102 protein-coding genes and 12 pseudogenes (2 of these 114 running past the window's edge) are annotated in these 114766 nt (G+C 57.0%); 57 read left to right on the forward strand and 57 right to left on the reverse strand.

Translation table 11 applies throughout. From position 1 onward, the window contains the following. The 14 genes and pseudogenes from AC07UI_RS05890 to AC07UI_RS05955 all read left to right on the forward strand — a co-directional run. Positions 1-294, forward strand: the 3' end of a protein-coding gene (locus AC07UI_RS05890; RefSeq protein ID WP_494991597.1) for a class II aldolase/adducin family protein. Its footprint begins 411 nt before the window's first position; 294 of the gene's 705 nt are visible here — the last part of the coding sequence; the start codon falls outside the window, past its left edge; it ends in the stop codon at positions 292-294. 17 nt (positions 295-311) lie between these two features. After that, the gene (locus AC07UI_RS05895) at positions 312-1772 is read left to right on the forward strand and encodes a 2-hydroxymuconic semialdehyde dehydrogenase (protein ID WP_494991598.1); all 1461 of its coding nucleotides are present in this window, start codon (positions 312-314) and stop codon (positions 1770-1772) included. Positions 1773-1782: 10 nt separating this feature from the next. Beyond that, positions 1783-2565, forward strand: a complete 783-nt coding sequence (gene dmpE, locus AC07UI_RS05900) for a 2-oxopent-4-enoate hydratase (RefSeq protein ID WP_494991599.1) — start codon at positions 1783-1785, stop codon at positions 2563-2565. A gap of 11 nt (positions 2566-2576) precedes the next feature. Continuing rightward, positions 2577-3380 (forward strand): 2-oxo-3-hexenedioate decarboxylase, encoded by an 804-nt coding sequence (dmpH, locus tag AC07UI_RS05905; RefSeq protein WP_007987885.1) that lies wholly within the window; start codon positions 2577-2579, stop codon positions 3378-3380. 16 nt (positions 3381-3396) lie between these two features. Then, positions 3397-3597: a 2-hydroxymuconate tautomerase family protein gene (locus tag AC07UI_RS05910; RefSeq protein WP_008055305.1), complete on the forward strand. Its 201-nt coding sequence runs from the start codon at positions 3397-3399 to the stop codon at positions 3595-3597. Positions 3598-3632: 35 nt separating this feature from the next. Next, positions 3633-4571, forward strand: coding sequence for an acetaldehyde dehydrogenase (acetylating) (locus tag AC07UI_RS05915; RefSeq protein ID WP_494991600.1), 939 nt, complete (start codon positions 3633-3635; stop codon positions 4569-4571). 10 nt (positions 4572-4581) lie between these two features. Beyond that, the gene (gene dmpG, locus AC07UI_RS05920) at positions 4582-5601 is read left to right on the forward strand and encodes a 4-hydroxy-2-oxovalerate aldolase (RefSeq protein WP_008018097.1); all 1020 of its coding nucleotides are present in this window, start codon (positions 4582-4584) and stop codon (positions 5599-5601) included. 173 nt (positions 5602-5774) lie between these two features. After that, positions 5775-7418: an acetolactate synthase large subunit gene (locus AC07UI_RS05925; RefSeq protein WP_007938271.1), complete on the forward strand. Its 1644-nt coding sequence runs from the start codon at positions 5775-5777 to the stop codon at positions 7416-7418. 40 nt (positions 7419-7458) lie between these two features. After that, the gene (gabD, locus tag AC07UI_RS05930) at positions 7459-8901 is read left to right on the forward strand and encodes an NADP-dependent succinate-semialdehyde dehydrogenase (protein WP_494991601.1); all 1443 of its coding nucleotides are present in this window, start codon (positions 7459-7461) and stop codon (positions 8899-8901) included. Between the two features lie 159 nt (positions 8902-9060). Next, positions 9061-9502 (forward strand): annotated as a pseudogene (locus AC07UI_RS05935) (hydroxymethylglutaryl-CoA lyase-like TIM-barrel protein); the annotation flags it as partial. 98 nt (positions 9503-9600) lie between these two features. Next, on the forward strand, positions 9601-10365 hold the full coding sequence (locus tag AC07UI_RS05940; protein ID WP_216743076.1) for an SDR family NAD(P)-dependent oxidoreductase: 765 nt from the start codon (positions 9601-9603) through the stop codon (positions 10363-10365). 74 nt (positions 10366-10439) lie between these two features. Next, complete coding sequence (locus tag AC07UI_RS05945; RefSeq protein WP_310058270.1) at positions 10440-10904, forward strand: SRPBCC family protein; 465 nt, start codon at positions 10440-10442, stop codon at positions 10902-10904. Positions 10905-10958: 54 nt separating this feature from the next. Beyond that, positions 10959-11351, forward strand: coding sequence for a nuclear transport factor 2 family protein (locus AC07UI_RS05950; protein ID WP_494991732.1), 393 nt, complete (start codon positions 10959-10961; stop codon positions 11349-11351). Positions 11352-11454: 103 nt separating this feature from the next. After that, on the forward strand, positions 11455-12363 hold the full coding sequence (locus AC07UI_RS05955; RefSeq protein ID WP_494991733.1) for a LysR family transcriptional regulator: 909 nt from the start codon (positions 11455-11457) through the stop codon (positions 12361-12363). Between the two features lie 31 nt (positions 12364-12394). Here AC07UI_RS05955 and AC07UI_RS05960 read toward each other — a convergent pair whose 3' ends face one another. Continuing rightward, entirely contained in the window at positions 12395-13303 is a 909-nt protein-coding gene (locus AC07UI_RS05960) for a LysR family transcriptional regulator (RefSeq protein WP_494991602.1), read from the reverse strand. 142 nt (positions 13304-13445) lie between these two features. Here AC07UI_RS05960 and AC07UI_RS05965 point away from each other — a divergent pair, with 142 nt between their 5' ends. From AC07UI_RS05965 to AC07UI_RS05975, 3 genes are read left to right on the forward strand one after another with little or no spacing between them, the layout of a single operon-like run. Further along, positions 13446-14210 carry an SDR family oxidoreductase gene (locus AC07UI_RS05965; RefSeq protein ID WP_494991603.1) on the forward strand — a complete coding sequence of 255 codons (765 nt, stop codon included), beginning with the start codon at positions 13446-13448 and terminating at the stop codon, positions 14208-14210. A 20-nt stretch (positions 14211-14230) separates the two neighbouring features. Further along, on the forward strand, positions 14231-15046 hold the full coding sequence (aroE, locus tag AC07UI_RS05970) for a shikimate dehydrogenase (RefSeq protein WP_494991604.1): 816 nt from the start codon (positions 14231-14233) through the stop codon (positions 15044-15046). A 56-nt stretch (positions 15047-15102) separates the two neighbouring features. Continuing rightward, on the forward strand, positions 15103-16545 hold the full coding sequence (locus tag AC07UI_RS05975; RefSeq protein WP_494991605.1) for an MFS transporter: 1443 nt from the start codon (positions 15103-15105) through the stop codon (positions 16543-16545). A gap of 12 nt (positions 16546-16557) precedes the next feature. Here AC07UI_RS05975 and AC07UI_RS05980 read toward each other — a convergent pair whose 3' ends face one another. Beyond that, on the reverse strand, positions 16558-17496 hold the full coding sequence (locus AC07UI_RS05980; protein ID WP_494991606.1) for a LysR family transcriptional regulator: 939 nt from the start codon (positions 17494-17496) through the stop codon (positions 16558-16560). 182 nt (positions 17497-17678) lie between these two features. Between AC07UI_RS05980 and AC07UI_RS05985 the strand changes: the two genes are divergently transcribed. Further along, the gene (locus tag AC07UI_RS05985; RefSeq protein ID WP_494991607.1) at positions 17679-18554 is read left to right on the forward strand and encodes a LysR family transcriptional regulator; all 876 of its coding nucleotides are present in this window, start codon (positions 17679-17681) and stop codon (positions 18552-18554) included. Here AC07UI_RS05985 and AC07UI_RS05990 read toward each other — a convergent pair. Beyond that, positions 18517-19878, reverse strand: coding sequence for an MFS transporter (locus AC07UI_RS05990; protein WP_494991608.1), 1362 nt, complete (start codon positions 19876-19878; stop codon positions 18517-18519). The two genes, AC07UI_RS05985 and AC07UI_RS05990, sit on opposite strands and share 38 nt — an antisense overlap. Before the next feature lie 103 nt (positions 19879-19981). Here AC07UI_RS05990 and AC07UI_RS05995 point away from each other — a divergent pair, with 103 nt between their 5' ends. From AC07UI_RS05995 to AC07UI_RS06020, 6 genes are all read left to right on the forward strand, one after another. After that, on the forward strand, positions 19982-20878 hold the full coding sequence (locus tag AC07UI_RS05995; RefSeq protein ID WP_494991609.1) for a LysR family transcriptional regulator: 897 nt from the start codon (positions 19982-19984) through the stop codon (positions 20876-20878). Positions 20879-21122: 244 nt separating this feature from the next. Further along, positions 21123-21893 (forward strand): SDR family NAD(P)-dependent oxidoreductase, encoded by a 771-nt coding sequence (locus AC07UI_RS06000; protein WP_008018079.1) that lies wholly within the window; start codon positions 21123-21125, stop codon positions 21891-21893. 186 nt (positions 21894-22079) lie between these two features. Next, positions 22080-23027: a SphA family protein gene (locus tag AC07UI_RS06005; RefSeq protein WP_494991734.1), complete on the forward strand. Its 948-nt coding sequence runs from the start codon at positions 22080-22082 to the stop codon at positions 23025-23027. Positions 23028-23195: 168 nt separating this feature from the next. Continuing rightward, entirely contained in the window at positions 23196-24140 is a 945-nt protein-coding gene (locus AC07UI_RS06010; protein WP_007985640.1) for an alpha/beta fold hydrolase, read from the forward strand. A gap of 81 nt (positions 24141-24221) precedes the next feature. Continuing rightward, the gene (locus AC07UI_RS06015; protein ID WP_007985638.1) at positions 24222-24956 is read left to right on the forward strand and encodes a pirin family protein; all 735 of its coding nucleotides are present in this window, start codon (positions 24222-24224) and stop codon (positions 24954-24956) included. A 25-nt stretch (positions 24957-24981) separates the two neighbouring features. Beyond that, positions 24982-25587: an isochorismatase family protein gene (locus AC07UI_RS06020; RefSeq protein WP_007985637.1), complete on the forward strand. Its 606-nt coding sequence runs from the start codon at positions 24982-24984 to the stop codon at positions 25585-25587. A gap of 62 nt (positions 25588-25649) precedes the next feature. Here the strand turns inward: AC07UI_RS06020 and AC07UI_RS06025 are convergent, their stop codons facing one another. The 7 genes from AC07UI_RS06025 to AC07UI_RS06055 all read right to left on the reverse strand — a co-directional run bounded on the left by AC07UI_RS06025 (position 25650) and on the right by AC07UI_RS06055 (position 33771). Continuing rightward, complete coding sequence (locus tag AC07UI_RS06025; protein ID WP_494991610.1) at positions 25650-26768, reverse strand: FAD-dependent monooxygenase; 1119 nt, start codon at positions 26766-26768, stop codon at positions 25650-25652. 37 nt (positions 26769-26805) lie between these two features. Beyond that, positions 26806-28326, reverse strand: a complete 1521-nt coding sequence (locus tag AC07UI_RS06030; RefSeq protein ID WP_494991611.1) for an MFS transporter — start codon at positions 28324-28326, stop codon at positions 26806-26808. Between the two features lie 11 nt (positions 28327-28337). Next, entirely contained in the window at positions 28338-29525 is a 1188-nt protein-coding gene (locus AC07UI_RS06035; protein WP_494991612.1) for an HlyD family secretion protein, read from the reverse strand. 4 nt (positions 29526-29529) lie between these two features. Further along, positions 29530-31035 (reverse strand): efflux transporter outer membrane subunit, encoded by a 1506-nt coding sequence (locus tag AC07UI_RS06040; RefSeq protein WP_494991613.1) that lies wholly within the window; start codon positions 31033-31035, stop codon positions 29530-29532. 169 nt (positions 31036-31204) lie between these two features. After that, positions 31205-31789 (reverse strand): isochorismatase family protein, encoded by a 585-nt coding sequence (locus AC07UI_RS06045; protein ID WP_494991614.1) that lies wholly within the window; start codon positions 31787-31789, stop codon positions 31205-31207. Positions 31790-31852: 63 nt separating this feature from the next. Continuing rightward, complete coding sequence (locus tag AC07UI_RS06050; RefSeq protein ID WP_494991615.1) at positions 31853-32689, reverse strand: pirin family protein; 837 nt, start codon at positions 32687-32689, stop codon at positions 31853-31855. Between the two features lie 11 nt (positions 32690-32700). Next, complete coding sequence (locus AC07UI_RS06055; protein ID WP_007996112.1) at positions 32701-33771, reverse strand: alkene reductase; 1071 nt, start codon at positions 33769-33771, stop codon at positions 32701-32703. A 486-nt stretch (positions 33772-34257) separates the two neighbouring features. Between AC07UI_RS06055 and AC07UI_RS06060 the strand changes: the two genes are divergently transcribed. Genes AC07UI_RS06060 through AC07UI_RS06075 form a run of 4 tightly spaced genes read left to right on the forward strand, consistent with a single transcriptional unit; the run spans position 34258 to position 38642 of the window. Further along, positions 34258-35271: a nucleotidyltransferase domain-containing protein gene (locus tag AC07UI_RS06060; protein WP_007996113.1), complete on the forward strand. Its 1014-nt coding sequence runs from the start codon at positions 34258-34260 to the stop codon at positions 35269-35271. Next, the gene (locus AC07UI_RS06065) at positions 35271-36989 is read left to right on the forward strand and encodes a ThiF family adenylyltransferase (RefSeq protein WP_007996115.1); all 1719 of its coding nucleotides are present in this window, start codon (positions 35271-35273) and stop codon (positions 36987-36989) included. The genes AC07UI_RS06060 and AC07UI_RS06065 overlap by 1 nt, the downstream gene beginning before the upstream one ends. Continuing rightward, positions 36986-37492, forward strand: a complete 507-nt coding sequence (locus tag AC07UI_RS06070; RefSeq protein WP_494991616.1) for a Mov34/MPN/PAD-1 family protein — start codon at positions 36986-36988, stop codon at positions 37490-37492. The genes AC07UI_RS06065 and AC07UI_RS06070 overlap by 4 nt, the downstream gene beginning before the upstream one ends. Further along, on the forward strand, positions 37461-38642 hold the full coding sequence (locus tag AC07UI_RS06075; RefSeq protein ID WP_157221356.1) for an SAVED domain-containing protein: 1182 nt from the start codon (positions 37461-37463) through the stop codon (positions 38640-38642). The genes AC07UI_RS06070 and AC07UI_RS06075 overlap by 32 nt, the downstream gene beginning before the upstream one ends. Positions 38643-39512: 870 nt before the next feature. Here the strand turns inward: AC07UI_RS06075 and AC07UI_RS06080 are convergent. Continuing rightward, positions 39513-40340 carry an RNA-directed DNA polymerase gene (locus tag AC07UI_RS06080; RefSeq protein WP_494991617.1) on the reverse strand — a complete coding sequence of 276 codons (828 nt, stop codon included), beginning with the start codon at positions 40338-40340 and terminating at the stop codon, positions 39513-39515. A gap of 435 nt (positions 40341-40775) precedes the next feature. On the opposite strand from AC07UI_RS06080, the gene AC07UI_RS06085 reads away from it, so the two are divergent. Next, positions 40776-41990: a sugar MFS transporter gene (locus AC07UI_RS06085; protein WP_494991618.1), complete on the forward strand. Its 1215-nt coding sequence runs from the start codon at positions 40776-40778 to the stop codon at positions 41988-41990. A 13-nt stretch (positions 41991-42003) separates the two neighbouring features. On the opposite strand, the pseudogene AC07UI_RS06090 reads toward AC07UI_RS06085, so the two are convergent. Both AC07UI_RS06090 and AC07UI_RS06095 read right to left on the reverse strand, forming a co-directional pair. Further along, a pseudogene (locus AC07UI_RS06090) lies at positions 42004-42255 on the reverse strand (site-specific integrase); the annotation flags it as partial. A gap of 485 nt (positions 42256-42740) precedes the next feature. Further along, a complete protein-coding gene (locus AC07UI_RS06095) occupies positions 42741-43688 on the reverse strand; it encodes an AraC family transcriptional regulator (protein WP_494991619.1) in 948 nt (315 codons plus the stop codon). 112 nt (positions 43689-43800) lie between these two features. On the opposite strand from AC07UI_RS06095, the gene AC07UI_RS06100 reads away from it, so the two are divergent. Beyond that, a complete protein-coding gene (locus AC07UI_RS06100) occupies positions 43801-44166 on the forward strand; it encodes a nuclear transport factor 2 family protein (RefSeq protein ID WP_494991620.1) in 366 nt (121 codons plus the stop codon). Positions 44167-44574: 408 nt separating this feature from the next. Here AC07UI_RS06100 and AC07UI_RS06105 read toward each other — a convergent pair whose 3' ends face one another. Both AC07UI_RS06105 and AC07UI_RS06110 read right to left on the reverse strand, forming a co-directional pair. Then, a complete protein-coding gene (locus AC07UI_RS06105; RefSeq protein ID WP_494991621.1) occupies positions 44575-48321 on the reverse strand; it encodes a response regulator in 3747 nt (1248 codons plus the stop codon). A 163-nt stretch (positions 48322-48484) separates the two neighbouring features. After that, positions 48485-49417 (reverse strand): GGDEF domain-containing response regulator, encoded by a 933-nt coding sequence (locus tag AC07UI_RS06110; protein ID WP_494991622.1) that lies wholly within the window; start codon positions 49415-49417, stop codon positions 48485-48487. Positions 49418-49864: 447 nt separating this feature from the next. On the opposite strand from AC07UI_RS06110, the gene AC07UI_RS06115 reads away from it, so the two are divergent. Continuing rightward, entirely contained in the window at positions 49865-50473 is a 609-nt protein-coding gene (locus AC07UI_RS06115) for a trimeric intracellular cation channel family protein (protein WP_494991623.1), read from the forward strand. Positions 50474-51077: 604 nt separating this feature from the next. Beyond that, positions 51078-51944, forward strand: a complete 867-nt coding sequence (locus tag AC07UI_RS06120; RefSeq protein ID WP_494991624.1) for a patatin-like phospholipase family protein — start codon at positions 51078-51080, stop codon at positions 51942-51944. Between the two features lie 468 nt (positions 51945-52412). Here AC07UI_RS06120 and metC read toward each other — a convergent pair whose 3' ends face one another. From metC to AC07UI_RS06160, 8 genes are all read right to left on the reverse strand, one after another. After that, positions 52413-55160, reverse strand: a complete 2748-nt coding sequence (metC, locus tag AC07UI_RS06125) for a cystathionine beta-lyase (protein ID WP_494991625.1) — start codon at positions 55158-55160, stop codon at positions 52413-52415. Positions 55161-55182: 22 nt separating this feature from the next. Next, on the reverse strand, positions 55183-55536 hold the full coding sequence (locus tag AC07UI_RS06130) for a glutathione binding-like protein (protein WP_494991626.1): 354 nt from the start codon (positions 55534-55536) through the stop codon (positions 55183-55185). Then, positions 55533-56129 carry a cysteine dioxygenase family protein gene (locus AC07UI_RS06135; RefSeq protein ID WP_494991627.1) on the reverse strand — a complete coding sequence of 199 codons (597 nt, stop codon included), beginning with the start codon at positions 56127-56129 and terminating at the stop codon, positions 55533-55535. Before AC07UI_RS06135 ends, AC07UI_RS06130 begins: the two co-directional genes overlap by 4 nt. A gap of 17 nt (positions 56130-56146) precedes the next feature. Beyond that, positions 56147-56983 carry an amino acid ABC transporter ATP-binding protein gene (locus tag AC07UI_RS06140; RefSeq protein ID WP_494991628.1) on the reverse strand — a complete coding sequence of 279 codons (837 nt, stop codon included), beginning with the start codon at positions 56981-56983 and terminating at the stop codon, positions 56147-56149. Continuing rightward, positions 56970-57758 carry an amino acid ABC transporter permease gene (locus tag AC07UI_RS06145; RefSeq protein WP_494991629.1) on the reverse strand — a complete coding sequence of 263 codons (789 nt, stop codon included), beginning with the start codon at positions 57756-57758 and terminating at the stop codon, positions 56970-56972. The genes AC07UI_RS06140 and AC07UI_RS06145 overlap by 14 nt, the downstream gene beginning before the upstream one ends. Next, positions 57748-58482: an amino acid ABC transporter permease gene (locus AC07UI_RS06150; protein WP_494991630.1), complete on the reverse strand. Its 735-nt coding sequence runs from the start codon at positions 58480-58482 to the stop codon at positions 57748-57750. The genes AC07UI_RS06145 and AC07UI_RS06150 overlap by 11 nt, the downstream gene beginning before the upstream one ends. Beyond that, positions 58479-58637 carry a hypothetical protein gene (locus AC07UI_RS06155; protein WP_494991739.1) on the reverse strand — a complete coding sequence of 53 codons (159 nt, stop codon included), beginning with the start codon at positions 58635-58637 and terminating at the stop codon, positions 58479-58481. Before AC07UI_RS06155 ends, AC07UI_RS06150 begins: the two co-directional genes overlap by 4 nt. Positions 58638-58698: 61 nt before the next feature. Next, positions 58699-59541 (reverse strand): transporter substrate-binding domain-containing protein, encoded by an 843-nt coding sequence (locus AC07UI_RS06160; RefSeq protein ID WP_494991631.1) that lies wholly within the window; start codon positions 59539-59541, stop codon positions 58699-58701. A gap of 245 nt (positions 59542-59786) precedes the next feature. Here AC07UI_RS06160 and AC07UI_RS06165 point away from each other — a divergent pair, with 245 nt between their 5' ends. Continuing rightward, entirely contained in the window at positions 59787-60638 is an 852-nt protein-coding gene (locus tag AC07UI_RS06165) for a LysR substrate-binding domain-containing protein (RefSeq protein WP_008001698.1), read from the forward strand. A gap of 79 nt (positions 60639-60717) precedes the next feature. Here the strand turns inward: AC07UI_RS06165 and AC07UI_RS06170 are convergent. Both AC07UI_RS06170 and AC07UI_RS06175 read right to left on the reverse strand, forming a co-directional pair. Then, positions 60718-60863, reverse strand: a pseudogene (locus AC07UI_RS06170) (metallophosphoesterase family protein); the annotation flags it as partial. A 32-nt stretch (positions 60864-60895) separates the two neighbouring features. Continuing rightward, entirely contained in the window at positions 60896-61111 is a 216-nt protein-coding gene (locus tag AC07UI_RS06175) for a hypothetical protein (protein WP_494991632.1), read from the reverse strand. 489 nt (positions 61112-61600) lie between these two features. Here AC07UI_RS06175 and AC07UI_RS06180 point away from each other — a divergent pair, with 489 nt between their 5' ends. From AC07UI_RS06180 to AC07UI_RS06205, 6 genes and pseudogenes are all read left to right on the forward strand, one after another. Continuing rightward, positions 61601-62140 (forward strand): kinase inhibitor, encoded by a 540-nt coding sequence (locus tag AC07UI_RS06180; protein ID WP_494991633.1) that lies wholly within the window; start codon positions 61601-61603, stop codon positions 62138-62140. 5 nt (positions 62141-62145) lie between these two features. Further along, a complete protein-coding gene (locus AC07UI_RS06185; protein WP_494991634.1) occupies positions 62146-62967 on the forward strand; it encodes a helix-turn-helix transcriptional regulator in 822 nt (273 codons plus the stop codon). A gap of 8 nt (positions 62968-62975) precedes the next feature. Next, entirely contained in the window at positions 62976-63185 is a 210-nt protein-coding gene (locus AC07UI_RS06190; protein ID WP_494991635.1) for an SDR family NAD(P)-dependent oxidoreductase, read from the forward strand. A gap of 254 nt (positions 63186-63439) precedes the next feature. Further along, on the forward strand, positions 63440-63742 hold the full coding sequence (locus AC07UI_RS06195) for a MerR family transcriptional regulator (RefSeq protein ID WP_494991735.1): 303 nt from the start codon (positions 63440-63442) through the stop codon (positions 63740-63742). 106 nt (positions 63743-63848) lie between these two features. Beyond that, positions 63849-64139 (forward strand): transposase, encoded by a 291-nt coding sequence (locus AC07UI_RS06200; RefSeq protein WP_494991636.1) that lies wholly within the window; start codon positions 63849-63851, stop codon positions 64137-64139. Beyond that, positions 64115-64219, forward strand: a pseudogene (locus AC07UI_RS06205) (transposase domain-containing protein); the annotation flags it as partial. The gene AC07UI_RS06200 and the pseudogene AC07UI_RS06205, both read left to right, overlap by 25 nt. A 180-nt stretch (positions 64220-64399) precedes the next feature. On the opposite strand, the gene AC07UI_RS06210 reads toward AC07UI_RS06205, so the two are convergent. From AC07UI_RS06210 to AC07UI_RS06230, 5 genes are all read right to left on the reverse strand, one after another. Next, the gene (locus tag AC07UI_RS06210; RefSeq protein WP_494991637.1) at positions 64400-64708 is read right to left on the reverse strand and encodes a hypothetical protein; all 309 of its coding nucleotides are present in this window, start codon (positions 64706-64708) and stop codon (positions 64400-64402) included. A gap of 44 nt (positions 64709-64752) precedes the next feature. Then, a complete protein-coding gene (locus AC07UI_RS06215; RefSeq protein WP_494991638.1) occupies positions 64753-65466 on the reverse strand; it encodes a helix-turn-helix transcriptional regulator in 714 nt (237 codons plus the stop codon). After that, the gene (locus tag AC07UI_RS06220; protein ID WP_494991639.1) at positions 65459-65713 is read right to left on the reverse strand and encodes a helix-hairpin-helix domain-containing protein; all 255 of its coding nucleotides are present in this window, start codon (positions 65711-65713) and stop codon (positions 65459-65461) included. Before AC07UI_RS06220 ends, AC07UI_RS06215 begins: the two co-directional genes overlap by 8 nt. A gap of 245 nt (positions 65714-65958) precedes the next feature. Continuing rightward, on the reverse strand, positions 65959-66558 hold the full coding sequence (locus AC07UI_RS06225; RefSeq protein WP_494991640.1) for a hypothetical protein: 600 nt from the start codon (positions 66556-66558) through the stop codon (positions 65959-65961). A 480-nt stretch (positions 66559-67038) separates the two neighbouring features. Then, positions 67039-67668 carry a LysE family translocator gene (locus AC07UI_RS06230; RefSeq protein ID WP_494991641.1) on the reverse strand — a complete coding sequence of 210 codons (630 nt, stop codon included), beginning with the start codon at positions 67666-67668 and terminating at the stop codon, positions 67039-67041. Positions 67669-67803: 135 nt separating this feature from the next. Here AC07UI_RS06230 and AC07UI_RS06235 point away from each other — a divergent pair. Beyond that, a pseudogene (locus AC07UI_RS06235) lies at positions 67804-68013 on the forward strand (transposase domain-containing protein); the annotation flags it as partial. A 16-nt stretch (positions 68014-68029) separates the two neighbouring features. On the opposite strand, the pseudogene AC07UI_RS06240 reads toward AC07UI_RS06235, so the two are convergent. Then, a pseudogene (locus tag AC07UI_RS06240) lies at positions 68030-68293 on the reverse strand (oxidoreductase); the annotation flags it as partial. Positions 68294-68659: 366 nt separating this feature from the next. On the opposite strand from AC07UI_RS06240, the gene AC07UI_RS06245 reads away from it, so the two are divergent. From AC07UI_RS06245 to AC07UI_RS06260, 4 genes are all read left to right on the forward strand, one after another. Next, positions 68660-69280: a TetR/AcrR family transcriptional regulator gene (locus AC07UI_RS06245; RefSeq protein ID WP_494991642.1), complete on the forward strand. Its 621-nt coding sequence runs from the start codon at positions 68660-68662 to the stop codon at positions 69278-69280. 126 nt (positions 69281-69406) lie between these two features. Then, a complete protein-coding gene (locus AC07UI_RS06250) occupies positions 69407-70915 on the forward strand; it encodes an efflux transporter outer membrane subunit (RefSeq protein WP_494991643.1) in 1509 nt (502 codons plus the stop codon). Next, positions 70912-72102: an HlyD family secretion protein gene (locus tag AC07UI_RS06255; RefSeq protein WP_494991644.1), complete on the forward strand. Its 1191-nt coding sequence runs from the start codon at positions 70912-70914 to the stop codon at positions 72100-72102. The genes AC07UI_RS06250 and AC07UI_RS06255 overlap by 4 nt, the downstream gene beginning before the upstream one ends. 11 nt (positions 72103-72113) lie before the next feature. Then, the gene (locus tag AC07UI_RS06260) at positions 72114-73634 is read left to right on the forward strand and encodes an MFS transporter (protein ID WP_494991645.1); all 1521 of its coding nucleotides are present in this window, start codon (positions 72114-72116) and stop codon (positions 73632-73634) included. Positions 73635-73652: 18 nt separating this feature from the next. Here AC07UI_RS06260 and AC07UI_RS06265 read toward each other — a convergent pair. From AC07UI_RS06265 to AC07UI_RS06280, 4 genes and pseudogenes are all read right to left on the reverse strand, one after another. After that, positions 73653-73829: pseudogene (locus tag AC07UI_RS06265) on the reverse strand (PaaX family transcriptional regulator C-terminal domain-containing protein); the annotation flags it as partial. Between the two features lie 233 nt (positions 73830-74062). Next, on the reverse strand, positions 74063-74665 hold the full coding sequence (wrbA, locus tag AC07UI_RS06270; RefSeq protein ID WP_123359376.1) for an NAD(P)H:quinone oxidoreductase: 603 nt from the start codon (positions 74663-74665) through the stop codon (positions 74063-74065). 615 nt (positions 74666-75280) lie between these two features. Next, entirely contained in the window at positions 75281-76564 is a 1284-nt protein-coding gene (salA, locus tag AC07UI_RS06275) for a salicylate 1-monooxygenase (protein WP_494991646.1), read from the reverse strand. A gap of 244 nt (positions 76565-76808) precedes the next feature. Further along, entirely contained in the window at positions 76809-78149 is a 1341-nt protein-coding gene (locus AC07UI_RS06280) for an MFS transporter (RefSeq protein WP_494991647.1), read from the reverse strand. 364 nt (positions 78150-78513) lie between these two features. Between AC07UI_RS06280 and AC07UI_RS06285 the strand changes: the two genes are divergently transcribed. From AC07UI_RS06285 to AC07UI_RS06300, 4 genes are all read left to right on the forward strand, one after another. Then, the gene (locus AC07UI_RS06285) at positions 78514-79416 is read left to right on the forward strand and encodes a LysR family transcriptional regulator (RefSeq protein ID WP_494991736.1); all 903 of its coding nucleotides are present in this window, start codon (positions 78514-78516) and stop codon (positions 79414-79416) included. A 571-nt stretch (positions 79417-79987) separates the two neighbouring features. Further along, positions 79988-81679, forward strand: a complete 1692-nt coding sequence (locus AC07UI_RS06290) for an NAD-dependent malic enzyme (protein ID WP_494991648.1) — start codon at positions 79988-79990, stop codon at positions 81677-81679. A 326-nt stretch (positions 81680-82005) separates the two neighbouring features. Next, positions 82006-82491, forward strand: a complete 486-nt coding sequence (locus AC07UI_RS06295) for an acyl-CoA thioesterase (protein WP_494991649.1) — start codon at positions 82006-82008, stop codon at positions 82489-82491. Positions 82492-82553: 62 nt separating this feature from the next. Continuing rightward, positions 82554-84224 (forward strand): FMN-binding glutamate synthase family protein, encoded by a 1671-nt coding sequence (locus AC07UI_RS06300; protein WP_494991650.1) that lies wholly within the window; start codon positions 82554-82556, stop codon positions 84222-84224. 437 nt (positions 84225-84661) lie between these two features. On the opposite strand, the gene AC07UI_RS06305 is transcribed toward AC07UI_RS06300, so the two are convergent. Genes AC07UI_RS06305 through AC07UI_RS06315 form a run of 3 tightly spaced genes read right to left on the reverse strand, consistent with a single transcriptional unit; the run spans position 84662 to position 88057 of the window. Beyond that, positions 84662-85933 carry a c-type cytochrome gene (locus tag AC07UI_RS06305; protein ID WP_494991651.1) on the reverse strand — a complete coding sequence of 424 codons (1272 nt, stop codon included), beginning with the start codon at positions 85931-85933 and terminating at the stop codon, positions 84662-84664. Between the two features lies 1 nt (position 85934). Then, the gene (locus AC07UI_RS06310; RefSeq protein WP_494991652.1) at positions 85935-87545 is read right to left on the reverse strand and encodes a GMC family oxidoreductase; all 1611 of its coding nucleotides are present in this window, start codon (positions 87543-87545) and stop codon (positions 85935-85937) included. A gap of 2 nt (positions 87546-87547) precedes the next feature. After that, positions 87548-88057: a sugar dehydrogenase complex small subunit gene (locus tag AC07UI_RS06315; RefSeq protein WP_494991653.1), complete on the reverse strand. Its 510-nt coding sequence runs from the start codon at positions 88055-88057 to the stop codon at positions 87548-87550. Positions 88058-88222: 165 nt separating this feature from the next. Between AC07UI_RS06315 and AC07UI_RS06320 the strand changes: the two genes are divergently transcribed. Then, positions 88223-88384 (forward strand): hypothetical protein, encoded by a 162-nt coding sequence (locus AC07UI_RS06320; protein WP_494991654.1) that lies wholly within the window; start codon positions 88223-88225, stop codon positions 88382-88384. A 40-nt stretch (positions 88385-88424) separates the two neighbouring features. Here the strand turns inward: AC07UI_RS06320 and AC07UI_RS06325 are convergent. The 3 genes and pseudogenes from AC07UI_RS06325 to AC07UI_RS06335 all read right to left on the reverse strand — a co-directional run. Further along, positions 88425-88664 (reverse strand): annotated as a pseudogene (locus AC07UI_RS06325) (ABC transporter permease subunit); the annotation flags it as partial. 55 nt (positions 88665-88719) lie between these two features. Next, positions 88720-89007, reverse strand: a pseudogene (locus AC07UI_RS06330) (hypothetical protein); the annotation flags it as partial. Next, on the reverse strand, positions 88910-89698 hold the full coding sequence (locus tag AC07UI_RS06335; protein WP_494991655.1) for a fibronectin type III-like domain-contianing protein: 789 nt from the start codon (positions 89696-89698) through the stop codon (positions 88910-88912). The gene AC07UI_RS06335 and the pseudogene AC07UI_RS06330, both read right to left, overlap by 98 nt. 409 nt (positions 89699-90107) lie before the next feature. Between AC07UI_RS06335 and AC07UI_RS06340 the strand changes: the two are divergent. The 3 genes and pseudogenes from AC07UI_RS06340 to AC07UI_RS06350 all read left to right on the forward strand — a co-directional run. After that, positions 90108-90304, forward strand: a pseudogene (locus AC07UI_RS06340) (group II intron reverse transcriptase/maturase); the annotation flags it as partial. Between the two features lie 123 nt (positions 90305-90427). After that, positions 90428-91249 carry a PAS domain-containing protein gene (locus tag AC07UI_RS06345; protein WP_494991656.1) on the forward strand — a complete coding sequence of 274 codons (822 nt, stop codon included), beginning with the start codon at positions 90428-90430 and terminating at the stop codon, positions 91247-91249. After that, positions 91224-92120 carry a sigma 54-interacting transcriptional regulator gene (locus AC07UI_RS06350; protein ID WP_494991657.1) on the forward strand — a complete coding sequence of 299 codons (897 nt, stop codon included), beginning with the start codon at positions 91224-91226 and terminating at the stop codon, positions 92118-92120. Before AC07UI_RS06345 ends, AC07UI_RS06350 begins: the two co-directional genes overlap by 26 nt. Before the next feature lie 18 nt (positions 92121-92138). Here the strand turns inward: AC07UI_RS06350 and AC07UI_RS06355 are convergent, their stop codons facing one another. The 11 genes from AC07UI_RS06355 to AC07UI_RS06405 form a co-directional block, all read right to left on the reverse strand. Continuing rightward, positions 92139-93338 carry an amino acid aminotransferase gene (locus tag AC07UI_RS06355; protein WP_494991658.1) on the reverse strand — a complete coding sequence of 400 codons (1200 nt, stop codon included), beginning with the start codon at positions 93336-93338 and terminating at the stop codon, positions 92139-92141. A gap of 297 nt (positions 93339-93635) precedes the next feature. After that, complete coding sequence (locus tag AC07UI_RS06360; RefSeq protein ID WP_494991659.1) at positions 93636-94373, reverse strand: alpha/beta fold hydrolase; 738 nt, start codon at positions 94371-94373, stop codon at positions 93636-93638. A gap of 98 nt (positions 94374-94471) precedes the next feature. Beyond that, a complete protein-coding gene (gene cydB, locus AC07UI_RS06365; RefSeq protein ID WP_494991660.1) occupies positions 94472-95479 on the reverse strand; it encodes a cytochrome d ubiquinol oxidase subunit II in 1008 nt (335 codons plus the stop codon). A gap of 3 nt (positions 95480-95482) precedes the next feature. Then, positions 95483-96883: a cytochrome ubiquinol oxidase subunit I gene (locus AC07UI_RS06370; RefSeq protein WP_494991661.1), complete on the reverse strand. Its 1401-nt coding sequence runs from the start codon at positions 96881-96883 to the stop codon at positions 95483-95485. A 444-nt stretch (positions 96884-97327) separates the two neighbouring features. After that, positions 97328-98629 carry an MSMEG_0569 family flavin-dependent oxidoreductase gene (locus AC07UI_RS06375; RefSeq protein WP_494991662.1) on the reverse strand — a complete coding sequence of 434 codons (1302 nt, stop codon included), beginning with the start codon at positions 98627-98629 and terminating at the stop codon, positions 97328-97330. A 56-nt stretch (positions 98630-98685) separates the two neighbouring features. After that, on the reverse strand, positions 98686-99021 hold the full coding sequence (locus tag AC07UI_RS06380; RefSeq protein ID WP_494991663.1) for an MSMEG_0570 family nitrogen starvation response protein: 336 nt from the start codon (positions 99019-99021) through the stop codon (positions 98686-98688). Position 99022: 1 nt separating this feature from the next. Continuing rightward, positions 99023-100054, reverse strand: a complete 1032-nt coding sequence (locus AC07UI_RS06385; protein WP_494991664.1) for a sll0787 family AIR synthase-like protein — start codon at positions 100052-100054, stop codon at positions 99023-99025. Then, a complete protein-coding gene (locus AC07UI_RS06390; RefSeq protein ID WP_494991665.1) occupies positions 100047-100607 on the reverse strand; it encodes an MSMEG_0567/Sll0786 family nitrogen starvation N-acetyltransferase in 561 nt (186 codons plus the stop codon). Before AC07UI_RS06390 ends, AC07UI_RS06385 begins: the two co-directional genes overlap by 8 nt. Positions 100608-100635: 28 nt before the next feature. Then, on the reverse strand, positions 100636-101718 hold the full coding sequence (locus AC07UI_RS06395; protein WP_494991666.1) for an MSMEG_0568 family radical SAM protein: 1083 nt from the start codon (positions 101716-101718) through the stop codon (positions 100636-100638). Then, a complete protein-coding gene (locus AC07UI_RS06400; RefSeq protein ID WP_494991667.1) occupies positions 101705-102682 on the reverse strand; it encodes a Nit6803 family nitrilase in 978 nt (325 codons plus the stop codon). Before AC07UI_RS06400 ends, AC07UI_RS06395 begins: the two co-directional genes overlap by 14 nt. A 60-nt stretch (positions 102683-102742) precedes the next feature. Continuing rightward, positions 102743-103225, reverse strand: a complete 483-nt coding sequence (locus AC07UI_RS06405; protein ID WP_397452632.1) for an MSMEG_0572/Sll0783 family nitrogen starvation response protein — start codon at positions 103223-103225, stop codon at positions 102743-102745. A 242-nt stretch (positions 103226-103467) separates the two neighbouring features. On the opposite strand from AC07UI_RS06405, the gene AC07UI_RS06410 reads away from it, so the two are divergent. The 4 genes from AC07UI_RS06410 to AC07UI_RS06425 all read left to right on the forward strand — a co-directional run bounded on the left by AC07UI_RS06410 (position 103468) and on the right by AC07UI_RS06425 (position 109045). Further along, positions 103468-105375, forward strand: coding sequence for a sigma 54-interacting transcriptional regulator (locus tag AC07UI_RS06410; RefSeq protein ID WP_494991668.1), 1908 nt, complete (start codon positions 103468-103470; stop codon positions 105373-105375). Positions 105376-105642: 267 nt separating this feature from the next. After that, entirely contained in the window at positions 105643-106506 is an 864-nt protein-coding gene (locus tag AC07UI_RS06415; RefSeq protein WP_494991669.1) for a Pnap_2097 family protein, read from the forward strand. Further along, positions 106503-108611, forward strand: coding sequence for a methylmalonyl-CoA mutase (scpA, locus tag AC07UI_RS06420; protein WP_494991670.1), 2109 nt, complete (start codon positions 106503-106505; stop codon positions 108609-108611). Before AC07UI_RS06415 ends, scpA begins: the two co-directional genes overlap by 4 nt. A gap of 41 nt (positions 108612-108652) precedes the next feature. Next, positions 108653-109045, forward strand: coding sequence for a methyl-accepting chemotaxis protein (locus tag AC07UI_RS06425; protein WP_494991671.1), 393 nt, complete (start codon positions 108653-108655; stop codon positions 109043-109045). Between the two features lie 118 nt (positions 109046-109163). On the opposite strand, the gene AC07UI_RS06430 is transcribed toward AC07UI_RS06425, so the two are convergent. Beyond that, on the reverse strand, positions 109164-109397 hold the full coding sequence (locus tag AC07UI_RS06430; protein ID WP_494991672.1) for a DUF2790 domain-containing protein: 234 nt from the start codon (positions 109395-109397) through the stop codon (positions 109164-109166). Between the two features lie 241 nt (positions 109398-109638). Between AC07UI_RS06430 and AC07UI_RS06435 the strand changes: the two are divergent. Continuing rightward, positions 109639-109799 (forward strand): annotated as a pseudogene (locus AC07UI_RS06435) (helix-turn-helix domain-containing protein); the annotation flags it as partial. A 52-nt stretch (positions 109800-109851) separates the two neighbouring features. Here the strand turns inward: AC07UI_RS06435 and AC07UI_RS06440 are convergent. The 4 genes and pseudogenes from AC07UI_RS06440 to AC07UI_RS06455 all read right to left on the reverse strand — a co-directional run. Continuing rightward, positions 109852-110481: pseudogene (locus AC07UI_RS06440) on the reverse strand (M20/M25/M40 family metallo-hydrolase); the annotation flags it as partial. Between the two features lie 232 nt (positions 110482-110713). Continuing rightward, the gene (locus AC07UI_RS06445; protein ID WP_494991673.1) at positions 110714-111961 is read right to left on the reverse strand and encodes an OprD family porin; all 1248 of its coding nucleotides are present in this window, start codon (positions 111959-111961) and stop codon (positions 110714-110716) included. A gap of 174 nt (positions 111962-112135) precedes the next feature. Next, positions 112136-113632 carry a benzaldehyde dehydrogenase gene (locus AC07UI_RS06450; protein WP_494991674.1) on the reverse strand — a complete coding sequence of 499 codons (1497 nt, stop codon included), beginning with the start codon at positions 113630-113632 and terminating at the stop codon, positions 112136-112138. Position 113633: 1 nt separating this feature from the next. After that, a protein-coding gene (locus AC07UI_RS06455) for an MFS transporter (protein ID WP_494991675.1) crosses the window boundary here: on the reverse strand, positions 113634-114766 show its 3' portion. The gene runs 214 nt beyond the window's last position; only the last 1133 of its 1347 coding nucleotides appear in the window; its start codon lies beyond the right edge, outside the window; it ends in the stop codon at positions 113634-113636.

Consider the following 114766-nt stretch of genomic DNA (forward strand, 5'->3'; position numbering starts at 1 on the left):
GAGCAAGCCAGCGCCTTGGCCAATCAATTAGGGCAGGGGAATGCGCTGGTCATGCGTGGCAACGGCGCCATCGTCGTTGGCGCGTCACTGATCGAAGCGTTGACGCTGACCTGGTATCTGGAAGACGCCGCGCGGATTGAGTTGCAACTGCACAGCGCAGGTCTTGCCACCCAAGGGCCGGTACTCGACCCACAGGCCTGCGCGCGACGGGCTGTCACCAGCGGCCGAATTTACGAACGTATGTGGGAATACCTGACGGCGGGTGATCCCGAAGCCAGCGCTCCAGCCAACTAGAAAAGAAGGAACACCTTATGCCTGCTAAAGAATTCCGCCATTTCATCAATGGTGAATGGGTGAGTAGCACCCGTACCTTCGAAAACCGCAACCCGGCCGATAACAGCCTGATCGGCTTGGTGCACGAGGCCGGCAAAGCTGAGGTAGACGCCGCCGTGCGAGCTGCGCAAGCTGCATTGAAAGGCCCTTGGGGCAGCATGACTGTCGCCCAGCGAACGGCCCTGTTGCACAAAGTGGCGGAGGGCATCGAACGTCGCCATGAAGAGTTTGTGGCTGCGGAAGTGGCCGACACCGGAAAACCCCGCGCACTCGCCGGGCACTTGGACATTCCCCGTGGCGCGGCCAACTTCAAGGTGTTCGCCGACCTGATCAAGAATGTGCCGACTGAAAGCTTCGTGATGGACACCCCTGACGGTGGCAAGGCGGTGAACTACAGCGTGCGAGCACCACGTGGCGTCATCGCTGTTGTTTGTCCCTGGAATCTGCCGCTGTTGCTGATGACCTGGAAGGTTGGGCCGGCCCTGGCCTGTGGCAATACTGTGGTGGTCAAACCTTCGGAAGAGACCCCAGCCACGGCCACGCTGCTCGCCGAAGTCATGAATGAAGCAGGCGTGCCACCGGGTGTGTACAACGTGGTACATGGTTTTGGCGGTGACTCGGCCGGTGCCTTCCTCACCGCTCACCCAGAGGTCAATGGTGTCACCTTCACCGGTGAAACCGGCACGGGCGAGATCATCATGAAGGCCGCAGCCAAGGGTATCCGCCCGGTATCGCTGGAACTGGGCGGTAAGAACGCCGGCATCGTTTTCGCCGATGCGGACCTGGAAAAAGCCGTCAAAGGATTGGGACGCGCCGTGTTCGAGAACAGTGGTCAGGTTTGCCTGGGGACCGAGCGCATCTACGTGCAACGTCCGCTGTTCGAGCGTTTTGTCGCAGCGTTCAAGGCCCACGCCGAAGGCATCAAAGTTGGTGACCCGAACCAACACGACAGCACCATGGGACCGGTGATCTCACTCGGTCACCGCGAAAAAATTCTCTCTTATTGCCGTCAGGCAGTCGCCGACGGTGCCACGGTGGTCCACGGCGGTGGCATCGCCCAGGTACCGGAGCACTTGGCCGAAGGGGCTTGGTTCGAGCCGACGATCTGGACCGACCTCTCGGAAACTTCGGCCGTGGTGCGCGAGGAAATTTTCGGTCCGGTTTGCCACATCGCCCCCTTTGATACCGAAGAAGAAGTCGTCCGCCTGGCTAACGACACACCCTATGGCCTGGCTGCCAGTGTGTGGACTAGCAACCTGCAGGTCGCCCATCGTCTGGGCAGTGCACTGGACGTGGGTGTTTGCTGGATTAACTCGTGGTTTCTGCGCGACCTGCGTACCGCTTTCGGCGGTGCCAAGCAGTCGGGTATCGGCCGTGAGGGGGGCGTGCATTCGCTTGAATTCTACACCGAACTGCGCAACGTCTGCGTGCGGCTGTAAGGAGCCATTCATGAATAAACAAGAGATCCACGTACTCGGCCAGCAACTACACCAGGCCCTCAGCAACGGCCAGGCTTTGGCGCCGCTGACCGACACCTACCCGGACATGACCCTGGAGCAGGCCTATGAGGTACAGCTGGCGATGGTCCAGCGACGCCTTGATGACGGCCAGCGGGTCATCGGAAAAAAGATCGGCGTCACGAGCAAAGTAGTGATGGACATGCTCGGCGTCGATCAGCCGGACTTCGGTCATCTGCTCTCGGACATGCTCTATGCCGACGGCGCCGCCATCGCCATCGACGGTTTGATCGCACCCAAGGCCGAAGGCGAAATCGCGTTCGTGCTCAAGGAAGACCTGCATGGCCCCGGTATCACCGTGGCTGATGTTTTACGGGCCACTGACTATGTGATGCCGTGCTTCGAGATCGTCGATTCGCGCATCCGTGACTGGAAGATCCGCATCCAGGACACCGTCGCCGACAACGCCTCCGCCGGGGCTTTCGTCCTGGGCGGGCAGGGCGTGTCCCCGCGTGACGTTGACCTGGCCTGTGTCGGCATGACCCTGGAAAAGAACGGTGAAGTGGTTGCCACCGGCGCCGGTGCTGCGGCCCTCGGCCATCCGGCGAATGCCGTGGCCTGGCTGGCTAACAAGCTCGGTGAACTTGGCATTGGCCTGAATAAGGGCGAAGTCATTCTCTCTGGTTCACTGGCAGCCATGGTACTGGTCAAGGCCGGTGATCAATTGCGCATCAGCCTGGGCGGCATCGGCTCGGCTTCTGTTCGTTTCGTTTGAAGGAAACCTTTATGAATCTCTCTGCAAGCACTATCGCCCAACTGGCCGAACACCTGGAAAACGCCGAGCTCAACCGTGAGGCGGTGGCCAAGATTACCGACGCCCACCCGGACATGGACTGGGAAGACGCCTACGCCATTCAGGACACCATTCGCCAACGCAAAGAGTCACGCGGTGTACGTATCGCCGGCCTGAAAATGGGCCTGACGTCTTTCGCAAAAATGAAGCAAATGGGGGTCACTGACCCGATCCACGGCTTCCTTACGGACTACGGCTCTTGCCTGGACGGCGCGGCTATCGATGTTGACGGGTTGATCCATCCCAAGGTCGAAGCAGAAATCGCCTTTGTCCTCAAGCATCCGCTCAAGGGACCGGGCGTGCATGTTGGCGATGTATTGGCGGCCACCGATTTTATTTTGCCGGCAGTCGAAGTGATCGACTCGCGCTACGAGAACTTCCGCTTCGATCTCAAGAGCGTCATTGCCGACAACACGTCTTCGGCACGTTTTGTCACCGGCGGACAAATGAGCGGCGTGCAGGGCATTGACCTTAAATGCCTGGGTGTGGTGCTGGAGAAGAACGGCGAAGTAGTCGCCACCGGTGCCGGCGCCGCGGTGCTCGGGCACCCGGCGCAGAGCGTCGCCATGCTGGCCAACATGCTCGGTGCCAAGGGGCGTGAACTACCGGCGGGCTGCTTCATCATGACCGGCGGCATCACCGAGGCCATTGCCGTTGCTGCCGGGGACAACATCACCGTCCGCTACCAGCATTTGGGCAGCGTCTCCATGCGCTTCACTTCGTCCAGCCAGCGTTGATCCGGAGCTATCGACCATGCCTATCGCAATGATCCACCTCGCCGAAGGACGCAGTGAAGAGAAGAAGCATGCGCTGTTGGTCAATGTCACCCAGGCCATCGCGCAAAGCCTCGATGTGCCCGTAGATAGCGTCCGTGTGCTGCTTCAAGAGATTCCCGAAACCCAGTGGGCTGCGGGTGGCAAGACCCTTGCCGAACGCCGGCGTGGTAACGCCTGATCCCAGGCTGTGTGCAACGACAGGACACAATAACAATGAGCAATCCAATAAGCGTCGCCATCATCGGCTCGGGCAACATCGGCACTGACCTGATGATCAAGATTTTGCGTCACGGCAAGCACCTGAAAATGGCCGCCATGGTCGGCATCGACCCGACCTCTGATGGTTTGGCCCGCGCTCAACGCATGGGTGTGGCGGTGACCCATGAAGGGGTTGAAGGCCTGACCCGCATGGACGTATTCAAGGACATCGATTTCGTCTTCGATGCCACCTCGGCCGGCGCCCACGTGAAAAACGATGCCTTCCTGCGCTCGATCAAACCCGGCATCCGTCTGATCGACCTGACACCTGCAGCCATCGGCCCGTATTGCGTGCCGGTGGTCAATCTGGAACAGAATCTCGGCCAACTCAACGTCAACATGGTTACCTGCGGTGGCCAGGCGACCATCCCCATGGTCGCAGCGGTATCACGTGTGGCCAAGGTGCACTATGCCGAAATTGTCGCCTCGATCGCCAGCAAGTCCGCGGGTCCTGGCACTCGTGCCAACATCGACGAATTCACCGAAACCACCTCCAAGGCTATCGAAGCGATCGGCGGCGCATCCAAGGGCAAGGCGATCATCGTGATGAACCCGGCCGAACCGCCGCTGATGATGCGTGACACGGTGTTTGTGCTGTCCGAAGCCGCTGATCAGACACTGGTCGAGGCCTCCATCGAAGAGATGGCGGCCGCCGTACAGGCCTATGTGCCGGGCTATCGCCTCAAGCAAAAAGTCCAGTTCGACGTCATCCCTGAAGACGCACCACTGAACATACCGGGTCTTGGTAAGTTCTCCGGCCTCAAGACCTCAGTGTTCCTTGAAGTCGAAGGCGCCGCCCACTACCTGCCAGCCTATGCCGGCAACCTCGACATCATGACTTCCGCTGCCTTGGCCACCGCCGAGCGCATGGCGCAGTCGATGCTCAACGCCTGAGGAGACCGTCATGACTTTCAATCCCGGCAAAAAAATTTATATCTCCGACGTAACCCTGCGCGACGGCAGCCACGCGATTCGTCACCAGTATTCGCTGCAAAACGTGCAGGACATTGCCCGCGCCTTGGACAAAGCCAAGGTCGATTCGATCGAAGTGGCGCATGGTGATGGCCTGCAAGGGTCGAGCTTCAACTACGGCTTCGCGGCGCACACCGACCTAGAATGGATCGAAGCCGCCGCCGATGTGATCAGCCACGCCAAGATCACTACCTTGTTGTTGCCTGGCATCGGCACCGTGCATGACTTGAAAGCAGCCTACAACGCCGGTGCCCGGGTGGTGCGCATCGCCACTCATTGCACCGAGGCCGATGTGTCGAAACAGCACATCGAATATGCCCGCGAGCTGGGCATGGACACCGTCGGTTTCCTGATGATGAGCCACATGATTCCGGCCGAGCAGTTGGCTGCCCAAGCCAAGTTGATGGAGAGCTACGGCGCGACCTGCGTGTACATGGCCGACTCCGGTGGGGCGATGAACATGCAGGACATCCGCGAGCGTTTCCGTGCGTTCAAGGCGGTGCTCAAGCCGGAAACCGAAACCGGCATGCACGCCCACCACAACTTAAGCCTGGGCGTGGCCAACTCCATCGTCGCGGTGGAAGAGGGCTGTGACCGCATTGACGCCAGCCTGGCTGGCATGGGGGCGGGGGCGGGCAACGCGCCATTGGAGGTGTTCATCGCTGCCGCCGAGCGACTGGGCTGGAATCATGGCACCGACCTCTACACCTTGATGGATGCCGCCGATGACATCATCCGTCCGCTGCAGGACCGTCCGGTGCGGGTAGATCGCGAGACGCTGGCGCTGGGTTATGCAGGCGTTTACTCCAGCTTCCTGCGTCATGCCGAAGCGGCGGCCCAGCGCTACGGGTTGCGTACCGTCGACATCCTGGTCGAATTGGGACGGCGAAAAATGGTCGGTGGGCAAGAGGACATGATCGTCGATGTGGCACTGGACCTGACAAGACGTTGAGTTATCCACGCGTCCGCATAACACTAAAGAATTCCAGTTTTACTGCACCTGCCGGTCGAAGCCCACGTCGCTTTGCTGGCAAGTGCAGTGTTTTGGTTTCTGAATATCCATCGTAAGCGAATTGTCCAAGGTTGCATCTCAAGCGCGGATACATGATTTTAGAGGAGAGTGAAATGCTCAAGGCTTCAGACGTCGTAGTGCAGTGCCTCGAGAATGAGGGCGTAGAGTTCGTGTTCGGGATTCCTGGTGAAGAGAACCTGGATTTACTTGAATCACTCAGGCGCTCCAACATCCGGCTCGTTCTCACTCGACATGAGCAATCGGCTGGTTTCATGGCGGCAACCTATGGCCGGTTAACCGGCAAAACGGGAGTCAGCTTATCGACCCTTGGCCCTGGCGCTACGAACCTGGTCACTGCTGGCGCCTATGCCTACTTGGGTGGAATGCCAATGCTCATGATTACCGGGCAGAAGCCAATCAAAAAGTCCAAGCAGGGCCGTTTCCAGATTCTTGATGTTGTTGGGATGATGCAACCGCTGACCAAGTACACCCACCAGTTGGCGTCCGCTGACAACATTCCCTCGCGTGTGCGTGAAGCCTTTCGCCTTGCTGAGGAAGAAAAGCCCGGAGCGGTTCATCTTGAACTTCCCGAGGACATCGCCGCGGAGCAGACCGAAAGCCGGCCAATTCCTCCGAGCCTGCATCGTCGCCCACTGGCCGAACACAAGGCCATCGAGGCCGCAGTCGAGAAATTGCAGACAGCCCGTAGCCCGATCCTGGTGATTGGTGCCGGCGCCAATCGCAAGATGACTGCCAAGGTACTCAAGCAACTGATCGACAAGACCGGCATCCCTTTTGTCACCACTCAGATGGGCAAAGGCGTGGTAGATGAGCGTCATCCACGCTTCCTTGGCAATGCCGCACTGTCTTCCGGCGACTTCGTGCACCGTGCCGTCGAGGCGGCTGATCTGATCGTAAACATTGGCCACGACGTGATTGAGAAACCGCCATTTTTCATGGTCCGTGGCGGCACCGAAGTCATCCACATCAACTTCCGCTCCGCCGAGGTCGATCCGGTGTACTTCCCACAGGTCGAAGTGATCGGCGATATCGCCAATGCTGTTTGGCAGATCGGCGAGTCCTTGAATGACACTTCACACTGGGACTTCACCCGCCTTATGACGATCCGTGAATCCAACGAGGCCCAAGTGATCGAAGGCGCGGACGACAACCGTTTCCCGATCTACCCGCAGCGCTTTGTCGCCGACGTGCGTCGTGCCATGCCCTCCGAAGGCATCGTGGCTCTGGATAACGGCATCTACAAAATCTGGTTCGCGCGCAACTACAAGGCACATAAACCCAACACCGTACTGTTAGACAATGCCTTGGCAACGATGGGTGCGGGCCTGCCTTCGGCGATGGCTTCACATTTGGTCTATCCGGATCGTCCTGTGGTAGCTGTGTGCGGTGACGGCGGCTTCATGATGAACAGCCAGGAGCTGGAAACCGCCGTACGTTTGAAGATGAACCTGACGGTCATTATCCTACGCGATGATGGCTACGGCATGATCCGTTGGAAGCAGTCCAACATGGGGTTCACTGATTTTGGGCTGGACTACGGCAACCCGGATTTCGTCATGTATGCGCGAAGCTATGGTGCCAAGGGCCACCGGGTAGAAAGCGCCGAAGGCTTTTTGCCGCTACTGCAGCGCTGCATCAGTGAGCCAGGTGTGCACGTTATCGATTGCCCGGTGGATTACTCCGAGAACGATTTCATTCTGAACCATGAGCTGAAAAGACGTAGCGCTTTGGTTTAAGCCAACGCTCGCCAACCCCTCATTCAGAAAAGGAAACGTCATGCAGCTTAAAGACACTCAGTTGTTCCGCCAGCAAGCCTTCATCGATGGCGCTTGGGTCGATGCGGACAATGGTCAGACGATCAAGGTCAACAACCCGGCAACGGGCGAAATTCTGGGCACCGTGCCGAAAATGGGCGCTGCCGAAACCCGCCGAGCCATCGAAGCCGCTGACAAAGCGCTGCCGGCCTGGCGTGCACTGACCGCCAAAGAACGTGCGACCAAACTGCGTCGCTGGTTCGAACTGATAATCGAGAACCAGGATGACCTGGCTCGTCTGATGACCCTGGAACAAGGCAAGCCATTGGCCGAAGCCAAGGGCGAAATCGTTTACGCCGCTTCCTTCATCGAATGGTTCGCCGAAGAAGCCAAGCGCATCTACGGTGACGTGATTCCGGGCCACCAGCCAGACAAGCGCCTGATCGTGATCAAGCAGCCAATCGGCGTGACCGCTGCCATCACCCCGTGGAACTTCCCGGCTGCAATGATCACCCGTAAAGCCGGCCCGGCTCTGGCTGCCGGTTGCACCATGGTGCTCAAGCCTGCTTCGCAAACTCCGTTCTCCGCTTTCGCCCTGGCTGAACTGGCCCAGCGTGCCGGTATCCCGGCTGGCGTGTTCAGCGTTGTATCCGGCAGCGCCGGCGACATCGGCAGCGAACTGACCAGCAACCCGATCGTACGCAAGCTGTCCTTCACCGGTTCGACCGAAATCGGTCGTCAACTGATGGCCGAATGCGCCAAGGACATCAAGAAAGTTTCCCTGGAACTGGGCGGCAACGCGCCGTTCATCGTGTTCGACGACGCAGACCTGGATAAGGCCGTCGAAGGCGCGATCATTTCCAAGTACCGCAACAACGGCCAGACTTGCGTCTGCGCCAACCGTCTGTACATTCAGGACGGCGTCTACGACGCATTCGCCGAGAAGCTGAAAGTGGCTGTGGCCAAACTGAAGATCGGCAACGGTCTGGAAGCCGGTACCACCACTGGTCCGCTGATCGACGAAAAAGCCGTGGCCAAGGTCAAAGAACACATCGCCGACGCCTTGAGCAAAGGCGCCCAGGTACTGGCCGGTGGCAACACCATCGAAGGCAACTTCTTCGAGCCGACCATTCTGACCAACGTGCCGAATAACGCGGCCGTGGCCAAGGAAGAAACCTTCGGTCCATTGGCGCCACTGTTCCGCTTCAAAGATGAAGCCGACGTGATCGCGATGTCCAACGACACCGAGTTCGGTCTGGCCTCGTACTTCTACGCTCGTGACCTGGGCCGTGTGTTCCGTGTAGCTGAAGCCCTGGAATACGGCATGGTCGGCGTCAACACCGGGTTGATCTCCAACGAGGTCGCGCCGTTCGGTGGCATCAAGGCCTCGGGTCTGGGCCGTGAAGGCTCCAAGTACGGCATCGAAGATTATTTGGAAATCAAATACCTCTGCCTGGGCATCTAAGCTCGGTAAAGGCATTGCTTCAAGCGCAAAGGGCACGAGAGCGCTGTCCCTTTGCGCCGCTTCAAACGGACCTATCCTTTGTGGCCGGGAACGCTGTAGCAGTCGATCATCGCATGCTGCCGCAGTTGCTTCCGCGCCGCTTAATCCTTGAACCACGCCCCCCATGCGAAGACGGGTATCCATGCCCACCACAACCTGAGCTTGGCCGTTGCCAACTCCATCGTCGCGGTGGTCAGGGTTGTGATCGCGTTGACGCCAGTCTGGCTGGAATGGGGGCCGGTGCAGGCAACACACCATTGGAGGTGTTCATCGCCGCAGCCGAGCGCCTGGGCTGGAACCATAGCACCGGTCTGTACACCCTGATGGATGCCGCCGATGACATCATCCGTCCCTGCAGGACCGTCCAGTGCGCGTTGATCGCGAAACGCTGGCAATGGGTTGTGCCGGCGTTTACTCAAGCTTCCTTCGCCATGCCGAAGCGGCTGCCCAGCGCTACGGGTTGCGTACCGTCGACATCCTGGTCGAATTGAGTCGGCGAAAAATGGTCTGTGGGCAAGAGGACATGATCGTCGATGTGGCGCTGGATTTGACCCGCCGCTGATTGGTGCAACAGCGCAACAGTCTTTGGTGGTTTTACGGGATTCTCGATCGTTGCCCCGGTAAATACAGTAAGTGGCATTACAAAACGAGAGTGTGGATATGAGCAACCTTGACGACCGGAACATCATTATCACTGGCGCCTCGGGCGGAATTGGCCGTGCTTCGGCACTGGCTTTTGCCAAAGCGGGCGCGAGGGTTGTGCTGCTTGATCGCGATACCGCAGGCATCGAAGAAACCGCCAGTGCTGTCACGGCTGCCGGCGGCAAGGTTTATTCAATCCCCTGCGACGTTACCGACGAAGATGCTGTGGCCGCAGCAGTCGATGATGTCGTCACTCGATTTGGCCGTCTGCATGGCGCGTTCAACAATGCAGGGGTCGAGCAAAGCAATTTGCCTCTGCATGAAATCTCGTCTGCGGCGTGGGATCGCATTATCCGCATCGACCTGACCGGTGTTTTCTACTGCATGAAGCACCAGATCCGCGCCATGTTGAACAGTGGCGGTGGCGCCATCGTGAATACCGCTTCGTCTCTGGGCTCGGTAGCGATTGCCGCTGCGTCGGACTATATCGCTGCCAAGCATGGGGTGGTCGGTTTGACCAAGGCCGCCGCCGTCGACTACGGCACCCTCAATATCCGGGTCAACGCAATCATGCCAGGCATCATCGAAACGCCGATGATCGTGCGTGCGAGTGAAGAGCCGAATTTTGCCAAACAGTTCGCTGCATTGCGCGAACGACACCCTATCGGTCGTTTCGGAAAACCGGAAGAAATCGCCAAGGCTGCGCTATGGCTGCTGTCCGATGACGCCAGTTTTGTGACCGGAACGGCAATGGCCGTAGACGGTGGTTATCTCACCGTTTGAGACCCCCTGACAGACTGTCCCTGACACTCGACAGGGAGTCGGTCACTTTTGAACCTGAAACCCCGGAGTACCCCATGATCAATGTAAGTCGTCGCTTGAAAGTTAATGCCCCTGAGGAGTCGGACGGTGTGAACCTGAACCGCAGCCAGGTATGGGAAGGGTTGGTGAGCAAGGCTCGCAATGCGGTGCCGTTCGTTGATGCCATTACCGAATGTAATGTCGTTGAGGACCAGGGCAATACCTTTATCCGCGAAGTGGTGCTTTACGGTGAGCGCCTTCAGGAAATGGTCCTTCTTACTGAAGAGCAGCAAGTCGAGTTCGTGCGCCTCTCCGGTAATGCCCGTGGTGTGATCAAGAACGTCATCGAGGAAGAGGATGGCGAACTGTACCTGCGCTTCTCCTTCGATTTCTCCCTGCCGGGCGTATCGGCAGGCAGCGAGAAAGAAGTCGAGTTCTCAACCGGTATGCAGACGTCCTACCTGAGCGCCGTGCGATCCACCCTGCAAGCCATCCGTAACAAGGTCAGCAAAGCGGCATAAGATTCACCGCAGCGACCAGAAATGAAAAAACAAAAACAAGAAATGAGGCGTGCAATGAACCATGAATTGACAGGTATGTTTGAAAGTGTCGATCGGATGTCGGTCGAAGGCTTTTTGAGTTATCTGACCGATGACGTCGTGTTTCGGTTTGGCAATTCCCCGGAAGTAGTGGGGAAAGAGGGTGTCAGGGCGGCGATTGAGTCATTTTTTACCCAAATAGCCTCGCTGGAACACATTCTTCAAGGCGTGTGGAGCGAAGCCAACACGACAATCATGCGTTTTGATACCTATTACACCCAGCATGACGGCACGATTATCAATGTTCCTTGTTGTGTCGTTGTTCACTTCAATGCTTCCCGATTGATCAATGATTATCGAATACACATTGATATTTCGCCCCTGTACAGCGGCGCATCTGCGGGTAATGTTATCCAAGCTTCTGCATAACCACTTATGAGTGCCAGTTGAGCTGCACTTGCCAGTCGAAGCCCACGCCGCTTTGCTGGCGAGTGCAGTGTTTTGGTTTGCGAATTTCAGTCAAGGCATTTCGATGAAGGATTTGAATCTGCTCTATACCTTTGAGGCATTGTGGCGAGACCACTCAGCTTCCATTGCGGCGCAGAATCTGGGGGTTACGCAGGCAGCCGTCAGCGGTTCGCTAAAACGGTTGCGAAACGACTATGGAGACAGGTTGTTTACGCTGGTCGGTCGCCGAATGGAGCCCACACCGTTTTGTGTCCATATCGCGCCGCGACTGTTGGCATCCCTTGCGATGGTCAGGGAGGCTGGATGCCAAATGCCGGTGTTTGATCCGAAAGTTTGTGAAAAATCATTCATTTTTAGAATGCGCGACATTGGCGAGGTCGTTTGTTTGCCACCCATCTTGAGCGAATTGTCCAGGGTTGCACCTAAAGCGCGGATACACACCGTTGTGGGTGGGATGGATGAGACGCTTAATGGCCTGTCCACTGGCAGGATAGACCTGGCGCTCGGCTTTATGCCGACCCTTCAGACTGACATTCACCGAACCCCGGTTATTTCTCAGCATTACGTCTGTGCCATGCGCAAAGACCACCCCTTGGCCCATCGCGGTTTGAGCCTTGAAGCGTTTGTCACCAGTGAGCATTTGTTGGTGGAATCCGGGGGTAGCGGCCACCAGGCACTGGAGCGTGCCTTGATCGATGCGGGCGGCAGAGACTGCATTAAAATGCGCACCCCTCAGTTCTTGTCTGGTCCGCACTTGCTGCTCGATACCGACATGATATGGACGCTGCCTATTGCCTTGGGTAAAACCCTGGCGCGCTTTTATCCTCTAGTCATACACCCTCTGCCACTGCAAATACCCTCGTTCGAGATTGATCTGTATTGGCATGACCGATTTCACCGAGACCCTCAGAACAAGTGGTTGAGGGAAATGGTCGGCCAGGTCCTGCGCAGTCAACAATCAGCCTGGCGATAGTCGCTTTCAGAGGAAACCTCGGCCATCTTCCCTACAACCCCTGAGTAAGTTCAGGGCTCGGCGCGGGATAGAGTTCGTCGAGCACCTGCATCAGCGCGCGCTTGCGTGGATTTTCCAGGCCGGTCCAGGCCACGCCGATGCCCGCACCGCTCATAGCCAGTGTCAGTGGCCGGGTCACGACGCCGATTGGTAGTGCCGATGCGGCACCGCTTGGCAGGATGCCGACGCCCAAGCCGGCGGCCACCAAGGCCAACTGGGTGGTGAACTCGCCCATCTCCCGGGCAATCGTTAGGGTGATCTTGCGTCGGTGGAAACCCGTCAGCATCTGGTCATACAAACCGGGAGCGAACTTGCGCGCCAGCACCAGCGTCGGACATCCGACCAGATCCTGAGGCTTGATACGACGTAGGGTGCACAGCGGATGATCTTGCGGCAGCGCCACCACCAGCGATTCCTCGAAAAGCAGGCGCGTGTGCACACCAGGCAGACTCAAGGGCAGGCGTACCAAGCCAAAATCCAGGGCATTGTCCAGCAAGGCCCGGGCCTGCGGCAGTGAAGGCATGTCCTTGAGGTCCAGTTCGATACGCGGGTAGCGCTCCTCCAATGTACGCACGAGCACCGGCAACAAGTGCGATAACGTTGAAGACACAAATGCCAGACGCAACACCCCGACTTCTCCGGCCGCGGCCTGCTGCAACACCTCACGCGCGCGTCCGACCTGGCGTAGGGTCGCCAGGGCCTCGGGCAGAAACAGCGCCCCCTCTTCGGTCAATTCGACCCGGTGCCGGTCACGCTCGAACAACTGCGCCCCGACATCTTCTTCCAGAGCACGTATTTGCGCACTCAAGGCCGGCTGGACAATATGCAGGCGCGCCGCCGCGCGGCCAAAGTGCAGCTCTTCGGCCAAGACCGCAAAAGCGCGCAGATGTTTGAGTTCCACTTGACGCTCCCGATTCGCTACAGCCTGTTTGGTGATCACATACCGTGATCACGGCATCACCATAAACGATTGGCATGCCGCAGCGGTAGCGGTTGAAAGTGGCGTTATGGCCCATTCGTAAATCCAGGACAGGGAGACACACATGATCGATAACTTTCGCCTGAACCGGCGTCGGGCGCTGATCACCGGCTCAGTGCGCGGCATCGGCTTGGCCTTGGCCCGTGGACTGGCACAGGCGGGCGCTCAGGTGGTGCTCAATGGCCGCGATGCCGAACGCGCGCAAAGCGCCTGCGCGCTGTTACGCGATGAAGGCCTGGACGCCCAATACTCGGTGTTCGACGTGACCGACCACCAGGCCGTCGCAACCGCCATCGATGTGCTGGAAAACCGCCTGGGTCCGATAGACATTCTGATCAACAACGCCGGGTTGCAGCATCGCCAGGCACTTGAAGATGTCAGTGCGAAAGACTGGCATCGACTGATGAGCACCAACCTCGATGGCGTATTTAATGTGTCCAAGGCGGTGGCTCGCCACATGATCGCTCGCCGGCGCGGCAAGATTATCAATATCGGCTCGGTGCAAAGCGAACTGGCCCGCCGCTCCATCGCCCCCTATGCCGCCAGCAAGGGCGCCGTGCGCATGCTAACCCGTGGCATGTGTGCCGACTGGGCCGGTCATGGCCTGCATATCAACGCCCTGGCCCCCGGATATTTTCGGACTGAGCTTAACCAGGCGCTGGTCGACGACCCGGCTTTCTCCGACTGGCTGGTGCAGCGTACTCCCGCCGGGCGCTGGGGCAGGGCAGAGGAGCTGTGCGGCGCGGCAGTTTTCCTCGCGTCGTCAGCCTCCGACTTCGTTAATGGCCAGACACTTTTCGTCGATGGTGGCTTGACCAGCGTCGTCTAACTCTCGTGAAGGACACCCACATGCCTCAATCCCTGCCCATCCTCTGCGGCTCAATCATGGGTTCGCCTTTTTCACTCTCGGCAAAGATCCATAACGCCGCCTACGCGGCCCTGGGCCTGGACTACACCTTTGTCTGTTTTGGCGTCGAAGATCCGGTTGCCGCCGTGGCGGCGATTCGCGCGCTCGGCGTGCGCGGCATGAACGTTTCCATGCCTTACAAAACTGTAGTGATGCCTCATCTGGACAGGATCGACGAATCGGCCCATGTGATTGGCGCGGTCAACACCATCAACAACGTCGACGGTGTACTGACCGGCTACAACACCGACTACCTAGGCGCTGTCCGCGCCCTGCAGGAAGTCACCGAGCTGAGCGACAAGCGTATCGCCGTGATCGGTGCTGGCGGTGCTGCTCGTGCGGTTGTCTACGGTTGCCTGCAAGAGGCGGCCGAGGTCACGGTGTTCAACCGCAGTCTCGAGCGCGGTGCCGCCCTGGCGGAGGATCTGGGTGCCCGGTGGGGCGGCAGCGTCGAGACGTTCACGGCCAAGACCTTCGATATCGTCATCAACGCTACCTCGGTGGGCTTCAAACAGCCGGACAGCAACCCATTGGACGGCCGCCTGTCCAGCCACCTGATTGTCATGGATGTGGCGTTCATGCCGGTGCAGACCGCTCTGCTGCTGCAAGCCAAAGCGCTGGGTTGCAGCACCGTGGCCGGCACCCGCATGTTGGTGCACCAGGCTTGTCGGCAAATCGAGTTGTACACCGGGAAAGATGCGCCTATTGACATCATGGAGCAGGCCATGCTCCAGGAAATACAGCGGTTGAAATTGTAAGCATCCCAACTACCTGTCAATAACAAGATGCCATAAAGGCACCTGGAGGCACGACGATGACTCACGATCATTCTCCATCCGACATCGCTTTGATCCCCGACGCGTGCGAGCGCAAGAAAGACTTGCACCGTGCAGCCTGGTCCTGCTCTCTGGGCAGTGCCCTGGAATACTACGACTTCGCGCTTTACACCTTGGCCTCGGCGCTGATCTTCGGACCGCTGTTCTTTCCGGAACAGACCCGCGCCATGAGCCTGATCGCCAGTTTCGGCACCTACTTCCTGGGCTTTGCGATACGGCCGTTGGGCGGGGTACTGTTCGGCATGGTCGGTGACCGTGTAGGACGTAAGTTCGTGCTGGCGTCGACGGTGTTACTGATGGGCATTTCCAGCACCTTGATTGGTGCACTGCCCACCTTCCATCAGGTCGGCTATCTGGCACCGGTACTGCTGGTGATCCTGCGTCTTTTGCAGGGACTGGGCGCTGGTGCAGAGCAGGCTGGAGCTGCAGTGATGATGACCGAGTACGCCCCTGAGGGGCGGCGCGGCTTCTATGCCGCCTTGCCGTTCCTCGGCATCCAATTGGGCACCATCCTCGCGGCGCTGGTGTATTTCCTGGTGGTCAGCGGCAATGACAACGTTATCGACAGCGGGCTGTGGCGTATGCCGTTTTTCAGCAGCGTGGTGATCGTTGCACTGGGCTTGTACATGCGTCTGTCACTCAAGGAATCGCCGACCTTTATCCGCCTCAAGGCGCTCAAACGCGTATGCGTTAACCCGCTGAAAAGTGCCATGGAACACTCCAAACCCACCTTGCTGATCGGCATCGGACTGCGCCTGGCGGAAAACGGAGGTTCATCGATTTACCAGGCCCTGGCTGTGAGCTACATCGTAGGCGTGGTAGGTCTGAAGGGGCCAGTGGGCGTGCTGACACTGATCTGTGCAGCCAGCCTTGGAGCGATGACCGTGCCGATGGCTGGCAAACTCAGTGATCGCTTTGGTCGCGTGGTGGTCTATCGCGCCTTCGCGCTGTTGCAACTGGCACTGGCCTTCCCGGTGTGGTGGATACTGAGTCAGGGTAATGTGGTGGCGAGCATCATTGCCATTTCCATCGCGCTGGGCATCGGTACCTGGGGCATGTTCGGCACCCAGGCAGCGCTAATGCCTGAGCTGTTCGGCTCGCGTCACCGTTACATGGGTGTGTCGATCGCCCGGGAAGCGTCGGCAGTGATCGCGGGTGGCATTGCGCCGATGATCGGTGCCGGCATCATCGCCCTGGTCGTGGCGAGCCACAATGGCGACGCCAGCGCCGGTGTGAAATCCTGGCTGCCGATTGCCTGCTACCTGACCCTGCTCACATTGATCACCCTGTACACCACGTTCAAGACCCCGGAAACCCTCAACCGCGACCTGGACGAACCTCGTGATGCCTGGGAATTAGCCAGAGCCGGAACGGCGATACCTATCCAGTCCAGAACCAACACACTCACACGTCCAGCGTGACCTTTGCCCTCATCAAGCGACCCGCTCAACAGTGATACTTCGTTGCTGGATGCTTTGGGGTAAATGGAGGCTCAGATAGTCGATCAGGCTGCGAACGGAAGGCAACATTCCTTTCGGTTTGGGGTAGAGCAGATGGATAATGTGCGTTGCACCGGTCCAGGAAGGAATGACGACTTCCAGAGCCTTTGCGCGCACGGAGGCTGCGGCTATGGGTTCCGGCAATAGAGCTACACCCAAACCATTGACAGCGGCCTCCAACTGCATACGCAAGTCATCGCAGATGAGACGTGGTTGATGGCTGACCAGCAGCTCTTCACCTGATGAATTGCGCAGGAACCAGCGACCGACGCCATCATGGATGTCACCGGGACGAGAAAGCGTTTCGATTTCTGAAATGGCTTTGATGGTGGCGGGCCGCCCGACGCGATCGAGAAAGCGGGGGCTTGCTACCAGAATCTGTTTGGCTGCCCCTAATTCCTTTGCGACCAACCCGGCCGTTTCTTCTATCCGGGCGCGCGATCGCAAGGCCACATCGAAGCGCTCTTCAAAAAGGTCGACCTCTCGATCTACCGCATTCAATTCGAGCCGTACCTTCGGATATTTTTCCATATACCCAGGCAGCAGGGGGGCCAAATAACTTTGCGCCATTACCTGAGGGCAGCTCAACCGTACCAAACCGACGGGTTCTCGTCGCAGATGCTCCACACTTTCATAGGCGGTATGCGCCCCCTCTACAACGGGTTGGCTGAGCGTGAAGAAATGATGGCCGGCTTCGGTCAGTGAAACCTGGCGCGTTGTGCGATGTAACAGTCTGGCCCCCATTCGCAATTCCAGATCCGCGACATGACGACTGAGCAACGTTTTTTCAATGCCCGTTGCCCGTGCCGCCGCCGAGAACCCTCCATGTTTGACCACCAGCACGAAGTAATAAAGGTCATTAAGGTCTTTCATGAAGTTGAGGCTCTCCTACGGGTGCTCCGTTGAGCAATCGTCAACGAAACCTGGCGCTGTACTGATTGAGTTCGAGGCGTGTGGAATGGCTTCGAAGGCTGATGTAGCAATCATTGATCAAACTTGATTCGGGATAAACTAGCTATAATTGAAATGACTGATCCACCATTGGAGCAATCAACATGGAACTGCTGAACGACATGGCGTTGTTCGTTGAGGTCGTCAAAGCCCACAGTTTTCGCAAGGCCGCAGAAGCGATGGCGATGCCGAACTCAACCTTGTCGCGACGCATCAGCGGGCTTGAAAAGGCCATTGGCTTGAGGTTGTTAAATCGCACTACGCGCAAGATCGAATTGACCGAAGCAGGGCAGTTGTACTTCGACCGATGCAAGCGAATCGTTGACGAGGCGCGGCTGGCGCACGAGCAGTTGGGTGAAATGCTCGCGCATCCAAGCGGCCTTTTGCGCGCGTCACTGCCTGTGGATTTCGCCAACATTTACCTGGCCCCCCTCATCGCCGAGTTCGCCCGACGGTACCCCGGCATCAGCTTTGAATTCGACCTCACGCCACGCCAGGTCGATCTGGTAAGCGAACCCGTCGATGTGGTCATCCGCATGGGCGAACCGGCAGATTCGAATCTGATCGCACGCAAGCTGGCTAGCCTCTCTCGTCGTTTGTACGCATCGCCTCGTTATCTGGAACTCAATGGAGCACCCAGCGATCCGTCTGAGCTGGTAAATCACGAATGCCTGCGACTGCGAAAGGCCGGTAAATGGCAGCTCTCTCATTCAGGTGAAGTGATGGAGATCGAAGTGGGGGGAAGGTTTCAACTCAATAGCGTCGGGATGCTTCGTCGATTGGCAACGCTGGATCTGGGGATCGCCGTGCTGCCGGAAGGCATTGCAGCGGAGGATCTGCGCAACGGCTTGCTGCAACCGGTACTGCCCCAATGGCACGCCAATTCGATCCAGGTGTATGCCCTCACGGAAACCCGTCTTTTGCCCGCAAAAACTCAACGTTTCATTGAGTTTCTGCGTGAGCATCTTGTGCAGGCTTGACTGTCTGATTCCGATGGGGGCTGAGCCAATAAAGACCACCTACGGCTGTCGCGCCGACCAGTACGGGGAGTGCCAGCCAATGGAAGAAGACCTGTGATGTGCCCGCGGCGGAAATAAACCAGGCGCCTAGCGTCGAGCCGACTATCGAACCGCAACGGCCCACGGCCATTGACCAACTCACCCCGGTCACACGAGCGGCCGTGGGGTACAGGGTGGCGGAGACCAGGTTGAGTCCGTTTTGAGCACCGGCTACACCGAAACCAACGAGAAATACAATTGCCGCCAACTGATAGGGGTCACCCATCAGATAGCCCGTGACGGCAATTACCACAGCCGTCACCGAGTACGATAGCGTCAGCACAGGGTAGGGACCGACGCGATCCATCAGCAGGGCCATGAGAATGGCGCCGACGGTACCGCCCAGCGGCACCATGGCGCCAATACGCGAAGCGTAAGCGATATCGTAGCCGGCCTCTTTGAGCAGGGTAGGCAGCCAACTGGTCAGCAGATAAAACACAAAGAGCGAGCAGAAGAAGGTCATCCACAGCAGCAGTGTTCGAACCAACCGACCGTCGATGAACAGGTGCGAGATCGGCGACCTGACCTGGGCCGGGCGCTCGTCATCGAGGATAGTTACGCCGCACCAGTTCCTTCTGGTGATGCGTTCGACCACACGCCGCAAGGCGTCGGCGTGCCTGGTCGAGGACGCCATGAACCGAACCGACTCGGGCATTAGCCAGGCCAACACTGGCAGTAACGCTAGCGGCATGACGCCACCCAGCACCAGAACGGAACGCCAGCCGAATGCCGGAATCATCTGTGCGGCGAGCATGCCGCCCAAGGCAAGGCCAGCCGTGAAGCCACTCCAGCTCAAGGTCACCATGATCATGCGTCGGCGTGCAGGTGAATATTCGGCGCTCAAGGCAATGCACGCCGGCATCGCTCCACCCAGGCCGATGCCAGTGATGAAACGCAAAACCGTAAGTGACTCGATCGAATGGGTAAAGGCGCTGGCCAGGGTGGCGAGACCAAACACCAGCACTGAAATCAGTAAAACGCGTTTACGCCCGAAGGCATCGGCAACCGGTCCCAGTATCAGGCTGCCGACCATCAGGCCGAACAATCCAGTCCCGAAAACAGGTGACAACTGGGCAGGCAACAGACCCCATTCTTCGCGCAGTGACGGAGCGATATAGCCAATGGCTGCGGTATCGAAACCATCCACCAGGACGATGAGGAAGCACAAGGCAAGGATGACGATCTGGTACGGCGAGATCTTCGCGTTATCGATGATCTCGCCAATTCGGGCGTTGTCAGGATTCATGCGGCTACCTTTTATTTTTTTTATCTGGACGGGATCGTCGCCAAGCGCATTAAATAAAGGAAGCCAATTCTAATTATTCAAACTATCTGGTTTTGTTATATCTATGCGCACCGACCTCAACTTGCTCCGTGTCCTGCTGGCCGTTTATGAAACCGGCAATGTCACCACGGCGGCGAAGCGGCTAGGCATGAGCCAACCCGCAACCAGTGCTGCACTGGCCCGCCTGCGTCACTCACTGGGCGACCCGCTGTTCATTCGCTCGGGCAACCTGATGGAGGCGACGCCACGTGCGCAAGGCATCATTGAACGCACCCGCGAGGTGATCGAAATCATTGACCGGGATATCCTCAGCGGCCCGACTTTCGACCCTGCCACCAGCGAGCAGGAGTTCGTCTTTTGTCTGAGCGAAGTGGGTGAAGTGGTCTTTCTACCTGCGCTATTCCAAAGCCTGCGCAGCGCGGCACCGAATACGCGCATACGAACCGTCAGCCTGGCACCGGATGAGCTTGTGGAGAACCTGCATGAAGGCCGGGTCGATGCGGTGCTTGGCTATTTTCCCGACCTCACTACCCCCAACATATATCAGCAACGATTGTTCTCTCATGACCTGGTCTGCCTGATCCGCCTCGATCATCCGCTGGCAGGGGAACAACTGTCCCTGGAGGATTTCACCACACTGGAACATCTGCAGGTACGTGATGGCAGTCGTCGCCAGGAAATGTTCGAAGCCCACCTGACCAAAGCAGGTATCCACCGGAACATCGTGCTGCAGACGTCTCACTACATGAGTGTGCCATCGATCATCGAACGCTCTGATCTGATCGTGGTGTTGCCACGTACCGTCGCGAACATGTGCACGCATAATCTGAATGTGCGAATGGTTGAGCCTCCCTTGGACATTCCACGCTACGACCTCAAGCAGTACTGGCATGCTCGTTTTCACGAGGCCCCCAGAAGTGTTTGGTTGCGGCGTCTGATCATGTCAGTTTTCAATGGGTGACATACCTGGATATCCGATGTGGTTAGATTCGGAATAAACCGCCTCTTGAATTTTTACCCTTGCCTGTCATCGCCCTTACAGCCCCTGCACCGTGATTGTTGCTTGAGAGCAACAGTCCTTGGTGATTTCCGTGCCTAGTCAATAAGTAGTGGTCTACCTACAGTTCGCCCAACTCATTAACCGCCACGATTGATCGGGTGTGTTACTGCAAGCTGTTCTTATAAAAACAAGCAGGAGAAATGGGATGCTTAAAAGTAATCGTCTGCAGGGTAAAGTTTGCATTATTACAGGCACAGGCGGATCGATGGGGCGAGCTTCGGCGTTAATGTTCGCACAACAAGGCGCCAAAGTAGTGGGGTGTGATATCTCTCATGAGGCGGCTCAAGAGACAGTTGATGCAGTGAAGTCCATGGGTGGGGATATGGTTTCCCTGAGCAATTGCGACTTGACTGACCCTGCCAACTGCGCACGCCTAGTCGAATTGGCTGTTTCGGAATTCGGACGCGTCGACGTGTTATTCAATAATGCGGCGATGGCTTACTTTGGTTGGATCGATCAGATATCAGACGATGACTGGCATCGAACAATCAATCAGGAACTGAATCTGGTGTTCCATCTTGTACGTGCCGCTTGGCCGGAGCTAATCAAGTCCCCGGGCGCCTCAATTATTAACACCGCGTCAGTTTCCGCATGGTCGACCTACCGCATGCTCCCCGGAATCGCGCATAGCGCGGCCAAAGGGGCAGTGCTTTCCATGACCCGCCAACTGGCGCTGGAGGGCCGGCTCCATGGCTTGCGCGCCAATAGCATTTCCCCGGGATTGATTGAGTCCAAGCAAACAATCCCGTTGCTGAAGGATCCCGAGTGGGCTGAAACGATGGTGGGCAAGGTGATGCTGGGGCGTTTGGGTAAGCCCGAAGAAGTCGCAGCCACCGCTTTGTTCCTGGCTTCTGATGAAAGCTCTTTTATCACGGGTACTGATATTCGGGTCGATGGTGGTACCACTGCCTGGTAACTCTACCTGACACGAAACCTAACTATTCAATTGGGCCTGCCTAAAACAAGGTGGGCTCTATTGCCTCACAAATAATAAACACCTCTAACAGGCCGGCCTTATTGTTTTTGTAAAGCGTTACATGTTGTTCTGTTTGCCCGCATGAATCTTCGTAATCAAAATAATAATCCATACGAGATCATCCTTATGTTGCGCGTAAAAACCTTGCTGCTCAGCAAAAGTTCTCCCTTGCTTTGCACGGTAGCCATACTGCTGACCTGTGCCCAAACTCACGCTACCGAAAATAACGGAACCGCTTACCCACTCGGTCTTGATACCGTATTGGCTGGGCGAATGCCACCACCAGGACTGACTACTTTTTTTTACAGCTCCGCTTACGACTCGAATGAACTAAAGGGGGCGGATGGACACAGCATGGCCGGGATTGAAGACTTCAAACTCAGTTACCAATCGCTCGCAGTATGCCTGGACTACGTCTATTCCGACTACACCTTACTGGGCGCAACATTGGCCAGTCGTGCAGCGTTGCCCTATATCAAAGGGCAGGTGAGTTTTTATACAGAAACGCCCCAAGGACGTGTCCGAAACAGTGGTAAGGATGAAGGTTTCGCCGATTTGGCGTTTACACCACTGTTTCTCGGTTGGAGCTCTCCACGTTTTCATCAGATGTTGGGCGTGGATTTTTACGCGCCCACGGCATCGTATGACAAGGATCGCCTCTTCAACGTGGGAACCAATGTGTGGTCCTATTCCCCGTGGTACTCCTTCACGGCGAACCCGATAGAGGAGGTGGAGATAAGCGCCAAGATTCTCTACATGATAAACGACAATAATCGTGCGACTGATTACCGGTCTGGGCGCGAACTGAATGCTGACTACCATCTTGGTTACAGCTTGAACAAGAATTGGCAGGTTGGAGTCAGTGGGTATTTGTACAAGCAGGTGAGCGATGATGAAAGTCACGGAGAGTCGGTGGGGGAGGACGGGAACCGAGGTCAAATCGTTGCTTATGGCCCTGTTGTGAAATATCAAACCCCCGAGTTTGGCGTACTGATAAAATGGCAACATGAAACGCTTGTCGAAAACAGGGCTCGCGGCGAACGTCTCTGGCTCCAGGCGGTCATGCGATTTTAGGCCTGGCACACTGGCGTCATCCGCTGAGCAGAGGCGCCAGTCATGGCCCTTACATACCTGCGTCGAAATTGGTGCGCAAGCGCAACAGTCCTTGGTGATTACTTGCCTAGTCAGTACCTGACACCTCATTTATGGTCTGGTTAATTGATCAATCAGGTGGGCTTTGGGATGCTGCAAAAGGAACACTTCAAAACTCTGAGCGGCTTTGGCTCCGTGCATGGCGTACCAAAGCTGCCAACGGGTTTTGCTGACGTCTTTGATAGCTACGAGATCGCTGCCAACGGTGTGAAACTGCACGCTGTCATTGGCGGGCAGGGCAAGCCATTGTTACTGCTTGGGGGATGGCCACAAAACTGGTTTGCGTGGCGCTACCTGATGCTACCGCTCGCTCGCACGTTCACCGTGATCGCCGTCGATCCGAGGGGCGTCGGGCTCTCGGAAAAAGCCCAGGAGGGTTATGACTCACGGACCCTGGCCCAGGACATGTTTGCGCTGATGGACGCCTTGGGGCATGAGTCATTCGCCATGGCCGGCCATGACATCGGCATGTGGACCGGTTACGCCATGGCGCACGATCAACCCGCCCGAATCGAACGCATTGCGCTGGGCGAAGCGCTTATTCCTGGTGTGTCGGACTCTCCGCCATTGCTGCCCGAGCACCGCTGGCTCAGTGATTTTCTCTGGCATTTCAACTTCAATCGGGCGCTGGGCATCAACGAACAACTGGTCAGTGGCCGCGAAGAACTTTACTTCGGTCACCAGTTCGCAACCAAAGCAGGTTCGCCAGAGGCAGTGCCTCGTTACGCGGTTGATTTCTACATCGAACAACTCAAGCGCGATCCACAAGCGCTGCGGGCCAGCTTCGACTACTACCGTGCAATAGATCAGTCGATTCCACAGAATCAACAGCGTAAAGCCACGCGTTTGACGTTACCGGTTTTGGCGTTTTCGGGGGCGCTGGCCTGTGGTGACAGCGTCGAAGCCGAGTTGCGCACAGTCGCTTCAAATGTCGAATCCGTGGTCATTGCAAATTGCGGTCACTATCCGGCGGAAGAGCACCCGGAGGCATTGCTGGCCGCGTTTGAGGCGTTTTTCGCGCCCTATGCACAATGATCCACTGCCGTTTGGTGAGAAATGGTGAGTCCATACTCATTGGCTCGCTGAACGATACCATTCGTACCAGAGACTGCCGTCATGTCTGTCGTTATCGCCCAGCTTAATCGCGCCAATCTAGGCAGCCATTTCCACGGTTACGGTCTGCGTACCGAACCAGAGTTGATCTCCCCCTTCATCGGGGTCGACCACTACTGGATGAATGCACCGACCTTTGCGCCACACCGGCACGCCGGAATTTCGGCGCTGTCCTATCTGCTTCTCGATTCCGAGACCGGGATGGCCAATCGTGACTCGATCGGAACCCAGAATGTGATTCAACCAGGCGGTTTGCACTGGACGACCGCCGGTCGTGGCGTGGCGCATGAGGAGGTCCCGGCTGAAACCGGAAAAACGGTGCACGGACTGCAGATCTTCGTCGCTCTTGCCCCCTCACGCAGGGACATCGCGCCGTTCCCGCTGATACTCGAAGCGCAGGATGTGCCGGTCATGCACGTACCAGGTGCCAAGGTGCGGGTACCGTTGGGGAGCTATCGTGAAATGAGCTCCCCGCTGAGTCCACCGACCGAAGTTACGATGCTCGACATCACGCTGGAGGCGGGGGCTGAACTGAGTGTGCCGATTGCCGCAGGCCACAGCATGTTCATCATGCCAATTGAGGGCACGGTGGAGGTGGCGGCCCAGCGCTTCGATCGTGAGGATCTGAAACTTCCGGTGTTCCCGGCGCAAGATGTTCCACGCGAGGTCAAGTTAAGAGCCCCGCAGGGAAGTGCCAACGTAGTTCTGTTCAGCGGACCTCCGCTACCCTTTGTTTGAACCCAACGAAACGAGGATTTGTACTATGGCCGACGTACGATTCACTGCAGAGAACGCCGCGTTGTTGCTGATCGACCATCAGGTCGGCACGATGCAACTGATCAAAAACATAGACCGTGAGTTTGCCGCGAAACAGTCGATTGCGCTGGCCAAGATGGCGAAGATACTCAACATGCCGGTCGTGATTACGTCCAGCCAGGAAGATCATGCCCAGGGCCCGATTCTCCCGGAAATCGCCAAGGTGCTTCCAGAAGCGCACGCGGCACGGATCAAGCGCCCAGGTGTGGTCAACGCCTGGGAATACGCCGACTTCCGCGATGCGGTGCTTGCCACTGGGCGCAAGCATCTGATCATGGCCGGTGTGACCACCGACGTTTGTCTTATCTTTCCGGCAATCGATGCTGCGCTCGAAGGCTTCGCCGTGCAGGCCGTGCTGGATGCTTCGGGCTCGCCCAGCGATCTTTCCGAAGAGTTCGCCCGTCAACGAATGCACGATGCTGGCGTCGTGCTCACCGCCACCAATACACTCATGGCGGAGATCGGACAGGATTGGTCCACACCTAACGGACAGCAACTGATTGGCTTGTTGTTCACTGATGTATTCCCGGCTTTGGGGGCTGGCATCCAATAAAGCACGAGCCCGTCGCATTGCCCGAAGCGCGTGACGCTTCGGGCAATGCGAGAGTTCACCGATCAGTTGGCTGCCGCATAACGAACATATTCGGCGCTGATCCGGTTTGAATGAGTAACCAGCCCGCGGACGAAGGGTAATCGTGCTTGCTCATAGCGGGCCAACACCGCGGCAAAGGGTTCGTCTGCGCCTCGGTCTGCGAGCATTCGGGCCAGCAACGCCGCATCTTCCACTCCGGTCAAAAAGCCGCGCCCGGTCATCGGAGAAACGACGTGAGCAGCATCCCCGATGATTGCCAGTGCGCCACGAGCCAACCGCTGCGGCTTGTATTCCGCAATCGGAGCGCCGCTCAATACATTCGCTGAGCGCACACCGACAGTCACTGCCTCCGCCCACATCTCAGGCCAGACCTGTGGGATCAGGGCGACTAGTTCAGACCTCACGTCTTCGCCGATCGTGCCGCGCCCAAGTGTGCCCATGATATGGCCATTGGCAGTCAGGCAGCCGGTGCGACGGAGCAATGCTTCCTGATGCACATCGAACCATGCGAATGTGACTTGACGCTGACCTGGCTCCATCGAGCCGTCGCGACCAGGAAGGACTGCAGCAACCAGACGGTATCCACCCACAAACTCAATCCATAGGCCGCCATCCGATGGCCAGGGGACGGGACGCGTCAGCGTTCGCTCCTCGACCAGTCCACGCCACACGAGATAACCGGCGTAGCAGGCAAGCGGTGCGTCGGGCGTGACCGCCTGGCGAACGATGCTGCGATATCCGTCCGCACCGATCACCGCGGCGGCAACCCTCCGGGTTCCGTCGGCTAAGGAGAGTTGTGCCCGATCGCCAAGGTCTGTGACCAAGGTGACGGCGTTGCCTTCTTCGAGGACGATGCCTGGCGTTGCGACAGCCCGGTCCCGTAGCCAGCTGTAAAGCGCGGGCCAGGTCGTCAATTCGCGATAGGCGGGGACCACGGGCAAAATGGGCGCAGCCCGCGGATCATGACCAGCCGTCGTCGCGAGCAGTTCCAGATCAATACTCAGGCTGTCTCCACCGTGCACGCGCCCCACAGAACGCTCAACGACACGAACGGGCACGCCCCTGGTCGCACAAGCAAGCGCCAGCGTGAGGCCGGCAAGGGATCCGCCGACAATAATGATTTCCGGGGGTGTAGTGTTCATCGCGTGTATGCACCCGCATTCGTGAAGGTATTCTGGTTCATCTGAAAGTCTTCTGCGTGACTGAAATGATCAGCGCGATCACCGCCACGCCGATCACGACCCAGAAATATTCCAGACTGGCGACCAGGGTCGATTGCTGCTGCAGCATTTGTGCGTGCATCGCCACCGAGATTTGGTTCGCTGTCGTTGCGCCCACTTCGGATGACAGTACTTGCGCCAGTTGTTGAGTTTGCTCCACATAGAGAGGGTCGCTGGCGCTGAAATGCACGTTGAGGTTGTTGTATTGCAGGGTCGTACGCCATTGCAGGAACAGTGTGGCGGCCGTGGTGCCAATCGCCATGGCGATCTGTCCCATCATGTTTTTGACCTGATAGGCGTGCGCGAAGAGCTTCTCCTCTTGCATCACGTCCCGAAAGGTTTGCATGGCCGCGGTCGACATCACCAACATCACAAAGCATCCATTGAGAATCAATGCTGGCAGAATGTTCGACCACAGATTGGCGCTGGGCGTCAGCGAGGACAGCAGCCAGCCAAAGCCACCCAGCGCAATGAATCCCAGAATGAAGAACTTCTTAGGGGCAGGGTACTTTGGAAGGAGAGTCGCCATGATGACCCAGGTGGCCAGGGTGCCGGTCAGTCCGATGGCCTGGAATGTACCGATGGTGTCCCAGGAGTAGCCAAGCCCCGTTTGCAGGAAATACGGCAAGATGTAGTTATTCGCGCCCAGTACAACGTAGGCGTAGCAAAACAGCGCCACGCCCTGGAGGTATCGTGGCCGCATCAAGTCTCTGATCTTCAGGAAGGGCTTTGCCTTGATGTGTTCGGCGTGGAAAAAGGTGTACACGCCCAGTGCTGCCAAAAATGCGCAACCGACGAGGATGAAGGTGTCGTTATAAAAGTCGTAGTAGGACCGCTGTAAAATGTAGAGCAGAAAGAAACTACTGACCGACAACAAGAGAATGCTTGCGAGACTCGTGGGGGTTCGGTCTTCCTTAGGGATAGGGCTGGTAGGCAGAAAACGTACGCAAAGGGTTGCTGCAACCAAGGCGCCGACGATCAATATCCAGAAGATCGCGTGCCAGGTATTTTCGGCCACCACCAATGACGAGACAAAAGGTGCCGCAGCCGTCCCGCCGGCGAGTCCGGTGGCAAACACTTTGATACCCGTGAATCGGCCCGGACCAGGGGGAAGCAGGTTGATCATGAGGCGCGCTGAAGTCATGAACGAGGCTCCACCCAGAGCCATGACGACTCGGCCTACGGTAAAACTGGTCAAATCAACGCTTACACCGCACACGAAAGCGCCCAGTACGAAAACGCTGATTGAGCCGAGCATGAAGTTGCGCCAGCCCAGGCGCTCCGTCAACCAATGCTGTTTCGAGATCACCACCACCGCGATACAGGCATAGAGGGCGGCCACTAAGCTGAATTCTTCAGGGCTGGCCTCGATTTCGCCGCGAATCGGTGCAGAGGCAAAAGCGATCATGCCTGCCTGCAAATATTCCAACGCACAGAGCAGGCCCACAGTGAACAATAAGGCGGCGTGTTTTCTGTACATGATCCCCCCCGTCAAAACTTCAGATTTTTGGGGTCATGGTCACTACCCTCATTGGCACTGATCACGCGTTCCACAACTTCATTGGCGTCCTGAAGTTCGTTCTTGAAAATCTCGGTGCTGTAAATCGGTTGCTGTGAAGCTGTCTTGTTCAGGACGGGGCCATTGCGATCGGTGGTGTCGACCACGACGCGCATGGACAACCCCAGACGCAAGGGGTTCTGTGAGATTTCCTGTGGCCGTAACGCGATCCGTACCGGCACCCGTTGAGTCACCTTGATCCAATTGCCAGTAGCGTTCTGAGCTGGCAGCAAGGAGAAAGCACTGCCGGTACCGGCATCCAGGCCGATAATGGTCCCGTGGAATATGACGCTGCGGCTGTAGGCATCCGCGCGCAGTTCAACGGGTTGACCAATACGCAAGTCTTCAATCTGCGATTCCTTGAAGTTGGCATTGACCCAGACTTGATCAACAGGCACCACCGACATCAGCGCTACGCCCGGAGTGATTTTTTGTCCGACCTGCACAGTGCGTTTGGTGATTACACCTGTAACCGGCGAATAGATTTGGGTGCGATGCAAGGCGATGTAAGCATCACGCAGGTTGCTTGCCGCCACCAGCACATCCGGGTGAGTAGGAAGTGTGGTGCCATCGACCATTGCGAGCCGAACGGCGAGGGCGTGTTTGGTGCCCTCAAGCCCCGCGACAGCGTTTTTGAGTACATCTGCGGTGTGACTGATCTCTTCACGAGATACGGCACCACTAGCGGCGAGTTGACTGCGTCGACGTACATCCTCCTGGGCCTTGCGTACGTCGGTTTGACGCTGGTCGACTTCAGCCTGAAGTTGCTGGACCTGATAGTACTGGGTGCGTGCCTGACGAACTGCACGAGCCAGGTTCGACGTGGCGCGCTCGTAGTGGATTTCGGCATCCACGGCGTTCAATGTCACCAGTGGCGAGTTGGTGTCGACATGATCGGTGTTGTCGGCGCTGATTGCCGTCACCGTACCGCTGACTTGTGAAGTCACCTGAACAACATTGCCGTCGACATAGGCATCGTCCGTGGATTCGGAATCCAGTCTCAGCAGGTAGGCAACGCACAAGGCGGCGACCAGAAAGGCTATGGCCACAATCAGCAGCAGTGTGGGGCGGTACAATGTTCGCTGTTGGGTGGCGGCTGGGGAGGGCGATTCTGTAGTCATAACATCAATTACCTGCCAAGGAAGGAGAGGCGTTTTCGGGGGCAGGGATTTCAGGCATATAGCCGCCCCCCAACGCCCGGCTCAGATTGGCCTGAAGGGAAAGTGCTCTGGATTTCAGATCAACCAGTTGACGTGTTTCGGTCAACGTTGAGTTCTCAGTTGCTAGTACCTGCAGATAGGTTGCCAGTCCTGCTGCGTACCGTTTGTTCACCAGGTCGGCAGCTGCCTGTGCAGTGGCTACGGCGTCATTTTGCTGAGTCAGGCGTTCTTTTAACCAACGCAGTGAAGACAACTGGTCGGCGATATCGCGGAGGGCATCGATGACTGTCTGGTTGTAGTTCTCGACCGCCAGATCGTATGCAGCGTCCTGGGCGTCCAGGTTCCCGCGCAATCGACCGCCTTCGAAGATCGGAAGGCTGATCGCTGGGGCGAATCCGACTATTCGGCTGCTGCGCTCGCTGAAAGTATCAAAACCAAGACTTTGCAGACCGATGAATGACGTCAGGTTAACGTCAGGATAGAAACGAGCTTTTGCCACATCGATTTCATGGCCCGAGGCTTCGACGCGCCAACGCTGCGCAACAACATCAGGACGATGACCGATCAACTCGGCGGGTAGATTGGTCGGCAGCACCACGCTATTGCTGGACTGAAGCTGGGGTCTCGTGATTGTCCGTCCCCGGTCAGGCCCCTTGCCCAGTAAGGAAGCAAGTTTGTTCCGGTTGAGTTCGATCAATTCTTTCAGTGCGGCAATATTGGCTTTACTGGCAGGCAGGGAAGCCTGGGACTGCTTGATGTCGATCTGCGTATCCAGTTCAGCTGCGAAACGCTGCCGAGTCAGTTTCTCGATTTGCTCCTGCTGTGCCAACAGTGTTTGAGCCACATCCATTTGTTCATAGCTGTTCTGCAACGCAATGTAGGTTTGCACGATCGATGCCGATAGCAAAAGCACCGCCGCACGCTCATCGACTTCAAGTGCATGTCGACGGCCTACGGCGGCTTCAACGGCCGCACGATTTTTGCCCCAAAAGTCCAGCTCATAACCCACATTCAGGGTGGCCTGATTGACATTCTGCCAAGTGCCCCTTACCGGCACAGGTGTGGTGCCGTTGGAGCTGAAACGCTCGCGTGTCGAGCTCATCGCAGCATCGACATGAGGCAGTAACCCGGCGCCTTCAATAGCTTCCAGAGCGTTGGCCTGACGCACTTTCGCCGCCGCTGATCGCAGGGAAGGGCTGTTCGCCAAAGCCTCCATGATCAAAGCATCGAGTTGCGGATCCTTGAAACTGATCCACCAGTTTTCAGAGGGCCATGCCGCCGGGGACAGCGTGATTGCACTGTCGGCAAGTGTCTGGCTGACATCGGTGGGCGCGAGCAGATGTGACTGCGGCTTCAGGTCACTGAAGGAGCATCCGGCGAGCAGGAGCAACATCATCGCCAACGACGCTCGTGGGGCGAGCCGATTAGTGGATCGAACATCCGTTGGACCCTGTGCATTGGGGCTGTTCATGAGCGATATTCTCCGACTCAGCAAGGTGGGGGCAGTGCGATGTGTGCCATGACACGGAACGCAGATGGCCCATCTCCGGGATGTGTGGCGGGGCTGCTTTGATCAAAGGTTGTGCGGCGTTTCAGGGTGGCAGAACCGGAATTGGAGATTCTGCCAGCCAGAAACGTCCTTAACCTTGCAGCGCTTCCATGAGTACCTGCACCAATTGCCCGCCTTCTGGGGTTGCCCAGCTTCCGGCGAGTTCCGCAATCAGTTGGTTGGTGCTTGTGAGCGTCACGCCGCCCTTATCCATCCGCCGCAGCGCGATGTCATCGGCCATCACACTTGGTGAGCCACCACCGTCGGCCACCACCTGAACGTCATACCCTTCGCGCACCAGACTCAGCGCCGGATAGACCGTGCACACGTCATTGGTGACACCGGCAATGATGAGTTTTTTACGCCCTGTGGCTTTGACGGCGGCGGCGAAGTGTTCATCGTCCATGGCGTTGACGATACCCAAGCGTTTAATGCGGGAAGCGAATTGGGCCGGGAGGATTTGCTCCAATTCACTCAGCAGCGGTCCCTGAGCGTACTCTTCCATGCTAGAGGTCAGGACCACCGGAAGCTTCAGAATGGCCGCCGCTTTGGCGAGCATCAGCGCGTTGCGTTTGAGCTCTTCGAAGGGAATGGATTTTACCCAGCCCATGGTCCCCACCTGGTGGTCGATCAACAGCAAGGCGGCATTTTCAGCACTGAATTTTTCGTACGTCATGATGATTCTCCTGGCAGTAAAGTCGGGGCACCTAACGCCCCGGATTGGGGTTGTTTCAATCAATCAACGAGGTTGTAGCTTTCCGAATGCACCACGCTGATAGCCGTCAATGGCTTCAGCCAGCGCATGCTGAGAGGCGAGCGCCAGTGGTCCTTGCCAAAACACGGGTTGGTTCAACGGGACACCAGAAAACAACACGGCCTTGGCGTTGCCCCTAGGAGCGCTCAACCCAACCACGCGATCGTCACGCAGCGGTAGACTCACCGGCAGCGTGAGTTCGCTGAGATTGAAGGGAAGCCCGTCGACCAGCACTTCGCCGTCAATCGGCATCACGAACGCCACGTGACCTTCCGGGGTCGGGACGCTGACTTCAGCGCCGCCTTCAAGAGAGATGTCCAGCACGCTGACTTCGGTGGGTACCGACAAGGGCGACGACACCTGAGCGAAACTGCCCAGTGGCACGCGCACCTTGACCCCAGGCAATCGCACCACGGGCACTTCCTGCGCTTCGAGAGTGAGCGCAAACGGCGCGTCTGCTTGGCGCTCCTGCGGCAAGTTGATAAAAATTTGCAGCATGTGCACCGTCTTACCCGGTTCGGCCGGTACCTCCTCATGCACCACACCTTTACCCGCCGCCGTCCAATGCAGCCCACCGGGTTTAATCAGGTTGCGATTACCCAGCGCGTCCCGGTTTTCAATTCCGGTCTCGGAATCTAGAAACAGATAGGACACAGCTGAGAAACCGGCATGCGGGTGTGGTGGAAAAGTTGGCCCGCTGATCCAGGCATGATCGACAGCAAGGAAGGGGTCGATAGGCTTGGCGAACTGATTTCCACGCAGACTGAAAGCCCGGAACTGACTGCCGTGATTCATGCGTTGCAGACGTGCAATGGGTGACATGACTGTGCTCCTCAGACGCCTTGCGCTGCGGGCAAAGTCGGGTAGTCGATGTACCCTTGCGCACCCGGTGCGTAGAACGAATTTTTATCCGGAACATTGAGCTCAGCGCCTGTGCGAAAACGCTCAGGCAGATCCGGGTTGGCGAGGAATGCGCTGCCAAATACGGCAGCATCGGCGCGGCCGTCAGCGATCAGGGATTCGGCGGAGTGATGATCGAGTCCGCCACCGATCAAGTAGCTGCCGTCAAACAGTGGACGTAACAAGGCGTGGTAGTCGACATTGGCGCCGAACAGGGCGACATGTAGATAGGCGAGATTCAGCCCATGCAGGTGCTCGACCAGATAGGTGTAGGTTTCTTGCGGGTTGGCATCGACGATGTCGTTGAAATTCATTTCAGGCGAGATCTTGAGACCCACCCGGTCACCACCGATTTCCGTCGCGATAGCGGACAGCACGTCCAATACAAAACGCACACGGTTTTCAACCGATCCACCGTACTCATCCGTGCGCTGATTGCTGCCAGTTGAGAGAAACTGTTCTGGCAGGTAGCCCGACGCGGCATGCAACTCGACACCGTCGAAGCCTGCTTCCATGGCCAGGCGCGCCGCTTGGCGATAGCCTTCAATGACCGCGGCAATCTCAACCACGCTCAGTGCATGGGGGGTAACAAAATCCTGAAGGCCCGTCGCGGTCCAGGTCTGGCCAGCGGGGTTGATCGCGGAAGGTGCCTGTGGCAGGGCGCCATTCGGCAGCAACGAAGGGTGCGAAATGCGCCCGCTGTGCATCAACTGCATGAAAATCCGTCCGCCACGAGCATGCACGGCCTCAGTGACGTGCTTCCATGCAGCGACCTGCTCGGCGGTTTCGATACCAGGGGTACGGACATAACCCTTGCCCATTGCAGTGGGGAACACGCCTTCACTGATGATCAGGCCGGCACTGGCACGCTGTGCATAGTAAGTCGCAACCAGTTCGCTCGGCACACCGGCATCGTCGGCACGCGAACGCGTCATAGGGGCCATGACCATACGATTGGAGAGGGTGTAGCGACTGACCTGGACTTGAGAAAAGAGAGAATTCATTGTGGGGCTCCTCAGTAGTGATGGAGCCATCATTGATCAATCCTGACCCGGGATAAACTGGGCAAAATTGAAATGACTGATCCACTGATGGAGCAATATCTTTAGAGGACTCCGCGATTACGTTCAGACAAAAATGAATTTGAGCATTCTGGCAAACTCGTCAGGTATCGACCGATTGGCGCTGGTCTCCGATGTCTCGAAAAGGAGTTTGAGAAGGGGGGGAGGGAGGCCCATGTTCACAGATCCATTTATGACCCAGACATTCATTGGCCGAAATTAACCGGTTCCGAACGTATGTCTTTGCCGATTGAGGTCTCCCACAAAGGGCTGAAAACCCTAAGCGGACATAGCCATTGACGCACTCGGAACCTGTAAGCAGACGCTCAAGCAGTAGCCCTTGAAATACTTGAACTAGCCTTCACATACAGGTAAACCACAGAAGCCATTGTCCAATGGCTGCCACAAACCGTCGATCAAGGAGGACGCATGCCATCAGTGCAAAAACAGTTCGAAGATTTTCACAGCGCCATCTGTTTCGACGAGGACGATGAGAAGGCGACCCTCCGCGAGAAGCGCGATACTATCGTTACCACACTGAGGGAGAAGCTAGGCGACGACGTGCCATCGTTCGTCAACTTCAATCAGGGCAGTTACTCCATGCACACCGGTGTAGTGCCGCTGGATGGCAACTTCGACATTGACGTTGGCCTCATCTTCGACTGCACAAAGGATGAATACCCCGACCCGGTGGTACTTAAGAAGTTGGTGCGCGATGCGGTGAACTCAAACTTTCGCACAGTGGTCATCCGTCGGCCGTGCGTGACCGTCAACTACATGAGCGGTGGTGATATTGCATACCACGTCGACTTGGCCATCTACACCAAGGGCGTTGACGGCAAGCTCTACTTGGCCAAGGGCAAGGAGAATTCGGCCGAGGAGCACTCCATTTGGGAGATCTCCGACCCGAAGGAACTGACCAAACGAGTCTGCGGTGCGTTTGAGGACTCCGACAAGTTGGCCCAGTACCGCCGCTGCATCCGCTACCTTAAACGCTGGCGGCAGGTTCAGTTCCAGGGCACCGGCGCACCGCTGAGCATTGCCCTCACTGTGGCTGCACTTCACTGGTTCAAACCAAACTTCGGGACGTCCGGCAAGCCGGTAGACCTGCTGGCAATGCTGGACTGGGTTAATACGATGCTGGACCAATTCACCTACGAACTCAGTCAGGACGATGGCCTGCACCTGCGTTTGAAGGTCACCATGCCGGTGGAGCCGTATTACGATCTTATGGCCACTCGAACCGCCGCGCAGATGAAAAAACTCAAAGAGAAACTCGAGTCGCTTCGCGACGCCCTGCAGAAGGCGTATGACGAGGACCTGCCCGAGGACGCCTGTGGATACCTGAAGAAGCAGTTCGGCGACGACTTCAAGGTGCCCACGAAGTCTGAGACTGCCAAGGCGGTTTCGGCCGCCGTCATCAGCACCGGGAACTCCGCCTGATGTCGTCGGCCGCCCCCACAAAGGTCGATGCCGCATTTGAGGCTGTCAGGACTGCTTGTGGTTTGCATGGCATCGAGGTTGATCGCCTAGACAACCCAGCACAGAATTACCTGGGAGTTGAGCTCAAAGGCGCAATGCGCACTTGGCCTGTGTACGTCGATTGCGACGAGGCACAGTTGCGCTTGCCAAAGGTTTGGACTCTACCCCCGGAGGAGCCGCTCGCACATGTTAGCTACACCGGCGTGGTGTGCATCGACGACGGACAGGGACTGTCGCTCGACCCTGGCCGTCACGCCGACATCGTGGCGTACACAGTCCTCAAAGCATATGAATTGCTCGAGAACTCAGCAGAGGATGCAACCACTGGCCACGCTGAGTTCTTCAACGAGCTTGAGGGGTACTGGCTGCACCTACCGGACTCACTGCGCTCTCGCGCCTACTTCGAGGTCGACGGCAACTCGCGTATGGTCAAGGGATTCGTGAACTCGAAACTTGGTAAGTCGAAGTGGTATTTCACGGAGCGAGACGCCGAGTTGCCTTGGGAGGTCCGTAGTAACAAGCTCGCGGGGCAACGGGTCTTGTACGTTCACTTAGACGCGCTGGCGTTGCCGCCCACACTGCCGGACATGCTGACAACAGCGTTCATCGAGGGTGTTCACCAGCGTCTGTCATTTGACCAGCTAAAGCTTTGGGGCGAATTGTTCGGCCCATCTAAGAACTCGCCCAAGCAGCTGGCCCTGCTGGTGTCGGTACCTCGACAAGCCGGCGGTCGGTCGCTGGTCGGTATTGCCTTTGGTGCGCACCGCGGGGTAGTTGACAAGAAGTCACCGGTCTCGCCGCTAACCATGCGCCGACATACTCCTAACTATATGCGCGAGCGTGGCGGCGCGTCTCTGGACTTACTCGGGAAGCATGTGGTCGTACTAGGGGCAGGTGCTATCGGCTGTGTTGTAGTCGATACTTTGGCGGCAGCGGGAGTGGGGAAAATCACGGTGGTAGACCACGATGAGTATTCGGAGGACAACGTCTTTCGGCACCTTCTGGAGCCCCTGTACATCGACATTGGCAAGCCAGCGGGCCTACAACTAGCGCTGGAGCGGCGTTACCCGGGATTAAAGATAACTCCAGTCTGCACTACAGCCCAAAACTGGCACAAAACTGCCAACATCAGCAAATATGACGGTATCGTTCTCGCGTTTGGCGCACCGTCAATCGAGCGATCATTCTCGCGGGTACTCAAAGACAAGCGGGTTGACTTGCCTATCGTCTTTACCTGGCTGGAGGCCCTGGACTTGGGTGGGCACTCGGTGCTGATGTGGACTAAAGGTGAAGGTTGCCTCGACTGCGCCTATCGCGACGATGAGGGCCAACCATCCTTGGCGTCGCGAACGTCCTTTCTGGAGCCAAACCAGCCTGTCACCCGCAATCTCACGGGTTGTGCTGGTGCATTTGTCCCGTTTGGCCCAATACAGGCCAGACGCACGGGTTTGCTGGCAGCTGAGCATATTCTTTCGGCGATGACGGCGGTAGCAGTTGGCAAGCAGGAGCGAGATCCCTCCTATCACTTCTGGGTAGGAGAAGGCCGGGCAGCTGCCCAGCATGGTCTACGCACAACGCCTTGGTTCCAGAGTGCAAGAACAACACTCCCCGAAGATGCGACGAGGAAGATTTTCGGTCGCGCGTGCCGCCACTGTCGTGCGCCTGAGGAGATGGCATGAGGCTGGTTTATCGTGTCACGCCGACCCAGCGGCTCATCATTGTCGAACACGCTTGGCAGCAGATGCAAGCGTTCGCGCAGCGACGCTGCTGGCACCGCGAGGCCGGAGGAGTACTACTAGGTCGCCACCTACTGGATTCACACGATGTGGTCGTCGACGAAGTGTCCACTCCCCAGAGCAGCGACCGCCGCAGCAGGTTCAGTTTCTTTCGATCGTCCTCACACGAGCACATCGCGCGCCAGCGCTGGCTAGAGCAGGGGCACACTTCGGCCTACCTCGGGCTGTGGCACACGCACCCTGAACTCGACCCGACACCCAGTAGTATTGATCGAAGAGACTGGGAGCAGGCTGTGTCCGGGGACACGTTTGAAGGCGATCACCTGTTTTTTCCCATCATCGGCACGCGAAGCATCCGCATTTGGACACTGAGCCGCCGGGGCACGTTTCGAGAGTTGAAACTGGAGAAGAAGATTGGCAACGAAGAAAACCATGCCACAGGATAAGGCGACGTTAAAAATACCTGCTCAGACGAAAGAAACTCGAAGCCAGGACCGAGCTCGCATCCCCGTCGATGTACGGCGTGACCTGTGGGTGGCGGCTGCGGGTCGCTGCGAATTCCGTGGCTGCTGCAAGCCCGTGGGGCGCGACTTTTTGACCAAAGAAAGAGCCTTCACAGGCGAGCATGCGCACATCATTGCAGATAGTCCTGGAGGCGCACGGGGCGAGAAGGGCGAGTCGGAGCGCTTAGCCAAAGACGTCAGCAACCTGATGCTGGCCTGCTTTGACTGCCACGGGCGTATCGACCGGCATGGCAGGAACAACAAGTTCACCACACCGCAGCTCCAAGCCATGAAACGTGAGCATGAGGCCCGTATCGAGCGCATTTACTCCGCCACGGGCGTGATGGAGAGTTTGCCGCTGCTGGTGACGTTCCCAATTGGGCAGCATGTGACCAACATCGACGTGGACCAGATTCACTTCGCGATGCTGGAGAACAGCAACTATAAGCTGTTCCCCCAGGGTAGCCACATCCACATCAACCGCAGCGACTTCGACTTCCAAGACAACGACCCGGACTTCTGGCCTCGTGCAGAGAAGGCGCTTACCACGCACTATGACCGACTCATCCAGCCCGCCCTCGTCGACCGTAACGGTAATGCGCACTTAACCATTGCCGGATTTGCGCCGATACCGATGCTGATGAAAATCGGCGCGCTGATTGGCGACAAGACCCGTGCTAACGTCATGGACCTGCCCAACGACGGTTGGCTATGGGACAAGCGCGACACGTGCCCTGAGCCCAGCTACATCTATGACGTGCCCAAAGTGCTACCGCGCGAGGTGTCGGTGGTTGTTAGCATTTCGGGTAAGGTCGCATTTCCTGTCGATCGTGAGGTTGTCGAGTTCCGTGCCGAACTGCCAAACCGTGGCATCATCCGCAAGGAAGAGCACCTACTGAGCTTCCGTCGCGAATTCGATGGCTTCCTTCAGCGACTAACAGGAGCGGGGGCTCGTATAGTGCACATCTACCCCGCGACACCTTTATCGGCGAGCATCGAGATTGGTCGTATGTTGCTACCTAAGACTTTCGAGGAGATTCATGTGTGGGAATGGCAGGCGCCTGAATGGAAGCGAGCATTGCAGTTAAAGTGATATGACTGCTATTCGGTGATTTCAGTGAGTTGGTGAGGGAAGGGGGAGAGCTCTAGGAAGTGGTATTACGAGATAGGGCCCGAAGTACTCGACTTAACTCAACTAAATAGATGTTTAGTTGAGTTAGCTGATGTTCTCCATATAGGACCTGTTAAGGTGCCTCTGGCGGTCGGTGGTGCATAGACTATCCTCAAACGCACAAATCACTTGTCAGTCATGACGCTTCATGACGCTCTGGTGAGCACAAACCTAATTTAGCAGGGTGCAAAAAGAAGCCCGTAGAAATTTGTACGTTTGAGCTCGACGTTTTATTGATAGATATGGAGGGGCAACGCCTACCGAATCCGATGATTACTGTCGCTATTGACAGTGAAACACGAGTGATAATAGGGGCAACCATTTCAACCGGCAAACTACACAATTCGTATAGCGATACGGACCTTTGAATTCCCAGACGAGCTAGACAAACCAAGGTTAACACGCAGGTTCAGTACCACTGTGTAAACTTGTTTTTTGACTTGTTAACTACGGTAGTTAACAAGTCAAAATTGTGGTTAACAACGGTACCGGACAGGCTTTTTACTAAGCTTTCATCCAGCCCAACTCTGACGAGCTACCTGGGTATCGGATGGTAGTAAAACTCTAAATTAGCGGGTGTTGGGCTGTTCTGTGTATAGCGATCCGTGAAATCTGTGCACAAACTCCATGCTGAGCGCTATTCGGCCTGGCCAGCCTGATCACCTGGTGAAAAGCATCGAGCAGAGCCCCACAAGGAGAATCCATAGGTGCGCATAATGTATATTATGTTAAATCATGTGTCGGGGCGGAGCTTCTGCCTTTGGAGATTTTCTACGATCACCGATCTCGTTCTCAGCTTTCACCGAACTCCTTCGCTCTCAATCGGAGTGTGTTAGGGAAACCATAGCCACATTTGAGAAGGTAAGCTTCTGCGATTGCCCAATTTGATTTCTTGATAATGGTCGACGACAGCTGCTTCAACCCGTACTTGACTAGGCTCTCGTCTTTGAATTTCGACTCCAGGGAAAACAGCACTTCGAAATAGTGGTGGATGTCGTCCTTTTGCTGGCGCCTTTTCGGAGAGACTTTCAGCTTCTTCAGGCTGTATTTCCACGATTCCTGGACAAGCTCGCGCACCTCGATGATTTTTGTCTTGGACGCGTTGATCTGCAGCTCGAACGCACTGACGCATTTGATAATGACGGCGAGCGCTTTTTCGGCTTCCTCCCGCCTGTTGAAGAAGAACGTGAAGTCGTCAACATAGCGGAATCCCTTTGGCCATCCACCGAGTTCTTTCCGGATGGCATCGTCAATGGCTACTCCAATGATCTCCGCAACGATGTGTGACGTGTCAGGCCCGATGGGTAAGCCGATAGTTTGCCCATCCTGGGTACCCGAGCACCGGCTATCAAGGACATTACCGAAAAACTCTGCAGTTTTTGCCCTGCTCACCTTGGCGACTGGCTTGGAATGAAGCGCCCATGGAATGGTATGTGTGTACACCGTGGGGAAATAGCTCGAAATATCAGTGACCAGTGCATAGCGTGCTCCTGCCGATTGGCGCACGCGCTCCTCATACAGGTCACTGAATTTCGTCAGCTCAATTGCCCTCAGGCTACCCCCTGCTCCAGGAATGCTGCGAGAGATTGTGCTCTTGGTGGTTGTTCCATAAACGTGCAAACCACCTCAATTCCTCCTGAATGGCTGGCCACCTCGGCCAATCCGCGGACGCCTATTGCGTTGTCTCCGGAATTTTCAATCCCGACAAATAGTTGCAGACCAAATGAGCGAATTTGCCCCTTATCTCGGCATAACCCCCAAAAGATCCAGCGGCTTGCCAAACGAAAAGTCAGGCACTAAGGTAGCGCCCTCTAACGACTGGCCCCGGACTTTGGGTGAGCGGTAGCGGCTACAGACAAAAAATCAGATGGCAGCGCACCCTCCTTTGGCGAGTACTTCACCGCACAAAGATAGCGCTGTCTCACTGTCAAGGTGCCCGAGGCTCGATAGAGCTTTCCTTGAAAGTAACAATCACAAGAAAGGAAGCCCGTGATGACGAATGCTAGTGCTAGCGCGACTGTCACCAACAGTTTGGCAACACCCCACGCCCAACAGATGAGCACCTACGTGTTCGCGCTGTTTTTCATCCTCGGCAGCATCACCAGCCTTAACGATGTCCTGGTGCCAAAACTCAAGCACCTCTTCAGCCTCAGCTATACCGAGGCCATGCTTGTGCAGTCGTCATTCTTTTTTGCCTATTTCATTTTCGCCATACCCGCAGGCCTGCTCATTTCGCGAATCGGCTACATGAGAGCGGCCGTCCTTGGGTTGCTGCTGATGGCTGGTGGATGCCTGCTCTTCATTCCTGCCACCCAGTCCGCATTGTTTCCAGCCTTCCTCGGCGCCCTCTTTGTGCTTGCGATTGGCGTGACAACCGTTCAGGTCGTTGCGAACCCGCTGCTTTCACTGCTCGGAACCGCCGCAACGGCCCCTAGCCGCCTCACCCTCGGCCATGCGTTCAATTCGCTGGGAACCACGGTCGCGCCCTACCTGGGTGCCATACTGATCCTGGGCTCCCTCAATGCGGTAGATACCTCCGCATTGTCGCCAGCAGAACTGACGTCCTTCCTGTCGCAGGAAGCCAGCGTGATCAGCAACACCTATGCAAGCATTACGCTCTTCATCTGCATGGTCGCCTTGATCGTCTGGCTGAAAAGAAATGAGCTGCAACCGTCAACAAGACCTGAACGTCTCAATCCACTCGCTGCGCTCGACCTTCTAAAGCAGCCGCGCTTTGCACTCGGCACCGCTTGCATATTTCTCTATGTCGGCGCCGAAGTCACGATTGGCAGCCTCATCACCGACTACCTCATGCTGCCGACAACCCTGGCCCTTCCCGCCGACGCCGCGGGCAAGCATGTTGCCTTCTATTGGGGTGGCGCCCTGGTTGGCCGCTTTATCGGCTCGGCGCTGATGCGCACTTTCGCGCCCGGGAAACTGCTGGCCTTTGCCGCCACGGCAGTCATTGTGCTGTTGACGATCTCTGCCACCACACAAGGCGTTGTTGCCGGATGGTCGCTGCTGGCCGTCGGGCTGTTCAACTCCATCATGTTTCCGACGATCTTTACCCTTGCGACCGCAGGGCTCGGTCATCGCGCGGCAGAAGGTTCGGGCCTGTTCTGTTGCGCCATTGTTGGCGGGGCATTTATTCCGCCATTGACAGGGTATGCGGCCGATCTCTCGACGCTCGCGATGGCATTGAGCGTGCCAGCGACCTGTTATGCCGGCATCGCAATCTACGGTTGGTATGCCCGCGCTCCGAAGCACTAGCATTCCCTGGCGTGCGGCTAGCCCACTGGTAGAAGCTAACGATCAGATTCAACCGCTTGTTCACCGTGCCAGGATCGAGCCCCAGCTCGCCTTGAGACCAGTCCCGGTAACGAGATAGGACGCTCAGACCGTTAGCAGGGCTCTCTTCATCCCAGGCCAAGCCATTGGCTTCCAAGAAGGCGAAGTAGTCGTACAGACGACGTCCGTAGGTTTCCCAAGTCAGTTCGCTTCGTGCCTCACCGGACTCCACGAGAATATGCGCCATGAACACCTACTGTGATCGGAGTATTCGGAGTGTCCCGAATGAGCCGGACAACCGTTTTGGCGATGGCGTTGTAGTACAGAAGATCCGTTGCGGTCTCTTGATCATTTAAAAACATTGCGCCCTCCCTCGCATGTGAGCGTCCCTGATCTCCATTTTATACAGCCATTAGGCTATCCAAGACTATCCGCCCATAACAAAGTCGGCGTTGTGGGAATTGCACCCCACTGCCCCCCCCCACTTTGCATTGCATCTGACCATCTATTGGCATTCGACTTGACCAGTCATTTCCATTCGAACTGACCAGACGGGTTTGAATTGATCACTCATAGTTAACGGGCTGGCTAGCAGAAGTGTTTGTGTTGACTACCCTGGGATGACAGTCGAACGCTACGCATTGATGGAGGCCCTGCTTCTGATCAGCCCCAGGCACTGACTGCTGCGACAGGATCAGCTAGCTCGTCAACGGGGGGGGCGTAAACGAAAAACTACGTCGCAACCGACCCAGGCTCGCGCTGACCTGCGGGTGCTTGATTCTGTTGTGCTCGGCGGTACTGGATCGGTGAAACTCCTCGCGCCAACTTGAAGGCACGACTGAACGAAAATTCCGACCTATAGCCAACTTGCGAGGCGATCTCGCCAAGTCGCAGCTCGGTCTCCTCCAACAGTTGCGCGGCAATTCCCATGCGCCAACGCGTCAGATATTGGTGTGGTGGCTCGCCCACCAAGGCGCAGAAGTTGCGGGCAAAAGCAGCACGCGACAAGCGAGCTTCTTTGGCGAGTTCCTCCAAGGTCCATGCATGGTCAGGTGCTTCGTGTATGCGCGCGAGAACCCGTGTCATCTGCGGCGATCGCAAAGCTGAAAACCAGTCGTTTGCCGCTGGAGAAGCCGCATCGGCCCAACTACGCATGAAGTAAACGAACAGGCACGAGAGCAGGTTACGCACCACGATATGGTTGCCGAAGTTCGGTGTCTCCACTTCGTGACGTAGCATGCGCAGTGTATCGCTCAGCGACGAACTGCCAGGCTCCATTCCGGCGCGCAACGACACCGACTGCGGTAACGCCCGCAGTGCTGGAAGCGCCAGGTGCTGATCCACGTTGAATTGACCGCAAATCAGCGTGGTGGCCTTTGGACCGCTGTCGAGGACGCCATCGCGCAGGGCGAGGAAGGATTCGAGCGGTATGACTCGGCCGCGCTTCGAATACACAACTTCATGCGCATGGCCACGCGGGAACATGACCATTTCACCAGCCTGCAGCTCGATGGTTGCCGCGTCTGCTTGGCGGACGAAGGCCCGTCCCTCCGCGACGAAATGAAACATTACGGCTTCGCAAGCTTGCACCGCAAACCCCCATGGCCCCGCCACGCGGGTGCGCGCCAGCACCAAGCCATCGGCTCGAACCGCTTTCAACCAACCATTCAATGCGTCCATCGCGTCATATTAGCAGAATGAGACGAATTGGTATGTGTTAGCGAGTTTTAGACATTGTTCATCTCCTTCGCGACTGATGAAATACAGATCACATCAACCAAAAGGTGAAACCATGAATAGAGATCGCATTCAGGCAGCAATCGACACCATCTACGCGCGGGTCTTCAACCAGGGCGAGTCCGAATTGCTGGCAGGTCTAGTTGCTGGTCCGTATATCCAGCACAACCCGCTGTTTCCGGATGGCACCGATTTCATCGCCGGTTACATCAAGCAGGTTGGGAAAGTGGCGTGCGAAGTTAAGCGTATTGCGATCGACGGCGACCTGGCTTTCATCCACGTGCGCTATCTGGACTGGGGCGGCAAGGAAACCGCAGGCGTGGACATCTTCCGCTTCGATGCCGATGGAAAGATCGTGGAACACTGGGACGTGCTGCAGCCGGTGCCGGAAACGGCCAACAACACGAACACGATGTTCTGAGTGGGGATATGGCGGTGGCGAAGGCCAATCCATATGCGGATGACCTTGAACGCAACGCCTCCAATTTCGTTGCTTTCGTTGCCTTGTCACCGCTGTTTTTTATCGAACGCACGGCACTGGTGTAGGGCCGGTGAGGCAGAGTCGATAGCGTTCTGTCGCCCGCAGCAGGCGAGCTTCGAGCTGCCCAAGCGCGCGTCGTATTCGGCGGGCGACCGAAGATTTCTGCTGCGCGAGTGCGCGCGCTCGCCTGCAACCATCGCATGACCACAAAAAGTCCCCTCACAGGGATATTGCATGCAACCCGAGGAACACGTCATGACTAAATCGATAAACTCAGACGACATGAAGTTCATCGAAGTCGATGGTTTGAAAATCCGCTTTCAACGTAGCGAAATAAATGCGGTTTCATTAGATCATTACAGACTGAATGCACGCCGATGCTGTTTGAAAATCCAGCCGCTCCATTGCCGCGTCCAACTCCTTAGCCAGATCGTAACCGAGCTGTAATAGAAGCGACGACCGCAAAGCGCTGTAGAGCTCACAGGCATCCAAACTCTGTTGCTGGAGCAGTAGGTAAAACTCAGTTATTTGGGATGGATCCCAGTTAGCAGAAGCATTCTCATTCGTTTCAGATACTCCCTGTTGTGCAATCCAATGTTTAGCAGCCGTCAGCGTTTCCTCCAGATCCAGCGTGATCACACCAAACAATGCGTCGGCGCGCATCCTGTCGTTATCGTTAATGGCCAATTCGATTTGTAGAGATGTTTCTGCAAAACGCCTGGCTCCTAACGTACCGAGGGTTCCCCGCAGTGTGTGGAACAGGCTCGCCGCATCGCGGCTCCGCCCTTCTTGCCATGCGATACGCGCTTTAGTGATGGGAGCGACGCCGTCCTCTACAGTCCTTTTGATCAATGTAATGAGGGTGTCAAAATAGGTTTTGTCGTTCTTGGCGACGGCGAGTAACGGCCCAACATCGAATGCCGAAAGGTCGTCAATCGAAGGTGCTAAAGTCATTGTTTTTGGCGTCTTTGATGCGTGGCTGATAGTCGGCACATGTTGGCGGATGGTGCTCAGCATCTGCTTGACGTCAATGGGTTTGGCGATAAAACCATCCATACCAGCCGTTACACACTGCTCACGCTCAGACTCAAATACCCCCGCAGTCATGGCTAATATCGGCAATGTCAGTTGCAACTCATTGCGGATAACTCGGGTGGCGGAAAAACCATCCATGACTGGCATTTGCACATCCATTAGCACTACTTGATAACGCTGTGGATCGGCACGCAATCTATCGACAGCCTGCTGACCATCGCCGGCGACCTCCACAATCGCGCCAGCTTGTTCCAGTATGTTCGTTGCCACGAACTGATTCAGGGGATTGTCCTCCACCAGCAGTAGGAGCACGCCATCCAATTGCAGACTTGAAGATAAGCTCTCGCTTTTGAATTGGACGGACACCTGGGGATCTATTCGCGCTGCCAGCGCTTGATGCAGCGTATCGAACAGATTTGAACTGGTAACGGGCTTGATCAAGACTGCATCGATCTCCGCCGACGAAGGCTCTTGCATGAGCTTACCCTGATCAAATGCATTGACCATTATGATAATCGGCTGCGTATACGTAGGCAGTATCCTCCGGATCCCCTGCATGGTTTCGAGCCCATTCAAGCCCGGCATCTGCCAGTCTACTATCACCGCGTCATAGAGCTCACCACGCCGTTCAAGCACGCGCACCTGCTCTACCGCCTGCTCGCCTGACGCCACCCCGTCGGCTTGCCAGTTCCAACCAAAAATCGTTTTGCACAAATACTCACGACTGGTCACGTTGTCATCGACAACCAAAATGCGTAAGTCACCCAAGGTATTTTGTGGATGTTGTATGTGTTCAATGGAGCTTTTTTGTCGAAGTGGAATAGTTACCTGGAACTCACTGCCGACGCCGACGGAACTCTCCATCGTGATGGTTCCCGCCATTAAGGAAACCAAACGCTTCGAAATAGCCAGCCCAAGGCCTGTGCCGCCAAAGCGACGGGTGATGGAGGTATCTGCCTGGGAAAACGGTGAAAATAAACGCGCTTGTTGTTCGTTCGTCATACCAATGCCGGTATCACGCACCCGGAAGCACATGTTGACGATGTCCTCTTCGCTCCCCACCCGCTGCACGAGCACAACAACTTCCCCACGCTCAGTGAACTTAATAGCGTTACCCACCAGGTTGACCAGCACTTGCTGTAACCGTAGTGCATCACCGATAAAAGCTTGCGGTACATCCGGCTCGACGCCGATCACCAACTCCAAATCCTTGTTGACGGCATTGATGGACATAATGGTCGCTAGTGCATTGAGTACATCGCACAACTGGAACGGAATGGGGACAATCTCTAAGTGACCGGCCTCAATTTTGGAAAAATCCAGAATGTCATTCAAAATTTCAAGCAAGGACTCCCCAGCACCTCGCAGCATTTGCAGGTATTTATTTTGGTCGGTGGATAAAGACGTATTAGCCAGAAGGTGCGTTATGCCCAACACGGCATTCATCGGCGTGCGAATTTCATGACTCATATTGGCAACAAACTCACTCTTCGCTTGACTGGCGACTTCAGCACGATCCTTGGCGATCAGTAACTGGGCAGTACGCTCAGCGACCTGCTGCTCCAGATTGGCGTTCAGCGAGAGAATCCGAGACTCGTTGGCCTTTTCTTGGCTGATATCACGAATTGTTTGCGCAACGGCTGTCACTTTACCGTCAGCCTCACGGACGGGTGAAACAGCGATAGAGACGTCCACGGTCGTACCATCGCGTCGGCGTCGTGTTGTAGCAAAATGGGGGACTGCTTCTCCGCGCTCAATGGCTGCCGTCAGGCGCACCTGTTCCGCTATCAGCTCCGGCGAGCCAATCAACTTTGCTAACGAGCGGCCCACTGCTTCGTCTTCACTGTAGCCAAACATGCGCTCTGAGGCCTCGTTCCAACTGAGCACAAAGCCTTGCGGTGTTGTACCAACGATGGCATCGCTAGAGCTGGCGACAATGGCAGCAAGGCGGCTTTGCTCCATCATTACTTGCAACTGACGTCGCGTACTGACTCCATACAGGTAAAGAAAGCCGGCAGCGATGCCGGAAATGACCAGCATCGTAAACAGGGTGATTTGTCTCGAACTGGCCACACTTTCGATGACCGCTGTGTCGCTGACAGCAATAAATACTGTCAGGTGGCGCTCCGAACCCTCACCGCTCAGCATCTCGTCATGCCGCACAACATGCAGCAAACTTCCCGCCTGGCTTCTCCAATTTTGGACAGGGCCTTTCTCGCCAGGAGCAGACTGGCTCACAGCCTTAAATTCATCCTCCCATCGATAGCGCTTACCCAGATCAAAACCAAAGGCGCGAGCTGAGTCGGGGTGCAGCAGAAAGTCCCCTTCCTGATTGACGATGTAAGCAGAATAGTTATCAGGCAACCGCTCTCCCACCTGGGACAATATGGCGTTGCTGTCGATATTGAGTACCACGATACCGAATAGGCTGCCGTCGTCGGCATAGATGGGGGTTGCCACCCGTACCGTTGGTACGATGGGTAGTTCCAGCTTGCCACGCTCACGATTGAGGTTGAAGTCTGAGGTATAAACCTGCCCTTGGCGCAGTTTACCGGTGGCTTGGAAATAATCGCGGTCGCCCTTGAACTGCAACTGATCGGCGGGAGTCACCAACACAGCTCCAGCCTTGTGTTCAACACGCACCAACTCCTTGCCATTATTCGCTACGCCAATCAGCCTTGCCTGCAAGTAGTGCGGGTTGGTTTCGAGGTATGCGCTGTAGAGTTGTTCGAGCCGGTGTGTCCAAACCTCATAGCTGTCGCTTTCTTTGGCGTCAATACCTCCGGCAAGGGAAGCACGAACCATTCCCGACACCGCAGGAACCTTGGATAGAAACAAAACATCGTTGTGCAAGTCTGCAATCCGATGTTGCAACTGCCCAAAGCGCACTTTGGCAATTCTGACCACTTCTGCATCAAGTTCCGAGGTGGCTTTTTGCCGAGTCCGATAGTCAGAGACCAGTACCACCAATGTGGTTGTCAGGCATAACACAAACAGCAGGCAAGGCCATACAAACCACACGTCTGCAAAAAAACTGGACGTTCTCTTCTTGGTCTGCAAGCTGCTGCTCCTTGGTTAACCATCAAGCAAAGCACTTTCTAGGTATATCTCTAAGCCCCTCACTGGATACCCAAGGGGCCATTGCACTAAGCCCGCCCCGTAGAATGTAGCTCAGCCAGATACGAAGCTATTGCCGCTGACGACTACCCGCCAGCGTTTCGAATCACTTCGGCGTACTCATCACCGCACGATTTCGCCCAGCTGACTTTGCTTGGTATAGCGCCTGGTCAGTTGCTGCAATCAGTTGCTGCATGGAATCGCTCTGATTAGGCACAATGGAGGCTAAACCAGCACTGATCGTAACGCTGCTGGCGGTTGCTGAGGACTGATGTTCGAGGTTTAAACTACGAACCTGTTTACAGATCCACTCCCCGTGCTTTTGTAGATCATATGTTCCCGTGTGCGGCAGGATGACCACGAACTCTTCACCGCCATAGCGTGCGACGACTTCACCTGGTCGTCTCGTGGTAGCACCAATGGCAGCCGACACACGCTTCAAGCACTCATCGCCACCCTGATGACCATAATGATCGTTGTAAGCCTTGAAGTGATCGATATCGATAAGCATTAGGCCTAAAGGCATTTTCTGCCGTCGGTGCCGCTCGAACTCTAATGCGAGTGTTTCATCAAAAAAGCGTCGATTATATAGCCCCGTTAGACCATCCCGATTCGCCAGTTGAAGCAAGAAATGATTGTGCTGTTGCAGTCGAAGGTGCGTCTGAACACGTGCGCGCACGACCGGAGGATTGAACGGTTTAGTGATGTAATCCACTGCACCAGAAGCCAACGCTGCGACTTCACTGTCCACCCCCGTATGTGCCGTAATAACAATGACAGCACAGCCAGAGGTGCTTGGGTCTCCTTTCAGCGCCGCGCAGACTTCATAGCCACTCATACCGGGCATTTCCACATCGAGCAGGATCAGTTGCGGTTTTCGCTCATGGGCCAGACGAATACCGGTTTCGCCGCTGGTGGCGAACAGTATTTGGCCTTGATCTTTGAGCATGCCGCTCAACAGACGAATCGTATCGACGCTGTCGTCAACAATCAGTATCAGGTTCTGCTCGGCAAAAAGATCTGACATCGATTCATCCATATCGTAATCATCGTTTGCCGTAATGGCGTCACGCCCCCTTCATCATGTAGGCAGTGCCATTGCCATCAACACGTCTTCCGCCGACGTGGTGTATGGGGTCACTGCAAGGCTATCGTTAAGAAGCAGCGCTTGCCGCGATTCACAGTTCCAACGAATTTACTGATACTGGGGGAAGCCTTCGATGTCGCAGAAGAGCTGCGTAGTACCGATAAGCAGCAGTTCCCCTCCCTTCCCAAAAATCTATCAGCCCAGTCTGCTGCACTAGCCTAGTACAAAAAAACACGCTTAGGCGACGCGACCCCCTACTCGCACATTGCTGACACCTGCACCAACAGCGGCGACATGCCCCGCGCCTTCCAGCCCAGGTGCCCGAAAAAGCGATTTCCCCATCTTGGGCTACTGTCTCAACATAGTTGGGCGATTGGTAACCCGATAAAGGAACACAGGATGCTTTATTTTCAGGAAATGCTAGGCATTGCCGTATTTTCAATAACCGGTGTGCTGGCTATCCAAAAAGCCGATGTCGATTTGTTCGGTGCTGTGGTGCTCGGCATCATCACCGCTATTGGTGGTGGCACCCTACGAGATCTGCTGCTGGGTCTACCGATCTTCTGGATTGCCGATTTCAATTACATTTGGGCCGCCTTGTTTGCTGCGCTGTTGGCGTTTTTTCTGACTAAAAGATTACAACGACGTTATCGCCTGCTGCTCTATCTCGATGGTTTGGCCGCTGCACTGTTCGGCCTGGCTGCTACTGAGAAAGTATTGGCATTCCACCTTGCCGCGCCTTTGGCAGTGATGATGGGCGTGCTGACCAGCATTGGAGGCGGTATAGCACGCGATGTCCTGGCCGGAAGAGTCTCATTGTTGATGTCACGTGAGATATATGCCACGCCAATCTTGCTGGGATGCACCCTGTATGTTGTGTTGCGCAACATATTCCCGTCGGTCTGGATCGCCGGTTGGATTGCTTTGATTTTCACCTTCGGCCTGAGGTTTTTGGCCATTTACAGGCATCTTCAAATGCCAGCGATTTTCTCTACCAAGCAGGGATAATTCGTCCGGGGTGACGGCCGTGTCGGATCTATTGAAACCTGGCAGCGCTGTGGCACTGATCCAGTTGAGCTATACGCTCCATTGCAGCTTGCCGTCAGCGCTTGGGAAATGAGAGTCACGACACGCTGTCATAAATTGTCGCAGCTCAGTCCTGCAAAATTATTGAAATCATGGAGTCAGACCGGTACTCCTGGAACACAATCTTCAGCAGGGAACGCACCATGCAACCAAGATTCAAGGTGATCGAGACCACCAGACTGGACGATGGCAGTAAGCAATACAGGGTCGTTGATCTCGTCGAAGGAGGCTCGGCTAGCAAGCATGGCGTGTTCAAGGTCAGGACGGAGGCAGACGCTGTTTGTTCGCGGCTGAATGCCGAGCAACCACGTCAGAATGATGTAGGTCGTGCGTCCCTAAGCCTATGATCCACCCGTTTCGAAATGCCAAGCGCCAAATGGTTACGCATTGATCCCGGCTCCATTGGGATTCGGTCTCGTCCGGAACTCCAAGCTTGCGACGTCTCGATCATGTGGCGAGCCCCCGGAAGTAACCCCGACCCGCCAGCTACACTAATTCGATACATTTCTGCACAGAGACTTCGACCATGGCTACCAATACCGCAATCGTATTCGCTGGCGGCGGCAGCTTGGGTGCTGTCCAAGTGGGTATGTTGCGGGCCTTGGTCGAGGCCAACGTTCGATGCGACATGGTGGTGGGCGCTTCGGTGGGCGCCATCAACGGTGCCTATTTTGCCGCAAGACCCGATTCCGAAGGCGTCGAGGCGCTCGCCAATTTCTGGCGGGGCCTACGTAAAACGGACATCTTTCCCCTGTCCTGGCTCGATACCTGTAGAGGACTGATCAAACGGCGTGGTTTTCTGTTGCAGCCGGCGGCCTTGAATCGACTGCTGGATCAGGCACTGCCCATTCATCGCATTGAGGATGCGGCGCTGCCCCTACACATCGTCACCACCGACCTGCTCAGTGGTGCCGAGACGGTTCTGTCCAGTGGCGAACTTGAGCAGGCGTTACTGGCCAGCGCTGCCATCCCGTTGGTGTTCCCCTGCGTACAAATCGCCGATCAGTTCCTGGTTGACGGCGGTGTGGCAAGCAATACACCTATTTCGACTGCCGTAGCCTTGGGAGCCACCAACGTCGTGGTAATTCCCACCGGGGTGAGTTGCGCCCTAACACAACCGCCCCGAGGCCTGGTCGCCTTAGCCCTGCACACCGTAAATCTGATGAGCATGCGCCAACTGGTGAGCGACATCGAACACTTCCGCACTCTCACCAGCCTGCACATCGTCCCGCCCTTGTGCCCTGTGGATGTATCGGTGTTCAACTTTGACCAGACCGAGTCTTTGCTGCAGCGCGCCTATGAGCAGACCCTCCGGTGGCTGGAACGTGGGGGGCTCGAACGCACCAAGGTACCTGGTGCCCTGACCATCCATTCACATGCCCATGAGCATTGAGTCTCCGCTGAACTAAGCGCCACACCTGAGATTCGAGTGTAGCGAGCACCATCCGCAGCAGCCCAAAAAGGCAATGGATATGCGCAAAAGCTTGGGATAAAGGACGGCCTAGCAGCGCCGAGGATAAATAAGGAATGCCATAGACCTCTTCGGTCACTCAGCAACATAGAGCGGAGCGGCAGAGACCTCCGCCGAGCCGGCAATATAAACTGGGCACATTGAGATTGTGTTTCCGTCTGGAAGGGCGGGGAAGACAAACAATCACTCCTCTCCCCCAGTCGACCGATAAGATCGACGACAGCGTTCGTTTCCGCCCTCGCCCCCAGCATCTCCAAGGGACGCTTCGAACCAAGCCCCGAGCCGGCGTGTCCACCCACCCTCTCGCAGCGTTCACGCTACTACCGGTCAGTGCCCCTCGGCAGATATGCATTACCGTGTGAAAGCGCAGCAAAAGCCTCGAGCCCAGCCCTACTCCAAAGCCTTAAACCCGCGCTGCAGATCTTCGATCAACGCTGCGACATCTTCCAGACCGATGTGCAACCGCAACACAGGATTCATTGAGCGATCAGCCGCACTGTTACGGTTTTGGGTATCGGCCACGGTGATCAGACTTTCAAAACCGCCCCAGGAAGCACCCAACCCGAACAGCTGCAGTGCACCAATGAAGCGCTCGACATACGCGTCGTCCGCCTCGCTCAGTTCAAAGGACAGCAAGCCGTTGCTGCCGGTGAAATCTCGCTGCCACAAGGAGTGGCCAGGATGATCGGTCAAGGCCGGATGGAACACCCGTTTCACCTGCGGTTGCGCTTGCAACCAAAGAGCGACTTCCAAGGCCTGGCGCTCATGCACCTCCAGGCGTGGCGCCAACGTTCGGGCGCCTCGCAATACCAGATAAGCGTCGTCGGGGCTGACGGTCGCGCCAAAGGCATCGCTCATATTCATCATGGGCTGCCAGGCTGCTTCACAGGTGCAGACACTGCCCATGACCACATCACTGTGGCCGCTCAGGTACTTGGTCAGCGCCATGATTGAGATGTCCGCACCAAGTGTCAGCGGTCGGTACAGGTAACCAGAGCCCCAAGTATTATCGACGGCCAGCAAAATCCCTCGCGGTTTGCACAGGGCGGCGATGGCCGGCAAGTCACACAGTTCATACAACAAAGAGCCTGGCACTTCGGTGTAGACCATTTTGGTGTTGGCTTGCAGTAGAGCCTCCAAGTCATGGCCGTCCGGGGCGAAATAATTGACCTGAATACCGAAGGGCTGAAGAAACTCCCGTGCTAGACGCCGCACAGGCGCGTATACCGCGTCGGTGATCAGCACATGATCGCCGGGTCGCAGGTAAGCGAGAAACGTCTGCGCGACCGCTGCCAACCCGGTACCGAACAAGCGAGTGCGATAACCACCCTCCAGCTCGGTGACCAGGTCTTCGAGGGCAAACGCCGTTGGATTTCCGCGTGCTCCATAACTCAGCACACGCTCGCTATCACGGCGAGCTCGGGCGTCACGCATTTGCGCCAGGTTGTCGAACAGCACGGTGCTTAAGCGAGTGACCGGCACATTGACTGCGCGACCGCCGACACCCTGAGCCCGCGCCGAATGCACCAGGCGAGTACGCACCTGCGAATCCGAACGAGCTAGAGGTTGCAATGGTTTAAGACCGGCGATTTCGTCGTCACTCATCTGCGCCAGCAAACCGATTTCCCAAGCCAGATACTGACGCGCCGCGTCTTTGTTGCCGGAGTGGCGGTCATGGGTAAAAAACAGAAAATCGATGCATCGATCATTGGATGGCGTGTCCGGGCTTTCCCGCACGGCGAAACCCGCTGCACGCCAGGCCTCGAGCCCGCCGTCAAGCAGCTGCACCTGCGCACGCTGGGCTTGAGGTAATTCCAGTGTGACGAACGCAGCCAGTTGCGGATCATCGGCCAGTAACACCAGCGGTCGCTGTTCATCCACGACGTGTGACGCCAGCAACGAGCGGATCGACCAGCTCGAACCGACAATGTGCCCCTTGCGAAAGGTCATGCTCGGACGCAGGTCGATCAGCGCGACGGCGTTATCTTTCAACGCATCAGCCAGTGCCCGCGCAGTGATCGTTGGCAACTTTTCATAAGCGAGAGCTTTACCCGCGGGTAACGCCAGGCCACTGCTCACACCACCTTCCAGCACATACGCCTCATGCCCCAATTGGCGCAGCCAACTCGCGACAATCGGCGCCCGCACACCATCGCTGTCGATCAGAACCAGCCGCGCCTGACGCACGCCGATATACAGATCAGTCGATTGAACTAACTGACCGCCTGGCGTGTGTTGAGCACCAGGTAAACTGCCGGCGGCAAACTCTTCGGCGGTGCGCACATCGCACAAAAACAGACTGCGCCCGGCGTCTGTGGCCCACTGCACGACCTTTGCAGCCGATACCGTTTTCACACCGGCCCGATCCGCCAGTTGCGCGACCGCCAGACGTTGCGCCGTTAGTGGTGCAACGGACACCGCATCGGCATAACGACGGCTGCTGCCATGCTCCAGTTGAAAGTCTTCCAGGTACCAGCCCTGGGTTCCGTTTTCCAACGCGTAGATCGGGTTCTTCAAGCCCAGGTTGATCAGCGTCTGCGCACCGATAATGCTACGGGTTCGACCAGCGCAATTGATCACGATTGGCGTGCAGTTGTCTGGCACCAGGTCATGGATTCGATAGCCCAGCTCGCCGTTCGGGCAGCACACTGAACCGGGAATGGTCATCTTGCGGTACTCATCGAACGGCCGGCCGTCCAGTACGACCAGTGGCTCGCCACGAGATTGCCAATCGGCCAATTGTTGCGCGGTGACATGCGGTGTATGACTGGCCTCTTCCACCAACTCGCCAAATGCCTTGGAAGGGACATGCACGCCGGCGAACAGTTGATAACCGGCGGCCTGCCAACCATCCGCACCGCCCTCCAGAACGTGCACGTTGCCATACCCCAACGCATACAGGCGCTGGGCAGAACGCGAAGCGACATCACCGCCGTTCTGGTCATAGATCACCAGCCGCACTTGGAGATTCGGTGCAAGACGCAGCACCTCCAGCTCCAGTCGGCTGTAGGGCAGATTGACTCCGAAAAACAGATGGGCTTCGCCATACTGGCCATGCTCGCGCACATCAAACAGGGCGATTTCCTGCCCGTCGAACAGCCACTGCTGCAGTTGCCCTGAGGTTACGGTTTGGCTCATGGGTGTTCCGCTCGAAAGAAAATTATTGAAGCGCCAGAGAGCGCTCATTGGCCGCCAGTTCGCGGCCCTTCGCGTACGCACGCTGAATGGCTGGACGCGCCTTGAGGCGTTCGCGCCAGGCACGCATGTGCGGAAAATCCGCCAGTTCCTGGCCGTGTCGCTGCGGCTGAATCCACGGAAAAATCGCCATGTCGGCGATGGAGTACTCACCCGCCACATGCGGCACTTCAGACAGACGCGCTTCCAGCACTCGATACAGTCGCGTCTCGCCTTCGCGGATGTTGATCGGCAGCACACGGTAATCCAGCCCGAGCTCTTCGATCAGGATGCCGATTTTTAAACCGTTGGCGGTAGGCCAATAGTAAAGATCGATCATGCGTAAGCCTTGATCGACGGCGCCATTTGCGAGGCGTTGTAGTTGAGAATGCGCCCGTCAGCCTCTACGCCATAGCGCCCATTGAGAGACTCCAGCGGCAGACCGTAGAGGTGGAAATGCAAGGTCGCGTGCTCGCCTTCGACTCGAATGCCGTGCAGGTCTTCACCCAAGAACGAGATTGATCTGCCTGGTTGCACGATCACTTCCTTTTCCAGGTGCAAGGTGGTGAAACCAGGCTCGCGACCTTCGTCATCACGGCTGTAAACGTAGTTGATCTCTTGGCCTTCGACGGCACTGATGATCGCCCAGGTTTCGTGGTTGTGGGGGATCGTACTTTTGCCCGGCAACAGTGAGTTCAGGTACAGCGTCGGTGTGTCTCCGTCGTCATTCAGACGGTAACGAAAGGCAGAACTGCCCTGCCCCGGCACCGGCGCGGGAAACTCATCGAAATTAAATAGATCACGGCGTTCGGCCAAGGCTTCGAGCAGGGAAACAATTTCCACCAGCGCGGCGCGGTCAACGCCATGTTGGTTGATGACGCGGATTTTCTTCAGGAAATCTTCGATAACGACGGCACGGCTTTCGGTACTCATGAACAGGCTCCTCGGTTTTAGACGGACAGGCTGTAGCGACCCAGGTTGGTCAGCAGATAAGGGTCGTTGACGACAGCGGGACGGCGCCCCGGATCACCCGCCGCATGGCGCAGAAATTCCTGGGTGCGCTCGCTGGTCGGGTGCTGAAAAATCTGAGCGGCGTTGCCGTGCTCGACGATTACGCCGTTTTCAGTGAAGTAGACGATGTCGCTGATCTCTTCGGCGAAACGCATTTCGTGCGTGACCAGCACGCAGGTCATGCCCTCTTCGGTCAACTCGCGAATCACCGTCAGCACCTCGCCAACGGTTTCCGGATCAAGGGCCGATGTCACTTCATCGAACAGAATCAGTTCCGGTCGCATCGCCAGCGCCCGGGCAATTGCCACACGTTGTTGCTGGCCCCCGGACAGTTGTCCCGGATAGGCATCGGCCTTGTGCTCCATGCGCACTTTGGCCAGCAAGGCACATGCCTCTTTTTCGGCATCGACCCGGCTGCGCCCCAACACCTTGCGCGGTGCTATCACCAGGTTCTCCAGCACCGACAAATGCGGGAACAGGTTGTACTGCTGGAATACAAAACCCACGCGCTTGCGCAATTCGATGCGCTGGGCTTCCTGGGCCAGGGTGTGAACTTCGGTGGCACCGACGCGGATGGTGCCGCGCTGCGCCTGCAATAGCCCGGTGATGCAGCGCAGGATGGTTGATTTACCGGAGCCGGACGGGCCGATGATCGACACCGCCTGACCACGGTGGACGTCAAGGTCGATGCCTTTGAGCACCGGATTGCTGGCGAACGACAGGTGAAGATCGCGCAGGCTCACCAGCGGCTCGACGACGGTTTCAGTAGAAGGCATAACGTCGCTCCAGGCGTTGGGTGAGACGGGAAATCGGGTAGCAATAAGCGAAGAACAGCACCAGCAAGCTCAGGTAGATCACTACAGTGAAACCGGTCATGTTCACGGTGTTGCTGGCAATCTGTGCGGTGTCGATCACATCATGCACGCCCACCAGAGAGGCCAGCGCGGTGCCCATGGTGATCACCGCATACAGGTTCATCCACGGTGGCAACATGCGCTTGAAGCACTGCGGCAGAATGATCGAGCGGAAAATTTGCCCCCGGGTAAACGCCAGCGAGCGTGCGGCCTCCCATTGAGTGCTGGGGATCGAAGCGATGGCGCCACGGAAGATCTCCGCAACGTTGGCACTCGCCGGCAAGGCCAGGCCGATCGTCACCTTGACCCAGTCCGGAAACGACACGTAAGCACTACCGATGTGGATCTCGAACGGGAACACGTAGGTAGTGAAATAGATCAGCACCAGCCAGGGTGCATTGCGGAAAATCTGCACCCAGATCCGCGCAGACAAACGCAGCAGACGCAGCGGCGACAACCCCAGCGCCCCAACCAGCAACCCCAGCAGCGAGCCCAATGCGATCGCGACCAAGCTGATCAGAATGTTCTGACCAAAGCCTGCGGCCAGTGCCGGCGACCATTGCAGCAACGCCTTTAACACCGGACTTTGCGGGACGAACCACACCAACCAGAGCACAACACAGACCAGCAGCAGAAGTTTGCCGACATGCCGACGCGGCCAGGCCACCGGTACGGTGACGGACGATTCAATGGCCATAGCCAGGCATCCTCAGGTGCGCTTCAAGGTAGCGCCCCACACAATTGACAATAAAACTCAGCAGACCGAAAAAGCTCAGGATCAGAATCATCAGTTCCAGCACGTTATCGCTTTGAGTCCAAATCATGATCGACGCGTAGGTGATGTCACCGACGGCAATCGCCGAGGCGACGGCGGTCATCTTCACCAGGTCGATCAGGTTGTTGAGCAGCGAAGGCAAAGCGAACCGCAGGGCCAGCGGCAGTTGCACGTTCCATAGCAACTGACGGCTGCTGAATGCCAGCGAACTGGCCGCCTCCAGCGTCACCGCCGGTACAGCCTCGATGCCGGCGCGCAGGGCCTCGGCATGGAAAGCGCCCTTGTGCAACGAGATCACGATCACCACCCAGGCGAACGGCGTCAGTGGGTTTGCTGCACCAACGGCTTGAGTGAGCAACATGTTCAATACGAGGAACGCGCAATACAGCTGCACCAGGGTCGGCGTGTTGCGGGTGACTTCGACGAACACACGTGCCGGTTTCGCCAACCAGGGATTGCCCGACGTCAGCATCGCCGCCAGTCCGAGCCCGGCGAGCAAACTGCCGAGGATGGTGAACAGGCACAACCACATCGTGGTCAACGCACCCTGTACCACGGTGCCGCGTTGATAGGCGTCCAGCAGGAAGTTGTAGTTCAGACCGAACCCGGCAGCCCAGTGGACGAAAAGCTCCAACCAATGACTCATGCTTCGCCCCGCAATTGCGCGCAGGCCCGGGCGATGCGACGTCCGGCTTCAGCGACGCTATCGGTCGCGGTGGACAGGTGAAACCATCGCGACAATGCAACAACGCTGGCCAGGCACAGTGAGGTCAGGTTTTTAGTGGAAAAATGACGGTTCATGCGCGACTACCTTGAATAGCCGTCGCGCGATGCGGCAGCGTATTGAATACGATGAGGTGAATCAGGCGCCGTTGGCCTGGAAATGCTTTTGCAGCTCGACCAGCGCGGGTGACGCGGGGGTGATGTGGTTGCGGCTCTGGGCTTCGATCAACCAGCCGCTGCGGTGCAGTTCCTTGACGATCGGGTCGAGCTTGGCCTGGGTGTCGCTTTCACCACGACGTGTCCAGATCACCGACGGCGCCGGGTTGAGCTCTGGACTGATGGCGCGATAGCCTTGCCATTCGGTGTTGTTGGCGATTAACGGATTGATCAGTGTGGCGTCATGTACTGCCGCAACGCAGTTGTTGCCACGCAGTGCCAACAAGGACTCGGACGAACTTTTGAACGCCTTCAACTCAACGCCCAACTCGGTGAGTGGCTTGACGTAGCTGCTGCCTTGAGAGGTGCACACCGGTTGCCCTTTCAGGTCTTCCCAGCGGGTGATCTTGCTATCCTTGAGTACTGCGGCGGTACCGCCAACCCGGTAAAACGGTGTCGGCACAAAACCGAGAATCTCGCCGCGTTCTGCCGTCCATTCCATATTGGCGATCAGCAAATCGACCTTACCCTGCTGCAGAAACTGCACGCGGTTGGCCGGCAATACCGGCACCAGTTGCACCTCAGCACCCAACTGCCGACCCAGTTCTTGAGCGAGCTCTACGTTCAGACCACGCGGCTTCTGTGTGGCAGGATCGATCCCGCCAAAGGGGCCACCGGACAGCAGCACGCCAACCACAACCACATGACGCTGCTCGATCTTATCCAGCGTCGCGTCAGCCTGGGCAGCAGTGCTGGCGGCCAGTGAGATCAAGGCACCCAACATCACGGGCAATAAACGTTTTATAGGCGCGCGCTCGAACAACATGGATTTCCCCTCATTAATGATCGGCAAAACCCCGATCTGATGAGTGGGCATCCTGCGTACAGCGCCGAGGTAACGGAAATACAAATATCTAATATCGTTATAACTCAGGTGCTGTCACTTTTTAGATAAACGCCTATAAGCCTACGTTTATTGGCCTCTGCGGGCTTCCAGGAAAATAAATTTCTCCGAACACATAAAGATATGCAATGTTTATGTTCGCACCCTTAATGTAAAAAGCAGCCGCCATGTCGACCCTCGATCTCGAGCTACTGCGCACCTTCATTGCCGTAGTCGATCAGCACAGCTTTGCCGAGGCCGGTGTGCAACTGGCCCGCACACAATCGTCGGTCACTCAGCACATGCAACGCCTGGAGCAACAGGTCGGGGTCAGCCTGTTCGAAAAACGCGGGCGGCAAAAGCAGCTCACGGAAGCCGGGCAGCAGTTGCTACGCCATGCCCGGCAGATGCTTTCGCTCAACGATGACGCGCTGAACTCCTTGCGCGAAAGCAGCTTGAGCGGCGTGCTGCGCATTGGCTCTCCCCATGACATCGCCGACACCATCCTGCCACCGATTCTCAGTCACATCGCGCGTTCGGCGCCACGTTTGCGCCTGGAAATCGACGTCGGTCGAAGCCCGTTTCTCATGGACGACCTGCACCGGGGCAAGGTCGACATGGTGATTTCCACTCGAGAAGACCCCAATCTGGAAGGTTTTGCCTTGCGCACCTCGCCGGTATGGTGGATTTGTTCTGCGCAGTACCTTCACAACCCCGGCGAGCCCTTGCCGTTGATCCTGGTGGATGAACCCAGTATCTATCGGCGATATGCTCTTGAGGCTCTTGAACGCGCCAACATTCCTTGGCGCCAGGCTTATCTGGCGTCGAACCTGATTGGTATCAAGGCGGCGACCCGCGCAGGTCTTGGCGTCACTGCCAGAAGCATGGAAATGTTAGGCCCGGATATGCGGGTGCTGGGTGAAAGCGATGGTTTGCCCCGTCTGCCGGACGTCACCTACCACCTTTGGATTCGGCCCAATACTATTAATCCTCTGGTGCGTCGGGCTTATGAGTTAATTCGCAGCAGCCGCGGGCATTAAATGCCGAATCAACATGACGCTCGCGGTGCTGATGACACCTGAGTGATCTGGTCGTCCTTTTCACCATTGATGATACGAGTCACTCGAATAGGTGAATCAATCGAGGCTTAATGGAGGTTGCAGATGTTTCAAGCAGAGCTGCGTTACAGGCAGCTGGAAGCGTTGTCGCCCCGCACTACCTGGATTTAAATAAAGCTGCTCATCGCGCCACTCAATGCGTGGCTTAGGTGGACGAGCTTAGAAGTGGAGGATGCGGGTCACGCGAGTTTGATGGCTCCGCCCTGGATATCCTCCCGCGCCATTCGCAAGTCATTGGCGTCTTGGTTGAGCCGATGAATGAGATTAAGCAATCGTTGCCGCAACACCTCGTCTTGGAGCTGCTCGGCAGCACGCATCACATCAAGCGCCGCTGCCTCATTGTTAGTGGCAACGGCGTCGAGCAGTTTGCGCATGCTTCTTGATGGCCGATTCATCTCCAACCCTCCTAGCTTTCGGTGACGCGAATCATATGGCCGGAATGTTTCGTCCGTGTTTCAGCTACTCGAACTGGTTTTGAATCACCGGCTCTTGTCGAAGGAGGCTCGGCGAGCGTGTTCAAGGTCAGAGCTGAAGTCGTGACTGTTTGCACCGACTGAACACCGAGCATCCATAGTCGGCAGGCACGTCCGGGTCTGTAGCTTCGTACCATTGCGCCATGCCTGTAATAAACGCTCGAGTACCGTCGATGGGTAGGGGTTAGACGCAACGTTTCGCCGTTGCACATGATCAGGGAGACCTTGGCTCTTCCTAAACCCATCGAGCAAAGGGCGGCTGAGTTTGGCTTCACGCTGCAACCGGCGAATGATGTTTCCCAGTACAAACTAATCGAGCGTTTCGGCACAGCTATCGAGCATTTCGGCACAGTAACCACCCTTTGATCTACCTAGACTCAGGTTTCACTCTAAGATGCAGATGAGATCGCAATGAAAATCAGATTAATCCTGCCGGCCCTATCTATGGCAGTAGCACTCAGCGGATACGCTGCCGATTTCTCGCTGACCAGCCGGGATATTGCTGAAAACCGACCGCTGACCAATCTTGAAGTATTCCAAGGCTTCGGTTGCGAGGGGGGGAATACCTCTCCTGAGCTTTCCTGGAGTAACGCCCCTGCAGGGACTAAAAGCTACGCGATCACGGTCTACGATCCTGATGCGCCGACCGGCAGCGGCTGGTGGCATTGGACTGTGGTCAACATACCTGCTTCAACCAGCAGCTTGCCAAGAGGAGTGGGGTCGAACCTGCCTATTGGTGCAGTACAAGGGCGGACCGATTATGGTCAGTCGGGATTTGGTGGAGCTTGCCCACCAGTCGGGGATAAGCCCCATCGCTATCAATTCACCGTATGGGCATTGAAAGTAGATAAGCTACCGCTCGACGAGCAGGCCAGCGGCGCCTTGGTTGGCTACATGCTTAATGCCAATACCCTGGCCAAAGCCACAATCACTTCCACTTACGGACGTTAGGAACGATGCACCCTCCTGCCAGCATCCAGCACAGAGAAAACTTCATCGAGGGTTGCGTAATCCGGGCTCGGCAGCCCCATACCTTACAAAGGGTGCCGATATTCGTTACCACCTTGTGTCGAGTGCGGCAGGGAGAAAAGCTGTTGCAGTGGGACGAGCGGGAGATGCGTGCAGGACCACAACATCTATTGCTGATGCCGGCAGGGTGCGAACTGGGAATTTCCAACCTCCCCGGCCTTTACGGTCACTACATCGCCGATGCAGTGACCTTTCCCAGCTCGACACTGCGTAACTTCAGCGCTCGATATGGCCAGCAGATCATGAGTCATCGTAGTCGAGCCTTGAAGACGGACCTATGTGTCCTTCTGGATAGACATACAACACAGGCATGGGATCAGTTATTGGCCTCCATCAGTGCCAATGCCCCAGACGCATTACGCACACTCTATGGGGAGGCCGTCCTTCTGAGCTTGGGCCTTTCCGGCCTGGCCGGGCCGCTGCTGATGAATCGCAATGATCCACTTTGCGAACGTGTGCAGCAGCTAGTAATGGGCAACCCAGCCAGGGAATGGACTGTTGCAAGCGTCGCACAACAGCTAAACCTTGGTGAATCGACTTTGCGTCGCCAACTGGCCAATGAAGGTGACAGCTTCAGGAACATTCTGGAAAACGTCCGACTAGCCATGGCGTTGCAATGGTTGCAAACCACGTCTCGCCCCATCGGTGAAATCGCCGCTGCCTGCGGTTACGCCTCGGCCTCACGTTTTGCAGTGCGCTTTCGCTCGCACTATGGTCTGTCGCCACGGGAATTGCGGGCGGCAATTTAAGCATTCCTGTGAGGTATCCCCATACCTTCCTGTTGAAACAACCCCGTGGCGCGATCCCGAACGTCAGCTCCACTGCGGGGTTTGTACCCAAGACCGTCATCACCAGCTACTGCGCGACGAAAGCCGCGCTTTATTCCTGCGCGCAATTGTTGCGTCAACGACTCAAGGGCATCAGCCTTCAGGTCGTCGAGATCGTTCCACCCGGTCAGCCACATTAGTTCGACGTTGAGCTGGACCTCTCGCTTTGCTTACAACTCGACTGGATGCAGTTCAGAGTTCATAGACAAACAACGCGCACTGGGTTGGTTTCAGTGACGTAATCGTCAAGGCTCTCCGGACGCCGGATTTTATTGTGCAAACTCTAGTGCTCGATCATCGGCAGCAGCCCCACCAGCACTTGCGGCATCCGCACGAATCCATCAGAAGCCAGAAAATGACCGCCATGCTCCACTGACGTTAAAGGCGACTTCAGCTGTATGATTACGAAGAACAAGCGCTGCTCTGCCCGCAACGATCAACCACCGGGTATCGGTCCTACAGCGATCAGGATTTAAGAACAGCGCACGCCATATGCCAGCTAAACCGCGCAGGGCTCAGGCTGGAAACCATTCGTATGGTGCTGCCTTGCATGATTGACGATACACCTCGTTTTCATCCATGCGCCGCAGTGCGCTCTGCTTTGCGTGACGAACTGGAAAGGTTGGAAGAGAGACTCGAAGCCCTGATGCAAAGCCGGCGTGTTCTTGCTGCTTTCGTTGGCCAGGTAGAGAGTTAGTTTGTATCCGTCCGCCCAAGTCATCTACCCAACCCTGCAAAGCCAAGACATGGTGTGCACTTAAATTTAAGTGGGCACCAGTTCTAGCCTTTTAAGCGGGTATTTCATGCAGCCACAACGCCGTTCCTACTCCAAATCCTTCAAAGTCCAGGTCATTCAAGAGTACGACCAGCCCGGTGCCTCGATTGCCAGCGTCGCGCTGAGCCATAGCCTCAACGCGAACCTTGTCCACAAATGGATTCGGCTGCAAACGCAAAAAAGCACGGAGCTGCAACCTGCTTTTATTCCGTTACCCATGAAGCTAGCCGGAGCAAATTCGCAAGCTGCATCACCGAATATCTGCGTTGAAATCCAGCCGCCGCGTGGCACTACGGGCATGATCCATATGCTTACCTGAAGGACGTCCTCACGCGCCTGCCGACGCAGCGGGCGAGTGAAATTACGGAGTTACTGCCGCATAGGTGGACGCCCGTTTAGTCACGCAAGGTGTGAGGGCGGACGATACGTTTTTTCGAAACGGTTTTACCATATAACGTCAGTTCGCAGCCCGGAACCTAGCAATAGGTGATCTGAGAACACTTACACTGGAAGTGACGACAACGATGCCTGACAGCAAAGGCATCGGTGTCGCTTGCCTGCTCTGACAGTCCGTCGGGGTCAACTCATCTCTGGAACGAGGTGGCTCATGAACGTCAGGTTTTCAATAGCGTGCATATACTCAGAGAATCTCGGATCTCCATCGTTGAACGCCTTTGCCACTTTTTGTGCGTTCTCAAGACTGTCCCACATTGCTAAGTCCGCGAAGATTCGGTCGTCGCTCATAGGGCAGTAGGCGCGGTACTCGATCAAACCAGGGAAGGTCTTTAACGTTTCACGAAGACCTGCGCGGAGCACAGGCACTTGCGCAACGCATTCCTGTTTGACCTTGAAAATGGCTAATTCGAGTACATGAGATGAGCGCTGCATAGGGATGACCTTCTGTGTGTTAGGGAGTCCCAATTATCAGTGCCTCATACTGACAGCGTAGTGTCAGTAGTGGTGATCGCTTTCCACTGGCTTGCCTGGTGCTTCATATACGCTTGGAGATCAAGGGCAGGATTGTCGGGTGATGGTTGTTGGGCAATAGCGATGGAGGCTATGCGATCGACCCGAAAATCGCGGTAAGCCGCCTTGGCACTACACCAGCTTCCAACCGTCCACTTTCCTCCCCAGTAGAAAAGGCCAAGGGGAGAAATGAGACGTTGCGAAACCACACCGTCCAAGCTGGTATAAATTATCTTCAGCGCCTGAGTGTTTTCGATGGCATTTCGAAGGGTTGCCAAATGGGCACGCGTTGAGGAAGGTGTTGCTCCAAGTGCCCTGATTTTTGCCGTGCTGGGGTCAACCTTGTGATGGACTATGGACGCTGAGATTTTGCTCAACAACATCCCCGCAGCAGCACTTAGTTCGTTATCGGCGGAAGCTGAAAGCATTTCCATCCCGAGCATCAATGCATCCAGTTCGAGCTTGTTCAACGTTAAAGGCGGCATCTCAAAATCGGCATCCAAGGCATATCCCACGCCAGCGGTACCATAGATTGGGATTCCACTGAAGGAAAGGTCGTCGATGTATCGATAGATTGAGCGAACGGAAACTCCGACTCGGCTAGCCAGTCGTTCAGCAGAGATTGGCTGATGGACACGAATCAGATTTACCAATTGAAATAAGCGATCAGCTTTACGCACCAGGTGTGCTCAACTGAGAGTCCTTCGCAAGCTCAATGGCCGCGTTAATGGCGGCCCGAGCTTGGGGGCTATTCTTCCAGCAAGTCGATCCCACTGCTGCCGATGCCTGAGCCAGGATGTCACAAACATTCGCTTTGCTGAGCACAGCTAGCGAGTCAATGCCCATCTGCTCAAGGCGAGCGATAACGGCCGGCCCCACGCCCTTTAGGGCCAACAAGGCATTATGTTCCGTCAGTGGAAATGGCATCCGTAAACTCCTGTTATCGGCCAATGAGGCAACCGGAGTTTGCCCGACGAGAGAGGGCATCTCAATAGATGGACTCCATCGCCCTAAGCGTAAGCATCAGGAAGGTGGGTTCGGCAGACGGACGATGCGGCTGCCAACCCAGCGCGCGAGTGAGATCGAGCAGCTGCTGCCGCATCGGTGGATACCGGCCTGACTAACGTCGAGCGATTCGGTCGCACGCTTGTCGGAAGCCAGCTATCGCCTGCTCAATCTGGCAATGTCTTAGCAATTGCCGCTTCAAGCATAGGTTTGGCTGCGTCATGCAAGAGTTGGCCGTGAGCGCCTACGACATGTTCGAAATCAAGCCTCAGAAGCCTCTCGAAGTCGGCGGCAAGGCTGCCCCCCTCCGGCGTGACGCGTTTCAGCCAAGGGCCGCCAATAAGTAGCGTCAGCTTAAAACCCATCATTCGAAGTACGCATCTGCTAAGGAAAGTCGTGTAACTCCAGTCGGCCCAATATTGAATGCTATCCGTGGCGATGAGCAGTTTTAGATTCTTCAGCAAAAGGCACGCCTCAGGGTATTTGGCCGCTTCATACACGAAAAACTGTGCATCAGGCATCGGCGGAGACGCTGCGGCGTTGATCACATGGTTTGCCATAGGCACCTTGTAAGTCTCCGGTCGAGATTGGCACCAGAACTCCGCCTGATATCGGTCAACGTAAAACCGATCGTCTAGACCATGGAAATCTCCTAGACGCAGGACATGGCGAACATTACCTAGCGCATCCAGCTGACTAAGTGCGGCATCGCTCAGGCGCACCGGGTTGATGAGGGTCAATTCATCGCCACTTTTGACAATGACCATGTTTCGGTTCATACGCATTCCAGGGCCGATCCTGATGCTGCCATGAACTAGGTAAACGTTGTGGAAAATAGGAGTGATAGGGTCATGGGGGAACGCGGGTGGGTACACTGACAATTCCTTGTGAAGTTATCCTTACTCACTGCTTGGCGAATCCTTATCAACCCAAGCGTGACGACCGTACCTTACCTTGGGACGTCCTACGCATCCATAGCTGACCCTGCCAGCAATGTTCAGGATCCTATCTAGACCGTTGCGCGGTGAGGTTCGGGGCGACTGCACCTCATTGCAGATCCTGCTCAGTACAGGTAGGCGCCTTCACCGGACGGTTACATTACACAAGGTGTGTTGAGCGGACGCTTATCCAGAAATGTCGAACTGGGGAGGTTCATCGTGGCACCCGCAACCTGGGATGGTAAGCGCGGGGGGCGCGGGCTTGAGTGTATTTGCCGGGCGCGTCCCCCCGCTCTGTCCTGCACTGCGTCAAAGCGGGCGGTCAAGAAACAACAAGCGTGCCGCTAACGCTGCCATCACCCCAGCAAAACCATACGTCCCCAGACGCCTGGAGATCCTGCCGCTGCCCAGTTTCCCTCTTAGCTGCCCGGCACACATCCCAAGTACGGTATGGAAGATTAGCGCGATCAGCGCAAGCAGCGCTCCAAGGAACATTAATTGGAGGCTAACATCGCCGGTTGTTACGCTGACGAATTGAGGCAGGAATACCATAAAGAACAAAAGCGCCTTAGGATTCAAGAGGCTGTTGAGGGTGCCTCGGGCGAAGATTTTCCACAAGGAAGCCAACTGAGGTTGAGTGCCCTGAGTCACTGCTGGCGTTTTTAAAGCTTGCCAGGCGATCCATATGAGATAACACGCCCCGGCCAAGCGTAGTACTTCGAACGCTGGTGCCCAGTTCATTACCATAGCGCCAATACCTGCGCTAACCAAAGCGGTCATCAGCAAGTCAGAGAAGGAAATACCAAGAGCGGCAGCGAAGCCCGCACGCCAACCGTGGGCCAACGCATGGCTGGTCACAAAAGCCATGTTCGGGCCCGGAACGATTAACAGGAGCATGGCGGCGACAATGAATAGATAGAGATTGGCTGCATCCGGCATGGGCATCACTCCGTAGGCTTGAGCGACGACGATAAGCGAACTATTGATATGGCGGTAGCTACAGTCAGAGTTTATCTAATAGCAACAGTCGATTTTCAGGGAGCGTTAACTGCTGCTGTCGCAGGGATGCATAGGGCACGTGGACAGGCGAACAGGCTGTTCTCGGGGTCGTTACGCAGCGACAAACGCGCGGTTGCGATCATGAGTTTGATCCAGTCGGCAAGGCTCGATTGGCACGATCCAAATGCTTGCCTGAAGGACGTTCTCACGCGCCTGCCGACGCAGCTGCCGAGCGCAGTTACAGAGTTGCTGCCGCATAACTGGGGGCCGTCGCGCAACCTGTGATGCCCAGCCGCTTACTGTCAAAGAGCTGTCCATAGGGCGAAATACGTATGCCCACACGGCCTGCCCCAATCCGGGCAACCACCGCGTCAATGACTTCCAGGATGAACCGAAGACGATTTGCCAACTTACCAGCGCCATACTGGTCTGTACGATCATTGACCAATGGATTCATGAACTGCTCGAACAGGTAACCGTTGGCACCATGAATCTCCACACCATCAAAGCTCGCCTCGATCGCATTTTCGGCCGCTTGCGCGAATTCACCGACGATTCGGGTGACCACGGTTCTTGAGCGTGGTGTCGCCCAAGCGGAACTCTTCGAAGAGTTTCGACATTGGAGTGTCCATAATTTAATGAGTGGGATGATGATTAGCCGAGAGGCAGGCAGGTGACGCGGGACACCTTGAACTCACGCTAGAGGTCTGATGAATTTCTAAGGTGCATTGATGCTAACTTGAGGGTTTCGGAGCCACAATCCACTTGAATCGCAAATGACTATTGCCTTTCAAGCAACGCCTTGAGGCAAAAAGCTGAGGATTTACTTCCGCCCTAAGTTGCCTCTGGAAAAACGCCCTTGTATAAACACTGTTGGTTTCTATAGACTTCACGAGTCACTCAAAAGCCGATTTCGAGCATCGCCAAGCCCATGACCCAAAAGACCACCAAGTCCACGCTTGCCAAACCGCGCAGCCGATCCTCGATTGGCGCGGTACGCAGCCCGCAAAGCACCGAGGCCATCCTGGAAGCGGCCGCCGCTATTCTTGAAGAGCAAGGGTATCGAGCGTTCACCATGGACGCACTTGTCGAGCGCGCCGGGTCAAGCAAGCCGACCATCTATCGGTGGTGGCGCAGCAAAGGCGCCTTGTTGAGGGATGTATACGAGCGCGCCGCATTGACGTTCGTCACCTCCCCCGACACCGGGAATCTGGAACAGGATCTGATTGAGCATTTACGCTCGCTTTGGAGTTGGTGGCGGTCTTCAAGCGCCGGGGAAACCCTTCGCAGTTTCTTCATTGAAATTCAGCTGGATTCAAAGGCCATTGCGGAATTCCGAGAAGAATTTCTACCGCGCCGCGAACGTACTTTGCGCAAGATATTCGCCAGAGCAGTAAGCGCAGGGGAAATTGTCGACGGTCCTGCGGTGGAAGTTGCCGTCTCGATGCTCACAGGCATGTCCTGGCTGCATCTGGTTACCGCGAACCTGGAGAATCTTGACGACATCGACAATTCGGTCGCGGTGATCGTCAAGGGCTTGAGAGTTCGATAGTCGGTGGGGGGACCAGGATCTTTTTTTGCCCATAACGACACTGATAGTTTTTATTAGCTTTATCGCGCTTCCAACCGGTCACCTTTTGTCGCTGCAAGTCAGTCTTTACGCCAGAGAATACCGTTCATGAACAGTCGAAAAAATGAGGAGCTTACGGACGTGCGATCCAGATGCCCCTTTGCCGCCCAAGCGTTAGCCGCTGTCCTGCTGATCCTGCTTGCCGGTTGCTCTTTCAGCGACTTGAAGCCCCAGTCCAGAATGCTCTCACCCGGGGATGCCGGTGAAACCCTGGCCAATAGCGGCATCACGTTATCGCCTGCCGCTTGGCCAACCGAAACCTGGTGGACCAGTTTCAAGGATGCGCAGCTCAACACCTTGGTTGAAGAGGCGCTCGCAGAGAGTCCGACACTGCGCTCCGCCGCCGCTCGTGTGCGCCAGGCCGGCGCCCTGGAGTCCATCGAAAGTGCCTCGCTGCTACCACGTATTGACGCAGCAGCAAGCACCACCCGCGAACGCTTCAGTGCTAATGGCACCACGCCTGCCCCCGTGAAAGGCACCTGGCAAAATGTCGACCAGGCGACACTGAATGTCGGGTACGAACTGGATTTCTGGGGTAAGAATCGCTCTGCCGTTGAAGCCGCCGTGGGGCGCCGACATGCATTAGAGGTCGACAGCCGCGCGGCTGCGCTAATGCTGTCAGTGTCCATCGTGCAGACCTATATCGACTTGCAGGACACTTATGAGCAACTTGACGTTGCTCAAGCGTTACTCGACCAACAAGTCCACATTGAAAAGCTGACGCAGCAACGCTTTACCGCCGAATTGGGCACACAAATCGATATCAAGCAATCCCAAGCCTCGTTGCCCGCCAGCCGGGCCAACATTGCAGGCCTCAAAGAAGTGATTGAGCTGAACCAGAACAAGCTCGCCTCTTTACTGGGCAAGGGACCTGACCGTGGACGCTCGATTGCCCGCCCCCACATGCAGGCAAGCAACACCATCGCATTACCCAGCCATATTCCTGCCGAGCTTGTCGGGCACCGTCCCGACGTCGTCGCTCAACGCTGGCGCGTAGAGGCGACGGGGCATGAGATTGAAGTGGCCAAAGCCCGGTTTTACCCAAACGTGAACCTTACGTCCTTTATTGGCTTGCAAAGCCTTGCGTTCGACACCTTCAACGATCACAGCAGTCGAATTCTCGGTTTTTCGCCGGCGATCAGCCTACCCATCTTCGAGGGTGGTCGCTTGCGCGGCAATCTGGATGCGCAGGATGCGGCTTACGACCTGGCCGTTGAAAACTACAACCAGACCGTCATCGACGCGCTACGTGACATCGCCGATCAATTGTCTTCGCTGCGTTGGTTGAAAGAGCGCCTGGCCCAGCAGATTGAAGCAGTCAATACAGCCCAGGCCGCCGCCGATCTGGTCAACCTGCGCTATGGCGCGGGGCTGGCCACTTACCTGCAAGTGCTGGCCACCGAGAACGCGACACTGACCCAGAAACGTCAACTGGTCACGTTGCAGTCCCGCGCGCTTTCACTTCAAGCCAATCTGAGCCGGGCGCTGGGGGGTGGCTACCGCCCCGAGTTCCCCACCACCGCCTCTGCACTCCCAACCGTAGCTGATAAATCATGACCACCCAAACGCCCTCCCCCGTCGATCCCGCTCAATCCAAAGCTTCCTATCGCCCCCAGTTTCTGCTGATCCTGGGCATCGTGCTGTTAATGGCAACCTTGGGAATCTGGTACCTGTTGGGACTTGGCACCGAATCTACCGACGATGCCTATGTGGACGGCAACATCGTTCAGGTGACCTCTCAGGTCAGCGGCACCGTCACGGTGATCAGCGGCGATAACACCGACCATGTCGATGCCCATTCGCCACTGGTCACGCTCAATGCTGTGGATGCCGAGATCCAATACGAGCGCGCGAAATCCAACCTTGCACGCGCCGTGCGCCAGGCACGTACCCAGTATTACCAGGTGCAACAACTGGAGGCTGAAGTCAGCCAACGACAAAACGACGTACGCAAGGCCCAGGACGATGTACGCCGACGCAGTCAGCTTGCCACCAGCGGCGCTGTTTCCCGTGAAGAGATCAGCCACGCCGAGGAGGTGCTTAAAAACGCCCTGGCGGGCCTCGACGGTACCCGGCAGGCACTGGCCGTTCGCCTGGCCATGGTCGATAACACGACGTTACGTACCCATCCCGATGTGCTGGTAGCCGCCGCTAATTTGCGCGATGCCTGCATTTCCCTGCATCGCACGCAAATCTACTCGCCGGTTACCGGCGTGATCACCAAACGTAGCGTACAGGTTGGCCAGCGAATCAATCCGGGCGTGGCCCTTATGTCGGTCGTACCAATTGACCAGGTATGGGTGAACGCCAACTTCAAGGAATCGCAGATCCAGGATTTGCGTATTGGACAACCTGTGGTTCTGCGTGCCGATGCCTACAGCCGCAAGGTGGTATTTCACGGTTCCATCGTAGGCCTGGATGCCGGCACCGGCAGCGCGTTCTCGTTGATGCCCGCCCAGAACGCCACGGGTAACTGGATCAAGGTGACCCAGCGCGTGCCCGTACGAATCGCGCTGCAACCGCAGGAGGTCGCCGACAACCCGCTGCGCCTTGGCCTTTCCATGCGCGTATCCGTCGATACCACCGACACCAGTGGGCAGGTGCTCAACAAAAAGCCTCCCGCACAGCCGGCTTACAGCACCAACGTCTTTGAAAATGAGCTCAAGGACGCCAATGATGTCGTGGAGCAAGTGATCAGCGCCAACGATGACCGTGGCCAATATGCCAATCTTCTGAAACCTTGACGGGGTATTTCATGTACCGGAAAAACGCCGCCCTGTTGATGACCGTAGGACTGCTGTGCGCATTGGAGTATCTGCAGGCCGGCATGATCGCCTTTGCCTCGGCTCCCATCCGCGGTGAGATCGACGCCAGCCCTGAAGAATTCACCCTGGTTGCAGCGCTCTATGCGTGTATCGCGGTGGTGGTCATATCAAAACAGCGCTGGCTGGTGGAACGGCTCGGCTGGCGCAACTTCATGCTTGGCTCCATCAGCATTTACGTGTTGGGGGCGTTCGTGTGCGGCGTTAGCAGTGACCTGACCACTTTCACCGCCGGCCGCGTGATCATGGCGTTGGGAGGCGCATCGTTCATGACCTCCGCGCGCCTGATGGTCAACCTGCTTCCGCCGGGTCCTGGGCGATTCGTCGGGGTAAAAGTATTCGCCACAGGCCTGGCCAGTGGTACAGCAGTAGCGCCCTTTCTTTCATCACTGGTAGTGGTCGAGGACACATGGCACGCAATCTTCTGGCTACTGATCGCCGGTGCGTCGGCGGCGGCTGTGCTCTGCACACGCTTCTTGCCCAACACACCGATTCACGAAGATGACCGGACGCCCTCCAGCCCAGCGAACATCCTGTTGTTATCCGTGAGCACTTTCTTCCTGCTGTATGTGCTCCAGCGCTCCTACTATGACTTTTACAACGAGACCCTTATCCTCATCGTCTTCGCGCTGCTGGCCGCCCTGGGCGTGTATATCTTCTTCCACGCCGAACACGGTAAAGAGGCGCCTTTCCTCAAGGTCAGAGACTTGATGCAGTCTCGCTACACCCTCGGGGTTACGTTGTTCTGCTTCACCTACATTGTGCTAGGCAGCAACAACTACATCTTGCCGTATTTCCTGCAAACGGCGCTGGGATACTCCTGGGATACCATCGGTACGTTCCAGGCCTTCGGTCTGGCCGGCGCGTTGTTGACATGGATCGTCATGGCCATCGTCATTCCAAAGTACCCGGCTCCCAAGAAGTTCTTCATAGCCGGATTCAGTGCCCTGATCTGCTTTGGCGTGTTGTTGTCATCCCTGCCCCCCGACGCCAATATGTGGTCGAACATCTTGCCTGCGCTGGTGCTTAACGGCAGCTTTGTAATGCTGGTGCTCGCTACGGCGGCCATGCAGACATTTCGTGATGTGACACACCATGACACGTTGTTCGCCCATGCCTATCAGATCAAAAGTATGCTGGGGCAGATTGCCATGGCACTCGGCACCACCGTTGCCACCTTGTTTCTGCAATGGCGAACCACCTTGCAATACAACAACCTCAACGGGCATTTCAGCTCAGGCGATCCGCTCTATCTGGAACAGACTCAAACGCTGGCTCAGGCACTCACCCCGGCCGTAGGCGCGGGCCCGGCCAGCCAGATTTCGGTGTCGATGCTTGCACAATCCCTGCACCAACAATCAACCCTGGTCGCAAGCATGGAATACTTCTGGGCTGTCATCGTGGTAGCCAGTGTTGCACTGGTCATTTCCATGATGCAGAAGACCTTCAAGTGACATCTGCTGTGAAGGCACGTACCCATGAACAAGCAGAGTCCGCTCCAGAAAGCAGTCCGATGGTTGCAAATGCTCTTGCTCGCGAAGCGTTTTCCAGAGTGGCCGGAACAGCTGAATGAACTCGCTGTAATGCGTCGCCAGCTCTTCGATGTTCCAGCTCCCGCGCACCTGCAAACGCAGAGCCTTGGAGGTCAGTTTGACTGACGGGATGAGGAGCGACCTCGCTAGAGCGTCGCTCCTTTGAATCCAAAAACGCTTACGTCTTCTTCAATGACTACCGACGCGCAAGGCTTTCGCTGGCAAGGCCAGCAGAATCGCCTCGCCACCAGCGAGCATCAGCAGCACGATGGTGAAATCCGCCCCGGCGTTACACAGGCCAGCGAAGCTCGACTCCTGTCCTGCAACATGTGCCCATTTACGTGCTTGCGTTAACCCGCGATCTTTATTGCAAGCTCAGCGACGTGTTTACCCTGGAAACGCGCAATATCCAGTTCATTTTGTGACGGTTGCCGTTTACCGTCGGCGCCTGCCAGGGTGGTCGCGCCATAGGGCGTACCGCCGGTGATCTCGCTCATGTTGGTCAGCCCTGCGCAGGTGTAAGGCACACCCACGATGACCATCCCCTGATGCAGGAGTGTGCTATGGAACGACGTAATAGTGGTTTCCTGGCCACCGTGCTGGGTGCCGGTCGACGCAAAGACACTGCCGATTTTCCCGACCAGCGCGCCGCTCATCCACAGTCCGCCGGTCTGGTCGAGAAACGTGCGCATCTGTCCCGCCATATTGCCAAAGCGCGTCGGTGTACCAAAGATGATGGCATCGTAATTGGCCAGCTCGTCAGGTGTCGCCACCGGAGCCTTCTGGTCAAGTTTGACGCCGATGGCTGCTGCCTGTTCGGCCGGGATGGTTTCAGCGACACGCTTGAGCGTCACGTCGGTGCCGGGGACGGATCGTGCGCCTTCGGCCACTGCGCCAGCCATCGTTTCGAGGTGACCGTACATTGAGTAATAGAGAACCAGTACCTTCGCCATGATTTTTCCCCTGGATTAAGTGCCATTCGATGGATTAGGAAGATCTTGGATTACACCACTGCCAACGAACCACAGCGGCAGGTGTAGCGCTTGGTCACGAACAAAACTGCGGCTCACACCCCACCCGACTGCAGAGACTTTGACGGCATGCGGACTTAACACTAGCAGCTGCGTATGCTGCCTGCTGGCAGACAGAGACGCTTTTATAAGCAGTGTCAGCGGCACCATTTCCAACCAGGTCACGTACCCGCTCAATTCCTGGGTTTGGGGAGCATGCCGACCAAGATGTCATCCTTGTCGAGGAAGTGGTGCTTAAGAGCGACCAACAAATGGCCGCCGACGAAGACGTGCTTGAGTTTGCATAGTCATTAAAACAGCGGACACCAAGGTAGTTCGCCTCGCATCCTGCCAGTGACACAGAGGCAAAAAAGCCCTGACATCGCTGGCAGTCGCGTATCGACTCACAACCACTTCCACTACCCGCCTCGGGCTGTGTGTCACTAGGTTCTATGTCTAAAACACCCTCTTCCTTATTTCGGGGGTCTGAGGAATATTCAGTGTCGTGATCATTCACCTGATCTTATGGGTGTCTGCGGACGAAAGCCGGTTCAAGTCTCAGGCGAGTACTTTCCAGCCCAATTGCTCACGAGCCTCTTGCAGGTCGGACTGCAGATCGTGATCCCACAGCCAATCGAAACGCTCTGCAAGGGTTTTGCCCAGCAATTGCTCGTTATCGGCTACCGCCGGATCACGCAGTTCATAGAGCTCGCCGGCTTCCCAGGAGGTGCGTTGCACACGACAGGCACGTGGACGACGAATAGCGTCATAGACCTCTAGCACCGCCTGTGGCCGGCTCGCCAGAACCTGTGGGTCGGCCAGCAATCGGGCCAAAAGCCAGGCATCTTCCAACCCCTGCCCTGCGCCAGCGCCCTGGTGCGGCAACATCGCGTGAGCCGCATCTCCGATCAGCCCTACACGGCCGTGCACGTAACCCGGCAGCTCTTCAAGTTCATGCAGAGCCCAAAGGGTCGGTGCCGGAATGCACTCGAGCAGCACTCGCGCGGCATCGCCCCAATCGGTGAAGGCCGCAAGCATTTCTTCCTGGCTGGCATTACGAACCCATGGGGAATCACTCGGCCAGGAGGGGTCAGGCCGACTGCGGTCGGAAATGAAGGCCACTACGTTGATCAGCCGGCCTTGCTTGACCGGGAATGTGAGGATGTGTGCATCGAGCCCCAGATACATCTGCGGAACGTCGACAAGGTGTTCATCGACACCCCGAGCCCGGTAGGCAGCGCGCAACTGTTGGCTGTCGATCATTCCCCGGTAGGCGCAGGTACCGCTGAAGCGCGGCGCCGCAAGGGGCTGGCCGAGGCCTTGAAGCACATGATCACGAATCGAAGACTTGATGCCGTCAGCGGCGATTAACAGGTCGCAGCGGTGTTCGCTGCCATCGGTGAACAGCACGCGGGCCTGTTCGGCATCTTGTTCCACGCTCACCGCACGCTTGCCGAATTGGGCGATACCGTCGGGCAACTGGCTGGCCAGAGCGTCGAGAAAATCAGCACGGTGCACCGAAGACTGCCCTACCCCTTCGGCAAGACTCGCGCCCAGGTAGCCGGCATCCTCGCCGCGGCGCCATTCGAACCAAATATCCTGCCAGGGATCAAGCGTGCGGTCGGCGATCTGCCGGTAGGGTTCGGCAATGCCCAGACCAGCGATGGCACGAACGGCATTGGCGCCGAAGGAAACACCTGCACCGACCTCGCCAAAGGCGGGTGCCGATTCGAATAACTGCACGTTGAGATGGGAGTGGCGGCACAGATCCAGTGCCAATGCCACGCCAGCGATACCACCGCCGACAATACCGATGTGCAAGGTAGATTGAGAGTTATACATAGCAAGGTACCCATGAGGCTGGTTGTTATTGGAGTAACCAGATCATCGCCATCTGAGTGCTATTGATAAATACCGTAACTCCCATACCAGGCATTACCAGTGTGAATATTACTCAGCAGAGCAACGCAAACCCGTCGTCATATCTTCATTTTTTAATCCGGACTTTTCGCCAGCATGCTCTACAAGCTGTATATCTTTCAGACACGACGAGCCCTTAACGGAACTCGTCTTTTTTCTGCTGCTGTTACTGCGGTATAGCCTGCCTGGACGATGTGATCTGACGGCTCGCGGCGTTTTGCGTCAAGAAGACCAGAATGGCGACTGCTCCAACCAATCCTGGTATTGCGAAGATGAGGAAGCTTGCCTGCAGCGGCAACGATGAGGCATGCAGCGCGCCGCCCAGCAGAGGACCAATGATTGCACCCGTGCGACCAACACCCATCGCCCAACCGAGGCCTGTGGCCCGTATCTGCGGCGGGTAATATTGCACGGTGCAAGCGTTGGCCAGGATTTGCGTGCCGATGGTGCACGCCCCGGCAACAGCGATGAGTAAATAGAGCACAGGTAATGGGGCCTTGAGTGCGAGCAGGCTCAGGGCCAAAGCACCGCAACCGAAGAAGGCGAACAAGACCTTTGCGATGCCTATTCGATCGCCAAGCCACCCACCGGCTACCGCTCCGATAATCGCGCCAATGTTCAGCGCCACCAGAAACGCCAGGCTCGAGTTCAAGCCGTATCCTGCGGCGCTCATGAGTTTCGGCAACCAGGAGCTCAATGCATAGACCATCAACAGGCAACAGAAAAACGCCAGCCACAGCATGAAGGTGCTCAACTTGCGCCCGTCCCGGAACAACTGCGCAATCGATACGTTCGTGCCTTTAGCGACTATCCGGTTCAACTGATCGATTGCGCCGGGTACATAACTCGGTACGGCCTGCGTCAGTAACGTCTGGGCCTTGACCGTCTGCCCGGTGCGCAGAAGAAAATCCATCGATTCGGGCAACTGCCGTACCAACAGTGGCACTGCCAACAGTGGAATCAAGGCCACATAGAACACCGCTTGCCATCCCCACTGAGGAATCAGCACCATGCCCAGTCCGGCGGACAGCATCCCCCCTAGCGAGTAACCACTGAACATGACGGCGACCAAGGTGCTGCGGGATTTCCTGGGTGCGTACTCGTTCATCAACGCGACAACGTTGGGCATGACCCCACCGATCCCCAGGCCGGCAACAAACCGGCACAACGCAAATGCCTCAGGGCTCTGCGCCAAGCCGTTGATTGCTGTGACACCGCTGAAAAGTGTTACGCACATCATGATGACTTTACGTCTGCCTATCCGGTCCGACAATGATCCGAAAAACAGCGCACCCAACATCATTCCTACCAGCGCACAGCTACCCAGCGCTCCAGCTTGTAATGAGCTCAGCCCCCACTCGGCCATCAACGAGGGCAACACGACCCCATAGATCACCAGGTCATAGCCGTCGAAGATGATGATTAGCGCACACCAGAACAGTACGCGTGCATGGAAGGCGTTGAAACGTGCCCCGTCAATCAGGGCTGATACATCGATCGTACGCATGGCATCGCTCTTTTTGTCATTGTTATAGAGCCGGAGGATCAGACGTCTCCGGGCGTTGCGCGGTGCCCAACCAGCTGACCGATATGCGCGTTGTTCTTGAGGGACGTAAACCGTTCAGAGTTTGGGCATTGCAGCGATCATGGCCAAGGCATCCACCGTGATAAATGCAGCGATCCGAATACCTACTATTTCGAACGTGAATAAAGATTAGAGATGAGCAAAAGCCAAGCAACTCTTACGATGGACGCAACGGTGTAGCACTTGATAGGCTTGCGGTTCTTGCAGCGGCCATTTCAGAGCGGTGCAAACCCAGCGGCGGGCAACGGTTTATCGCCCTGGTATGAGCCAATCTGCACGAGGCGTTATGGAATTACGTGAGCTGGATCTCAATCTTCTTTTGGTGTTCAACCAACTGCTCATCGACCGTAGGGTTTCGACTGCGGCGGATAATCTTGAGCTGACCCAACCCGCTGTCAGCAACGCGCTAAAGCGGTTGCGTAGCGCCTTGAACGACGAACTTTTCGTACGCACCTACCAGGGAATGGAGCCCACGCCTTATGCCCGGCAGCTGGCTGAGCCGGTTGCGCAAGCCATTCAAACGTTACGCGATGCACTTAGCCGACAGGACACGTTTGACCCGCTCCACAGCAATCGCAGATTCACCATGGCAATGACGGATATTGGTGAAATCTACTTCATGCCGAGGCTAATGGATGCTCTGGCTGAACGCGCTCCGGGTTGCTCGATCAGCACGCTGCGCAACAACGTCGATACCCTGGCCGAAGGGCTGCAAAACGGTGCGATCGATCTTGCTGTCGGGTTGCTTCCTCACCTTCAAGCGGGTTTTTTTCAGCAACGCTTGTTTCACCATCGCTACGTCTGCTTGTGCCGCAAAGGCCATCCCGCCACCAGGGAGCCGTTGACGCTGGAACGTTTTTGCAGCTATGACCACGTTCGTGTTGTAGCAGCGAACACAGGACACGGTGAAGTTGATACGTTCCTCGCACGCGCCGGTATCGAGCGAAAAATACGTCTGGAGGTTCCGCATTTCGTTGCGGTCGGCCACATACTTCAACGCACGGACTTGCTGGCAACAGTGCCTGAACGGTTTGCCACCAGTTGCGAACAACCCTTCGGGCTCGCCGTTCTACCGCCGCCGCTGGAGCTGCCAAAAATCGAGATCAATCTGTTCTGGCATGCCCGTTACAACAAGGATCCGGCCAATCGTTGGTTACGCCAGCTCATGTTCGAGCTGTTCTCCGATTAAATGCACTGAATCCTCGGAGTATGACGGTCATTAAAAGTCGTCACGAGCGATAAACCCAAAATCCGTAGGCTGTTCGCCCGCCATCTCGTGCCCCAGCCCTCCCCACCATTGAATATCTGCGATGGCAGATTCCTTCAACACCTGCGCATGAATATTCAATACCCATGCCGTAGCGCGCCCGATGATCAAACCTCAAACGAAGAACAAAAATCGAGGAGATATAGGCAATGACACCCTCAGATATCCGCAATAAGCAGTATCGGGAAAAAAACACGTCTAAGCTTTTTAGCTCCTTGACGGTACAGTAACGGTCAGAACGCGGCTTGACCCGTGATGACTTCTACGGCCCTCGGCTGTGCGGCGACCCTGACCGACAGAGCTTTCCGAGTGATTGGATACATCGTGTCCAAGCAGAGAAACCCACGCCGCATTCAAACGCTCGCAAGGCTCACTTGGCACCTCGCCACAAGGACCGGGAGCAAATAAGTAGCAGACTAACGTTTACTGTACCGCGCTCTCATTAGCCTGCTAGGTTCGGGTTTCTGCAAAAAAGATAGGGAGTGAATTCAAGATGAACGAAAAACAAAAACGGCCGCTGTACATTCCTTACTCCGGCCCGTCGTTACTGGAAATGCCCCTGCTGAACAAGGGCAGCGCTTTCAGCTCGCAGGAGCGGATCGACTTCAACCTGCTCGGCCTGTTGCCGCAAACCACGGAAACCATCGAGGAGCAGGCAACCCGGGTTTACCGGCAATATGAGCTGTGCACCAGCGATATCGACCGACATGTCTTTCTGCGCGGAGTGCAGGACAATAACGAGACACTGTTTTTCCGTCTGCTCGAAGATCACCTCGAAGAGATGCTGCCAATCATCTATACCCCGACCGTCGGCCAGGCCTGCCAGGAGTTCTCCAGCATCTACCGCACCCATCGCGGACTGTTCATCGCCTACCCCGACCGCGATCGCATTGACGATATCTTGCACAGCGCCACCAAGGGCAACGTCAAAGTCATCGTGGTCACTGACAGTGAGCGCATCCTCGGGCTCGGCGACCAAGGCATCGGTGGCATGGGTATCCCGATCGGTAAATTGTCGCTGTACACCGCTTGTGGCGGCGTCAGCCCGGCCTACACCTTACCGGTGGTACTGGACGTCGGCACCAACAACCCTGACCTGCTGAACGACCCGATGTACATGGGCTGGCGCCATGCACGTGTCAGCGGCGAACAGTACAACGAGTTCGTCGAACTGTTCATCCAGGCCATCAAACGTCGCTGGCCCAACGTGCTGCTACAGTTCGAGGATTTCGCCCAGACCAACGCCACCCCGCTGCTGGAGCGTTACCAGGACCAGATCTGCTGCTTCAACGATGATATCCAGGGCACCGCTGCCGTAGCCGTCGGCACCTTGATCGCCGCGTGTAAGGCCAAAGGCGAACGTCTGTCCGATCAGGTAGTGACCTTCGTCGGCGCAGGTTCAGCCGGCTGTGGTATTGCCGAGCAGATCGTCGCGGCGATGATGCTCGAAGGGCTGAGCGACAGCGAGGCTCGCCAGCGCATCTTCATGATCGACCGGTGGGGCCTGCTGACCGATGACATGGCCAACCTGCTGCCGTTCCAGCACAAGCTGGCGCAAAAGCGCAGTAGCATGCCGGCATGGGCTGCAGGCAATGGCGATTTAACCCTTCTGGATGTAGTTAGCCACGCCAGGCCCAGCATTTTGGTGGGTGTATCGGCGCAACGCGGACTGTTCACCGAGCAAGTCATTCGGGCCCTGCATGCGGGCTGCTCCAAGCCGATCGTCATGCCGCTGTCCAACCCGACCTCCAAGATCGAGGCTACCCCTCAGGAAATCCTTACCTGGACCAATGGCCAGGCTCTGGTGGCCACCGGCAGCCCGTTTCCACCGGTCAGCCTGGGCGAGCGCAAGATTCAGATCGCCCAATGCAATAACTCCTACATCTTCCCGGGGGTCGGCCTGGGCGTCTTGGCGGTCATGGCCACCAGGATCACCGATGGCATGATCATGGCCGCGTCCAGAGCCTTGGCCGACTGCTCGCCACTACTCACCGGAGAGGGTGATGCAGTGTTGCCACCGTTGAGCGAGATACAGGCGGTGAGCAAGAAGATCGCCTTCGCCGTGGCCAAACAGGCTCAGGAGGAAGGCAAGGCTTTACAGATCAGTGACGAACGTCTGCACTTGGCGATCGAAAGCAACTTCTGGCAAGCGCGTTATCGGGATTATCGTCGCTCCTCGATCTGATGTTGTAACGATCTGTGGGAGCACCTCTCATGTGCTCCCACACTGTCCGGGCATACCGGAATACCCGCACACCATGTCGCACCGTTACAAAATATGAAACAGATCTTCTCATTTCATTAGCTAGCTATCGTTTTTTTCGATTGTTAGACTCCCCCGCCACCATGGCTCATCCACCTGGTGCTTCGTGTCCTGCAACCCTGTTACGCCCTGATCGGCCGGAATCTGCCCTTCTCGTTGCGTCGACGTACAACCGCGCCAGTCGCCCATGGCCCAGCAACATCCGGATGAGTTGAGCCAACATGTTTGACCGACCTGATGAGGCAGTAATGGAACCAGGAAGCTATCAATTGACCATGAGTGTGCTTATGACCCCGGACAAAGCCAACTTCTCCGGCAATGTTCACGGTGGGGCTTTGCTCAAGTTGCTTGATGAAGTGGCCTTCGCTTGCGCCAAGCGCTATGCCGGCAATTATGTGGTGACCCTGTCGGTCGATCAGGTGATCTTCAAGGAGCCGATCCGCATCGGTGAGCTGGTGACCTTTCTGGCATCAGTGAACTACACCGGTCGTTCCTCGATGGAAATCGGCGTGAAGGTCATGACTGAAAACATTCATGAGCGCAGCGTACGCCACACCAACAGCTGTTACTTCACGATGGTCGCTGTCGATCACAACCACCGCCCCGTAGCCGTGCGCTCTCTGGTTCCGGAGACCTGCGCCGAACAACGCCGGTACGCCCAGGCTCAGCAGCGCCGCCTGCAACGCCAGGAGCTGCAAGCGCGCTACGACTCGCTAAAAGTCTCCCAGGCTTGAACCACGTGAAACCGAGCGGTCAGCCGATAGCTGTCGATGCCACACTACAAGGAACAACACGCATGAAACTATCATTATTGAGTCGTTACTCATGCTTCGCCTTTTGCTTTGTCTTTACCCTCGTCGGTCTGTGCCTGTTCGAGCGCATCGAGTGGCTCTGGTCCTTCACTCTGATCACCGGGATCCTGACGCTGATCGGCCTTAATGACCTGCGTCAGACCCAACACTCGGTGCGTCGCAACTATCCCGTGATCGGTAACCTTCGTTACCTGATCGAACATATCCGTCCAGAGATCCGCCAGTACCTGCTTGAAGGTGATGACGACGAACTGCCCTTTTCCCGCACCCAACGCTCGCTGGTCTATGCCCGCGCCAAGAACCAGAGCGCGGAGAAAGCCTTCGGCACCCTGAAGGATGTCTACAAACCCGGATTTGAATTCATCGTTCACTCGATGCTGCCCAGCGAAGTGCTCGACCCCAAGGAGTTCCGCATCATGGTCGGCGGCCCGCAGTGCCGTCAGCCTTACAGCGCTTCGATCTTTAACATCTCCGCCATGAGTTTCGGCGCCCTGAGCGCCAATGCCATCCGCGCTCTGAACAAGGGAGCAAAACTGGGCGGCTTTGCCCATGACACTGGCGAAGGCAGCATCAGCCCCTATCACCGTGAATTTGCTGGCGACCTCATCTGGGAACTGGGCAGTGGCTATTTTGGCTGTCGCGACCAGGACGGTCGGTTCGATCCCGAGCGTTTCTCCACGCAGGCCTGCAACCCTCAGGTGCGGATGATCGAGATCAAACTCAGCCAAGGTGCCAAGCCCGGGCACGGCGGTATTCTGCCCAAGCATAAGGTGACTGCGGAAATCGCCGAGACCCGGGGCGTGAGCATGGACCGCGATTGTGTGTCACCGGCTCGCCACAGCGCGTTTTCTACACCGATCGAACTGCTGCAGTTCGTTCAAAAGCTACGTGAACTGTCCAACGGCAAACCGGTAGGCTTCAAGCTGTGCATCGGCCAACCCTGGGAGTTCATGGGGATCGCCAAGGCGATGCTCAAGACCGGCATCCTGCCCGACTTCATCGTCGTCGACGGCGCCGAAGGTGGCACAGGCGCCGCACCAAGGGAGTTCAGTGACAACATTGGCATGCCTCTGCGCGAAGGGTTGTTATTCGTGCACAACACCCTGGTCGGCTTGAACCTTCGAGACAACATCCGGTTGGGTGCCAGCGGCAAGATTGTCAGTGCCTTTGATATCGCCAGTGTGCTGGCTATCGGTGCCGACTGGGTCAACTCGGCGCGCGGCTTCATGTTTGCCATCGGTTGCATCCAGTCCCAAAGCTGCCACACCAACAAATGTCCGACCGGGGTCGCCACTCAGGATCCGTTGCGCCAGGGCGCACTGGTGGTCGAGGACAAAGCCACTCGCGTCTACAACTTCCACCGCAATACCCTGATGACACTGGCCGAAATGCTCGCCTGCGCGGGTATTGAGCATCCCTCGCAATTAACCGCCGAGCACCTGGTACGGCGAATCAGCGACACCCAGATCCGTTTATTTTCCCAGACACACACCTTCCTTAAATCAGGCGAATTGCTCGATGACCGCTGTACCAGCGAGTTCTATTTGCGCATGTGGCACAGCGCCCGGGCCGATAGATTCAAACGCAACGACTCAGGCGATGAGATCGTTGTCGACAGGACCTCATCTGAGACTCGATATACCGCTATCGCGTGAGTATTGCCATCAGTGCACCGCTGAGAGAGAGGGTTGGCCAACGCATCCGCTTAGTGCTCTCCCGGTGACTGGAATTGGGGTATTCATTTTGATAGGGAAGCTGAACCAGAACAAAAAGCACGCATAGCACACTCGCCGTAGCGCTGGTCGCTCTCGGTATCACCAATGCCAGTGTCCAGAATACCGATCCATCTAAAGTTGGCCTTGCGGTGATGGATGCGACCAATCGGGCGACATCGGCCTCGCGCCCCGAAAGCCCTTGTGCATGGTGAGGTAGTGAGGCAGATCGCTACGCAAGCTTGATCCAGCCGGTCCGAGGCCGGTCGAAGGGCAGCATAGTCAGGCTCGCGCCGTGTTCCACTGAAATTCGCTGGCGCTACCGAGATCAGTCTCAGGGGCAGCCTGGAGCACCTGTTGCATGATCGCGGCATTACTCGTTAACGCAATTTCGCGACGTCCTGCTCGGAGACCTTGGTGGCTGGATTGCCGAACCGGGTTGTCACGTAATTGGCCAACACAGCGATCTGCGCATCGGACAATTCGTTGGCGAACGCCGGCATGCCGACATCATTGCCGGCCGCTTGGCGATGGACGCCATGCAGGATGACCTGCAGCAGGTTGTCCGCAGTCGGTGCGCCGACAGTCGAGTTATGCAGCAGTGACGGGTAGTAACCATCAGGCGTACCGTCGCCCTTTGCCTGGTGGCAGGTCGCACAGTTGCCCAGGTACAGCCGGGCCGGGTCCGGTGTGTCGTTCAGCGCGACTCCGCGCAAACGGCTGACGTCGGTCGCCGGCTTGCCCCATGCCGCCCGAGGGCCCGCGCTGGCGTCAGGCACGGCGGGCACGCTGCGGATGTACGTGGCGATCGCGTCGAGATCGGTATCGGCCATGTGCGAGAAGCTGTGCTGCACCGCTTCGGCCATCGGCCCGGCTGCCTGCGCGAGCCCCGGTACGCTGCCGGTGCGCAGGTACTGGACGAGTTGCGGCTGGGTCCAGCTGCCAATGCCGGCATGAGCGTCAGAGGTTATGTTGTACGCGTCCCAGCCAGCGAGTACCGAGCCGCCGAGGAAACCGCTGGCGCTTTCGTCGAGAGCTTTTTCCTGCATGCCGGTCCCGCGCGGCGTATGGCAGGTGCTGCAGTGGGCCAGCCCCTGCACCAGATAGGCCCCCCGGTTCCACACCGCATTCTGCTCAGGTTTGGCCTGGTAGGGCCCGTTTTTCAGGAACACCCGGTTCCAGGCGGTGAGTGGCCAGCGCATGCTGAGCGGCCAGGGGATATCGCCGGGGCGCTGAGCCTGGTTGACCGGCGTCACGCCGTGCTCGAAATAGGCATAGAGCGCTTTCACGTCGTCATCGCTGATTTTCGCGTACGACACATAGGGCATCGCCGGGTACAGGTTGTGCCCGTCCTTCGACACGCCCTGACGAACGGCACGGTCGAAATCGGCCAGCGTCCAGCTGCCGATACCGGTCTGTGTATCCGGTGTGATGTTGCTGGAGTAGATCGTCCCCAGCATCGGGACGTTCAGCGGCAGGCCGCCGGCGAACGCTTTGCCGTCAGCGGTGGTATGGCAGGCCATGCAGTCGCCGGCGATCGCCAAGTATTCGCCGCGCTTGACCAGTGCCGGATCGGACAGGTCATCGGCATGTGCAATGCCAGGCAAGGCGAGCGCACCGGCCAGCAGAAAGAAAAGGGTCTTTTTCGACACGTCAAACCTCCTTCTTCAACTGGTCGGCCATGCGCAGCGCCAGTGCAGCGATGGTCAGCGTCACGTTGACCGTGCCCACGCTGGGCATGGTGGAGCTGCTGGAAATAAACAGGTTGGGGTGGTCGAAGGTTCGGCAGTCCCGGTCGACGACCGAGTCGCGGGCATCGCTGCCCATGATCGTCGCGCCGGTGATGTGATTGTTCGGCGCGAACTCGTCATTGAACTGGATCTCCGTACCGCCGAGCACCTTCGCCGCCGTCGCATACACCTCGCGGGTATGCACGGCGCTGCGCTTCACGTAGTCATCGATGTGGTAGGTGATCTCGGGGCGCGCAATGCCGATCGCGTCGGTCTCGGTCTTGCTTGGCACGATGCGGTTTTCCGGCAACGGCAGGATTTCATGGAAGCAGTCGAACTGGACATAGCGTGCCGACTGGTCGCGAATCCGCGAGTCAAGTTCGGAGGGTTTCAGCAGCTTGCCCTGGTCGAAGATTTTCTGGGTTTCCTGATCGATGCGCGACAGGTTCGACAGGTGGATTTTCTTGCCGGCCTGATGCGCGCGGAACGGGCCGTCGCGAAAGCCGATCAGCGAAGTCATTTCCTGCGGCCCCCGGCCAGGCCAGAGCTTTTCATTCGCATAAAACGAGACGCCGGTGCCGGGGTGGTCCATCAGGTTGCGGCCGACCATGTCCGAGCTGTTGCCGACCCCCTTGGGAAAGTCGTTGCTGGTCGACATCAGCATGATCTTCGGTGTTTCGATGCCATTCGCGGCGAGCACGAAATACTTGCCCTCGACACGATGCTCCTTGCCTTGCGGGTCTTTGTAAAGCGCCGCGGTGATTTGTTTTTTTGGGCCGACTTCAAGCTTGAAGACGACGGCATTCTCGATCAGCTTCGCGCCCGCCTGTTCGGCTTTTTCAACGTGGAAGATACCGTTGTACATCGCGCCGATGGGGCAGATCGGCATGCAATTGTTGTTGCCGCAGCAGGTCGGCCGGCCGTCGTAGGGGCGGCTGTTGCGCGCGACCGGTTCGGTCACCACATGAAAACTTTGGTCGTGCGCGTTGAGCGCGCTCTTGATGGTGTGCTCGTTATAGGAGAGCGGCAGTGGCTGCATGGGATAGGGCTGGCTGCGTGGCGAACCGAGCTCTTCATCGCTGGGCCCCCACACGCCGAGCTCTTCTTCGGCGCGCTGATAGTAGTGTTCAATGTCGTCGTATTGAATCGGCCAGTCGCGGCCGACGCCATACACGGTCTTCGTCTTGAAGTCGTTCGGCAGGAAGCGCCAGGCGGACGCCGCCCAGTGCCAGGTGGTGCCGCCCACCGCGCGAATGTATTGCGAATTGAATTTGTGCTCGCCCTTGAGGATCAGGTAGTCATTGGGCGGCCCGTATTCGGGGTGCGGTGCCCAGGCGCTCGATGGGTATGGCGCCATGAAGTCCATCTTGTCGGGTTGGTTGCGAAAGCGTTCGACAATCTGCCAGCGCGGCATGCGTGGCCCGGCTTCCAGCAGGATCACGGACTTGCCGGCCAGCGCCAGCTGGTGAGCGACGATTGCGCCCGCCACACCCGAACCTACAACCACGATATCCGCTTGTTGTGTGTCAGCCATGTCTAGGACTGCCTTTCTGTAGGTTTGGTCGCCCAGAAGCCGGGCTTGTTGGGGCAATAGGAACGGATCACCAGGGTATCGGCGACCACCACGAACATCAGCGCCTGTTCGTAGGTCACCACGACGTTGTCGACGATGCCCAGGTACCAGCCTTTCATGATGTTCAGCGCGAGCGCTTGTTCGGACGTGCCGAGCGAACCGGCAACCAGCGCGCTGGCCAATGGTGGCAGGCGCTGGGGCAAATCCGGCGTGGCTTTTTGCAACGCGGCAAGCAGCCGCGCGCCCACGCCGCGATCGAGCCCGGCCTTGCCGGTCAGCGACTGCGACAGTGTCATGAAAGTATCGAGTGGTGGCGCGCTTGTGTCGTCGGCGAGTGCCTTGAGCGTCAGCGAGCCGATCAGCCCGGCCACGCTCAGCGCAAGCATGCCTTGCAGGCACTGGCGACGATTGATGAAGGGCGCAGCCTGCAGTCGGTTCTCGGCTGGAGCGCTGTCAGAGTCATTTCGATTCAATTAACTCTTCCTCTCTAACAAACATTCTTGTTTTAAAACAAACGTGTTAGCCCAACATAATAAACGACCATCGTTTCCGCATCTGGTGCGTTAAGACCTCCAGTCGTGTAGCCACTCAGCTAATTCAATTTTCTTGAGTGTCCTTTCTGGATGTGCCCATGCCATATGGTGACCCATCTGAATGATAGCCAACGCTACCAAAAAAGCAGCTCGGCGCTTGACCTGCTTGCCGGCCTCGTCCACGCCCTGGATCTTCAGCAGACCAGGCAGGGCAAACCGCGCACCTCGCCGATCACTTCGGTGCGCAGACATATCAAAGAAATGTGAGAGCGGCGGAGCGTCAGCACTCGCCCCCCCATTGGCCTTATCAAAGCTTGGTACGGCTCCTGCCAATATAGATCGCCAACAAGATTACTCCACCCTTTATGACGTTTTGGACATAAGGGGATACGCCCATCAATTTCATGCCGTTATTAAGTACGCCCAGCATCAATGCGCCGATCAGGGTGCCAATGATTGCTCCACAGCCTCCGGCGATGGCCGTGCCGCCCAACACCACCGCGGCAATTGCATCGAGCTCGAAGCCTACGTCCGCATTGGGTTGACCCGGGCAGCCAAACTTCGGGAAAAGCAATCAGAGCTGCGCCGTTGCGCGCAGCATCCTCGATCAGGCGTACCGCTTTTTCGATACTCGCCGGCAGGTCCAGGAATACCGGGACCGCTTGAACGGCGGCCACCTTGTACTGGCCGTTGATGGTTTTCATGTACGTGCTCCTTTGGCATGGAGGGGGCAGCGGGCGACGGGACGGTCGCTGAAGCGGTAGGCGTCGCGTTGCACCAGGAGTGGTGCGCTCAGGTCCGTGGCCGAATACCCCAACGCCAGGCAATAGGTGCCGCCTGCAAGCGCCATTGCTGGCTGGACGGGTCGAAATCGGCGAGCAGCCGATCATCCACCTCGAGGGTTACGCGTCGGGATTCCCCAGTCTTGAGGGCCACCTTGTCCCAGCCCAGCAACCGCTGTTGCTGACGCCCGGGTACACCGGTCACATACAACTGCGGCACGTCCTTACCAGCCACGGAGCCTGTATTGGTGACCGTGGCCGCGACACGCAGCGGATGGGTAGAGGTCACTTTCAAATCGCTGTAAGCAAAGGTGGTGTAGGTCAGCCCGAAACCGAATTGGAAAAGCGGTTTGGCTTGGGTACGGGCAAACCAACGATAGCCGATGTCAGCGCCCCCGAAGCCGACGATAGCCGGGCGGGGAAGCTGTTGCAGACTGGCCGGAAAGGTCATCGGCAGGCGGCCCGAGGGAGAGGAGCGATGCCAGACTTCATCACGGGTACTGGCCAGAATGCCTTCGCCACCCAGGTGAATGGACACAGCCGAACCTTGCGGTTCGATCACCTGGGCAGAACCGCCACCCGAGAGCACCCCGGCGTCCGCGTGCCCGCCGATGACTAGCACCCGCCGGGTCGAGACGGTAATTGGCAACGCCTGTTTTTCGTTTCGCAGCAACACCGCCCCTTCCAACGCCACCTGGCGCGCCACCTCGCGACTTGCCACGTAATCGATAGGGGTTTTGATGGGAGGGTGGTCAACCAGACCGATTGCAAACAGCGAGCGCAAGATGCGCTTGTTCATGTCGGCTACACGATTTTTGTAGGTTTGATCGTGGGCGGTCTTCTGAGCTAGCGGCGCGGCGAATGGGATATCACCATAAAGCATCAACCTTATGTACGTCGATCGTGCGCATGGCATCTTCTCTTGTTGTTGTTTTTTTAAGAGCATCGGTAACGCGGTAAACGTTCGTACAGCCGAGTTTAGGGACGCCGGGCGCGCGGAAACATCCGCTTTGCGCAGATCGCTATCCGTTTTGTGCAGCGCCCTGAATCGGGTTTTGGAGGAAGGTTGCTGAACGCTTGCCGTGAGGAAGACTCGGCAGAGATTGTTCTTCTCCGACAGACTGTCTTCTTTGCGATCGCATTCGGACGCTAAGCTTGGCCTATGGATGACTCAGATTATTTGCGCCTGCTGACCATCGCAACCGAGCAAGCCAACACGTTCGAGGGCGCGCAACCTGATGCACCTGGGGCTTAACGAAGCACGGGCCTGTAAGTCAGCGCTCAATGGTGCGGCCCATGGTGGCACTCGGGGGCGCCTCATGTGAATCAGTCGTTGCCGAAGAAGCTGTGGGATCGACTTGGGTTGGTCTCAATACTGGATACGATAAACGGCTTAGCCGCATAACCTGAACCGCCGTATACGGAGCCGTACGTACGGTGGTGTTTCGTCGAAGGTGTCACCCTGCCCTCTAATCTTCTGCCCAGCACCATCGCTAACTCCTGGGAGCGATCACGTGAAGCAGGCCTGTTGTCCTGGCAATCCTGGCTAGCAGAACAGGACGACGGTCTGCTGCCGCTTGATGAGACCGACCAGCAACTCGCGCAATGCGTGCAACCAGAAATCGACCGACTTTGGCAGCAGATCGGCGGCGCTTCATGGACAATTTTCTGCGTTAACCCGCGGGGTGTCATCGTCCACGCTCGTCAGGCGCGCACGCTCGCTGGGCCACTGCTGCCGTTGCAAGTTGGACGCCGTATTCAGGAGTCCGACATTGGCACTACCGCGCCCAGCTGCACATTGGCCGAAGGTGTTCCGATGGTACTGATCGGCAACCAGCATTACCTCAGTGACTTCGAGCATTTCTTTTGCGTGAGCGTGCCCATCCGGGGCCTGCAGGGTGAAGTGATTGGCGCGCTGGACATCACCGGGATCGGCGACCGTCAGGCCGGCGCTGTATTGGAACAATTGAGTCACGCGGCTATGGCGGCCGAAAATCGCTTGTTTACCACTCTGGGCGATTGCCGGACCCTGTCGCTGCAGCATGACCCACGACTGTTGGGTACGCCGTTACAAGGCCTCCTGGCAGTTGACCATACAGGCCGCATTCAAAACGCTAATCGTGCTGCCCAGCGATTGTTGGGACTTGAACAATTTCGACCAATAGGCAAGTGCCTGGACCACCTGTTCGAAGAAAGCAGCGCAATCGATCTGCACCGAACACCACAGCAGTTGACCCTCAGCGACGGTTCTCGGTTGTACGCACAGGTGATCGAGCAACGTCGAGAATCAACTGCGCAACACGTCTCCTCCCCCGCTCCTTTCCGTGTCAGTACTGGGCGCCGATCCTAAGCTCAATCATCAGTTGGACAACGCCCGCAAGGCCTTCGCTGCGAGCGTCCCCATTTTGCTTCAGGGTGAAACGGGAACCGGTAAAGAGGTATTCGCCCGTGCTTTACATGATCAATGGAACGCCCAAGCGCCCTTCGTTGCGATCAACTGCTCGGCGATCCCGAAAAGCCTGATAGAGGCTGAGCTTTTCGGTTATGTGGAAGGCACTTTCACCGGTGCGCGCAAAGGTGGGGCCAGCGGACAACTGGAAGCTGCACAGGGCGGAACCCTGTTACTCGATGAAATCGGTGATATGCCGGCGGCGCTGCAAACCCGTTTATTGCGGGTACTCCAAGAGCGCGAAATCACTCGTCTAGGCAGCACGACACGGCGAGCTCTGGATGTACGGGTGATCAGTGCCACCCATTGCGATCTGCAGCAACGCATGGTTGAGCAAAGCTTTCGTGAAGACCTCTATTACCGCCTCAATGGCCTGCAAATCAGCTTGCCGGCCTTGCGTGAGCGTCAGGATCTGAACACCTTGATCGACCGCCTTCGTCAACGCTACGGTGCTCCACCGCTGGAACACCAGGCATTACTGGCTCTGCACCGCCAGGCCTGGCCAGGCAACATTCGTCAACTGGAGCAGACACTGCGCCTTGCGGCGGCGCTGGCCAGTGACGAACCGATGATACTGCTGGAGCACCTGCCAGCAGCTATGCGAGTGGAAGGTGAGCAGGAAAGACAGAGCGACTTGCAGGACGTCATGCGCCGTACCGTCAAATCAGCGCTGCAGGCCAACGCCGGAAATATCTTCGCAACTGCCAGCCAGCTCGGTATTTCCAGGACCACGTTGTACAAAAAACCGGGGCGAATCACCAGACCTGAGTAACCTGCATCACAATAGGTTTCACGCCTTCCAGACCTCGATCAACGCATGAGCAACGCAAGGCAAGTTAGTCCCGTTTAGCCCCGCCATACACATGCGACCGCTGCCAATCAGATAAACACCAAATTCATCGCGCAACCGTTCCACTTGCGATTGAGAGAGACCGGTAAAGCTGAACATACCCTTCTGCTGAACGAAAAAATCGAAGCTGCGTTCGGGCAAGGCCTCTGTCAGGAGTGCCGCCAACATCTGTCGCATACTTGCGATGCGCAGACGTATTGCTTCTACCTCTTGCAACCACAACGCATGAAGAATGGGATCGCTCAGCACCTGGGCGACAATTTCAGCACCGAATCGCGGCGGACTGGAGTAGTTGCGTCTTACGGTCGCTTTCAGCTGGCCAAGCACCCTCTGCGCTGTAGCAGAGTTGTCGCAAACCACCGATAAGGCCCCGACCCTTTCGCCATAAAGTGAAAATGTCTTGGAAAAAGAGTTGCTGATTACGCAGGTCACGCCAGCTGACGCCATGGCGCGAATGGCATAACTGTCTTGAGTCATACCTTCACCGAGCCCCTGATAGGCAATATCCAGGAAAGCGATCAATCGACGCGCCTCAAGGACTGGCACCAGAATATCCCACTGATCGTGGGTAAGATCGGCCCCGGTGGGATTATGGCAGCAGGGATGCAAGAGCAGAATACTGCCCTCTGGTAACGTCTGAACGGTCCGCATCATCGACTCGAAGTCAACCTTGCCGGAGGTTCGATCGAAGTAGGGATAACCGTGCACAGCGAGCCCGGCCCCGGCAAATATCGCCCGGTGATTATCCCAGGTAGGATCGCTGACCCAAACAGACGACCGAGGAAAATTGTCCCTTAGAAAGTCGGCCCCCACCTTGAGCGCGCCCGATCCTCCCACCGTTTGGATTGTGACTACCCGCCGTTGGAGAACAGCTGGGTGCGTCGAACCGAACAAGAGCGATTGGACATGTTCTCGGTAGACGTCCAGTCCTTCCATAGGTAAGTAGAGGGAGGGCTCCGCCTCCTCGGTACAGAAAGCCGACTGTGCACGCGACACGGACTCAAAACTCATTACATTGGCGTGATCGTCATAACACAGACCAATACTCAGGTTGACTTTAGTGGGGCGAGGATCGCTCTGGAATTTTTCCATCAGCGACAAAATAGGGTCGCCCGCATAGGGTTGAACGTTGCTGAACAATCGATTTACTCCTGAATGCAGAATGACGAACGAGGTGCCAAGTAGCCCAACACCTCGCTCGCACCCGGATTACAGCGTCACACGGTGCAGTATTGCCTGACAAAACTCAGCATGACTTGGCGAGCAGGCAGGGTTTCTCCCAACGTGGCCTTCATCACCAGTGCGCACCTGGGGGAATCTCAAGGACGCTTTGTCATGCGTGAGATCGGCTTGAAACGATTGGGTAAGCCGGCCAGCATTGGTTGGATTCAATCCTCCCTTTTTATCCCGCAGTGTATTGCCGACTCTCGTCACCTCTTAGTTCGCGTCGGTAGCAGCCCTCAACACCAGCAGGTCAACGAGTTCCCCAGGCACGGAAAGAAACGGCTCGTGGCCGCTTTCCAGGGAAAACACATTGGTGATTCCGGCACGTTCGGCCATGAGAGCCTGAAGCTCAGGGTGAAGTACCCGGTCCTTGCAGCACTGGATATAGTCCTTCGGTAGGTTCTCGAAGTCCGCTGTCCAAGTCGCGGGTGTGATGATCGGCTTGAGAGCCTGAGGACGAAAACGCGGAACGGCCTTGATAATCGCATCCTGCGTACAATCATTCAGGAAGGTATCCGCGATGCTGTTTGGAATCAGTCGGGATGCTATTCCGTTTTCAACCATTTCCATTTGGGGACCGCCGCCGTCAGGTAAATGGCCTTCAGCGGCCAAAGAAGCCACTGACTCCCCGGATCGCGGCAGGAAGGCGCATACATATATCAACCGCGCGAACAGCTCAGGCGCAAGCGACGCAGCGGCAGTAATGGCAGCGCCGCCCATGCTGTGCCCGACCAAAACCAGTCTTCCTGACTGCATTGCCCGAGCCTCAGCGACAATTGCCTCGGCATAGCTCGCCAGCGTCACGTCTGTTACGGGCGTTCGATCATTGCCGCTACCTGGAAGATCGAGCGCACGCGCTTGGATCCCTCGATGCTCCAACAGGTCAGTTACCTCTTCCCAGACCCAGGCCCCCTGCCAGGCGCCATGGATCAGTAGAATACTCGTCTTCATAGTGTTTGCTCCTGTATGGCCGTGATACCGAACGGTTTCGATTGCTCATCACAGCCTCTTCAAGCTCGCCGAACTTCCGTTCGGCGAGCACTTTTGAGTTAGTGGTAACCATCCTCATGGTGGACTTTGCCGCGGAACACGTAGTAGCTCCAGAATGTGTATCCCAGAATGAACGGCAGGATGAATAGCGCTCCCACCAGCATAAAGCCTTGGCTTTGCGCGGGTGCAGAGGCCTCAACGATAGAGATAGAAGGCGGAATGATATTTGGCCACAGGCTGATACCCAATCCGCTGTAACCCAGGAATACCAAGACCAGTGTCAACAGGAACGGTGCGTAGTGAGCGTTACGCGATATGGCACGCAGAAGCATGCCAACCGTCACCACCACCAGAATAGGCACCGGTGCAAACCACAACAGGTTGGGCATCGAGAACCAGCGCCCGGCGATATCACTGTGCACCAACGGCGTCCAGATACTCACCACAGCAATCACCGCTAGCAGAACCAGGACCAACGGGCGGGCCAGCACATGCATCTGTTCTTGCAGTCGGCCCTCGGTCTTCATGATCAGCCATGTGCACCCGAGCAATGCATAAGCCACCACCAGCCCCAGGCCACAGAACAGACTGAACGGCGTCAACCAATCCAGGGCAGCACCGGCGTATGTACGATTTATCACCGGAAAACCGTCGATGAAGGCACCCAGGGCGACACCTTGGAAAAAAGTCGCTACCAAGGAGCCGCCGATGAAAGCCTTGTTCCAAATATGGCGTTTTTCGGCCCGTGCCTTGAAACGAAACTCAAAGGCGACGCCACGGAATATCAAGCCCACCAGCATCAGTACCAAGGGTAGGCACAACGCCGACAGGACAACCGCGTAAGCCAGTGGAAAGGCGCCAAACAGTGCAGCTCCTCCGAGCACCAGCCAGGTTTCGTTACCGTCCCATACCGGGGCGACCGTGTTCATCATGACATCGCGGTCTTTCTCGCTGTTGATAAAGGGAAACAGAATCCCGATCCCCAGATCAAAGCCATCCATGACCACGTACATCATGATCCCGAAAACAATGATGATTGCCCAAATGAGCGGTAGATCAATTCCCATGACTCAGTTCTCCTCATCGGCGGCAGAAAGCGGCCGAGCGGGTGTGCGTGACTGCCCCGGACCACCATGAGGTGCATGATCGGCATAAACCTGAGGACCTTTCCTTACCAGGCGCATCATGTAGCCAAGCCCCGTACCGAACAGTGCAAAATAAACCACCACGAATATCAGCAGGGTCGCACTCAGTTGCTGGACACTGTGTGTGGCTACCGCATCGGCAGTACGCATCACGCCATAAACCACCCACGGCTGACGACCCGCCTCTGTCGTAATCCAGCCTGCCAACAACGCGATCAAGCCCGACGGCCCCATCCACAAAGCCAGATACAGGAACGGGCGGCACTGATAGAGCGTGCCACGGCTGCGCAGCCACAGGCTCCAAAGGCCTACTGCGATCATTAGCATTCCAAGACCCGCCATCACTCTGAAAGTCCAGAAAACGATCATGGCGTTGGGACGATCTTCAGGCGGGAATGACTTCAATGCCGGGATCTGTTTGTCGAGGCTATGGGTCAGAATCAAGCTACCCAGGTAAGGAACTTCCAGCGCAAAACGGGTTTTTTCTGCTTTCATATCCGGCAGACCAAACAGGATCAGCGGCGTTGGTTCATTCCCTTCGTTTTCCCAATGCCCTTCTATCGCTGCAATTTTCGCCGGTTGATACTTCAAGGTATTGAGTCCGTGCATATCGCCAATCACTGCCTGCAACGGCGCGACGATCAGCGCCATCCACATCGCCATCGACAACATTCTGCGGATCGCCGGATTGTTTCGTCCGCGCAGCAGATGCCAGGCAGCAGAGGCACCCACAAAAAAGGCTGTCGCGACAAATGCAGCTGTCGCCATATGCATCAAGCGGTAAGGAAATGAAGGATTGAAGATCACAGCAAACCAGTCCACTGGGACCACCTGACCATTGACCACTTCATAACCTTGCGGCGTCTGCATCCAGCTGTTGGATGCCAGAATCCAGAAGGTTGAGATGATGGTGCCGATCGCCACCATCACCGTGGCGAAGAAATGCAGCCTGCGGCCGACACGATTCCAGCCAAACAGCATGACGCCGAGGAAACCGGCTTCCAGGAAGAATGCCGTCAGTACCTCATAAGTCAGCAGCGGCCCGGTGATGGAACCGGCAAAATCAGAGAAACGACTCCAGTTGGTACCAAACTGGTAGGCCATGACCACGCCGGAGACCACGCCCATACCGAAATTGACCGCGAATATCTTCGACCAGAAGTGGTACAGGTCACGGTAGGTATCGTCACGAGTCTTCAGCCACACGCCTTCGAGCACCGCCAAATAACTGGCCAAGCCAATAGTGATGGCGGGAAAGATGATATGGAAGGAAACGGTAAAGGCGAATTGGATTCGAGCGAGATCAATCGCCTCTAGGGCTGACATAGAACATCCTCAGACTGATAAAGCGGCGACCGGAATACCAGTGCCATCGGTCCCCCAACCAGGATGCTGCTTATTGGCGTTATGCACACGAGGAACAGGGGAAGTTAAGTGGCGAAACACTGCTTCATCACAACCCATGAGGGGCACACCATAGGCTGCGTCGTTTCGACCCTCCCTGGTCGAAGCCTCTGATCGAGTGTTATGCAACGCTCGAACAGGCCACTCCTTTGTTGAGAAATATCCTCTAAAACTGGACTGCATTACAGAGTCAGATAAGATCGAAAAATACATATCAGATGCAGAGGAAAAGCCAGTGTTGATGCTCAAATAACGGCAACTATTCTCATCAAAATTTACAAGCGCTGACAGTTGATGAGTCAGGTGTCAACAACACCTGACTCATCAATACTCAGATCGGAAATAGCCACACGTATCAGGTTCTGCCTACCTGGAAGCGGAGCGCCGTAACTGCGCATTCAACTCCGTCTGCGAATCGACTATGTGCTCGACCAGATACTGCGCATCCCGCGCGACCCCGGAAAAACGCCCGGAGCCCCAGGTGTACAGCCACGGCAACCCGAGGAAGTACAAACCCGTCTGCGCCGTGACCCCACGCTGGTGGCCCGGATGACCACGACCGTTGAACACAGGGGCTTCTACCCAAGTGAAATCTGGAGTGAAGCCAATGCACCAGATGATGCTGGTGATGCCCTGCGCTTGCAGGTCCAGTTCACTGCGCTCCTGCTCGGGCGTCCAGACCGACTCATAACGCTCACCGGCTGGAGCGACAATCGAGTGTTGCTCGATGTATTTATCGATCGATGCGTTGATCCGGTTGTAGACCGCGTCAGCGCTGTCCAGGCTCTCGCCCAGGTTGCAGGAAAACTGCAAGCGATTGCCTTCCAACCCCTCAAGACGACCAAATAATTCCATACCTTCGCGAGCAAAAGTGCGCAAGTCGATATCGCGCCCCCCATCTCGGCCGGTGACGTAGTGGTTGGTGTTGTCGCGCACGCCTTCACGCAGCGGATGGGTATCAACGCCGATATCGTAGTAGCCCATTTCCGCCAGCCAATCGACCACATCCTTGCCACGGTAAAAGCGCGCGCAACGCGGCGCGTCGCCGACCGCCAGAAAGACCTTGCGCCCGGCCAGGTGCAGGTCCTCGGCGATCTGCGCGCCTGATTGCCCTGAACCGACCACCAGTATATTGCCAGCGGGCAAAGCCTGTGGGTTGCGGTATTGCTCGGAGTGAATCTGATGGATGCCCGCTGGCAGACGCTCGGCCAGGCGCGGGATGATCGGCGTGTGATAGCCGCCCGACGCGACAATCACCTGATCGGCAGTGAACTCGCCTTGCGAGGTGTGTATATCGAAACCACCAACGGCTCGGGGGACCACGCGCTGCACCGCGACACCTTCACGGACCGGGGCATTGACCGATTTGACGAAGCCGGCCAGGTACTCGTTGATCTGATCCTTCTTCATGAAACCGTGAGGATCGCTGCCGTTGAAGCCGTCGGTATAGGTATAACCCGGCAAAGCGCATTGCCAATTGGGCGTTACCAGACTGAAGGCATCCCAGCGCTGGTTGCGCCAGGTGTGGGTCAGGCTGTGCTTTTCCAACACCAGATGATCGATGTCCTGTTGTTGCAGGTAGTAGCTGGCGGATAATCCGGCCTGACCGCCGCCAACGATGATCACACTGTGGTGTGGAGGTTTGACTGTAGTGAGGTGACTAGCCATAGGGTGCTCCGGAACATAATGAAAAAAATAAGGGTTGAAGGGGAAAGACCGTTGAATCAGAACGAACTCCAGCCCGCGCTAATCACCTGGCCTACGCCTTCGGTACGCATGCTGAGAACGTCCACCTCACCAGTCTCGAACAGCTCGCCTTCGAGATAACTGGCCTGCCCCTTGAGCGAGCTCAAGGTGTCCATGGCCGAGCTGCAATAGAAGCCCTTGACCTGCTTGACCCGCTCCGAGGCGCTGTTCAAGGCGGCCTCCACGCGCAGCAGAAACTCGGCAAGCGGGTAACTGGCCCCCTCTTCCAGGTGTTGATAAATCACGGTCGACGGCGAATAGCCTGTCGCTTCCTTGCCATTGGGCCAGCGGATCTTGAAGTTGACGGCGGGCATGTCAGTGCTCCTGTTCGGTGAGTGTCAAAGGGCTGAGATCGAGATGGGGGTAGCTGAAGCCGGTAAATGCCTGCTCGCGCAGATTCCAGAATTCATCGTGCTGCTCACCGGCGCGGACCCGCAGTGAGCCACTGGCGTTGACCTGGCCGATGCGTTCGCAACGCACACCTTCGAAGGCGAAAGCGGCCTGGACCTCGCTCCAGTCCTCTCCCTCCAGGGTCATCACAAAGCCGTAGCTGGGGAACACTCGCAGCCAGCGCTCAAGATCGGCATTTGCTGGGCATGGCAGGGCCTGCAGATCAATGGTCGCGCCGCAGCCGGTGGTTTCCAGCAGCATCAGCAGGCTGCCTAGGACCCCGGCATTGCTGATGTCTTTGGCCGCCCGCAGCAAGCCGGCTTCGGCCAGTCGTGGCAGCACTTCGAGCTTGCTGCGCAGGCGCTCGGCCGGCACGCCTTCGAAGGCTTTCCAATAAGTGCTGTCGGCATGCCAATACCCCTCAAGGTCTACCGCCATGGCGATGACTTGACCGGGAGCCACGTGCAGCGTGGACAGCAGTTGGTGAGCGATGCCGGTGATCGCCACCGCCAGTGCGGTCGGGTTACCAGCAGCGAGGCTGGTATGCCCACCGGCCAGCAGCAAACCGTAGGCTTCGCAAGCCGCACGGATACCGGCCAGCACCTGCTGCGCCGCAGCGTTATCGTGATGCCAGTAAGCATTGACCACCGCTGTGGCGCGCCCGCCCATGGCCGCAATATCACTGACATTGGCCATGACCGCCGACCATCCGGCGAACCAGGGTGCGGTCTGAACGAAGGCCGGCAACATGCCTTCGATGGCCAGCAACTGGAAATAATCGCCACAGGCAATGGCCGCCGTGTCATCGCCTGGCATCGCGTAAAGTTGCTCGCGAGTCAGTGCCTGTTTTACCTGGCCGATGACGGCCGCAGGCTGCTGAATCGCCTGCTTGGCGCGCATCGCTGGAGTACAGCGCAACGTGTCGAGCAGCGCCGACAGGTCAAGAGTTTCAGTCATGACGGGCCACCTTCAGCGCACGCAGCGAGACCTGGCGCTGCATCAATGGGTAGCTCGACAACCGTGCCTGCATCAGGCAATGAGGCCGTCCAAGCAACTCCATATGTTCAAGGGTTTGCCAGCGCAGACCATGGAAGTACCTTTCGTTCTGTGCTTGCACCGTGGCGCGAAATATCTCGCAGCCCAGCTCCTTGGCTCGCGACACCGCTTCGTTGACCAACGCCTTGCCGATCATGCTGTGGCGCCGATAGGCCTGGGCCACACACAAGCGCCCGCCAAACCACAACCCAGGCTCTGGTTGATAGATGCGCACGGCACCGACCACCTGATCCGCCATACCGCAATTGCCGGCCAGGGCGACAATGGCGATGGCCTGGAAATCGTGGCTGTCCTTGTCCTGAGCCAGCAGTTGCTGTTCATCCGAGAACACCGAGCGACGCAGAGCAAAATAGGCCTGCTTCTCCCAGTTTTCGCTGGCAGGCTTGACCACCAGCTCGCCGGCACGAAACGGCTCGAAGGTGCTATCGACCAAAGCAAACGCGAGGTTGGACATGGTGAATCCTCTCTAGGGCAAAGCCTGCTTATTCATAGCTTTTCAGCGCCGAGCAGGCGCCACATTTAGCGCAGCCGGCGTTGATCTGATCGGAGTGCAAACCGTGACGGCGCAAACTTGCGCCGATCTGCGGATACAGCCTGGCCATCATCGCGCTGTCGGGTTTGGGGTGGTGGGCCAACGGCGTGCCGTCGATGGGCACGAACGGCACCACGAACGGATACACACCCAGTACGCACAACCGCTCACTCATTTCACTGATCGCCGCCTCGCTGTCGCCCAGGCCGGCGAGGATGTAGGTACTGACCTGCCCCCGACCGAAGACTTCGACCGCCGCGCTGAATGCCTCGAAATAACGGCTCAGAGGAACCTCGGCCTTGCCCGGCATAATCCGTTGGCGCACGTCATCGGTGACCGCTTCCAGGTGCATGCCCAACGACACCACACCACTGTCGGCCAAACGCTGAAACCAGCGGTCGTCGTCCGGCGGCTCGCACTGGGCCTGAATCGGTAAATCGACCGCGGCCGTCACCGCAGCGGCGGATTCACACAGAATCGCCGCACCACGATCCGGGGTTTGCGGCGTGCCGGTGGTCATCACCATGTGCTTGACGCCATCCAGTTCCACCGCGGCTTTCGCCACTTCAGCCAATTGTTGCGGACGTTTTCGGGCGATGGTTTTACCGGCCGCCAGTGACTGGCCGATGGCACAGAACTGGCAGGAGGTGCCGCGATCATTGAAGCGTATGCAGTGTTGCAACACCGTTGTGGCGAGCACATCGCGGCTGTGCAGGGTGGCGATTTTCCAGTAGGGGATGCCGTCAGCGGTGCTCAAGCCATAGAACTTCGGCACACCGGGCATCTGCACCTGACCGACCTGCAGACCTTCGCGAAAGATCAGCGCCTGGCTGCCATCGGTGCTAGGTTGCGCCTGATAGGGCGAGTCCTGAGAGGCCTGATTGAGGATCGGCACCATCATGGTCCGGCTACCGGAACTCAGCGCCTTGTGGTCTGACGGCCCCGCTCCGCCTTGTCGAGACAAGCCGTTTTGCGCAGCAGGCCAACGCACGCCGTGGCATTGCAGTTCGGCGAGCAGTTCATTGGTTTGCATAATCGAACTCCTCGGCGGCGACCGCCGCAAGGTGTGCACTGCGTTCATGCACATGCGCAGTGGGCGTGCGGTCGATCAACAGACTGAGCAGTTCCGGACGACTGTAATGCCCAACCGAATCCATCATCCGTTTACGCTTATCGATCAGTGCCAAATCGAGATCGGCAATCACCACCCCTTCACCGGAACGCAGCGGTTCACCGAGCAATTTGCCTTCAGGGGAAACGACGGCGGTGAAACAGCCACCCGAGATCGGGCCGAGGCCGCAACCGGTGTCTTGCATGATTTGGCCCTGCTGATCGGCGTCCAGCCAGGCAGTGGCGTTGACCACGAAACAGCCAGACTCCAAGGCGTGATGACGGATGGTGACTTCGATCTGCTCAGCGAAAATATCGCCCACCAACGATCCGGGAAACATCGCGGCATGGATCTGTTCGCCATCGGCCATCAAGGCATAACGAGCCAGCGGGTTGTAATGCTCCCAACAGGCCAGGGAGCCAATGCGCCCTACTGCGCTGTCGATGGCGCGCAGGCCGGAACCATCGCCTTGCCCCCAGACCATGCGTTCGTGATAGGTTGGGGTGATTTTGCGTCGATGCTGAATCAGGCTGCCGTCGGCATCGAAGAGTAATTGTGCGTTGTAGATCGTGCCGCCATCGCGCTCGTTGACGCCGATAGACACCACCATCCCTGCTTGCTTGCAGGCTTCACCTATGGCCAAGGTAGCGGCCGACGGCACTGTCACCGATTGTTCCAGCAACTTGAGGTGCTGTGCCCCCATGGCAAAGGCCGGCTGCACAAACGAAAAATACGGGTAGTAAGGCACCACCGTTTCCGGAAAGACGGCGAACTGCACGCCTTGCCGGCCAAGGTCGATGATCTGTTGGCAGACCTTGTCCACGGTGCCTTCGCGGCTGTAAAGCACCGGGCTGATTTGCACGGCAGCGGCTTTGATAATCGGCATACCTGACTCCTGAAAAATTGAGGGCGACCGGAGCAAGTGGGTGCTTGCTCCGGCAGACGCTTAGGCCGTCCAGGTATCGATGATCATTGCGCCTTCACGGCGCATCAGCAGGCGCAGGTCCATCACGTCCAGCGGATTGATTGGACGGATGCCTTCGATCAAGGCCTTTTCGGTCTGGCCATAAAGGGCTTGCAGGGCAAAGCGACAGGCGTAAACCTCACCGCCCTCCTCCATGAACTGAATGATCTGCTTGTTCACCGCCAGGTGGCCGGGGAAAGCTTCGGCGCCCAGGGTCGGGAAACCTCGCTGCACACCCAGTTGCACGCCAGGTCCGTACAGCAGAATCTTGGTTTCGAAGCCCTTGCGCAGCAGTCGCTTAGCCTGAAGCATATTGACCAGGCCGATGGAGCCCTCGAAGGCGATGGTGTGGAAGGTGATCAGGACTTTCTCGCCGGGCTCGGCTTTGACGTCCTCGAAGACTTTCTCTTCGTAATTGACCAGGAAGTCGCCGTCTTTGTAATGGGGAATATCCACGGTTGGCATAGTGTCGCTCTCCAGTTTCTTCGTGCTTTAACGGCGGCCTGAGTTGGCTGCCGGGTTGCAGGAGATAGAGCGAACGCCGTGCCAGGAAATAAAATTAAATTTCGTTAAAAGCTAAGTTATTGATTAGGTTAAAGATACTTATCTGATCCGGTTTTTTATAACGCATCTGATGCTATCGGTGAATCACGCATTCCCGTAGAAATACGAACATTCGTAGCGGCCAATCACGAGATTTCGTACCCATGAACGAAACAGATTCCCTCAGCGGCTGGGCCGACCTGGCCTACTCCTCAAGACATATGGTGTTCGAGCATTGCGCTGAGGCCATTGCCCTGCTCAATCCGTTTTCCGATCGACTGGGCGACCTGAACATCGCCGCCTGCAAGCTGCTGGGCTACCCGCGCCAGGAGTTGCTGGAGTTGCCGGTGAGCAAACTGTTCGGCCATCAACTGGCGGACCTGATCGTGTTCACCCAGGCTGTGATGGACAAAGGTCGCGGCTGGACCGAAGAGCTGAGCTGCAACTGCAAGACCGGCGAACGCATCGAGCTGGAGATCTCCGCCACCACCTTGCAGATCAAGGGTGAGCAGCATCTTATTCTGGTGCTACGCGAGCTGAGCCATGAGAAATACCAGCGCGACCAGGCCCATACCGAGCGCACCATGCGCGGCGGACTGATCGAATGGCGCAACATTCTCAACCTGTTCCAGGAAACCGAACGCGACAACCAACTGCTGCTCAGCTCGGTGGGCGACGGCATCTACAGCATCAACAGCGACGGTCTGGCCACCTTCGTCAACCCCGCCGGGGCGCGAATGCTCGGCTGGGAACCGCAAGACATGATCGGCAAGAACATCCACCGCATTCACCACCACACCCACGCCGATGGAAGTCACTACCCGGTGGAAGATTGCCCGATCTACAAAGCCGTGCATGACGGGGTAGTCCATGAAGGGCGTCAGGAGGTGTTCTGGCGCCGAGACGGCAGCTCGTTTCCAGTAGAGTTCACGAGCACGCCGGTGATTTCCGACGGCCGCATCGCAGGTGCAGTAGTGGTATTTCGGGATATCACCGAACGGCGCAACACAGAGAACCAACTGCAAAACGCTTTGGAAGAGTTGAAAGTCCTCAAGCAACGCCTGGAGGAGCAAAACGCCTACTTGCAGGAAGAGATTCACATTGAACACAACTTCCGCGAGATCGTCGGTCAGAGCGAGCCGATCCTGAAGATCATCAAGCAGATCGACGTGGTCGCCCCCACCGACGCCAGCGTGCTGATCAACGGCGAGTCTGGCACCGGCAAGGAGCTGATCGCCCGTGCGATCCATCAGGCCAGCCGCCGCAACGCCAGCCCGCTGATCCGGGTCAACTGCGCGGCGATTCCCACCGAACTGTTCGAAAGCGAGTTCTTCGGGCATATCCGCGGCGCCTTTACCGGCGCCGTTCGCGATCGTGTCGGGCGCTTCGAGCTGGCCGATGGCGGCACGCTGTTTCTCGACGAAATCGGCGAAATCCCGCTGGAACTGCAAAGCAAACTGCTGCGGGTTTTGCAGGAGGGCCAGTTCGAGCGGGTCGGTGAAGAACGTACCCGCAAGGTCGATGTGCGGATCATTGCTGCGACCAACCGCGACCTGCGCCAGGAAGTCGCAGCCAGGCATTTTCGCGAAGATCTGTATTTCCGGCTCAACGTTTTCCCTATCCAGTCTCCCGCGCTACGTGATCGCCCCATGGACATCGCGCCCCTCGCTGCGCATTTCCTCAAGCAGACCGGCAAGCGCCTGAACATGCCCGGGCGTCGTCTGCGCAACACTGATATCGAACGACTGCAGAACTACTCCTGGCCGGGAAATATCCGCGAGCTGCAAAACGTCATCGAGCGTGCCTTGATCACCTCGAACGGTGCCGACCTGAACCTGGATCTGCCTGAGGAACCGAAAACCAGCCTCCACGTCACTCAGTTTCCCGTCCCCTCATCCGTAATCATGACTGACGCCCAGCTTCGTGAGCTGGAGCGCAGCAACATGCAGGCCGCGCTCAAGGCCGCCGACGGCAAACTGTTTGGCAAAGGCGGCGCAGCCGAACTGCTGGGCCTCAAACCCACGACACTGGCTTCGAGGTTCAAGCGACTGGAGATCAAGCTGGAGGAATGATTCGATCGGGCCCCTGGCTATGCCACATAGCTGGCCACGCAATCTCGTGAAACCCTCTACGAATATTCGTATTTCTACGCAATTACGTAGTTCTGCCACGGCGTCAGTGCCGCCTCGCAGTGCCAGATATGACAAATTAGTTGTTGTTTATCAACGAGTTAGCTCGCGCATAAAAAACCGCAAAGAGCTGGCACGACCTTCGCTCCTGTGTACTGCAACCGATACGCCCAGCGGGCCATCGATAACAGCAGATCACGGATGCCTACCATGCCGACAGCCTCCGCTTTCACCGTCACACGTCAAGAAACCTACCTGGCTTCGATGCCCAATCTGGCCTTCACCGGCCTTTCGGAAAACTGGTTGTTGAAAGAGTGTGGTCATCAACATTGGCTCGCGTTGGCCCAACTGCATAATCGGCCTCTGCCTGATTTCGTCGATGAGCAGGGGCGCATCGCCTATGCCGCGTTCACCGCCGTAAAAATGTGGGACTTGAAGCTGGAAGCCATCGTCGAGAACCGCCCGTTCCAGATCCATACCCGGATCGGACGTGGTGGGCAGGCCCGGCATTACAGCGAGCATGAGGTCAGACTTGGCGACCGCCTCGTGGGGCAACTGGCATTGCTGTCGACCTTCGTCAGCCGGCATGTGCCGGGCGACAATCGCAGTGTCAACAAAGCGTGTCTCAGGGGCTCTCAGGCACCCGTGACGCAGCCACCTGACGTGTTGCATGAACTGCATACCGACAGCCGGCGAATACGCACCGACGACTGGCACCGTCATTACGGCATTGATCGTCAATCAGGTGAAGCGGCGCGTCTGTTCGATTTTACGCCCTGCCCCGATGTCGACTTCAACGGTGCCAACCTGCTGTACTTCGCCAACTTCCAGGCCATGGTCGAGCGTGCGGAATGGGCCCTATTGGGATTGCGCCGCCCCGGTCACATTCGTCGGCGCGAGCTGCATTTCTACGGCAATCTCAATATCAACGACAGCTTGCAGCTCAGACTGCACCCTGGTCAGCCAGCCAATCGCGAATTGCACTGGTGTGAAGTTTATCGGCGCAGCGATCTCTTCAAACTGGCTGACGTTTTCACCCGGAAAATCCATCTCTCGGACTGCAGCCGACCATGAGCCATCCTCCTCTCTGGCGGCCCGAAGGCCTGCGACTCAAGTCGGTGTATCACAGCAGTGACCTGGACTGTCTTGAACACCTGCACAGCCTGCCAGGCAAAGCGCCCTTTGTGCGCGGGCCCTACTCGAGCATGTACCCGGAAAAACCCTGGACCGTGCGTCAGTACACTGGGTTCGCGGGAGCGGACGCCAGCAACCAGCGCCTGCGGCAACGTTTAGCCGAGGGCGCAACAGGCTTATCACTGGCCTTCGACTTGCCGACGCATCGCGGCTACGACTCCAGTGATGCTCAATGGCAGGCCGATGTCGGCAAGGCAGGCGTCGCCATTGATAGCGTAGAGGACATGGCTGAACTGCTGGACGGCATTTCCTTGGATGAGGTGTCGGTGTCACTCACCATGAACGGCGCAGTGCTGCCCGTGCTGGCGGCCTTTATCGTCGCCGCCGAAGAATCCGGCGTCGCTTCAGAGCGACTCAGTGGCACTATCCAGAACGATATTCTCAAAGAGTTCACGGTGCGCAACACCTACATTTTTGCGCCACAACCCTCTATGCGTATAACCACGGATGTTATTGGCTACTTAGGTGAACACCTGCCGCGATTCAACCCGATTTCGGTGTCCGGGTATCACTTCCAGGAAGCTGGTGCAGATGCTGTACTGGAGCTGGCACTGACGCTGGTCAACGCCAGGACCTATGCCGAGCACGTGCAAAACAGCGGCCTGAATCTGCAAAGATTCTGTGAACGAATCAGTTTTTTCTTCGGCATAGGCAGCGACTTTTTCACCGAAGTCGCCAAGTGTCGTGCGGCCCGTTTGCTCTGGTTCGAGATCACCCGGAATCTGGGCGTGCGGAGTGAGAAAGGCCAGGCACTGCGCATGCACTGCCAGACATCAGGCTGGTCGCTCTGCGCTCAGGATCCACTCAACAATGTCACGCGTACAACAGTCCAGGCCATGGCAGCGGTATTCGGCGGTACCCAGTCGCTGCATACCAATGCCTGGGACGAGGCGTTGACGCTACCCAGTGAGGAGTCGGCAAGGCTGGCCAGCAATACCCAACATATCCTTCAGCAGGAAACCGGGCTCTGTGATGTGGTCGATCCCTGGGCCGGGTCCTACATGATGGAATCCCTGACGGCACAAATGGCTCAGCAGGTTCGCCAACGGATGACTGAGATTGATGCCCAGGGCGGGATGCTCCAGTCAATAGAGTCCGGCTGGATCAGCCAGGCCATCCATCTTCAGGCCATGGCGACCGAGGCCCGACTTGATGGCGGTATTCAGCGGCGTGTTGCTTCAAGTGCACAGGCGCAAGCTGTGGAGGAAGCAGCGTTGGCAATGGACAGTCAGGCACTGCGCGCCCGACAGTGTCGACGTCTCAGCCGATTGCGCCTGACACGCGACACCCCACGGGTTGAAACCCTGTTGCAAGCGATAACCGAGTGCGCACGCTCGGGTCAGGGCAACCTGCTGGCGGCAACCGTGGCTGCGATCAGGGCGCGGGCGACGCTGGGTGAATGTACCCAGGCACTGGAAAAGGTATGGCCACGCTTCAGGCAGGACCTGGATTTTCGCGCAGGTCACTATGGACCGGCTGTGAGTGAGCGCCCGGACTGGACGCAGGTATGCGGGCGCATCTCGACCTTTGTCGCTGACCATGGCCGTCCGCCCAGGGTTCTGCTGACCAAGCTGGGCCAGGATGGGCATGACCGCGGAATTCGGCTGATCGCCGCAGCGCTGGCCGATGCCGGTTTCGAGGTGCGCCTTCTCCCCATGTTCCAGACGCCGGTTCGGTTACTGGAATCACTGGATGAAGAAAACCAGGTGGATCTGGTTGGTATTTCGAGTCTGGCTGGGGCACACAACGAGTTACTCACTGAGCTGATAGATCTGTTGGGCGAACGCAAGCTCGACATACCGATGGTTGTGGGGGGAATCATTCCAGATGCTGACGCGCGTCGATTGCTGGATTTAGGGGTCAAGGCATGTTTCGGCCCTGGCCAGGATGTGATTGAAATCATTGAACAGCTAGTCGATCTGCTCGACACTTGTTTTAGCGCTCGGTATCGGAGGATTTCATCCCAAGAGTGGCCGACTCTTTGATTTGAATAATCCATTGGTCGACAAGAGCATGTTGTTCGGTTATGACCTGCAAGGTTTGGGGTGCATTGCTAATGGTATTAGCGGGTGCGGGCGTCTTTCTGATGGTTGAATTCGACAGCGTTAAGTTGTTGTATGCAGCCCCCATCAACATTTTGCTGCTGGTCGTAACAGTGCTCTATCACCGACAGCCCACAGTCTCATTAGAGATCGCAGGAGGCGATCATGGTCGTGGATTTGCTGTTGTCGCAGATGAAGTTCGAAATCTATCTCGACAAACTGCAGACTCCAGCTTTCAGATTCGTCAGATAGCTACCGGTTTGGAGAAGCCGGCAGACAACACGCATCAAGGGATCGAACTGCTAACCGATTCGACTCGGCTGGGCATGACAACGGACGAGACTGCGCTACAGTCATTGGGTGAACTGTGTGGGTAGCAGCGCCATAGCAAGGGTCGAAGTCATGGAGTGCATCATGCAGTGGTTAGCGAGCTTCCATGAATTAGCGACACAAGCAACCCGAATGGTCACTTGAAAAGTGGGGCTGTTCAATACGTTAAGCGCCTGAGCAGGTGCCCATCACCTGATACGTCACGCTATGGGTTTCGCCCTGATGGTCGATGTAGACCATCGTTGCAGGTACCACGTCACAAGCCGTTGACGTTGGTGTTACAGAAATCACTTTGGCGATGTCCAGATTTTGGTCACCGCGATACTGATCTACAGGTTCGTTGGCTGCCATCGCTGCAGTAGCAGTGATCGCCAGAATTACGCCGAGTAAAATTTTCATCGTGTCTTCTCCTCTCATTTGGTGATGGCTCAATTCTAATCCTGTGTTGGTTTCGATAAAGGGGACGTTAATTGATACAGCCTTACAAAAGACGCAACAGTCTGCACCGCTGGGAAAACTATGGACTTGCATAACTGCATGAGATTATTTGTCCGAGTCGAGGAGACTGGAAGTTTCACCGTCACGGCTAATGCCCTAGACTTTCGACTGCGCAGGTATCTCGACTGGTTAGTGGCAAAAGACTCTCGACGCCTTGGCCCGGCAGTGCGGTGTGAGCCGGGCAATGCCGTCGCAGATCGAGTCCGGTCGTAGCGTGCGCTCCATCAAAGTGCTGTCCAAAATCGCCAAGGCTTGAAGGTATTGGCAGCAGCCTTTCTAGAGCATCGGGTTTTGCCCGCAAGGTGGAAGACCATGGCAAGTATGCTGATACTTCAAACGCTCGAAACGGGCAAGATTATCCCCTTGACGGCCAGACCCTAGCCTTGGCCAATATCGACTGCAACAGCACGTCGGCTCCGGCCTTGGCCCAATGGGGATGAATTTCCTCGGCTTCGTTATGGCTGAGGCCGTCCACGCAAGGCACGAAAATCATCGCTATCGGTGCCACGCGGTTCAGGTAGAAGGCGTCGTGTCCGGCACCGGAAATCATCGGCCGATGGCTGTAACCCAAGGCTTCGCTGGAGGCCCGGACCACCTCGACGCATTCGCTGTCAAAGGCAATGGGTGCGTACTGGAAGATCTGTTTAACGCTGTGCTGCAGGCCCACATGGGCGCTGCGCCCAATCAGTTCGACTTCATACCAGCGCTGGCCCTGAGCACCGGTGACCACGCCGATGGTCAAGCCCTGGGCCTCAAGGATCGGCCCCTGCTCGATATGCAGCTCGAACGCCGCATGCACCGCCTGGCCGTCCACTAGATGAGCGCCGGCATAGCCGATCTGCTGTAGAGCCTGACCGAGGCTGACGCCCTCTCTATCGACCCGTGGCAGGCCGTAGTCGAGGTCGAACACCACGGCGCTCAACGGTTTGTTACTCGAGGACGGCCAATTGGCGCTGACCGCCACCCTCACCGGCCTTGGCTGCTCACTGCTGCGCGAGCCCTTGGTGGCGCCTCATGTCGCCAGTGGCGAGCTGGTGAAACTCTTGATCTGGAAGTCGATGATGGCCGGCAGTGCTACCTGTGCCGGCGCTCCAACAGTGAACTTTCGGCAGACGGCGCCAGCCTTTACGAGTGGATCAAGCGCAGCCTCGTGAAGGGATGATCGGCAGCCCGCGGGAGAACCGGCGATCATCTGCCGATCGACAACACAGTTATGCCTACCAGAACTTCCATGTGTAAGTCGTGATCAGCCGGTTCTCATCGAAGTCGGCACCATAGCGCGTCTTCACCTTGATGTTGCGCCCCTCGAAACCCAGCCCTTGAAGCGGACCACTCTGAACCACATAAGACATGACGAAGTTGCGTTCGCTCTCGACGTTATCCGCAAGGTTAGCTCCACGGTTGATGTCGACGCCGCGTAGATAGCGGGTCATGAACTTGAGGCCCGGAACACCCAGCGCGGCGAAATCGTAGTCATAACGCGCTTGCCAGGAGCGCTCGCTGGCTTTGTAGAAAGCGACGGTCGACCAGTTCACCAGATAAGGCTGCGGCGCGTAGCCATTGAGTAATGGAAAGGCGTCGTCACCGAACATGCGTTGATAAGCGAGCGTGTAGGTGTTTCCTCCTTTTCTCAGCGCCGTCATAAGGCCCAGCGATCGGTTATCGAGGTCACCCGACAGCTGCTTCCCCTCCTCGCGACTGTTGTAGTAACGGACATCGTTCTTGAGGCTATAACCGTCTCTAAAATTCAAGGTGTACGCGAGCCCGAGGTAATGTTGCTGGTAGATGTCTTCCAGTTGACCGAAGTAATAGGTGGCGTTTAGCGCAGGGGTAAAGTCGTAACGTGCACCGGCGAAGTTGAGTCCGTCGCTGCTCTGGGCAGGACTGTCACCGAACAGGAAGATGTCCTCCCGATTGGACGATTCGCGCGTGGCAATCTTCCAGAACCTACCGGCGTTCAAGGTCAGTTTCGACCACTCCCGGGACTCAATGGTTGCCCCTTCAAAGGTGGTGACCAGCTGCCTGGAGTCGTCCATGTAGGCCACAGGCAAGGTTGGGCGTTGCTCGCCCACGCGGACTTCGGTGTTGGACATCCGCACTTTGGCGGTCAGGCCGGCACGACCATAGTCACGAACCGGTTCGCCCTTGCTGTTATCGAAGGGCAACACGGTGTCCGGCCCCCGCCCTCCACCGCCATCGAGCCGATAGGCAAACTGTCCGGCGGCGTCCAGGCCAAACTGGATCGGGCCATCGGTATAACCCGACTTGAATTGCAAATCGAAGCCCTGGCTCCAACTGCCGACACGAGACTTGGGGGCATTGCTCTGCTTGAAGTCCCTGTCGACGTAAAAGTTGCGCAAGCCGAGGTTGAGATGACTGTCCTCCAGGGCATCTGCCTTCACTGCGGGAGCGATTACGAAGGTCAATAAAGAGCCCAAAGTACCAAGACGAACAGAAGCTTTCATGACGCATATTCCTTTCTTATTGTTGTTCTGCAAAAACTGAAATGCAGCGCACAGCCGCTCCCCTGCAAATAGCGCAAGGCTTCGCCGGACTCACTCATGCATTTGTATAAAGGGCTGTATAAAGGGCGCAATCGCAGCGATTGCGCCGCCCCCCCCAAGCGACAGGAAAGCGCGCTAGAACGGGTATTGGACTGGATCGTTCATCAGGCTGACCCACTGACGCTCGGTAAACTCATCAAAGTTCGCCGGGCCACCGTAACGACCGCCGTAACCGGAAGCCCCCATGCCGCCAAAAGGCACCTGGAATTCGTTGTTAACAGTCTGGTCGTTCACATGCACCATGCCGCTGTGAATACGCCCTGCCCATTCATAGCCGCGCGTGGCATTGGCGGTATGAATGGCAACCGCCAATCCGTATGGCGACGCATTGACCAGCGCCAAGGCCTCCTCGATATCGTCGTACAGGACGATGGGCGCGACCGGCCCGAAAATTTCGTCCTTGAACACCGGCATTTCCGGCGTAACGTCGATCAGTACGGTTGGCCGGTAACACAGATCCTGGTATTCCCCTCCTGTGACCAACGTCGCGCCCTGGCGGATGGCGTCTTGTACCAGGCCATGTACGCGATCGCGCTGCTGGGCGTTGATCAGTGGTCCAAGTTGCACGGCCTGGGTAAAGGGATTCCCACAGGCAAGACGCTCTGCCCTTTCCCTGAGTTTCTCGGTGTAGGCCGCGGCCACTCTGCGATGGACAATGTGCCTTCCTGCCTGCATGCAGATCTGCCCTTGGTGCAGGAACGAGCCCCAGGCACCTGACGAGCTGGCCGCATTGAGGTCTGCGTCAGGGCAAACGATCAGGGCATTGTTGCCTCCCAGTTCCAGCGAACACCGCTTGAGCAGTGCGCCGCAGGTTTCGGCAATCCTGCGCCCCACAGCCGTCGAACCGGTGAAGGCAATCATCTTCACTGAAGGGTCGCTGACCAGTGCAGAACCGGTTTCTGCAAGACCGGGAAGCACCTGGAACACCCCTTGCGGCACACCCGCCAGTTCGAACAAGCGTGCCAGCAGCAGACCGCCGGTCACGCTGCTGAATTCCGAGGGTTTGAGTAGCACCGCATTACCCAGGGCGAGCGCCGGCGCAATCGAGCGCAAGGACAACAGCAACGGGAAATTCCAGGGAGAGATGACGGCAACGACCCCCATCGGCACCCGACGCCAGATATTGGTTCGCCCTGGCATGCTCGAGGGGAACACTTCGCCATTGGCTTGCATTGGCATGGCAGCGGCCATCTGCAACTGCTCGACGCAAACATTGAGCTCCCACTCGGCTTTGAAACGAGCGCCGCCACACTCACGGATATTCCATTCGATGAAGCTCTCGGCTTCCTGCTGCAGAAGTCGCGCCGCCTCTCGCAGTATCGCCGCGCGCTGATCGAAAGACGTGGCCGCCCAACCCGACTGGGCTTGCCTGGCGCGCAGCCCAGCGCGGGCAACGTCCGCCGCACCGGCAATCCCTACGGTTGCCAGACGCTCACCGGTGGCAGGCTCATTTACCTGCATTTCGTGCTCGGCCGATTGCCAGGTTCCAGGATAAAAGCGTGCTTTCCAGCATTGCTCGTCAATAAATTCGGCGATAGACGCGTATTGATTTTGAAGGTTGGCGATAGCCATATCAGACATTCTCCGTCGGGCGAGTGTGTGCCAAGGGAAGCTCAGCGGACTTCTGTGAGACCAACAGCACAGCAATTACCGCGATCACTCCAGGAAGAGCAAAGACCAGAAAATTGTGCTCGAAGGGCAAGCTCAGGCTGAACAGAAAGCCTCCCAGCAATGGCCCTGCCACAGCGCCGCAACGGCCAATTGCAGCAGCCATGCTGACGCCGGTGGAACGAACCCGGGATGGATAAAGATCGGCGGCCAGGGTATGAACTACAGAGAGGCAGCCCACGGTTGAGCCGCCTGCGATCAGCAACAAGGCATAAAGCGTGGTCGCGTCCGGCTTGATGCCCAACATCGATATGGATACGGCAGCCAAGGCGAAGAACAGCGCCAGTGTCGCTTTGCAACCCCAACGATCGGCCAGCACGCCGCTGATCAAGGTGCCGATCAGGGAACCGACGTTCATCACCACCAGAAACACAATGCTGGAGCCCAATGGATAGCCACCGCTGCTCATCAGCTTCGGCAGCCAGGTGTTCAGGCCATAGACCATCAGCATGCACATACCAAAACTCAACCACAGCATCAATGTGCTGAACCCCCGGCCATTGCCAAACAACGCCGACAGCGACGTTTTGCCAGCGCCCGCGTCAGCAGCCGACTCCAACACATAGGTCACCGCGCCAACGGGATTGTGATCCCGGTTGATCCGACGCAACATCTTGGCAACCTCCTCCTGGCGGTTACGATGCAGCAGGTAGGCCACCGACTCGGGCAGGGTCTTGTAGAGCAATGGCAGGGACAAAAACGACAGGCCCGCGACGTAGAACGGCGAATGCCAACCCAGGTGCGGGATCAGATAGATACCAGCCAGGCCGGAAAGCAGCCCACCGATGGCGAAGAAGCTGAGCATCAAGTTGATAAGGCGATTGCGGCATGAACCCGGCGACATCTCTTTGAGGATGGTCACGAGGTTGGGCACAACGCCTCCCAGCCCTGCGCCTGTGAGGAAACGGCACAAGGCGAAGCTGGTGGCGTCGGTGGCAAAGGCATTGGACAGCGCCGCCAGGCTGAACAAGGCAACGCAGAAAAGGATGATGCGACGCCTGCCGAAGCGGTCGGCCTGGGTGCCCAGGGTGACTGCAC

Source organism: Pseudomonas sp. GW821-FHT04C07 (genome assembly GCF_059420325.1).

Excerpts from the sequence above, each read along its gene's own strand:
- AC07UI_RS06070 (WP_494991616.1), top strand. The coding sequence starts at position 36,986 with ATGAGGCTGGTTTATCGTGTCACGCCGACCCAGCGGCTCATCATTGTC.
- AC07UI_RS06200 (WP_494991636.1), top strand. The coding sequence starts at position 63,849 with ATGCAGCCACAACGCCGTTCCTACTCCAAATCCTTCAAAGTCCAGGTC.
- aroE (WP_494991604.1), top strand. The coding sequence starts at position 14,231 with ATGCCTCAATCCCTGCCCATCCTCTGCGGCTCAATCATGGGTTCGCCT.
- AC07UI_RS06185 (WP_494991634.1), top strand. The coding sequence starts at position 62,146 with ATGCACCCTCCTGCCAGCATCCAGCACAGAGAAAACTTCATCGAGGGT.
- AC07UI_RS06385 (WP_494991664.1), bottom strand. The coding sequence starts at position 100,054 with ATGACTGAAACTCTTGACCTGTCGGCGCTGCTCGACACGTTGCGCTGT.
- AC07UI_RS06135 (WP_494991627.1), bottom strand. The coding sequence starts at position 56,129 with ATGAGTACCGAAAGCCGTGCCGTCGTTATCGAAGATTTCCTGAAGAAA.
- metC (WP_494991625.1), bottom strand. The coding sequence starts at position 55,160 with ATGAGCCAAACCGTAACCTCAGGGCAACTGCAGCAGTGGCTGTTCGAC.
- AC07UI_RS06225 (WP_494991640.1), bottom strand. The coding sequence starts at position 66,558 with ATGGTCATTGTCAAAAGTGGCGATGAATTGACCCTCATCAACCCGGTG.
- AC07UI_RS06210 (WP_494991637.1), bottom strand. The coding sequence starts at position 64,708 with ATGCAGCGCTCATCTCATGTACTCGAATTAGCCATTTTCAAGGTCAAA.
- AC07UI_RS06260 (WP_494991645.1), top strand. The coding sequence starts at position 72,114 with ATGTACCGGAAAAACGCCGCCCTGTTGATGACCGTAGGACTGCTGTGC.
- AC07UI_RS06285 (WP_494991736.1), top strand. The coding sequence starts at position 78,514 with ATGGAATTACGTGAGCTGGATCTCAATCTTCTTTTGGTGTTCAACCAA.
- AC07UI_RS06085 (WP_494991618.1), top strand. The coding sequence starts at position 40,776 with ATGAGCACCTACGTGTTCGCGCTGTTTTTCATCCTCGGCAGCATCACC.
- AC07UI_RS05945 (WP_310058270.1), top strand. The coding sequence starts at position 10,440 with ATGATCAATGTAAGTCGTCGCTTGAAAGTTAATGCCCCTGAGGAGTCG.
- AC07UI_RS06410 (WP_494991668.1), top strand. The coding sequence starts at position 103,468 with ATGAACGAAACAGATTCCCTCAGCGGCTGGGCCGACCTGGCCTACTCC.
- AC07UI_RS06035 (WP_494991612.1), bottom strand. The coding sequence starts at position 29,525 with ATGACTACAGAATCGCCCTCCCCAGCCGCCACCCAACAGCGAACATTG.
- dmpG (WP_008018097.1), top strand. The coding sequence starts at position 4,582 with ATGACTTTCAATCCCGGCAAAAAAATTTATATCTCCGACGTAACCCTG.
- AC07UI_RS06400 (WP_494991667.1), bottom strand. The coding sequence starts at position 102,682 with ATGCCGATTATCAAAGCCGCTGCCGTGCAAATCAGCCCGGTGCTTTAC.
- AC07UI_RS05950 (WP_494991732.1), top strand. The coding sequence starts at position 10,959 with ATGAACCATGAATTGACAGGTATGTTTGAAAGTGTCGATCGGATGTCG.
- AC07UI_RS05985 (WP_494991607.1), top strand. The coding sequence starts at position 17,679 with ATGGAACTGCTGAACGACATGGCGTTGTTCGTTGAGGTCGTCAAAGCC.
- scpA (WP_494991670.1), top strand. The coding sequence starts at position 106,503 with ATGAGCCATCCTCCTCTCTGGCGGCCCGAAGGCCTGCGACTCAAGTCG.
- AC07UI_RS06130 (WP_494991626.1), bottom strand. The coding sequence starts at position 55,536 with ATGATCGATCTTTACTATTGGCCTACCGCCAACGGTTTAAAAATCGGC.
- AC07UI_RS05940 (WP_216743076.1), top strand. The coding sequence starts at position 9,601 with ATGAGCAACCTTGACGACCGGAACATCATTATCACTGGCGCCTCGGGC.
- AC07UI_RS06335 (WP_494991655.1), bottom strand. The coding sequence starts at position 89,698 with ATGAACAAGCGCATCTTGCGCTCGCTGTTTGCAATCGGTCTGGTTGAC.
- AC07UI_RS05895 (WP_494991598.1), top strand. The coding sequence starts at position 312 with ATGCCTGCTAAAGAATTCCGCCATTTCATCAATGGTGAATGGGTGAGT.
- AC07UI_RS06380 (WP_494991663.1), bottom strand. The coding sequence starts at position 99,021 with ATGCCCGCCGTCAACTTCAAGATCCGCTGGCCCAATGGCAAGGAAGCG.
- AC07UI_RS06110 (WP_494991622.1), bottom strand. The coding sequence starts at position 49,417 with ATGGATGAATCGATGTCAGATCTTTTTGCCGAGCAGAACCTGATACTG.
- AC07UI_RS06415 (WP_494991669.1), top strand. The coding sequence starts at position 105,643 with ATGCCGACAGCCTCCGCTTTCACCGTCACACGTCAAGAAACCTACCTG.
- AC07UI_RS06065 (WP_007996115.1), top strand. The coding sequence starts at position 35,271 with ATGTCGTCGGCCGCCCCCACAAAGGTCGATGCCGCATTTGAGGCTGTC.
- AC07UI_RS06405 (WP_397452632.1), bottom strand. The coding sequence starts at position 103,225 with ATGCCAACCGTGGATATTCCCCATTACAAAGACGGCGACTTCCTGGTC.
- AC07UI_RS06045 (WP_494991614.1), bottom strand. The coding sequence starts at position 31,789 with ATGACGTACGAAAAATTCAGTGCTGAAAATGCCGCCTTGCTGTTGATC.
- AC07UI_RS06255 (WP_494991644.1), top strand. The coding sequence starts at position 70,912 with ATGACCACCCAAACGCCCTCCCCCGTCGATCCCGCTCAATCCAAAGCT.
- AC07UI_RS06020 (WP_007985637.1), top strand. The coding sequence starts at position 24,982 with ATGGCCGACGTACGATTCACTGCAGAGAACGCCGCGTTGTTGCTGATC.
- AC07UI_RS06055 (WP_007996112.1), bottom strand. The coding sequence starts at position 33,771 with ATGAATTCTCTCTTTTCTCAAGTCCAGGTCAGTCGCTACACCCTCTCC.
- AC07UI_RS06450 (WP_494991674.1), bottom strand. The coding sequence starts at position 113,632 with ATGGCTATCGCCAACCTTCAAAATCAATACGCGTCTATCGCCGAATTT.
- AC07UI_RS06220 (WP_494991639.1), bottom strand. The coding sequence starts at position 65,713 with ATGCCATTTCCACTGACGGAACATAATGCCTTGTTGGCCCTAAAGGGC.
- AC07UI_RS06005 (WP_494991734.1), top strand. The coding sequence starts at position 22,080 with ATGTTGCGCGTAAAAACCTTGCTGCTCAGCAAAAGTTCTCCCTTGCTT.
- AC07UI_RS06160 (WP_494991631.1), bottom strand. The coding sequence starts at position 59,541 with ATGTTGTTCGAGCGCGCGCCTATAAAACGTTTATTGCCCGTGATGTTG.
- dmpE (WP_494991599.1), top strand. The coding sequence starts at position 1,783 with ATGAATAAACAAGAGATCCACGTACTCGGCCAGCAACTACACCAGGCC.
- salA (WP_494991646.1), bottom strand. The coding sequence starts at position 76,564 with ATGTATAACTCTCAATCTACCTTGCACATCGGTATTGTCGGCGGTGGT.
- AC07UI_RS06290 (WP_494991648.1), top strand. The coding sequence starts at position 79,988 with ATGAACGAAAAACAAAAACGGCCGCTGTACATTCCTTACTCCGGCCCG.
- AC07UI_RS06390 (WP_494991665.1), bottom strand. The coding sequence starts at position 100,607 with ATGTCCAACCTCGCGTTTGCTTTGGTCGATAGCACCTTCGAGCCGTTT.
- AC07UI_RS05915 (WP_494991600.1), top strand. The coding sequence starts at position 3,633 with ATGAGCAATCCAATAAGCGTCGCCATCATCGGCTCGGGCAACATCGGC.
- AC07UI_RS05980 (WP_494991606.1), bottom strand. The coding sequence starts at position 17,496 with ATGAAAGACCTTAATGACCTTTATTACTTCGTGCTGGTGGTCAAACAT.
- AC07UI_RS05995 (WP_494991609.1), top strand. The coding sequence starts at position 19,982 with ATGCGCACCGACCTCAACTTGCTCCGTGTCCTGCTGGCCGTTTATGAA.
- AC07UI_RS06040 (WP_494991613.1), bottom strand. The coding sequence starts at position 31,035 with ATGAACAGCCCCAATGCACAGGGTCCAACGGATGTTCGATCCACTAAT.
- dmpH (WP_007987885.1), top strand. The coding sequence starts at position 2,577 with ATGAATCTCTCTGCAAGCACTATCGCCCAACTGGCCGAACACCTGGAA.
- AC07UI_RS06430 (WP_494991672.1), bottom strand. The coding sequence starts at position 109,397 with ATGAAAATTTTACTCGGCGTAATTCTGGCGATCACTGCTACTGCAGCG.
- AC07UI_RS05910 (WP_008055305.1), top strand. The coding sequence starts at position 3,397 with ATGCCTATCGCAATGATCCACCTCGCCGAAGGACGCAGTGAAGAGAAG.
- AC07UI_RS06180 (WP_494991633.1), top strand. The coding sequence starts at position 61,601 with ATGAAAATCAGATTAATCCTGCCGGCCCTATCTATGGCAGTAGCACTC.
- AC07UI_RS06280 (WP_494991647.1), bottom strand. The coding sequence starts at position 78,149 with ATGCGTACGATCGATGTATCAGCCCTGATTGACGGGGCACGTTTCAAC.
- wrbA (WP_123359376.1), bottom strand. The coding sequence starts at position 74,665 with ATGGCGAAGGTACTGGTTCTCTATTACTCAATGTACGGTCACCTCGAA.
- AC07UI_RS06360 (WP_494991659.1), bottom strand. The coding sequence starts at position 94,373 with ATGAAGACGAGTATTCTACTGATCCATGGCGCCTGGCAGGGGGCCTGG.
- AC07UI_RS06250 (WP_494991643.1), top strand. The coding sequence starts at position 69,407 with ATGAACAGTCGAAAAAATGAGGAGCTTACGGACGTGCGATCCAGATGC.
- AC07UI_RS05990 (WP_494991608.1), bottom strand. The coding sequence starts at position 19,878 with ATGAATCCTGACAACGCCCGAATTGGCGAGATCATCGATAACGCGAAG.
- AC07UI_RS06165 (WP_008001698.1), top strand. The coding sequence starts at position 59,787 with ATGTCGACCCTCGATCTCGAGCTACTGCGCACCTTCATTGCCGTAGTC.
- AC07UI_RS06310 (WP_494991652.1), bottom strand. The coding sequence starts at position 87,545 with ATGGCTGACACACAACAAGCGGATATCGTGGTTGTAGGTTCGGGTGTG.
- AC07UI_RS06395 (WP_494991666.1), bottom strand. The coding sequence starts at position 101,718 with ATGCAAACCAATGAACTGCTCGCCGAACTGCAATGCCACGGCGTGCGT.
- gabD (WP_494991601.1), top strand. The coding sequence starts at position 7,459 with ATGCAGCTTAAAGACACTCAGTTGTTCCGCCAGCAAGCCTTCATCGAT.
- AC07UI_RS06150 (WP_494991630.1), bottom strand. The coding sequence starts at position 58,482 with ATGAGTCATTGGTTGGAGCTTTTCGTCCACTGGGCTGCCGGGTTCGGT.
- AC07UI_RS06145 (WP_494991629.1), bottom strand. The coding sequence starts at position 57,758 with ATGGCCATTGAATCGTCCGTCACCGTACCGGTGGCCTGGCCGCGTCGG.
- AC07UI_RS05955 (WP_494991733.1), top strand. The coding sequence starts at position 11,455 with ATGAAGGATTTGAATCTGCTCTATACCTTTGAGGCATTGTGGCGAGAC.
- AC07UI_RS06155 (WP_494991739.1), bottom strand. The coding sequence starts at position 58,637 with ATGAACCGTCATTTTTCCACTAAAAACCTGACCTCACTGTGCCTGGCC.
- AC07UI_RS06015 (WP_007985638.1), top strand. The coding sequence starts at position 24,222 with ATGTCTGTCGTTATCGCCCAGCTTAATCGCGCCAATCTAGGCAGCCAT.
- AC07UI_RS05975 (WP_494991605.1), top strand. The coding sequence starts at position 15,103 with ATGACTCACGATCATTCTCCATCCGACATCGCTTTGATCCCCGACGCG.
- AC07UI_RS06140 (WP_494991628.1), bottom strand. The coding sequence starts at position 56,983 with ATGCCTTCTACTGAAACCGTCGTCGAGCCGCTGGTGAGCCTGCGCGAT.
- AC07UI_RS06320 (WP_494991654.1), top strand. The coding sequence starts at position 88,223 with ATGGTGACCCATCTGAATGATAGCCAACGCTACCAAAAAAGCAGCTCG.
- AC07UI_RS06030 (WP_494991611.1), bottom strand. The coding sequence starts at position 28,326 with ATGTACAGAAAACACGCCGCCTTATTGTTCACTGTGGGCCTGCTCTGT.
- AC07UI_RS06025 (WP_494991610.1), bottom strand. The coding sequence starts at position 26,768 with ATGAACACTACACCCCCGGAAATCATTATTGTCGGCGGATCCCTTGCC.
- AC07UI_RS06175 (WP_494991632.1), bottom strand. The coding sequence starts at position 61,111 with ATGAATCGGCCATCAAGAAGCATGCGCAAACTGCTCGACGCCGTTGCC.
- AC07UI_RS06295 (WP_494991649.1), top strand. The coding sequence starts at position 82,006 with ATGGAACCAGGAAGCTATCAATTGACCATGAGTGTGCTTATGACCCCG.
- AC07UI_RS06120 (WP_494991624.1), top strand. The coding sequence starts at position 51,078 with ATGGCTACCAATACCGCAATCGTATTCGCTGGCGGCGGCAGCTTGGGT.
- AC07UI_RS06300 (WP_494991650.1), top strand. The coding sequence starts at position 82,554 with ATGAAACTATCATTATTGAGTCGTTACTCATGCTTCGCCTTTTGCTTT.
- AC07UI_RS05925 (WP_007938271.1), top strand. The coding sequence starts at position 5,775 with ATGCTCAAGGCTTCAGACGTCGTAGTGCAGTGCCTCGAGAATGAGGGC.
- AC07UI_RS06095 (WP_494991619.1), bottom strand. The coding sequence starts at position 43,688 with ATGGACGCATTGAATGGTTGGTTGAAAGCGGTTCGAGCCGATGGCTTG.
- AC07UI_RS06370 (WP_494991661.1), bottom strand. The coding sequence starts at position 96,883 with ATGTCAGCCCTAGAGGCGATTGATCTCGCTCGAATCCAATTCGCCTTT.
- AC07UI_RS06425 (WP_494991671.1), top strand. The coding sequence starts at position 108,653 with ATGACCTGCAAGGTTTGGGGTGCATTGCTAATGGTATTAGCGGGTGCG.
- AC07UI_RS05965 (WP_494991603.1), top strand. The coding sequence starts at position 13,446 with ATGATCGATAACTTTCGCCTGAACCGGCGTCGGGCGCTGATCACCGGC.
- AC07UI_RS06060 (WP_007996113.1), top strand. The coding sequence starts at position 34,258 with ATGCCATCAGTGCAAAAACAGTTCGAAGATTTTCACAGCGCCATCTGT.
- AC07UI_RS06445 (WP_494991673.1), bottom strand. The coding sequence starts at position 111,961 with ATGAAAGCTTCTGTTCGTCTTGGTACTTTGGGCTCTTTATTGACCTTC.
- AC07UI_RS06245 (WP_494991642.1), top strand. The coding sequence starts at position 68,660 with ATGACCCAAAAGACCACCAAGTCCACGCTTGCCAAACCGCGCAGCCGA.
- cydB (WP_494991660.1), bottom strand. The coding sequence starts at position 95,479 with ATGGGAATTGATCTACCGCTCATTTGGGCAATCATCATTGTTTTCGGG.
- AC07UI_RS06100 (WP_494991620.1), top strand. The coding sequence starts at position 43,801 with ATGAATAGAGATCGCATTCAGGCAGCAATCGACACCATCTACGCGCGG.
- AC07UI_RS06115 (WP_494991623.1), top strand. The coding sequence starts at position 49,865 with ATGCTTTATTTTCAGGAAATGCTAGGCATTGCCGTATTTTCAATAACC.
- AC07UI_RS06375 (WP_494991662.1), bottom strand. The coding sequence starts at position 98,629 with ATGGCTAGTCACCTCACTACAGTCAAACCTCCACACCACAGTGTGATC.
- AC07UI_RS06230 (WP_494991641.1), bottom strand. The coding sequence starts at position 67,668 with ATGCCGGATGCAGCCAATCTCTATCTATTCATTGTCGCCGCCATGCTC.
- AC07UI_RS06010 (WP_007985640.1), top strand. The coding sequence starts at position 23,196 with ATGCTGCAAAAGGAACACTTCAAAACTCTGAGCGGCTTTGGCTCCGTG.
- AC07UI_RS06000 (WP_008018079.1), top strand. The coding sequence starts at position 21,123 with ATGCTTAAAAGTAATCGTCTGCAGGGTAAAGTTTGCATTATTACAGGC.
- AC07UI_RS06050 (WP_494991615.1), bottom strand. The coding sequence starts at position 32,689 with ATGTCACCCATTGCACGTCTGCAACGCATGAATCACGGCAGTCAGTTC.